The sequence below is a fragment of the Halorientalis pallida genome, assembly GCF_004118325.1.
Lineage (GTDB): Archaea > Halobacteriota > Halobacteria > Halobacteriales > Haloarculaceae > Halorientalis > Halorientalis pallida.
This window is the reverse complement of record NZ_RDFA01000002.1, coordinates 1-109904: the sequence shown is the minus strand read 5'-3', so window position 1 is coordinate 109904 and position 109904 is coordinate 1. Positions and strand designations below refer to the sequence as shown.

114 protein-coding genes and 6 tRNA genes (1 of these 120 running past the window's edge) are annotated in these 109904 nt (G+C 67.0%); 66 read left to right on the top strand and 54 right to left on the bottom strand.

Going from position 1 to position 109904, the window contains the following annotated elements; translation table 11 throughout:
- Nucleotides 1–541: the final stretch of a PstS family phosphate ABC transporter substrate-binding protein gene (locus tag EAF64_RS05710; RefSeq protein WP_129068028.1), read on the top strand. 620 nt of this gene lie to the left of the window's left edge; only the last 541 of its 1161 coding nucleotides appear in the window; its start codon lies off the left edge, out of view; its stop codon occupies nucleotides 539–541.
- Between the two features lie 37 nt (nucleotides 542–578).
- Entirely contained in the window at nucleotides 579–1547 is a 969-nt protein-coding gene (locus tag EAF64_RS05705; protein ID WP_129068027.1) for a DUF5787 family protein, read from the top strand.
- On the opposite strand, the gene EAF64_RS05700 is transcribed toward EAF64_RS05705, so the two are convergent.
- The 3 genes from EAF64_RS05700 to EAF64_RS05690 all read right to left on the bottom strand — a co-directional run bounded on the left by EAF64_RS05700 (nucleotide 1540) and on the right by EAF64_RS05690 (nucleotide 4076).
- Nucleotides 1540–1743: a hypothetical protein gene (locus EAF64_RS05700; RefSeq protein ID WP_129068026.1), complete on the bottom strand. Its 204-nt coding sequence runs from the start codon at nucleotides 1741–1743 to the stop codon at nucleotides 1540–1542. The genes EAF64_RS05705 and EAF64_RS05700 overlap by 8 nt on opposite strands.
- Nucleotides 1744–1786: 43 nt before the next feature.
- Nucleotides 1787–2611 carry an MBL fold metallo-hydrolase gene (locus tag EAF64_RS05695; protein WP_129068025.1) on the bottom strand — a complete coding sequence of 275 codons (825 nt, stop codon included), beginning with the start codon at nucleotides 2609–2611 and terminating at the stop codon, nucleotides 1787–1789.
- A gap of 97 nt (nucleotides 2612–2708) precedes the next feature.
- Nucleotides 2709–4076 carry an ATP-binding protein gene (locus EAF64_RS05690; RefSeq protein WP_129068024.1) on the bottom strand — a complete coding sequence of 456 codons (1368 nt, stop codon included), beginning with the start codon at nucleotides 4074–4076 and terminating at the stop codon, nucleotides 2709–2711.
- Nucleotides 4077–4349: 273 nt separating this feature from the next.
- Here EAF64_RS05690 and EAF64_RS05685 point away from each other — a divergent pair, with 273 nt between their 5' ends.
- On the top strand, nucleotides 4350–5504 hold the full coding sequence (locus EAF64_RS05685) for a thiolase family protein (RefSeq protein WP_129068023.1): 1155 nt from the start codon (nucleotides 4350–4352) through the stop codon (nucleotides 5502–5504).
- Nucleotides 5505–5741: 237 nt separating this feature from the next.
- Nucleotides 5742–6440, top strand: a complete 699-nt coding sequence (locus EAF64_RS05680; RefSeq protein ID WP_129068022.1) for a DUF47 family protein — start codon at nucleotides 5742–5744, stop codon at nucleotides 6438–6440.
- 12 nt (nucleotides 6441–6452) lie between these two features.
- Here the strand turns inward: EAF64_RS05680 and EAF64_RS05675 are convergent, their stop codons facing one another.
- Nucleotides 6453–8435, bottom strand: a complete 1983-nt coding sequence (locus EAF64_RS05675; RefSeq protein ID WP_129068021.1) for an AMP-dependent synthetase/ligase — start codon at nucleotides 8433–8435, stop codon at nucleotides 6453–6455.
- A gap of 531 nt (nucleotides 8436–8966) precedes the next feature.
- Nucleotides 8967–10937, bottom strand: a complete 1971-nt coding sequence (locus EAF64_RS05670; RefSeq protein WP_129068020.1) for an aconitate hydratase — start codon at nucleotides 10935–10937, stop codon at nucleotides 8967–8969.
- Nucleotides 10938–11198: 261 nt separating this feature from the next.
- Between EAF64_RS05670 and EAF64_RS05665 the strand changes: the two genes are divergently transcribed.
- Nucleotides 11199–11663 (top strand): deoxyuridine 5'-triphosphate nucleotidohydrolase, encoded by a 465-nt coding sequence (locus EAF64_RS05665; protein ID WP_129068019.1) that lies wholly within the window; start codon nucleotides 11199–11201, stop codon nucleotides 11661–11663.
- Here the strand turns inward: EAF64_RS05665 and EAF64_RS05660 are convergent.
- Both EAF64_RS05660 and EAF64_RS05655 read right to left on the bottom strand, forming a co-directional pair.
- A complete protein-coding gene (locus EAF64_RS05660) occupies nucleotides 11660–12316 on the bottom strand; it encodes a PH domain-containing protein (RefSeq protein WP_129068018.1) in 657 nt (218 codons plus the stop codon). The two genes, EAF64_RS05665 and EAF64_RS05660, sit on opposite strands and share 4 nt — an antisense overlap.
- Entirely contained in the window at nucleotides 12300–12908 is a 609-nt protein-coding gene (locus EAF64_RS05655) for a PH domain-containing protein (protein WP_129068017.1), read from the bottom strand. Before EAF64_RS05655 ends, EAF64_RS05660 begins: the two co-directional genes overlap by 17 nt.
- A 118-nt stretch (nucleotides 12909–13026) precedes the next feature.
- On the opposite strand from EAF64_RS05655, the gene hutU reads away from it, so the two are divergent.
- The 7 genes from hutU (at nucleotide 13027) to EAF64_RS05615 (ending at nucleotide 21937) form a co-directional block, all read left to right on the top strand.
- Nucleotides 13027–14769 carry a urocanate hydratase gene (gene hutU / locus EAF64_RS05650; protein WP_129068016.1) on the top strand — a complete coding sequence of 581 codons (1743 nt, stop codon included), beginning with the start codon at nucleotides 13027–13029 and terminating at the stop codon, nucleotides 14767–14769.
- Nucleotides 14766–15716, top strand: coding sequence for a formimidoylglutamase (gene hutG / locus EAF64_RS05645; protein ID WP_129068015.1), 951 nt, complete (start codon nucleotides 14766–14768; stop codon nucleotides 15714–15716). The genes hutU and hutG overlap by 4 nt, the downstream gene beginning before the upstream one ends.
- Nucleotides 15709–16926 (top strand): imidazolonepropionase, encoded by a 1218-nt coding sequence (gene hutI / locus EAF64_RS05640; RefSeq protein ID WP_129068014.1) that lies wholly within the window; start codon nucleotides 15709–15711, stop codon nucleotides 16924–16926. Before hutG ends, hutI begins: the two co-directional genes overlap by 8 nt.
- A gap of 109 nt (nucleotides 16927–17035) precedes the next feature.
- A complete protein-coding gene (locus EAF64_RS05635; RefSeq protein WP_129068013.1) occupies nucleotides 17036–17884 on the top strand; it encodes a hypothetical protein in 849 nt (282 codons plus the stop codon).
- 76 nt (nucleotides 17885–17960) lie between these two features.
- Nucleotides 17961–18812, top strand: a complete 852-nt coding sequence (locus EAF64_RS05625) for a hypothetical protein (protein ID WP_193767588.1) — start codon at nucleotides 17961–17963, stop codon at nucleotides 18810–18812.
- Nucleotides 18813–18882: 70 nt separating this feature from the next.
- On the top strand, nucleotides 18883–20463 hold the full coding sequence (gene hutH, locus EAF64_RS05620; RefSeq protein WP_129068010.1) for a histidine ammonia-lyase: 1581 nt from the start codon (nucleotides 18883–18885) through the stop codon (nucleotides 20461–20463).
- 58 nt (nucleotides 20464–20521) lie between these two features.
- The gene (locus tag EAF64_RS05615; protein WP_129068009.1) at nucleotides 20522–21937 is read left to right on the top strand and encodes a DUF7282 domain-containing protein; all 1416 of its coding nucleotides are present in this window, start codon (nucleotides 20522–20524) and stop codon (nucleotides 21935–21937) included.
- Here the strand turns inward: EAF64_RS05615 and msrA are convergent.
- Together msrA and EAF64_RS05605 are read right to left on the bottom strand one after the other, a co-directional pair.
- Nucleotides 21934–22461, bottom strand: a complete 528-nt coding sequence (gene msrA, locus EAF64_RS05610) for a peptide-methionine (S)-S-oxide reductase MsrA (RefSeq protein WP_129068008.1) — start codon at nucleotides 22459–22461, stop codon at nucleotides 21934–21936. The two genes, EAF64_RS05615 and msrA, sit on opposite strands and share 4 nt — an antisense overlap.
- A 73-nt stretch (nucleotides 22462–22534) precedes the next feature.
- Nucleotides 22535–22825 carry a hypothetical protein gene (locus tag EAF64_RS05605; protein WP_129068007.1) on the bottom strand — a complete coding sequence of 97 codons (291 nt, stop codon included), beginning with the start codon at nucleotides 22823–22825 and terminating at the stop codon, nucleotides 22535–22537.
- A gap of 265 nt (nucleotides 22826–23090) precedes the next feature.
- On the opposite strand from EAF64_RS05605, the gene EAF64_RS05600 reads away from it, so the two are divergent.
- Nucleotides 23091–23393, top strand: coding sequence for an amphi-Trp domain-containing protein (locus EAF64_RS05600; RefSeq protein ID WP_129068006.1), 303 nt, complete (start codon nucleotides 23091–23093; stop codon nucleotides 23391–23393).
- A 24-nt stretch (nucleotides 23394–23417) separates the two neighbouring features.
- Here EAF64_RS05600 and EAF64_RS05595 read toward each other — a convergent pair whose 3' ends face one another.
- The 3 genes from EAF64_RS05595 to EAF64_RS05585 form a co-directional block, all read right to left on the bottom strand.
- On the bottom strand, nucleotides 23418–23849 hold the full coding sequence (locus EAF64_RS05595; protein ID WP_129068005.1) for a disulfide bond formation protein B: 432 nt from the start codon (nucleotides 23847–23849) through the stop codon (nucleotides 23418–23420).
- The gene (locus EAF64_RS05590; protein ID WP_129068004.1) at nucleotides 23842–24816 is read right to left on the bottom strand and encodes a DsbA family protein; all 975 of its coding nucleotides are present in this window, start codon (nucleotides 24814–24816) and stop codon (nucleotides 23842–23844) included. The genes EAF64_RS05595 and EAF64_RS05590 overlap by 8 nt, the downstream gene beginning before the upstream one ends.
- A 132-nt stretch (nucleotides 24817–24948) precedes the next feature.
- On the bottom strand, nucleotides 24949–25698 hold the full coding sequence (locus tag EAF64_RS05585; protein WP_129068003.1) for a hypothetical protein: 750 nt from the start codon (nucleotides 25696–25698) through the stop codon (nucleotides 24949–24951).
- 135 nt (nucleotides 25699–25833) lie between these two features.
- Here EAF64_RS05585 and EAF64_RS05580 point away from each other — a divergent pair, with 135 nt between their 5' ends.
- The gene (locus tag EAF64_RS05580) at nucleotides 25834–26310 is read left to right on the top strand and encodes an Lrp/AsnC family transcriptional regulator (protein WP_129068002.1); all 477 of its coding nucleotides are present in this window, start codon (nucleotides 25834–25836) and stop codon (nucleotides 26308–26310) included.
- On the opposite strand, the gene EAF64_RS05575 is transcribed toward EAF64_RS05580, so the two are convergent.
- Complete coding sequence (locus tag EAF64_RS05575) at nucleotides 26305–27321, bottom strand: amidohydrolase family protein (RefSeq protein WP_129068001.1); 1017 nt, start codon at nucleotides 27319–27321, stop codon at nucleotides 26305–26307. The two genes, EAF64_RS05580 and EAF64_RS05575, sit on opposite strands and share 6 nt — an antisense overlap.
- Before the next feature lie 417 nt (nucleotides 27322–27738).
- On the opposite strand from EAF64_RS05575, the gene EAF64_RS05570 reads away from it, so the two are divergent.
- The 4 genes from EAF64_RS05570 to EAF64_RS05555 all read left to right on the top strand — a co-directional run bounded on the left by EAF64_RS05570 (nucleotide 27739) and on the right by EAF64_RS05555 (nucleotide 35677).
- On the top strand, nucleotides 27739–29223 hold the full coding sequence (locus EAF64_RS05570) for a proton-conducting transporter transmembrane domain-containing protein (RefSeq protein ID WP_129068000.1): 1485 nt from the start codon (nucleotides 27739–27741) through the stop codon (nucleotides 29221–29223).
- Nucleotides 29213–31642, top strand: a complete 2430-nt coding sequence (locus EAF64_RS05565) for a DUF2309 domain-containing protein (RefSeq protein ID WP_129067999.1) — start codon at nucleotides 29213–29215, stop codon at nucleotides 31640–31642. The genes EAF64_RS05570 and EAF64_RS05565 overlap by 11 nt, the downstream gene beginning before the upstream one ends.
- 373 nt (nucleotides 31643–32015) lie before the next feature.
- Nucleotides 32016–33494 (top strand): ATPase domain-containing protein, encoded by a 1479-nt coding sequence (locus EAF64_RS05560; RefSeq protein ID WP_129067998.1) that lies wholly within the window; start codon nucleotides 32016–32018, stop codon nucleotides 33492–33494.
- A gap of 5 nt (nucleotides 33495–33499) precedes the next feature.
- Nucleotides 33500–35677, top strand: a complete 2178-nt coding sequence (locus EAF64_RS05555; RefSeq protein WP_193767587.1) for a PAS domain S-box protein — start codon at nucleotides 33500–33502, stop codon at nucleotides 35675–35677.
- Between the two features lie 167 nt (nucleotides 35678–35844).
- Here the strand turns inward: EAF64_RS05555 and EAF64_RS05550 are convergent, their stop codons facing one another.
- Both EAF64_RS05550 and EAF64_RS20830 read right to left on the bottom strand, forming a co-directional pair.
- Complete coding sequence (locus EAF64_RS05550) at nucleotides 35845–36318, bottom strand: serine hydrolase (protein ID WP_129067996.1); 474 nt, start codon at nucleotides 36316–36318, stop codon at nucleotides 35845–35847.
- 221 nt (nucleotides 36319–36539) lie between these two features.
- Complete coding sequence (locus EAF64_RS20830; protein ID WP_193767586.1) at nucleotides 36540–36704, bottom strand: serine hydrolase; 165 nt, start codon at nucleotides 36702–36704, stop codon at nucleotides 36540–36542.
- A 65-nt stretch (nucleotides 36705–36769) separates the two neighbouring features.
- Between EAF64_RS20830 and EAF64_RS20825 the strand changes: the two genes are divergently transcribed.
- Together EAF64_RS20825 and EAF64_RS05540 are read left to right on the top strand one after the other, a co-directional pair.
- Nucleotides 36770–37030: a hypothetical protein gene (locus EAF64_RS20825; RefSeq protein ID WP_193767585.1), complete on the top strand. Its 261-nt coding sequence runs from the start codon at nucleotides 36770–36772 to the stop codon at nucleotides 37028–37030.
- On the top strand, nucleotides 37023–37304 hold the full coding sequence (locus tag EAF64_RS05540) for a hypothetical protein (RefSeq protein WP_129067994.1): 282 nt from the start codon (nucleotides 37023–37025) through the stop codon (nucleotides 37302–37304). Before EAF64_RS20825 ends, EAF64_RS05540 begins: the two co-directional genes overlap by 8 nt.
- A gap of 150 nt (nucleotides 37305–37454) precedes the next feature.
- Here the strand turns inward: EAF64_RS05540 and EAF64_RS05535 are convergent.
- From EAF64_RS05535 to EAF64_RS05525, 3 genes are all read right to left on the bottom strand, one after another.
- A tRNA-Ile gene (locus EAF64_RS05535) sits at nucleotides 37455–37562 on the bottom strand.
- Between the two features lie 42 nt (nucleotides 37563–37604).
- Nucleotides 37605–38351, bottom strand: a complete 747-nt coding sequence (locus tag EAF64_RS05530) for an HFX_2341 family transcriptional regulator domain-containing protein (protein ID WP_129067993.1) — start codon at nucleotides 38349–38351, stop codon at nucleotides 37605–37607.
- A 383-nt stretch (nucleotides 38352–38734) separates the two neighbouring features.
- Nucleotides 38735–38839, bottom strand: a tRNA-Asn gene (locus EAF64_RS05525).
- Nucleotides 38840–38939: 100 nt separating this feature from the next.
- Here EAF64_RS05525 and cca point away from each other — a divergent pair.
- Nucleotides 38940–40373 carry a CCA tRNA nucleotidyltransferase gene (cca, locus tag EAF64_RS05520; protein ID WP_129067992.1) on the top strand — a complete coding sequence of 478 codons (1434 nt, stop codon included), beginning with the start codon at nucleotides 38940–38942 and terminating at the stop codon, nucleotides 40371–40373.
- Here cca and EAF64_RS05515 read toward each other — a convergent pair.
- The 5 genes from EAF64_RS05515 to EAF64_RS05495 all read right to left on the bottom strand — a co-directional run bounded on the left by EAF64_RS05515 (nucleotide 40352) and on the right by EAF64_RS05495 (nucleotide 44791).
- Nucleotides 40352–41362, bottom strand: a complete 1011-nt coding sequence (locus tag EAF64_RS05515) for a histone deacetylase family protein (protein ID WP_129067991.1) — start codon at nucleotides 41360–41362, stop codon at nucleotides 40352–40354. The two genes, cca and EAF64_RS05515, sit on opposite strands and share 22 nt — an antisense overlap.
- The gene (locus EAF64_RS21670; RefSeq protein WP_129067990.1) at nucleotides 41359–41799 is read right to left on the bottom strand and encodes a histone; all 441 of its coding nucleotides are present in this window, start codon (nucleotides 41797–41799) and stop codon (nucleotides 41359–41361) included. The genes EAF64_RS05515 and EAF64_RS21670 overlap by 4 nt, the downstream gene beginning before the upstream one ends.
- Nucleotides 41800–41863: 64 nt before the next feature.
- Nucleotides 41864–43303 (bottom strand): single-stranded DNA binding protein, encoded by a 1440-nt coding sequence (locus EAF64_RS05505; protein ID WP_129067989.1) that lies wholly within the window; start codon nucleotides 43301–43303, stop codon nucleotides 41864–41866.
- A gap of 160 nt (nucleotides 43304–43463) precedes the next feature.
- A complete protein-coding gene (locus EAF64_RS05500) occupies nucleotides 43464–44120 on the bottom strand; it encodes a hypothetical protein (RefSeq protein WP_129067988.1) in 657 nt (218 codons plus the stop codon).
- A 59-nt stretch (nucleotides 44121–44179) separates the two neighbouring features.
- On the bottom strand, nucleotides 44180–44791 hold the full coding sequence (locus EAF64_RS05495) for a DUF7504 family protein (protein ID WP_129067987.1): 612 nt from the start codon (nucleotides 44789–44791) through the stop codon (nucleotides 44180–44182).
- A 149-nt stretch (nucleotides 44792–44940) separates the two neighbouring features.
- Between EAF64_RS05495 and EAF64_RS05490 the strand changes: the two genes are divergently transcribed.
- From EAF64_RS05490 to EAF64_RS05480, 3 genes are all read left to right on the top strand, one after another.
- Nucleotides 44941–45013, top strand: a tRNA-Arg gene (locus EAF64_RS05490).
- Nucleotides 45014–45366: 353 nt separating this feature from the next.
- Entirely contained in the window at nucleotides 45367–46317 is a 951-nt protein-coding gene (locus EAF64_RS05485; protein ID WP_129067986.1) for a metallophosphoesterase family protein, read from the top strand.
- A 1-nt stretch (nucleotide 46318) separates the two neighbouring features.
- Entirely contained in the window at nucleotides 46319–47011 is a 693-nt protein-coding gene (locus EAF64_RS05480; protein WP_129067985.1) for a DUF7260 family protein, read from the top strand.
- A 42-nt stretch (nucleotides 47012–47053) separates the two neighbouring features.
- On the opposite strand, the gene EAF64_RS05475 is transcribed toward EAF64_RS05480, so the two are convergent.
- Nucleotides 47054–47782: a DUF726 domain-containing protein gene (locus tag EAF64_RS05475; protein WP_129067984.1), complete on the bottom strand. Its 729-nt coding sequence runs from the start codon at nucleotides 47780–47782 to the stop codon at nucleotides 47054–47056.
- A 104-nt stretch (nucleotides 47783–47886) separates the two neighbouring features.
- Entirely contained in the window at nucleotides 47887–48837 is a 951-nt protein-coding gene (locus EAF64_RS05470) for an alpha/beta hydrolase (protein ID WP_129067983.1), read from the bottom strand.
- A 368-nt stretch (nucleotides 48838–49205) separates the two neighbouring features.
- Here EAF64_RS05470 and EAF64_RS05465 point away from each other — a divergent pair, with 368 nt between their 5' ends.
- Nucleotides 49206–49820, top strand: a complete 615-nt coding sequence (locus EAF64_RS05465) for a DUF309 domain-containing protein (protein ID WP_129067982.1) — start codon at nucleotides 49206–49208, stop codon at nucleotides 49818–49820.
- Here the strand turns inward: EAF64_RS05465 and azf are convergent.
- Nucleotides 49817–50596: an NAD-dependent glucose-6-phosphate dehydrogenase Azf gene (gene azf, locus EAF64_RS05460; protein ID WP_129067981.1), complete on the bottom strand. Its 780-nt coding sequence runs from the start codon at nucleotides 50594–50596 to the stop codon at nucleotides 49817–49819. The two genes, EAF64_RS05465 and azf, sit on opposite strands and share 4 nt — an antisense overlap.
- A 108-nt stretch (nucleotides 50597–50704) precedes the next feature.
- Complete coding sequence (locus EAF64_RS05455; protein ID WP_129067980.1) at nucleotides 50705–51319, bottom strand: translation initiation factor IF-2 subunit beta; 615 nt, start codon at nucleotides 51317–51319, stop codon at nucleotides 50705–50707.
- A gap of 120 nt (nucleotides 51320–51439) precedes the next feature.
- Between EAF64_RS05455 and EAF64_RS05450 the strand changes: the two genes are divergently transcribed.
- The 4 genes from EAF64_RS05450 (at nucleotide 51440) to EAF64_RS05435 (ending at nucleotide 55609) form a co-directional block, all read left to right on the top strand.
- Nucleotides 51440–51787, top strand: a complete 348-nt coding sequence (locus tag EAF64_RS05450; protein ID WP_129067979.1) for a dihydroneopterin aldolase family protein — start codon at nucleotides 51440–51442, stop codon at nucleotides 51785–51787.
- Between the two features lie 66 nt (nucleotides 51788–51853).
- A complete protein-coding gene (locus EAF64_RS05445; RefSeq protein WP_129067978.1) occupies nucleotides 51854–53974 on the top strand; it encodes a histidine kinase N-terminal 7TM domain-containing protein in 2121 nt (706 codons plus the stop codon).
- A gap of 73 nt (nucleotides 53975–54047) precedes the next feature.
- Nucleotides 54048–55037, top strand: a complete 990-nt coding sequence (locus tag EAF64_RS05440; RefSeq protein ID WP_129067977.1) for a DUF7544 domain-containing protein — start codon at nucleotides 54048–54050, stop codon at nucleotides 55035–55037.
- Between the two features lie 104 nt (nucleotides 55038–55141).
- Entirely contained in the window at nucleotides 55142–55609 is a 468-nt protein-coding gene (locus EAF64_RS05435) for a DUF5790 family protein (RefSeq protein WP_129067976.1), read from the top strand.
- Here EAF64_RS05435 and EAF64_RS05430 read toward each other — a convergent pair.
- Nucleotides 55606–56355 (bottom strand): creatininase family protein, encoded by a 750-nt coding sequence (locus tag EAF64_RS05430; protein WP_129067975.1) that lies wholly within the window; start codon nucleotides 56353–56355, stop codon nucleotides 55606–55608. The genes EAF64_RS05435 and EAF64_RS05430 overlap by 4 nt on opposite strands.
- Before the next feature lie 89 nt (nucleotides 56356–56444).
- Here EAF64_RS05430 and EAF64_RS05425 point away from each other — a divergent pair, with 89 nt between their 5' ends.
- Nucleotides 56445–56789 (top strand): TRAM domain-containing protein, encoded by a 345-nt coding sequence (locus EAF64_RS05425; RefSeq protein ID WP_129067974.1) that lies wholly within the window; start codon nucleotides 56445–56447, stop codon nucleotides 56787–56789.
- Between the two features lie 79 nt (nucleotides 56790–56868).
- Here EAF64_RS05425 and EAF64_RS05420 read toward each other — a convergent pair whose 3' ends face one another.
- The 3 genes from EAF64_RS05420 to EAF64_RS05410 form a co-directional block, all read right to left on the bottom strand.
- Complete coding sequence (locus EAF64_RS05420; protein WP_129067973.1) at nucleotides 56869–58797, bottom strand: ABC transporter ATP-binding protein; 1929 nt, start codon at nucleotides 58795–58797, stop codon at nucleotides 56869–56871.
- A gap of 61 nt (nucleotides 58798–58858) precedes the next feature.
- Nucleotides 58859–59521 carry a DUF192 domain-containing protein gene (locus tag EAF64_RS21320; RefSeq protein ID WP_227738890.1) on the bottom strand — a complete coding sequence of 221 codons (663 nt, stop codon included), beginning with the start codon at nucleotides 59519–59521 and terminating at the stop codon, nucleotides 58859–58861.
- Nucleotides 59522–59570: 49 nt separating this feature from the next.
- Nucleotides 59571–60074 (bottom strand): DUF192 domain-containing protein, encoded by a 504-nt coding sequence (locus tag EAF64_RS05410; protein ID WP_129067972.1) that lies wholly within the window; start codon nucleotides 60072–60074, stop codon nucleotides 59571–59573.
- Nucleotides 60075–60158: 84 nt separating this feature from the next.
- On the opposite strand from EAF64_RS05410, the gene EAF64_RS05405 reads away from it, so the two are divergent.
- Nucleotides 60159–60232: transfer RNA gene (locus tag EAF64_RS05405), tRNA-Val, on the top strand.
- 135 nt (nucleotides 60233–60367) lie between these two features.
- Here the strand turns inward: EAF64_RS05405 and EAF64_RS05400 are convergent.
- Nucleotides 60368–60811 (bottom strand): hypothetical protein, encoded by a 444-nt coding sequence (locus tag EAF64_RS05400; protein WP_129067971.1) that lies wholly within the window; start codon nucleotides 60809–60811, stop codon nucleotides 60368–60370.
- A gap of 193 nt (nucleotides 60812–61004) precedes the next feature.
- Between EAF64_RS05400 and EAF64_RS05395 the strand changes: the two genes are divergently transcribed.
- The 3 genes from EAF64_RS05395 (at nucleotide 61005) to EAF64_RS05385 (ending at nucleotide 64025) form a co-directional block, all read left to right on the top strand.
- Nucleotides 61005–61078 (top strand) — tRNA-Phe (locus EAF64_RS05395).
- Between the two features lie 684 nt (nucleotides 61079–61762).
- Complete coding sequence (locus EAF64_RS05390) at nucleotides 61763–62191, top strand: hypothetical protein (protein WP_129067970.1); 429 nt, start codon at nucleotides 61763–61765, stop codon at nucleotides 62189–62191.
- Nucleotides 62192–62561: 370 nt separating this feature from the next.
- The gene (locus EAF64_RS05385; protein ID WP_129067969.1) at nucleotides 62562–64025 is read left to right on the top strand and encodes a hypothetical protein; all 1464 of its coding nucleotides are present in this window, start codon (nucleotides 62562–62564) and stop codon (nucleotides 64023–64025) included.
- Between the two features lies 1 nt (nucleotide 64026).
- Here the strand turns inward: EAF64_RS05385 and EAF64_RS05380 are convergent, their stop codons facing one another.
- From EAF64_RS05380 to EAF64_RS05360, 6 genes are all read right to left on the bottom strand, one after another.
- Nucleotides 64027–65193 (bottom strand): site-specific DNA-methyltransferase, encoded by a 1167-nt coding sequence (locus EAF64_RS05380; RefSeq protein WP_129067968.1) that lies wholly within the window; start codon nucleotides 65191–65193, stop codon nucleotides 64027–64029.
- Between the two features lie 58 nt (nucleotides 65194–65251).
- Entirely contained in the window at nucleotides 65252–65509 is a 258-nt protein-coding gene (locus EAF64_RS05375; RefSeq protein WP_129067967.1) for a hypothetical protein, read from the bottom strand.
- Between the two features lie 262 nt (nucleotides 65510–65771).
- Nucleotides 65772–66743: a hypothetical protein gene (locus EAF64_RS05370; RefSeq protein WP_129067966.1), complete on the bottom strand. Its 972-nt coding sequence runs from the start codon at nucleotides 66741–66743 to the stop codon at nucleotides 65772–65774.
- A 152-nt stretch (nucleotides 66744–66895) separates the two neighbouring features.
- On the bottom strand, nucleotides 66896–67405 hold the full coding sequence (locus EAF64_RS21315) for a hypothetical protein (protein ID WP_227738889.1): 510 nt from the start codon (nucleotides 67403–67405) through the stop codon (nucleotides 66896–66898).
- Nucleotides 67406–67544: 139 nt separating this feature from the next.
- On the bottom strand, nucleotides 67545–67868 hold the full coding sequence (locus tag EAF64_RS21310) for a hypothetical protein (RefSeq protein ID WP_227738888.1): 324 nt from the start codon (nucleotides 67866–67868) through the stop codon (nucleotides 67545–67547).
- A gap of 214 nt (nucleotides 67869–68082) precedes the next feature.
- Complete coding sequence (locus tag EAF64_RS05360; RefSeq protein ID WP_129067965.1) at nucleotides 68083–68400, bottom strand: hypothetical protein; 318 nt, start codon at nucleotides 68398–68400, stop codon at nucleotides 68083–68085.
- A gap of 102 nt (nucleotides 68401–68502) precedes the next feature.
- On the opposite strand from EAF64_RS05360, the gene EAF64_RS05355 reads away from it, so the two are divergent.
- Both EAF64_RS05355 and EAF64_RS05350 read left to right on the top strand, forming a co-directional pair.
- The gene (locus EAF64_RS05355; RefSeq protein ID WP_129067964.1) at nucleotides 68503–68748 is read left to right on the top strand and encodes a hypothetical protein; all 246 of its coding nucleotides are present in this window, start codon (nucleotides 68503–68505) and stop codon (nucleotides 68746–68748) included.
- A gap of 122 nt (nucleotides 68749–68870) precedes the next feature.
- Nucleotides 68871–69065: a cold-shock protein gene (locus EAF64_RS05350; RefSeq protein ID WP_092694539.1), complete on the top strand. Its 195-nt coding sequence runs from the start codon at nucleotides 68871–68873 to the stop codon at nucleotides 69063–69065.
- A gap of 54 nt (nucleotides 69066–69119) precedes the next feature.
- Here the strand turns inward: EAF64_RS05350 and EAF64_RS05345 are convergent, their stop codons facing one another.
- Entirely contained in the window at nucleotides 69120–69872 is a 753-nt protein-coding gene (locus EAF64_RS05345) for a DUF429 domain-containing protein (protein ID WP_129067963.1), read from the bottom strand.
- 126 nt (nucleotides 69873–69998) lie between these two features.
- Here EAF64_RS05345 and EAF64_RS05340 point away from each other — a divergent pair, with 126 nt between their 5' ends.
- Complete coding sequence (locus EAF64_RS05340; protein ID WP_129067962.1) at nucleotides 69999–70343, top strand: cupin domain-containing protein; 345 nt, start codon at nucleotides 69999–70001, stop codon at nucleotides 70341–70343.
- Here the strand turns inward: EAF64_RS05340 and EAF64_RS20820 are convergent, their stop codons facing one another.
- The 4 genes from EAF64_RS20820 to EAF64_RS05330 form a co-directional block, all read right to left on the bottom strand.
- Nucleotides 70344–70520: a hypothetical protein gene (locus EAF64_RS20820; protein ID WP_193767584.1), complete on the bottom strand. Its 177-nt coding sequence runs from the start codon at nucleotides 70518–70520 to the stop codon at nucleotides 70344–70346.
- 97 nt (nucleotides 70521–70617) lie between these two features.
- On the bottom strand, nucleotides 70618–71469 hold the full coding sequence (locus EAF64_RS05335) for an aldo/keto reductase (RefSeq protein ID WP_129067961.1): 852 nt from the start codon (nucleotides 71467–71469) through the stop codon (nucleotides 70618–70620).
- A 38-nt stretch (nucleotides 71470–71507) separates the two neighbouring features.
- Nucleotides 71508–71672, bottom strand: coding sequence for a hypothetical protein (locus tag EAF64_RS20815; protein WP_193767583.1), 165 nt, complete (start codon nucleotides 71670–71672; stop codon nucleotides 71508–71510).
- Nucleotides 71673–71714: 42 nt separating this feature from the next.
- The gene (locus tag EAF64_RS05330) at nucleotides 71715–72236 is read right to left on the bottom strand and encodes a type IV pilin (RefSeq protein WP_193767582.1); all 522 of its coding nucleotides are present in this window, start codon (nucleotides 72234–72236) and stop codon (nucleotides 71715–71717) included.
- 184 nt (nucleotides 72237–72420) lie between these two features.
- Between EAF64_RS05330 and EAF64_RS21575 the strand changes: the two genes are divergently transcribed.
- Both EAF64_RS21575 and EAF64_RS05325 read left to right on the top strand, forming a co-directional pair.
- Complete coding sequence (locus tag EAF64_RS21575) at nucleotides 72421–72549, top strand: hypothetical protein (RefSeq protein WP_267899424.1); 129 nt, start codon at nucleotides 72421–72423, stop codon at nucleotides 72547–72549.
- Between the two features lie 90 nt (nucleotides 72550–72639).
- A complete protein-coding gene (locus EAF64_RS05325; protein ID WP_129067959.1) occupies nucleotides 72640–74739 on the top strand; it encodes an HsdM family class I SAM-dependent methyltransferase in 2100 nt (699 codons plus the stop codon).
- Here EAF64_RS05325 and EAF64_RS05320 read toward each other — a convergent pair.
- Nucleotides 74725–75723: a glutathione S-transferase family protein gene (locus tag EAF64_RS05320; RefSeq protein WP_129067958.1), complete on the bottom strand. Its 999-nt coding sequence runs from the start codon at nucleotides 75721–75723 to the stop codon at nucleotides 74725–74727. The two genes, EAF64_RS05325 and EAF64_RS05320, sit on opposite strands and share 15 nt — an antisense overlap.
- 195 nt (nucleotides 75724–75918) lie before the next feature.
- Between EAF64_RS05320 and EAF64_RS05315 the strand changes: the two genes are divergently transcribed.
- On the top strand, nucleotides 75919–76449 hold the full coding sequence (locus EAF64_RS05315; protein WP_129067957.1) for a 50S ribosomal protein L16: 531 nt from the start codon (nucleotides 75919–75921) through the stop codon (nucleotides 76447–76449).
- Between the two features lie 83 nt (nucleotides 76450–76532).
- Here the strand turns inward: EAF64_RS05315 and EAF64_RS05310 are convergent, their stop codons facing one another.
- Nucleotides 76533–76964 carry a universal stress protein gene (locus EAF64_RS05310; protein ID WP_129067956.1) on the bottom strand — a complete coding sequence of 144 codons (432 nt, stop codon included), beginning with the start codon at nucleotides 76962–76964 and terminating at the stop codon, nucleotides 76533–76535.
- Between the two features lie 77 nt (nucleotides 76965–77041).
- On the bottom strand, nucleotides 77042–77656 hold the full coding sequence (locus EAF64_RS05305) for a hypothetical protein (protein WP_129067955.1): 615 nt from the start codon (nucleotides 77654–77656) through the stop codon (nucleotides 77042–77044).
- A gap of 233 nt (nucleotides 77657–77889) precedes the next feature.
- Between EAF64_RS05305 and EAF64_RS05300 the strand changes: the two genes are divergently transcribed.
- The gene (locus EAF64_RS05300) at nucleotides 77890–78756 is read left to right on the top strand and encodes an ATP-grasp domain-containing protein (RefSeq protein ID WP_129067954.1); all 867 of its coding nucleotides are present in this window, start codon (nucleotides 77890–77892) and stop codon (nucleotides 78754–78756) included.
- Between the two features lie 68 nt (nucleotides 78757–78824).
- A complete protein-coding gene (locus EAF64_RS05295) occupies nucleotides 78825–79190 on the top strand; it encodes a hypothetical protein (protein ID WP_129067953.1) in 366 nt (121 codons plus the stop codon).
- A gap of 4 nt (nucleotides 79191–79194) precedes the next feature.
- Here the strand turns inward: EAF64_RS05295 and EAF64_RS05290 are convergent, their stop codons facing one another.
- Complete coding sequence (locus tag EAF64_RS05290; RefSeq protein WP_129067952.1) at nucleotides 79195–79581, bottom strand: Hsp20/alpha crystallin family protein; 387 nt, start codon at nucleotides 79579–79581, stop codon at nucleotides 79195–79197.
- 72 nt (nucleotides 79582–79653) lie between these two features.
- Nucleotides 79654–80679, bottom strand: coding sequence for a type II glyceraldehyde-3-phosphate dehydrogenase (locus EAF64_RS05285; RefSeq protein WP_129067951.1), 1026 nt, complete (start codon nucleotides 80677–80679; stop codon nucleotides 79654–79656).
- A 124-nt stretch (nucleotides 80680–80803) separates the two neighbouring features.
- Here EAF64_RS05285 and EAF64_RS05280 point away from each other — a divergent pair, with 124 nt between their 5' ends.
- The 6 genes from EAF64_RS05280 (at nucleotide 80804) to EAF64_RS05260 (ending at nucleotide 85143) form a co-directional block, all read left to right on the top strand.
- Nucleotides 80804–81643 (top strand): hypothetical protein, encoded by an 840-nt coding sequence (locus EAF64_RS05280; protein WP_129067950.1) that lies wholly within the window; start codon nucleotides 80804–80806, stop codon nucleotides 81641–81643.
- Between the two features lie 44 nt (nucleotides 81644–81687).
- Complete coding sequence (locus EAF64_RS05275; protein ID WP_129067949.1) at nucleotides 81688–82644, top strand: aminopeptidase; 957 nt, start codon at nucleotides 81688–81690, stop codon at nucleotides 82642–82644.
- Nucleotides 82645–82778: 134 nt separating this feature from the next.
- Nucleotides 82779–82928, top strand: coding sequence for a hypothetical protein (locus EAF64_RS20810; RefSeq protein ID WP_193767581.1), 150 nt, complete (start codon nucleotides 82779–82781; stop codon nucleotides 82926–82928).
- 93 nt (nucleotides 82929–83021) lie between these two features.
- Nucleotides 83022–83675, top strand: a complete 654-nt coding sequence (locus EAF64_RS05270; RefSeq protein ID WP_129067948.1) for an HVO_0476 family zinc finger protein — start codon at nucleotides 83022–83024, stop codon at nucleotides 83673–83675.
- A 1-nt stretch (nucleotide 83676) separates the two neighbouring features.
- A complete protein-coding gene (locus tag EAF64_RS05265; RefSeq protein WP_129067947.1) occupies nucleotides 83677–84300 on the top strand; it encodes a protein-L-isoaspartate(D-aspartate) O-methyltransferase in 624 nt (207 codons plus the stop codon).
- A 78-nt stretch (nucleotides 84301–84378) separates the two neighbouring features.
- Nucleotides 84379–85143: a protein-L-isoaspartate O-methyltransferase family protein gene (locus tag EAF64_RS05260; protein ID WP_129067946.1), complete on the top strand. Its 765-nt coding sequence runs from the start codon at nucleotides 84379–84381 to the stop codon at nucleotides 85141–85143.
- Here the strand turns inward: EAF64_RS05260 and EAF64_RS05255 are convergent.
- Nucleotides 85131–85589: a DUF7382 domain-containing protein gene (locus EAF64_RS05255; RefSeq protein WP_129067945.1), complete on the bottom strand. Its 459-nt coding sequence runs from the start codon at nucleotides 85587–85589 to the stop codon at nucleotides 85131–85133. The two genes, EAF64_RS05260 and EAF64_RS05255, sit on opposite strands and share 13 nt — an antisense overlap.
- A 123-nt stretch (nucleotides 85590–85712) precedes the next feature.
- On the opposite strand from EAF64_RS05255, the gene EAF64_RS05250 reads away from it, so the two are divergent.
- The 8 genes from EAF64_RS05250 to EAF64_RS05215 all read left to right on the top strand — a co-directional run bounded on the left by EAF64_RS05250 (nucleotide 85713) and on the right by EAF64_RS05215 (nucleotide 95518).
- Nucleotides 85713–86117, top strand: coding sequence for a fluoride efflux transporter FluC (locus tag EAF64_RS05250; protein WP_129067944.1), 405 nt, complete (start codon nucleotides 85713–85715; stop codon nucleotides 86115–86117).
- The gene (gene crcB / locus EAF64_RS05245; RefSeq protein WP_129067943.1) at nucleotides 86117–86464 is read left to right on the top strand and encodes a fluoride efflux transporter CrcB; all 348 of its coding nucleotides are present in this window, start codon (nucleotides 86117–86119) and stop codon (nucleotides 86462–86464) included. Before EAF64_RS05250 ends, crcB begins: the two co-directional genes overlap by 1 nt.
- 42 nt (nucleotides 86465–86506) lie before the next feature.
- Nucleotides 86507–87484, top strand: a complete 978-nt coding sequence (locus EAF64_RS05240; RefSeq protein WP_129067942.1) for a fumarylacetoacetate hydrolase family protein — start codon at nucleotides 86507–86509, stop codon at nucleotides 87482–87484.
- A gap of 54 nt (nucleotides 87485–87538) precedes the next feature.
- On the top strand, nucleotides 87539–88639 hold the full coding sequence (locus EAF64_RS05235) for an aminotransferase class V-fold PLP-dependent enzyme (RefSeq protein WP_129067941.1): 1101 nt from the start codon (nucleotides 87539–87541) through the stop codon (nucleotides 88637–88639).
- Between the two features lie 126 nt (nucleotides 88640–88765).
- On the top strand, nucleotides 88766–91780 hold the full coding sequence (locus EAF64_RS05230) for a transglutaminase domain-containing protein (RefSeq protein WP_129067940.1): 3015 nt from the start codon (nucleotides 88766–88768) through the stop codon (nucleotides 91778–91780).
- Entirely contained in the window at nucleotides 91777–92490 is a 714-nt protein-coding gene (locus EAF64_RS05225) for a DUF7269 family protein (protein ID WP_129067939.1), read from the top strand. Before EAF64_RS05230 ends, EAF64_RS05225 begins: the two co-directional genes overlap by 4 nt.
- Nucleotides 92490–93872, top strand: a complete 1383-nt coding sequence (locus EAF64_RS05220) for a DUF58 domain-containing protein (protein ID WP_129067938.1) — start codon at nucleotides 92490–92492, stop codon at nucleotides 93870–93872. The genes EAF64_RS05225 and EAF64_RS05220 overlap by 1 nt, the downstream gene beginning before the upstream one ends.
- Entirely contained in the window at nucleotides 93869–95518 is a 1650-nt protein-coding gene (locus EAF64_RS05215; protein WP_129067937.1) for a DUF7519 family protein, read from the top strand. Before EAF64_RS05220 ends, EAF64_RS05215 begins: the two co-directional genes overlap by 4 nt.
- Before the next feature lies 1 nt (nucleotide 95519).
- Here EAF64_RS05215 and EAF64_RS05210 read toward each other — a convergent pair whose 3' ends face one another.
- The 5 genes from EAF64_RS05210 to EAF64_RS05190 form a co-directional block, all read right to left on the bottom strand.
- Nucleotides 95520–96473, bottom strand: coding sequence for an AAA family ATPase (locus tag EAF64_RS05210; RefSeq protein WP_129067936.1), 954 nt, complete (start codon nucleotides 96471–96473; stop codon nucleotides 95520–95522).
- A 70-nt stretch (nucleotides 96474–96543) separates the two neighbouring features.
- Nucleotides 96544–96849 carry a winged helix-turn-helix transcriptional regulator gene (locus tag EAF64_RS05205; protein WP_129067935.1) on the bottom strand — a complete coding sequence of 102 codons (306 nt, stop codon included), beginning with the start codon at nucleotides 96847–96849 and terminating at the stop codon, nucleotides 96544–96546.
- Between the two features lie 212 nt (nucleotides 96850–97061).
- Complete coding sequence (locus EAF64_RS05200; RefSeq protein ID WP_129067934.1) at nucleotides 97062–97718, bottom strand: hypothetical protein; 657 nt, start codon at nucleotides 97716–97718, stop codon at nucleotides 97062–97064.
- Between the two features lie 103 nt (nucleotides 97719–97821).
- Nucleotides 97822–98235 (bottom strand): group I intron-associated PD-(D/E)XK endonuclease, encoded by a 414-nt coding sequence (locus EAF64_RS05195; protein WP_129067933.1) that lies wholly within the window; start codon nucleotides 98233–98235, stop codon nucleotides 97822–97824.
- A 240-nt stretch (nucleotides 98236–98475) separates the two neighbouring features.
- Nucleotides 98476–98548 (bottom strand) — tRNA-Asp (locus EAF64_RS05190).
- Nucleotides 98549–98839: 291 nt separating this feature from the next.
- Between EAF64_RS05190 and EAF64_RS05185 the strand changes: the two genes are divergently transcribed.
- From EAF64_RS05185 to EAF64_RS05140, 10 genes are all read left to right on the top strand, one after another.
- Nucleotides 98840–99067: a DNA-directed RNA polymerase subunit H gene (locus EAF64_RS05185; protein WP_129067932.1), complete on the top strand. Its 228-nt coding sequence runs from the start codon at nucleotides 98840–98842 to the stop codon at nucleotides 99065–99067.
- Entirely contained in the window at nucleotides 99068–100633 is a 1566-nt protein-coding gene (locus tag EAF64_RS05180; protein ID WP_129067931.1) for a DNA-directed RNA polymerase subunit B'', read from the top strand.
- Nucleotide 100634: 1 nt separating this feature from the next.
- A complete protein-coding gene (gene rpoB / locus EAF64_RS05175; RefSeq protein ID WP_129067930.1) occupies nucleotides 100635–102461 on the top strand; it encodes a DNA-directed RNA polymerase subunit B in 1827 nt (608 codons plus the stop codon).
- Nucleotides 102461–105379, top strand: a complete 2919-nt coding sequence (locus EAF64_RS05170) for a DNA-directed RNA polymerase subunit A' (RefSeq protein WP_129067929.1) — start codon at nucleotides 102461–102463, stop codon at nucleotides 105377–105379. The genes rpoB and EAF64_RS05170 overlap by 1 nt, the downstream gene beginning before the upstream one ends.
- Nucleotides 105380–105381: 2 nt before the next feature.
- Nucleotides 105382–106635, top strand: coding sequence for a DNA-directed RNA polymerase subunit A'' (gene rpoA2 / locus EAF64_RS05165; RefSeq protein WP_129067928.1), 1254 nt, complete (start codon nucleotides 105382–105384; stop codon nucleotides 106633–106635).
- Between the two features lie 6 nt (nucleotides 106636–106641).
- Nucleotides 106642–107067, top strand: coding sequence for a NusA-like transcription termination signal-binding factor (locus tag EAF64_RS05160; protein WP_129067927.1), 426 nt, complete (start codon nucleotides 106642–106644; stop codon nucleotides 107065–107067).
- A gap of 95 nt (nucleotides 107068–107162) precedes the next feature.
- Complete coding sequence (locus EAF64_RS05155) at nucleotides 107163–107894, top strand: SDR family NAD(P)-dependent oxidoreductase (RefSeq protein WP_129067926.1); 732 nt, start codon at nucleotides 107163–107165, stop codon at nucleotides 107892–107894.
- Between the two features lie 185 nt (nucleotides 107895–108079).
- Nucleotides 108080–108508, top strand: a complete 429-nt coding sequence (locus EAF64_RS05150; protein ID WP_077205875.1) for a 30S ribosomal protein S12 — start codon at nucleotides 108080–108082, stop codon at nucleotides 108506–108508.
- Entirely contained in the window at nucleotides 108508–109122 is a 615-nt protein-coding gene (locus EAF64_RS05145; protein WP_129067925.1) for a 30S ribosomal protein S7, read from the top strand. Before EAF64_RS05150 ends, EAF64_RS05145 begins: the two co-directional genes overlap by 1 nt.
- 343 nt (nucleotides 109123–109465) lie before the next feature.
- On the top strand, nucleotides 109466–109904 hold a 439-nt coding region (locus tag EAF64_RS05140; protein WP_193767580.1), incomplete at its 3' end, for a hypothetical protein.

The following is a 109904-nucleotide window of genomic DNA, read 5'->3' as shown; positions in this document are numbered from 1 at the left end:
CGCCGACGCCGGGGTCAGTTCGCTCACCGGAGAGCAACTCCGAGACCTCTACACGGGCAGAATCGAGAACTGGCGGGAACTCGGTGGGCCGGATCGCGAGGTGGCGGTCCTCGGTCGCGCTGGGGGGTCGGGCACCCGCACTGCGTTCGTCTCCGCCCTGTTCGGAGATCCGGCCGCGGAGACGACCGTCGACGACCGCTACGACCAGAACCAGCAACTCGCGACCGCCGTCGAACGGTCAGACAGCGCGATCGCGTACCTCGCACTGGCGCTCGCCGATTTCGACGGCGTTTCTCCCATCGCGCTGGAGTGGGAGGGAACGACCTACGAGTACGGCCGGAATCTCGGCGCACGCGGCTACCCACTCTCGCGTGACCTGCACTGTTACACCTGGGACGGGACCAGCCCGAAGGAGGCCGCGTTCCTCGACTCGATCCTCTCCGAGTTCGGCCAGGACAGGTTCGTCGCTGGAAACGACTACGTGCCACTGCCCGACGACCGCCTGGGGACCCAGCGCGACCGGTCGCCCGACCGCGCCTGAGCGCGACGCTTTTGCTCGCCGCGCCCCTGCACCCGGTGTGTCCGAGTTCGCGTTCGAGGTCGCGCTGTCGGCCCGCCTGGAGAGCGAGCGCGAGGCCGTCATCGCCCGCCAACTGGGCACCGCCTGCCACGGCAACCGGGTGATGGACCTCGTGCTCGTCGAACCCGGTCCCGGACTCGACGAGCGGGCGGCCATCACGCCCGAGCGCATCCCTGCACCGGCTATCGAGAGCGCGGTCGGTCCGGGGCAAGCGCGCTACTGGAAGGACGCGTTCGACATCCACCCCGACCGCGCGGAGTCCGTGGTCGAGCGAGCGGTCGAGTTGGGCTTTTTCGAGCGGGAACGCCGCAACGGCCGCACGTACGTCCGTCAGACCGCCCGCTACCCCGACGACTGGTTCGATTCCCTCGTGGGTATCGAGAACAAACCCGACCTCGGGCGGCCCGGCGACCTCGAAACTCAACTTCGGAAGGACGTGAGTCTGGGCCTGCTGGACGAGATCGTCCTCGCGACCGAATCCCACGTCACTGGCGCACACCTCAACCGCATCCCCGAGGCGGTCGGTGTCTGTCGATTTTTCCCCGACACCGGCGAGCGCGACGTGATCCGGGAGCCGACGCCGCTCGACACCGACGAGACTGGGATCGACGTGCTGGACCGGCGCACCGCCCGGACGGACGTGGCGGTCGTCACCGCCGCCGAGAAACGCCGCCAGCGCCGCCGCGTGGCCGAACGCGCATACGGCAAGGGCTGGCGGACCTACGACTTCCCCGACTGTGGGGAAGTCGAGTCGGCCGAACGGTTCCAGCGGGGTAGTCTCCCCTACTGCGCCTGGAAGGGCCGGATCGTGAACCCCGCGCGGGAGTGTGGCCCCGACTGTGACGGGTACGATCCGGCGGATGCACCCGACGTGGACACGGCCGCCGAGCGCGCCGCCGGCCAGCCGTGGGACCCCGACCCCCAGGGGCGACAGCGCCACCAGTCCGGGCTGGATCGGTTCAGGTGATTCCGAGCCGCCGGGACACGACGATAGCGCCCATGTAGCACGCGGTGAAGGCCACGACGAACGCGAGGACGGGCACCGGTTCGACGGTTCGCCCGAACAGCGCGGTCGGGACGGCGTAGCCCACTGCGCCCACGGTCGCGACGAGTCCGGTCGCGACCAGCGGGTGGTCGGTCGGGAACTGTTCGGCGTCGGTCATCGTCCGTTTCAGCGACTCCGCCGACAAAACGGTCCGGTCGATTTCAGAGTTCGTAGCGCTCGCCGTCCACCGCCAGGTCCTCGTCGAAGGCCTCGTCGGCCGGGATGAAGTGCGAGAGGTGGACGATCCGCGTCTCGTCGGCGTCAAGTCGCTCGCCGAGCGAGCGCGCGCCCTCGATGGTCATGTGTTTGGTCCCGAACGTCCGGGGCACGCCGTCCTCGTCCTCGTGTCGTCCGCCGTAGGGGTGGTGTTCACAGAGGTGGGCCGGGACGATGCCGTCGGCCAGCAACAGGTCGGGGTCGGCCAATGCTTCCCGGGACTCCTCGGGAATCCCGAAGCTCGTGTCGCCCGATAGCGAGAGCTTCGCGCCCGTCTCCGGGTCCTCGACGACGAGGCCGTAACACACCAGCGGCGGGTGATTGACCGGGACGAGCGTCACGTCGAACCCACAGGTCTGGAGGGTCTCGAACGGCGCGCGCGCCTCGACAGTGACGGCGTCGAGGTAGTCGTACCGCCGGCGAACGGTCTCGGCGACGCTCTCGCCGGTTTCGGGATCGGTCTCGTCGGCGGCGTACACTGGCAGATCGGAGAACAGGCGGTAGGCGTTGCCCAGCCCGTCGAGGTGGTCGAAGTGGATGTGGCTGATCACGGCGGCGTCGGGCAGGTCCACGTCGCGTTCGAGGAACTGGTGGCGAAAGTCCGGGCTGGCGTCGACCAGGAGCGCCTCGTCGGTCCGCTCGTTGCGGACGTGGATCGAGTAGCGAGTGCGCTCGACGCCCCGCTCGCGCGCTCGCTCGCAGGTGTCACAGGTACAGCCGGGCGTCGGTGTGCCGGTCGTGTCGCCGGTGCCGAGCAGCGTGACCTCCATTCGCCCGCCGAAAAGAGTTCTGGGGGCGTAAACCCCGCGGTCGTCACCGTTCGCACCGCTCGCTCGCTCGGCGATGCGCCCGTCGACCGAATCCCCCTCAGTCGTCGGCGTGGTCGTGATCGTGGTCGTGGCCGTGCCCGTCGGCGGCGGTCTCTTCCTCGTCGGTGCCGGAAATGTCGCCCCCGGCGACCAGCGCGTCGGCGTCGCCGTCTATCATGTCGAGGTTCTTCAAATTATCTCGCTCTTCGAAATCCGCGACGGCGTCTTCGAGGTCTTGCTGGGTCAGGGTGGTGCGTTCCTCGGTCAGGGCCTCCAGCACGGCCTCCCGGAGGACGAGCCGGAGGTCGCTCCCGGTGAGGCCTTCGGTCATCTCCGCGAGCGTCATGGGGTCGAAGTCGGCGATGTCCATCTCCCGGGTGACGACCTGGAGGATGTCCGAGCGCATCCCCGAGTCCGGTTTGGGGAAGTTGACGATCTCGTCGAAGCGCCGCCAGGCCGCGGCGTCGAGTTGATCGGGGTGGTTGGTCGCGCCGATCAGCAACACGTCGTCCTCGATGAGGCTGATGTCGTCGATGCTCTTGAGGAGGGTGTTGACGGCGCGTTTGATCGCGGCGTGTTCGTCCGAGGATCGGGTCTTGGCCACGAAGTCGAACTCGTCCATGAAGAAGATACACGGGGAGAGTCGCCGGGCCACCTCGAAGGACTTCTCGACGTTTTTCGCCGTCTCGCCGAGGTACTGGCTGGTGATCATCGACAGCTTCACCTCGACGAACGGGAGGTCGAGTTCGCGGGCCAGCGCACGGGCGACGGAGGTCTTCCCGGTGCCCGGCGGGCCGACGAAGAGGAGCTTCCCGATCTCGCGCAGGCCGATCTGGGCGAGGTAGTCGCGGTGTTCGATGGCCTTGACGATCTTGTGGATCTCACCCTCCTGGTCGGCGGTCAGCACCAGATCGTCCATCGTCATCTCGACTTCCTCGGGGGCGCGGATGTCCACGAGGTCGAGCATCTCCTCTTCCTCCTCGTCGTCGAAGTACTCGTCGAGCAGGCTGTCGATCCAGGCGCGATCGGCCCGGGCCGGTCGGTTCAGTTCGTGAGCCTGCTCGTAGTCGACCTCGAACTCGTCGCCGTACCTGGCGGCCAGCGTCGGGTTCGCGCGGATCTGGCCGGCGTCCGCGCGGTCGAGGAACCACTCCTCGGCCATGTCTTCGTCGGTGAACTCGATGTCGCCCGAGAAGTCGTCGCGGTCGGTGAACATCAGCCCCGAGATGGCGTCCCAGGGTCGCTCGACGCCGGTCGCGTCCGCGGCCGTCGTCGCGGTCGCCGAGAGCGGTCGCTCGATGCGGCCGTCGCTCCAGAACACAGTCCGGTAGGTCGGCGGGAGATCGTCCGGCTCTAACTCGCGGTCGTCGTTGTACGCTGTCGCTGTCAACAGGAACTCGACGACGTCCAGCTCCGGGTCACTCATTCCCACCGAGATTCGACCGCGACGGACATAAGCCCCCCGGACTCCGTCCACGGACGCCCCGTTCACTCCCGGTCCCACCCGCCTCCTCCCCGCCGAATCCACCCCACTGGCGTGTGAGCTGTTCACCGAATATCTGGACGACATTTCAACTGTAAGCCATCTATGCGAGGCGGTTAACATAGGAACGGGAAGAACCGTCCACCGGCGACAACTGGTAGTGCCGGCGCTGGCAGTTCGACGGGATTTAACACTAACGACCCTGATGGGCTACACATGGCAGATAACACGCCAGTCGTTGTCAAAGCGTACCGCACACCGCAGGGGAAGGAGGACGGCGTCTATTCGGACGTCCGCAGCGAGGATCTCTCGATTCCGCTGATCAACAAGATGCTCGACGAGACCGGCCTCGAGGGCGAGGACGTCGACGACCTGATCTGGGGCTGTGCCCAGCAGCGAGGCGAGCAGGGCAACAACATGGCCCGGGTCATCTCGCTGCTGTCGGACCTCGGCGAGAGCGTGCCCGCGACGACCGTCAACCGCTGGTGTGCCTCCTCGGCGCAGGCGATCATCTCCGCGGCCGACGCAATCCGTGCCGGCCAGCGTGACGTGCTCATCGCTGGCGGTGTCGAGAGCATGTCCCGCGTCGAGATGGGCGAGAACACCGCGAACGTCCACCCCGCGCTCAACGACGACTACAACGTCATGAACCTCCAGATGGGGATGACCGCCGAGAAGGTCGCCGAGGAGTACGACATCTCCCGGGAGACCCAGGACGAGTACGCCGCTCGCTCCCAGCAGCGCGCCGTCGAGGCCACCGAGGAAGGTCGCTTCGACGACGAGATCGTCCCCATCGAGGGCACCGACGACGAGGGCAACGAGATCACCGTCGAGAAAGACGAGGGCCTGCGCCCGGGCACCACCGCCGAGAAGCTCGAAGGCCTTCCGACCGTGTTCAAGGCCGACGGGACCGTCACGCCCGGTAACTCCAGTCAGATCTCCGACGGCGCGGCCGCCACCATGCTCACCAGCAAGGCCTTCGCCGAGGACCAGGGTCTCGAGATCCTCGCCGAAGTCGGCGGCAACAACGTCGCCGGCGTCGACCCCACCGTGATGGGTATCGGCCCGATCCCGGCCGTCGAGGGCCTGTGTGAGCGTACCGGCCGCGACCCCGAGGACTACGACCTGGTCGAACTCAACGAGGCTTTCGCCTCCCAGTGTTACTACTGCCAGCAGCAGCTCGGCTTCGACGACGACATCTACAACGTCAACGGCGGTGCGATCGCCATCGGTCACCCCCTCGGTGCCTCCGGTGCCCGCCTGCCCGTGACGCTCATCCACGAGATGCAAAAGCGCGACGCCGAACTCGGCCTCGCGACCGAGTGTGTCGGCTTCGGGCAGGGCGCAGCCATCGAGTTCGAGCTGGCCTAGAGCTGTCGTACCGAGCACGAACAGAGTGAGTGCTCGGCTTTTTCGCCCACGTTTTCCGACGAGAGGTTCGCGACCAGTGGGAGCGAACCCGAGGAGAAAAAGCTGGAGTTCGAGCTAGCCTGAGCTTGATTTAATCACGCCGACTCTTCCTTCAACTGCAGTCGCACAATACCGGTACCCGACACTGTAGACGGCTCATAGCAACCGCTTACGTGCCGAATCAGAAAGTCGGCGGTGATGAGCGAGACACCGACCACTGCGTTCCGGACCGAGTTCACCGATGTCTCCGATCGCTACTTCGACGCACTCGCCGACTGCGTCGAGAGCGTGCGACCCGGCGTCGAGTACTACGGGCGCGACGAGGCGGCCTTCTGTGGCGAACTCGAACGGGTTCGGCGGCTGGAATCCGACTGCGACGACCTGCTCACCACTATTCGGCGGACGGTCGGGCAGTCGATGGGCCCCAACTTCACTCGCGTCTACTTCCAGCCCGGTGGCGTGCTCGAACTGTTCGCCTGCGCGGACGAGACTGCCAATCACGTCGAGACGTTCTTCGGCGAACTGGCTGCGATGGAGCCGACACTCTCGGCGGCCGTCACTGCGGACTTCGCGAGAATGGGCGATCTGGTCGTCGAGGCGGTCGAGGCGCTCTCGAGGGCCATCGGCGACCTCTTCGCCAGTCCCGCACATCGGAAGGTCGACGCCGTCCACGACGTCAGAGCGACCGTCGCGGAGATGGAGTCACGCTGTGACACAGTGGGGCGGAAACTCGTCTCGGAGGCGTTCGCGACCGGCGACACCGCCGCCGCGCTGGTCGTCCGGGAACTCGCGCTGTGGCTGGACCGGGCGATGGACGCCGTCGAGGACGCCGCCGAACAGGCGGTCTACCTCGACAGCACGGCCGTCTCGACGACCGAGGCTGCTGGCCCGGACTGATCCCACCGACCGCTAGTCCGCGAGCTTGGCTTCTCTGTTCCCGTAAATTCCGTCGACTTGCTCGGCGTGTTCGGCCAGGATGTTGCGCCGTTTCTTCTTCAGCGACGGCGTGAGCAGGTCGTTCTCGGGCGTCCACTCCTCGGCGACGAGTTCGACCTCCTTGATCGTCTCGTGTTTCTCCAGGTTCCGGTTGACGAGTTGCACGTCCTGGACGACCCACTCCTTGACGCGCTCGTCCTCACAGATGGCGTTTCGACCGGTTGGCAGGTCCAGATTGCGGTTGTCGGCCCACCGCCGGATGGCGTCGAAGTTCGGGACGATCAGCGCGGAGACGAACTTCTCGTCGTCACCCATCACCATGATCTGCTCGACCCGCGAGGAGGTCGAGAACTCGTCCTCGATGGGTTCCGGGGCGACGTTTTTCCCCGTGTCCAGCACGATCAGGTTCTTCAGCCGGTCGTGGTAGATCAGGTAGTCGCCGTCGACGCGTTCGACGATGTCGCCGGTCTGGAACCAGCCGTCGGCGGTGAACGCCTCCTCGGTCTTCTCGGGCATCTCCCAGTAGCCCTCGGTGATGTTGGGCCCCTTGACCAGCAGTTCGCCGACGTACCCCTCGGCGTCCGCGAACTGCTCGTCGGACACTTTCGAGGGGTCGATCCGGATGTCCATGTCGACCAGCGGCCGCCCGAGCGTCCCGGTCCGATGGTCCTCGGGCGTGTTCGCCGTGACCACCGGCGCGGCCTCGGTCAGGCCGTAGCCCTCGAAGATGGGGATGCCCATGCCGTCGAACAACTCCGCGAGGCGGTCGCTCAGACTCCCACCGCCGCTGACCATCAGGATGATGTTCCCGCCGAGTTCCTCCTTGACCTTGCTGTAGACCAGTCGCTCGGAGATGCCGCGTTTGAGCTTGAGGGCGATTCCGGGGTCGTCGGCGCGGCTGTACTGGCGAGCCACGTCGACAGCCCACTCGAAGACCCGTTCTTTGACCTCCGAGCCACTGGCCTGTTCGCGGGCCTGGGCGAAGATGCGCTCGTACACCCGTGGGACGCTCGCACCGCCGTGGGGCTTGATCTTCTTCAGGTCCTCGTCGACCGTGTCGGTGCTCTGAGCGTACCCGACGGTCGCGCCAGCCGCGAACATCAGGAAGTGCCCGACCGTCCGCTCGAAGACGTGGGCCAGCGGGAGGATGGAGATCGCCCGCTTCTCGGAATCGAGGACCGGCAGCTCGTCGTCCTTGTCGGGCCGCGGGCCGACGCGCTTCCAGAGCTGGTTGATGTTCGACCGGACGTTGTGATGGGTCAGCTTCACGCCCTTGGGTTTGCCCGTCGTCCCGGAGGTGTAGACGAGACTCGCCAGGTCGTGGCTGTCAAGGTCGTCGAGCCACCCCTGGAACGCGTCCTCGTCGTAGTGTTCGACCCCCATGTCGTAGACGTCTTCGAGCGTGCGGATCTGGTCGACGTGGTCGTACCGGTCGAGTTCGTCGATGACGACCACGAAGTCCAGACTCAGGTCGTCCTGTACCCTGACGAGTCGGTCCAGCAGTCGCTCGTTCTCCACGACGACACCGGTCGCGCCGGGGTCGTTGAGGAGGTACTTGATCTGTTTGGGCGAGGACTCCGTGTAGATCGTCGTGACCACGCCGCCGCCGGACATGAGGGCGAAGTCGGTGAGCGCCCACTCCATCCGGGAGTCGGACATGATCCCGACGCGATCACCCGACGTGACCCCCAGCTCGCGAAAGCCCGCGGTCAGGTGCCGGACGAGTTCCCCCATCTTCTCGTAGGTGATCGACGTGTACGTTCCCGGCTCGGGTTCGTCGACGACCGCCGGCGTCAGCGACCGCGGATAGATGCCCCCCTTGTACATCTGTGCCTCGCCGTCCCCGTTGCGCTCGACGCTCGCCGCGAACAGTTCGGGGATCGTATCGTCCCCGATCACCTCGTCGGTGTACTCCCGCTCCGAATCGAGCCACCCCGGCTCCCCAGATTTGGTCATAACGTTAATTTCCAACTGGCAGAGATATAAATCTTCAGTTGCGACAGTGAATCCGCCACGCAGGCGCGCTCGGGACGGAACGCGGTGGCCGCGCCGGGCGCCGACAGCCGACGATGGACGCCGACACCGTCGGTCGGCGTCGCACGGCCGCCGACTCGACGGTGCCAGTCACCGGGGCCCCCGTCGACGAACTCGCAGTCGAGTAAGGACCGCATAGCCCGACGCGCTCGCCCTCGAGCCACGCGACAGGCACGTCCTACGACGAACCGAGGCCCCGATTACTGGTAAAAACTGCCGGGTAACTACGGACCTCCACACCGTTTGGCCCATGGCGGTCGTCGCTGGCGGCGTCACTGCTCGGTGGTCACGCGACGCCCCCTGGCGGGACCGTCGATCCCGGCCCGTCCCCGGTCTCTCCCTCTCCCGTCCCTCGGTCGACGGCCCGACCGCTCCTCGGCCTGTGCCGCGAAAAATGGAATCGGTTGGTCGGCCGAGCCCCGCTGGCTCGCGGCTATCGCCGCTCGCTCGTTTTCAGTCGTCGGCGGGCGCGCCGGAGCCGCTGTCGGCCTGCTTCTTGGTGTGGGAGAGCTTCCCACCGTCTGCGAGGATCTGCCGTTCGCGCTCGGAGGCGTCCAGCGTGGCGGTGAGTTCCCAGTCGTCGTCGACGCGGACGGTGAACTCTTCCTGGCCCGACCGGACGGCCTCGGCGACGTCGTCGACGACTTCGATGTCGTCGCCCTGCTCGATCTGCGCGTAGTCGTCTTCGTCGATCTCCAGCGGCAGGAGCCCGAAGTTGAAGAGGTTCGCCTTGTGGATGCGGGCGAAGCTCTGTGCGAGGACGCCCTCGACACCGAGGTACATCGGACAGAGGGCCGCGTGTTCACGCGAGGAGCCCTGGCCGTAGTTCTCGCCGGCGACGAGGAAGCCGCCGTCGCTGTCGAGTGCGCGCTGGGCGAAGCTGTCGTCGACACGCGAGAGCGTGAATTCGGAGAGCTTCGGGATGTTCGACCGGTACATCAGGATGTCCTGGGTCGCAGGGATGATGTGGTCGGTCGTGATGTTGTCCTCCATCTTCAGGAGGGCCGGCCCTTCGAGTTCGGCGTCGAGTTCGTCCTTCAGCGGGACGTCGCCGATGTTCGGCCCCTTGACGAGGTCGTCGTCGACGGGGTCGTCGGGCGTGATGATGTCGTTCTCGGCACCCTCGTAGGCGTCGGGGAGCTCGAAGCCGGGCGCTTCGAGGTCGCCGAGTTCGTCGGCGAGGTTGCGCGGGTCGACGATCTCACCCTTGATGGCCGCCGCGGTGGCGACTTCCGGCGAGCAGAGGTAGACGTTGTCGTCCTCGATGCCCGAGCGGCCCTCGAAGTTGCGGTTGAAGGTCCGCAGGGAGACCGAATCCGAGCCGGGGACGTGGCCGATCCCGATACAGGCACCACACGTCGCCTCGGAGTAGTTGACACCGGCCGCCATCATCTCGGCGGTCCAGCCCTCACGGGCGAGCATCTCGGAGGCCTTCTTGGAACCGGGGGCGACGATCATCTCGGTCGCGCGGTTGATCGTCCGGCCCTCCAGCATCTTCGCGGCGGGGAGGATGTCCTCGTAGCCACCGTTCGTACAGGAGCCGATCATGACCTGGTTGACCTCGACGCCCTCGACTTCGCTGACGGGGACGACGTTGTCGGGCATCGACGGCTCGGCGATGAGTGGCTCGAGGTCCGAGAGGTCGATGACGAGTTCGTCGTCGTACTCGGCGTCCTCGTCGGCGCTGAGCTCGACGTACTCGTCTTCGCGGCCCTGGCGCGCGAGGTAGTCCTCGGTCTTCTCGTCGGTCGGGAAGATCGAGGAGGTCGCGCCCAGTTCGGTCCCCATGTTGGTGATGGTCGTCCGCTCGGGGACGCTGAGGCTCTCGACACCGGGTCCGGTGTACTCGAAGATCTTGTTGACCCCGCCCTTCACGCTGAGGCGGCGCAGCATCTCGAGGATGACGTCCTTGGCGGTGGCCCAGTCGGGCAGCTCGCCTTCCAGACGGACGTTGACGACCTCGGGCATGTCGATGTAGTAGGCACCGCCGCCCATCGCGACGGCCACGTCGAGCCCACCGGAACCGATGGCCAGCTGACCGAGGCCGCCGGGGGTCGGCGTGTGGGAGTCACTGCCCAGGAGCGTCTTGCCGGGCGCGGCGAAGTTTTCCTTATGGACGTTGTGACAGATACCGTTGCCCGGACGCGAGAAGTACGCGCCGAACGTCCCTGCGGCCGAGCGCAGGAAACGGTGGTCGTCGGTGTTCTTGAAGTCGAACTGGTAGGTCTGGTGGTCACAGTACTGGGCGGCCAGTTCCGTCTGGACTTCGTCGAGGCCCAGCGCCTCGAACTGCAGCCACACCAGCGTGCCGGTCGTGTCCTGTGTCAGGACCTGATCGATCTCGATACCGATCTCCTCGCCGGTCTCCAATTCGCCTTCGACGAGGTGATCGTCGAGAATTTTTTCCGTAAGCGTCTGTCCCATAACGTCTGTCCGTCGATGGTCCGCGGACATAAATCATGCGAGTTTCCGATATCAGGTCTCGTGCATCCCTAGTACCCCTTTGATGTCATCCAGTGCCGTACGGAATCGCGTGCGTGCGCGGTGGTGACCCGACTCCCGTTCGGTCGATGCCGACACCGGTGGCCAGTGGCGCCGGCACGTGACACAGGCCCAGCGCGCGCCAGCGATCGCCCCGAGACCCAAACGGCAAGCGTTTTGCACGCGCTGGTCGGTCACTCGGCCATGTTCAGAAGCGGCGCGTTCCTGGCGGAGCAGCTCGGCGACCTCCGCGAGTCACAGGTTCAGCCAAACGGCGTCGACCTCACGCTCGGGGCCGTCTTCGAGCAGGAGAGTGTCGGACGGATCGAACGCGGCGGCAAGACCATCGGGGACCGCCGTGAACTGGACCCCGACGACGACGGGTTCTACCACCTCGAACCCGGGGGCTACGTCGTCCGGTACGCCGAGCGGATCGCCATTCCGGAAGAGCACGTCGGCTTCCTCTATCCCCGATCCTCACTGCTGCGCAACTCCTGTATGCTCGACACGGCGGTCTGGGACGCGGGCTACGAGGGCCGCGGCGAGGGCCTGCTGGAAGTCCACCACGGGATCGAACTCCAGCAGGGGGCTCGGATCGCCCAGTTGACGCTGGCGGCCGCAGACCACGAGGGGACCTACGACGGCTCTTACCAGCGCGAGAACCTCTAGGAGCGTCGGCCCTCGATCGCCCGCCGCAGCGCGCCCACTTCCTCGCGGACGGCCGCCCACTGCTCGGTCGTGCCGGGCAGCGAGTCGCCCTCGCTGGGTCCCGTTCCGCCGCCGAAGCCGTCCCCGCCGCCGTACCGGGCTCGCCGCTTCTCGACCAACTGCTGGACGGCGCTGGGATCGTCGACGTTGCTGAACGACAGTTCGGTCCCGGAGCCACCCGCGGTGTCGAACGAGACCGTGCCGTGATCGAACAGTGTCCCGGTGATCCCCTGCGAGTAGGAGACGTTCTGGACCGTCTCGTACCCGACTGTCGTCACTCGCCGCCCGAGGACGCCGGATTTCCGGTAGAGGTGTCGGTCGGTCACGACGTACTCGGTGTGTCTGATCCGGAGGAGCGACCAGCTGGGGATCAGGACGCCACTCGGGATGGCCAGCACGCCCAGCGCCGCCAGCACGGCGCTGCCCGCCTCGGTCGCGGTGTACCACAGCGCGCCCAGTCCGGCGAGGACGAACGCCAGTCCGATCACGACTGCGGGGATGATCGTCCGGATACGCGGCCCGCCCCGCCACTGGACGCGCTCGTCGCCCGCCAGCGGGAGCCACGACGGCGGCGGTCCGTCCGCACCGGGGTCGTCGTCAGTTGCGCCCGCCATCGTCACCTTCGGGGTCGGTCGGTGTGGCGTCGCGGCCGCCGGCTTCGACGGCGCGCCGGATCGCGCGCAACTCGGTGCGGATGTCTTCGAGCACCTGCTCGGGGCTCTCGCTGGTGGATCGGTCGTCGGCCCCCTTCCCTCGCGCCCGGCGGCTCTGCTCGTTGATCCGTTGCTGGACTGCTTTCGGGTCGGGCACGGACCGGAACTGCATCTCGACGCCGGTCCCGCCGGCGGTGGAGATGTCGACGGTGCCGTAGCCGAAGTAATTGCCCAGCGCCCCCTGTGAGTAGGAGATGTTCTGGACCTTCTCGAACTCGATCTTCTGGACGTCCCGTGAGAGGATGCCGCTCTTCCGATAGAGCGCTTCGTTCGTCAGCAGGTACACCGTGTTCTCGCGGTTCAGATACGCGCCGACGACGATCGGGATGCCGATCAGGAAGAGCGCGAGCGGGAGCCCCACGATCAGCGCGGGGACGATGCTGTAGACGTGCGGTTTGCCCGACCACTGTACCTGTTCACCGTCGTCGAGCGTGAGCCAGTCGAACTCGCTCGCCGCGGTGTCGGAGGACTCGGACGACAGATCGGTCGCCATACCGCCCGATTGTTCGGGGGCCTACATAATCGGTGCTGTCCGCGTGGTGACACCTCCGCTGCCCGCCGACCCCCTCTTTGCCCAACAGTTTACGTCGGGTGCCGTCGTATGTGATGGCATGACACAACAAACAGGTGAGCCCGGCCACGACGTCGGCGAACCCAGCGCGCAGTGGCGCGACTACCAGGGGGCACCCACGGGGACCGACATCGAGTGTCGGGGGTGGCGCCAGGAGGCCGCGCTCCGGCTGTTGAACAACAACCTCGACCCGGAGGTGGCCGAAAAACCCGAGGAACTGGTCGTCTACGGCGGCACCGGCCGGGCGGCCCGCTCCTGGGACGCCTACGACAGTATCCTCGCCGAACTCCGCGAGCTGGGCGACACGGAGACCTTGCTGGTCCAGTCGGGCAAACCCGTCGGGCGCTTCGAGACCCACGAGCACGCGCCGCGGGTGCTGATCGCAAACTCCAACCTCGTCGGGAAGTGGGACGACTGGGACCACTTCCACGAACTCGAAGCGAAGGGCCTGATCATGTACGGTCAGATGACCGCCGGCTCGTGGGCCTACATCGGCACGCAGGGCATCGTCCAGGGGACCTTCGAGACGCTGGCGAAGCTCGCCCGGACGGAGTTCGGGCGGTCGGACCTGCAGGGAAAGATCGTCGCCACCGGCGGGCTCGGCGGGATGGGCGGCGCACAGCCGCTGGCGGTGACGATGAACCGCGGCGTCTGTATCGCCGCCGAGGTGGACGAAGCCCGGATCGACCGCCGGATCGAGACCGACTATCTCGAAGCGAAGACCGACGACCTCGACGAGGCCGTCGAGCGCGCCCGGACCCACGCCGAGCGCGGCGAGCCATTCAGCATCGGCGTCCACGGGAACGCGGCGGACGTGCTGGAGGGCCTGCTGGAGCGGGACGCGATTCCGGACGTGGTGACCGACCAGACCAGCGCCCACGACGAACTGGAGGGGTACTACCCCGCCGGATTCACGGTCGCCGAGGCCGACGCCCTCCGCGAGCGCGACCCCGACCGGTACCGTGCGGAAGCCATGGCGACGATGGAGCGCCACGTCGACGCCATCCTCGACCTCCAGGCGGCGGGCGCCGTGGCCTTCGAGTACGGCAACAACATCCGCGGACAGGTCGAGGACCACTGCGACCGCGAGGACGCGTTCGACTTCCCGGGCTTCGTTCCGGCGTACATCCGCCTGCTGTTCTGTGCGGGCAAGGGCCCGTTCCGCTGGCTGGCGCTGTCGGGTGACCCCGCCGACATCCACCGTACCGACGCGGCGGTCAAAGAGCTGTTTCCGGAGAAAGACGCCCTCCACCGCTGGATCGACCTCGCACAGGAGCGGGTCGCTTTCCAGGGCCTGCCCGCGCGGGTCTGCTGGCTCGGGTTCGACTCCGGCGACGATCCGGACGGACTGACCGAACGGGCCCGCTTCGCCCTGCGGATCAACGACCTCGTTGGGGCGGGCGAGATCTCGGCCCCCATCGTCGTGACCCGGGACCACCTCGACGCGGGGTCGGTGGCCTCGCCGAACCGCGAGACCGAGGCGATGCAGGACGGCTCCGACGCCGTGGCTGACTGGCCGATCCTGAACGCCCTGCTGGACTGCGCGGCCGGGGCCGACATCGTGAGCGTCCACGACGGCGGCGGAGTCGGGATCGGCAACGCCCTGCACGCGAACAACCACGTCGTCCTCGACGGCACGGACCTGGCCGCGGAGAAAGCCCACCGGGTGTTCACGACCGATCCCGGGACGGGCGTCGTCCGGCACGCCGACGCAGGGTACGAGGCGGCGATCGAACAGGCGACGGCGTCGGGCCTGCCCATCCCGATGCGGGACCGATCATGACCGACCACCCGTTCACCGAACCGCCGGCGCTGGACGCCTCGACCGATCCCAACGACGAGACCTTCGGCGACGTGATCTTCCCGGCGACGCTGAAGACCGCGCCCGAGTACGACGCGGTGTTGGCCGGCGAACCGTACGACGGTGCGGTGATCGGCCGGCAGGGGGCCAGCCACGGTCCCAGCGGTATCCGGACTGCGCTGGCCGGGACGAAGAGCCACCACTTCGACGCCGGCCCGGTCCGGTCGGTCGGCGACCTGGGCGACGTGGCCGCCGTCGCGGGCGCGTACACGACCATGGAACCGTCCGAGGTCCAGGCCGCCGTCCGCGAAGTGGTCGCACAGATCTACGCCGCCGATGCCCTCCCGGTCTTCCTGGGCGGGGACAACTCCCTGAGCTACGCCAACGTCGCCCCGCTGGTCGAAACCGGGTCAGTGGGCGTCGTCTCGCTCGACGCCCACCTCGACTGCCGGGAAGTACAGGGCGAACCCACGAGCGGGTCGCCCTACCGCCAGCTCCACGAGGCGGGGCTGGACGCCTTCGCCGTCGTCGGCGCGCGCCACTTCGAGACCAGCACCGTCTACGCCGACTACGTGCGCGAGCAGGGCGGCACCATCGTCACCGCCGAGGCGGTCGGGCTCGATACCGCGCCGGTCGTCGAGCGGGTGCGCGAGGCGATGGCCGGCGTGGACCGGGTGTACGTCAGCCTCGATCTGGACGTGCTGGATGCCGCCGCCGCGCCGGGCGTGAGCGCGCCGACGCCGGGCGGGCTCACCACCCGCGAACTGTTCCGGCACCTGCGAGCGCTCGCCGCCGACGACCGGGTGGTCGGCTTCGAGGTCGTCGAGTGCGCGCCACGGCTCGACCCGACCGACCGGACGGTCCGGGCCGCCGCCCGCGCCGTCGCGCACTTCCTCAGCGCGCTGGATACGGGGCCGACGAATGGGTGACCTCGACGCCGTCGTCCACGGGGCCAGCGAGGTGGTGACGGCTGCCCCCGACGACCCCCTGCTGGACGCCGACACGGGGGCCGTCGCGGTCGTCGACGGGCGGGTCGCCGCGGTCGGCCCCACCGACGCCGTGACCCGCGAGTACCCACCCGAGAACGCCGCGACGGCCGTCGACGCGAGCGGTCGAGCCGTCCTGCCGGGGTTCGTCGATTCCCACACCCACGCCCTGTTCGCGGGCGACCGGTCCGACGAGTTCGCGGCGAAGTTGCGGGGCAGGACCTACCAGGACATCCTCGCGGAGGGCGGCGGCATCCTCCGAACCGTGGACGCGGTCCGTGCGGCCGACGACGACGAACTGGTCGCCGGACTCCGCGACCGCCTCGACACGATGCTCGCCCACGGGACGACGACCGTCGAGGTGAAATCGGGCTACGGGCTGGACCGCGCGACCGAACTCCGGATGCTCGACGCCATCGCGCGCGCCGACGAGCGCCACCCCGTCGACGTGGTCCCGACGTTCATGGGTGCTCACGCGGTCCCCGGGGGAACCGACGCCGACGCGTACGTCGAGCGGGTCGTCACGGAGCAGATTCCGGCAGTGGCCCAGCAGGGGGTCGCTCGCTTCTGTGACGTCTTCTGCGAGGCCGACGTGTTCTCGGTCGCCCAGTCCCGCCGCGTCCTCGACGCCGGCCGCGACCACGGCCTCGTCCCGAAAGTCCACGCCGAGGAGTTCACGCGACTCGGCGGCGCACAACTGGCCGCGGACCTGGGAGCGGCCAGCGCCGATCACCTCCTCCACGCCACGGCCGACGACGCCGAGGCGCTCGCGGCGGCCGGCGTCGTGCCCGTCCTCCTGCCTGGAACCGCCTTCGCCCTGGGTGCCGACTACGCCGATCCCGACCGCTTCAGCGAGGCCGGGACGCGCCCGGCGGTGGCGACGGATCTCAACCCGAACTGCCACGCCCCGAGCATGGGGTTTGCCGTCGCACTCGCCTGCTCGGGGATGGGGATGGCACCGCTCGACGCCGTCGTCGCCGCGACCCGGCGTGGGGCCGACGCGCTCGCGCTCGACGACGGGACGGGGACGCTGACTGCGGCCGCGCCCGGTGACCTCCTCATCCTCGACGCGCCATCGCACGTCCACGTCCCCTACACGCCGGGCGTGACCGTGGTCGAGACGGTGCTGAAGCGCGGTGCGGTGGTGGCGTGACTGGCGTGCGACGGCGGATATCCCAAGAGTAACGTTCCCGTTCGTTCACACTTCCACAGTGCCGTCGACGTGAGCGGGTGGGCACCGACGCGGCGGCAGGGGTGACGATATGAGTCAGGACAGACGGATCCACGACAGGCGGACAGTACTTGGAAGTGGACTGACGACCGGAACGCTGCTGCTCGCCGGCTGTCTCGGCGACGGTGGGGGCGACGACTCCGGGAACGCCGAGGACCCGACCGCGACGACCGACGACCCGGTGACGGCGACCGAAACGGTGGACGCGACGCCCGGCGAACCGACGGCCGAGGAGACGCCGGCGCAGGCGTCGGACACCCAACCGTCCGACCGGGGGTTCCACGACGACTTCGAGGACGGCGACTACACCAGTGATCCGCGGTGGAACGCGCCACCGGGTGAGCAGGGGGCGGGGTCTATCGACGTCGCCTGTCGCCGGACGCCCGGGGGTGGACAGCACGTCCTCCGGATGCGAAGTGAGGGGCCACCGACGGCCATCGGATTCGCGGAGGGGACCCAGGGGTGGGACGGACCGTGGGTGGCCGACGGGCTAGTCGACACCGGGCAGGTGTCCGGCGGTCGAGGGCGGGTCGGCATCCTCGTCGGTGTCTCGACGACCGACGAGAGCATCATGCCGGAGTTCTCGCTCGCGATGCGGGGCAACGTCGCGTTCAACGTCGAGGGCGAGACGACGCGTGTGTCGGCCCCGCGGCTCGAATCCGACCGCTGGTACCGCTTGGAGATTCGCCACGACGGTGCAGGGACCATCACGGGGACCCGGTGGCCGGCGGGCGAGCGGCCGGCGAACGGGTCGAGCGTGTCCATCGACGGCCTCTCGCCCGGATCGGGTGGCACGCTGAGCCTGCAACTGATCGGACAGCACGGAGCGGACGCCGAAGCCGTCGTCGACCACGCCTTCGTTCGGTGGCGGCCCGAGTAGCGACTCGCACACGGACCGACGTTTCGACCGCACACACGAACCGGTCGTTTAGGGCCCTGGGCTACGCCCGGAGGGTATGGACGACCGTGTGCGATTCGACCGGCGCTTGTTCCTGCAAGCGGGGCTGGCCGGAAGCGGACTCTTGCTGGCGGGGTGTACGGGCGATCCCGGGGCCGGCACGCCGACCGACGACGGCACCGACGAGGCGACCGCGGCGACGACCACGACCGAACCGTCCGGTCCCATCTCCGGGCCGTTCCACGAGACCTTCGAAGACGGGAACTACGACAGCGACCCGCGGTGGAATGCCGAGTTCGAGGACGGCATCGGCGAGGTGGCCGTGGTCGACCGTCAGGGGCCCGACGGCGGCGGGAAGGCCCTGCGGATCAGCGACGCGACCGACGAGAAACTGAACGAGAGCGGGCAACGCGCCAGCGCGACGCTGGCCCGCCGGATCACCGGCTGGGACGGCGCGTGGACGCTCGACGGCCAGTTCTACGCCGCCGACGTTCCGGGCGGCGAGTACGCCGACGACGGCCACGTCGCCATCGGCCTCTACGAGTCGAGCGTGGAACTCCTGTTGAATCCCCGGGTCGAACTCCTCTTTTTCGACGCCGAGGGTGAGAACCGCGAGGCCGAGACCCGGGAATCGGTCCTCGACGAAGGCCACTGGTACAACTACGAACTGTCACACGACGGGACGGGCACCTACGAGGCGACCCGCTGGCGGGCCGACAGCTACCGGGCCGGGGGGCTCTCCGTGACGGCCCACCGTGAGGTGCCAAGCGCCGAGGAGACGCTCGCCCTGGTGACCTACGGCGGCTATCCGGAGTTCGTCGACCAGACGCCGCCCACGCCCCGGCCGGAACCGGGAAGCTACCGACTGACCGCCGACCACGCTTACGTCCGCTGGCGGCCGGAGGGGTAGCGGGGAAAGACCGAAGCCGCTCCCTCTCCGAGTTCGAGGGCATGCGACGAACGCACACGGAGGAGGTCCGGTGACCGTCACCGTCGACGGCGAGACGCTGACCGTTGAGGACGTGTTCGCCGTCGCCCGCGAGGACGAGGCCGTCGCCATCGACGACGACGCGCGCGAGGCCGTCCGGGCGGCACGCGAGCGCGTCGCCGACCTGCTCGACTCCGAGGACGCCGTCTACGGCGTCAACACCGGTTTCGGCGACCTCGTGACCGAGCGCATCCCCCGCGAGGAACTGGACCGCCTGCAGGTGAACCTCGTCCGGAGCCACGCTGCCGGCGTCGGCCGTGAGCTGGCCCGCGAGGAAGTCCGCGCGATGATGCTCGCCCGGCTGAACACGCTCGTCAAGGGCTACTCGGGCGTCCGCGAGGTCGTCGTCGACCACCTGACCGAGCTGCTGAACGAGGGGATCCACCCGGTCGTCCCCTCGCGGGGGAGCCTCGGTGCCAGCGGCGACCTCGCGCCGCTGGCGCACATGGCGCTCGTGTTGATCGGCGAGGGCGAGGCCGACGTGCAGGGCGACGCCGGTGTGGAGCGGCTCCGGGGCGGCGAGGCGCTGGCGACGGCGCGGCTGGACCCGCTCGACCTGGCACCCAAGGAGGGGCTGGCGCTGATCAACGGCACGCAACTCACCGCGGGGCTGGGCGCCTTGCTGGTCCACGACGCCGAGCGCGCGGTGCGGGCGGCCGACATCGCAGGCGCGCTCACGACGGAGGTGACGATGGGTTCGACGGCGGCCTGTGATCGGGCGATCTCGGCGGTGCGACCCCACGAGGGCCAGGCCGCGAGCGCGCGAAACGTCAAGCGCCTGACCGCAGGTTCGGAGATCGTCGAGAGCCACCGCAACTGCGACCGCGTGCAGGACGCCTACTCGATCCGGTGTCTCCCGCAGGTCCACGGCGCGGTCCGGGACGCGACCACTCACCTCCGCGAGGCGGTCGCGACGGAACTCAACAGCGCGACGGACAACCCACTGCTGTACCCGCGCGAGCGGGTCGACGACTACGCCTCCGGAACCGCGGACGTGGCGGTGCTGTCGGGCGGGAACTTCCACGGCGCACCCCTCGGCCATCGGCTCGACTACCTTGCCGGGGCGCTCGCGGACCTGGCGGCGATCAGCGAGCGCCGGACCGACCGGCTGCTGAACCCCAACGTGCAGGAGGACCACCTGCCGCCCTTCCTCGCGCCCGAGAGCGGTCTCCGGTCGGGCTACATGCTCGCCCAGTACGCCGCGGCGGCGCTGGTGACCGAGGCGCGTGCCCGGGGTCGCCCGGGCACGGACACCATCCCCGTCTCGGGCAACCAGGAGGATCACGTCAGCATGAGCGCGCAGTCGGCGTTCGAGGCCCGGGCGGCTCTCGACGACGCGGTGACGGTGCTGGCGGTCGAGCTGTGCTGTGGAACCGAGGCCAGCGAGTACGTCGACGACGACCTGTCTCACGGTGTGGGCACCGGCGCGGCACGCGAGGCGGTGCGCGAGGTGGTCGATCCGCTCACGGTCGACCGGTCGCCCGCGCCCGACATCGAGCGGGTCGACGCGCTGCTCGCCGGCGGTCTGCTCGACAGCCGGGTGCGCGAGGCCGTGAGCAACGATCTCGCGTGACACAGTCCTCGACCCGTCCACCAAGCTGATATGGCCGCTCGTGGAACGGGCGTCATAGATGCGCCCACGTCGGACGGTCGTGACGACGGTGTTGGCTCTCCTGGCGCTGGGCGCCGGCGCTGGCGTCGCGAACGCGTCGTCGACCGCCGACGCGACACAGACGACCGACGCCAACCTGACGACGTTCGTCGCGCCGGGCGACACGCTCGAGGCGCTCCGGGCCGGGACGGGCACCGAAGTCCTCACGCGCCGACAGCGCGTCACGCTCTCGGACACACTCGTCGTGCGCGTGTCGACCCCCGGTCTGGGGTCGGCGGTGGCCGACCAGCCCGGCAACACCACGACCGAGCGCTTCCGGGCGCTGCTGTCGGGTTCCGACGCGTCCCTGACCGCCGTCGAGATCACGTCCGGCGGCGACCCGCCCCGAGCCATCGATCTGACCGCCGAGCAGCTCGTGGTGAGCCGCGCCGGCCCGGACAGCTTCGATCTGATCTACGACACCGGCGAGTTGCGTGCGACCGACGACAGGAATGGGAACGGTCTCGCCGACGACGGGAGCGGCACGGCCATCGTCCCCGTCCGGGTGTTCGAGTTCGAGTTCGCCCACGACGGCACGGCCGCCTCGTCCTCGCTGGGGATCTTCCCCCCGACCATCACCTTCTCGACGCCGCCGGCCGACGGCGTGGTGCTGTACCCGCTCCCCGGCCAGCGACTGGTCGGGCAGACGCCGCTGGCCCCCGGGACGACCCTCTCGATCTCCATCGACGGCGTGGGTCACCCCTTCGAGATCCAGCGGACGACGACGGTCACCGGCAACCAGCAGTCGTTCGCCAACCTCTCGCTGGACCTGATCGGCGCGCCAGCGGGCATCCCGCTCGCGGTCAGGGCCACCGTCGACGGGCAACTCCTCCCGGAGACACGGGGCCAGCTCGCCGAACTGACCGCCTCGTTCACGGCGGCGACGACCGACGCCCCGCGCACCCGGCTCCGGCTTCGGAACGTCTCCCTGTCCAGCGCTGGCTTCCTCGTCGTCAGGAACGGGCCGGACGGGTCCCTCGTCGCCAACCGGTACGTCGAGGCCGGCGAGTACGACTCGCTGACGGTCCAGTACCGGCGGGCGGTGACGGCCGACTCGGTGGTCGTGACCGCCTACGTCGACGTCGACGGTAACCGCTTCTTCGAGGCGAGCGGCCCAGACCGCCCCTTCCGCCGGGACGGCGACCCCGTTTCGTCGGTCGTCGACCTCGACACGTCGACACCGACGACCGACACGCCGACGACCGCACCACCCACGACGTCCCTGGCGACCGACACGCCGACGGCGACCCCGTCCTCACCGACCACGACCGGCACGCCAGCACAGCGGAACCGGATCACCGACGCCAGCGGCGACGGCTTCGGGCTCGGTGTCGCGCTCGCTGCGCTCGCGGTCGTGCTCGTCGCGCTCGCCCGCTGTGGCCAGTCCGGGACCTAGTCGGCGAACTTCTCGCGGACTTTCTGGACCTTCGGCCGGACGTTGGCCGCGCAGTAGGGCTTGTTCGGGTGTTTCTCGAAGTAGTTCTGGTGATAGGGTTCGGCCTCCCAGAACCGCTCCAGGGGTTCGATCTCCGTCACGATGGAGTCGTCGTAGACGCCCTCGGCGTCGAGCTCGTCGACGAATCGCTCGACGGCCTCGCGCTGGTCGGCGTCGTGGTAGTAGACCGCCGACCGGTACTGGGTGCCCACGTCCGGTCCTTCGCGGTCCTTCGTCGTCGGGTTGTGGATACTGAAAAACACCTCCAGCAGGTCCTCGTAGGACAGTACGTCGGGGTCGTAGGTCACCTGTACTGCCTCGGCGTGGCCGGTCTCGCCGCGACAGACCGCCTCGTAGGTCGGGTCGTCGACGTGGCCGCCACAGTAGCCCGAGACGGCCGACTCGACGCCGTCGAGTTCCTCGAACGCCGCCTCGATACACCAGAAACACCCGCCCGCCAGCGTCGCCCGTTCGCTCTCACTCATCACCCGCGATAGGGGCTCCAGCGTCGTAAGTTCCTCGCCGCGACCGGACCCCGCGGCGACCCGTCCGCCGCCGTCAGGGTTCTTCTCGGTCCACCGCCGGGTCCGCGTGGTCGCCCTCGCTCTCGACGATCTCGGCCTTCCGCTCGACGTCCCGGAGTGCTCGCTCCTGTTCGCCGCGGGCGATGCCGCCGGACTCGGCGTGGCGACCGCTGTACTGACGGCCGGGGATGAAGTCCCAGACCGAACCGGTGTCGTCGGCCGGTTCCGCTCCGTCCGGGTCCGCCTCGGCTGCCCCGTCCCCGTCCGCTGACCGCCCGCGACCGAGGCCGAGTCGTCCGAGGACGACTCGCAGATACCCGAGCACACCTCGAACGTTCTCGCCCAGCGACAAGTGTCTTCTTCCCACCGTCGTATAAAACACCTCGTATCGACAGTAGCAGCTATTAGTGTCTCTGCTCTGAACGGACGATCGTCACGGGAACCCGCCTTCCTCTGGGTGCCGACGCGTGCCTGCATGGTCCCCGTGACGAGGGGTCGATTCCCTCTCTGGAATCGGTTGCCCCCCTCCGCCCAGAGTTCGGCACCGACCACAAGCCACGTGTCCGTCCGCGTGGTTAGGTGGACGTACGATGTCAGACGACGATTCCACACCCGACCCCGACGACGAACGCACGCTCATCCGCACCGGTCGCGACTTCGAGCAGGAGTACCGTCTCGACGCGGCGGAAGCGGGTCGGTTCCTGATCGATCTCGGCAAACAGCTCCGGGACGGCGACGAATTGACGATCACGACCGACGGGTGGGAACTCCCGTTCGCGTTCGGCGAACCCGTCGAACTGGAGATCGACTTCGAGGGCGTCGGCGACCCCGAACTGGAGATCGAACTGGAACTGCCGGGCCGCCCGGACGAGCGCGCGCCGGACGTGGAGTGAGATCCGTACGGTCCCTGCCGGAGGTCAGGCGCCCGCTTCGCCCGTGTCCAGTCCCGATCCGGCGACGACGGTGATCGTCACCAGCGCGAATCCGAGCAGCGAGAGGTTCGGGATCGTGAGTTCGAGCAGCGGGCTCCGCCACTGGATCGCGGCGCACGCGCCGCCGAGCGCACAGCTACTCGACGTGACCTGCAACACGGAGTGATAGCTCGCGAGGGCCAGCCCCGAAACCGAGAGGGGCAGGGCGGTCTTCCAGACCGCGGGCCGTAACTCCACGGTTGCGACGCCGAGGACGACGACCAGCGGGTACATCAGGATTCGCTGGTACCAGCACAGCTCACAGGGGACGAGCCCGAGTCCGAGGCTGAAAAAGAGGCTGCCGGCGGTGGCGACAGCGGCGAACAGCGTCCCGGCGGTGAGCCACGTCGCCGGGTCGACCGAGCGGGGGTCAGGCATTCTCGATCACGGCCTCGATGCGGTTTCTCGTCCGCTGTCGGTTCGACGGGGAGACGAGGCTGTCGCCGATCAGGAGTGTCGGCGTTCCGCTGACGCCCAACTGCCGTGCCCGCTGGCCCGTCGCCCGGAGCGCCTCGTCGTACTCGTCGTTCGCGACGGCGCTGCGGATCGCACCCGGATCGGAGACGCCTGCGGCCGCCGCGAACGCCTCCATCTCGCCCGGCGTGGCCCAGCGCTCGGCTTCCGGCGGCTGGTTCCGGAAGACGACCTCGTGGAAGCGCCAGTACGAGCCCGGATCGGTGTTCCAGACGGCCAGTCCGGCCTGGCCCGCGTTCGGCGCGTCCGGCCCGAGGAACGGATCGCCGCCGAAGTACGCGAGGTTGCGGAACTCGATCCGCACGTCCCCGGGCACGACGTACTCGGAGACCAGCGTCGGCATGAACTCCTCGCCGAACCGCGCACAGACGGGGCACTTCCAGCTCCCGAAGTAGGTGACGGTCGCAGCCGCGTCGGTGCTCCCCATCACGGCGTAGTCGTAGTCTCCTGGCGAGTCCGGGACCGATGCATTCCCGACGGGCCCGGGCTCGCTCGTTTCGATCTCTTCGACGCCACCGAGCGCGTTGCTGAGCGCGATGCCGCCGGCTGCGACCCCGCCGATGGTGAGGATGCCACCGCCGACCAGAACCGCCCGCCGCGGAAGCCCGCGGACGGCCGCTCCGACCCCGCCGTTCGAGAGCCGGTCGCCGAACGTGATCGTGTCGACGGCGTCCTCGGCCTGGCTGCGATCCCGGCGCGACAGGTCTTCGGGATGTGCGACCAGCCAGTGGCGGTACAGCGCCGCCCGCTCGTCCCCGTCCACCCGTTCTCCGCAGTAGTGACAGGCGCTGTGGGCCTCCCAGGCGTGGTCCCGGAGTCCTCCAGCCGAACCGAACCCCTCGTTGCAAACCGGACAGTCGTTCCCCGACATCTCTTGGATACTGACGCAGGACTTCCTGCCATGGTGTAACAAGCCTGTCGATACCGTCTCGCTGGCGGGCGGTCGCCGGTCCCGGTCACCCACCTGCTGGGGCTTCAGCGACGCCCCGTGCGTGGGCGCGGTTCAGTCTTCGTCCAGCCCCCGTTCGTCGACAGTCTCGAGGAACGCCAGGATGGGACTCCCGTCGGTCTCGACGTACTCGTAGTCGACGGCGTCTAGCCCCTCCAGGATCTCGACGCGGACGTGGGCGCGGATGCGCTCGGGCTCGGTCGTGTCGGCGTCGATGTCACCCACCAGGGCGGTGTCGTGGGTCACGAAGCCGAACCGTTCGATGTCGATGTCCGGCAGGCTCTCGTGGAGGCGGAGCGCGTTCTCCACGTCCTGCTCGGTGTACTCGTCGGTCGTCCGGTAGGCGTAGCCCTCCGTCACGGGGTTGTCGACCGCCAGCACGACGACGCCGTCGCCGTCCCGGGCGCGCACGTCGAGGTACGGTCGGTCGAGGCTCGTCCCGCCGGGCTCTGCGGTCACGGTGTACGGTGCGTCCGCGGCGAGCGCGGTGAACACGTCGCGGTGGAAGGCGGTCAGGCGCTCCCGCGCCGTCCGCTGGTCGTCGGCCAGTTCGCGGTAGGCGTCTTCCCACTCCGGGAGGAACCTGACCGGGCCCGCCGTCTCCCGCCTGACGGCGCGTTTCTCCGGCCTGCTGAGGGGATAATCTCGCTGGTCGGCGTCGTGGAGCGTGTCGGCGTTGGCCCGCCTGAACGCCGCCGTCAACTCCGTTTGGAGCTCCGTCCGCTGGTCGTGGAGCGCCCGCTCGACGGCCCGCAACTCCCGTTCGAGCTCGAACGCCTCCTCGAAGTCCAGTTCGGAATCCATGGTTCGACGCCAGCGTCGGCCTGGCGTCACTACCAGTCGCCGCGACTTGTGCGTTCGGGCGAGTTCGGGCGTCGGGACCGCGAGCGGTCTCCGTACAGCCGAAGTTCCTTTGACGGAGACGGGCCAAATTCCGCCATGGCCGACGAGGATACCGACGACGTGGACAGGGCGATCCTCCGGGCGCTCCAGGAGGACGCACGGAACATGTCCTCGGGGGACATCGCGGAGCGAACGGGGACCTCGGACAGCACGGTTCGCAAGCGCATCCAGCGCCTGGAGTCCGAGGGGATCGTCAAGGGGTACAGCGCCGACGTGGACTACGGGAAGTCCGGGTACCCGCTCCGGATGTTGCTGTTCTGTACCGCCTCGATCCCCGAACGCGGCGAACAGATCCCCGAGATCCTCGACATCGACGGCGTCGTGTCGGTCCAGGAACTGGTCACGGGTGAACAGAACCTGCTCGTGACGGTCGTGGGGGAGTCCGACGACGACATCACGCCGGTCGCCCAGGAACTGCTGGAGATGGGGCTGACCGTCGCCGACGAGGTTCTCGTCCGGAGCCACGAGACGACGCCCTTCGGCGGGTTCGACCCCGAGGCGGAGTCCTCATAGGACCACCCGTTTCACGTCGAGCGGTGACGCACGGCGGACCACGGCCCGAATCGGGTCCGCGGTGCCGGCCAGGTTGTCCGACTCGCCGTCGAGCACCAGCAGTGCCGCGTCCCGGCCCGGTTCGACGACGCCGCAGTTCAGCCCGACGGCCTCGGCACCGGCCGCCGTCGCCATCCGGAGGACCTCTCGGGCGGTCACGTCGAAGGCCTTCGCGGTGACGGCCATCTCGCGGAACATCGACGGCGGATTGAGCATCACGTTGTCCGTCCCGAGCGCGACCGTCGTGTGGTCCAGCAGATCGCGGATCGGCGGGCGACCGACGTTCAGCACCTGGTTCGCACGCGGGCACACGGCGACCGGCACGTCCTGGTCGGCGACCCGTTCGAGGTGCTCGTCCTCGGCGTGGACCATGTGGACGAGCAGGTCCGGGTCGAGGTCGAGCGCGGGGTGGATGTCGGTCGCGTCCGGTTCGCCGGCGTGGATGGCGAACGGAACGTCCGCCGCCCGGGCGGCCGCCCGCTCGGTCTCGAAGTCGTCGTCGTTCGCACCGCTGGCGCCGTAGCCGTCGGCCACGTCGAGGACGCTCGCTGGGCCGCTCCCGAAGACGAAGGGTGTGACCGGAGTCCCGTCCGCGGCCGCCCGGAGCGCGCGGGCGCCCGCCGGTCCGGACTCGCGGAAGTCGAGACACGCCGCCGTCCCCGTCTGCGCCATGAACTGGAGCGTGCGGCGCATCGCGGTGACGAGGGTGTCGCGGTCGGCGGCCGCCAGCCGACGGTGTTTCAGGCTGTCCGGCGGTGCGACGGCCGCCTCGAGTCCGAGGTCGACGGCCGCCTCCTTGGCCACCGAGTCCCCGAGGTGAGTGTGTGCGTTGACGAACGCCGGCACGACGATGTCCGTCGCGTCGACGCGTTCCCGCTCGACTGCGGTTATCCGGCCGTCCTCGACGACGACCCGCCCTTCGACGGGCTCGAACGACGATCCAGCCACGACCGTCCCCTCGAACTGTTGCATACGATCCGCTGGTCCGGCTGAACAATATCGCTTTCTAACTCGGGTTGGCGAACGAGACGGTAACGAAATAGAAATCTCGCGACCGATTCGTCCGAACTTTCCAGCCAACCGGAGCCACGCCCGCGACGGGTCCCGGCCGCGACGGCCTCCCGGGAAGGCTGGATGTCGCCGGATTCCCGCCGCTGACACCGTCGAACGGCCGCTGAGCGGTCCCGCCGACGACACACGGTGCCGTGTGATGGCGTACCACCATTTAGACCATAATGTTCTATAATGGGCCTCCGAGAGAACAAATTGGTCGTATAGAAGGATTTAATACACAGTTCGTTCGTACTGTGGGTGAAGGCGGCGACATCAGTTCGCCGGTGGTCACGGTGGCCCCGGTGGACCGGTGTGACGCCGCTCACAGAGCAAACGATGACAGAACAGACCGGGCCGAAAACGGTGGGACCGCTCCCGAACACGTCGACGTCGACGCCGCTCGCACCGGCGGTGTTCACGCGACTCGTGTGGGCACTGTTCGTCGCGAGCCTGGGTGCGCTCGTCGCGCGACAGCTGACGGGTGGGAGCTGGGAGATTCCCGGACTGGTGGCCGTCGACGGGTTGACCGTCCTGCTGTGGGTCGTGGTCACCTTCTTCAGCGGTATCGTCCACAGTTACTCGCGGCGCTACATGGCCGGTAGCGAACACCTCACGCGCTTTTTCACGCGCCTGTTCGGGTTCACGCTTTCCGTGATGGTGCTGGTCGCTGCCGACCACGTCGCCCTGTTCGGGGCCGCGTGGCTGGCGATGGGGCTGGTGATGGCCGACCTGATCGGGACCGTCCGTGGCTGGCCACAGGCCCAGGCCGCCGCGGCGCTCGCCCGCCGGTACTTCGTCGCCAGTAGCCTGCTCCTCGGTGCCGCGCTCGCGACGCTGTCCTGGGGGACGGGCGCGACGACCGTCTCGGGCATCTCGACTGCCGTCGACACTGTCTCGACGCCGATCCTGCTCGTGGCCGCGGGGCTGCTCCTCCTGGCCGCGATGGTCCAGTCGGCGCTGATCCCGTTCCACACCTGGTTGCTCTCCTCGATGACCGCGCCGACGCCGGCCTCGGCGCTGATGCACGCCGGGTTCGTCAACGCGGGCGGCATCCTCCTGCTCCGTTTCGCCCCCGTCGTCACGGTCGACGCGACGTTCATGCTCCTGGTCGTGGTCGTCGGCGCGACCAGCGCACTGCTGGGGAAACTCCTCAAGGCCGTCCAGACCGACGTGAAACGCAAACTCGGCTGTTCGACGACCGGGCAGATGGGCTTCATGATCGCCCAGGCCGGCCTCGGCTTCTTCGGAGCCGCCATCGCCCACCTGATCCTTCACGGGTTCTACAAGGCCTACCTGTTCCTCTCGGCCGGTGAACAGGTCGAACACACCAGCCCGGAGAAATCCGAGCCCGGGACGGCGACCTTCGTCGGCGGTGCCGTGACGCCCCTCACGGCCGTCGCCGGCGGTGCCCTGTTCGCCCTCCTCACCGGGAAGGGGACCCACCTCGATAGCGGGCTCTTGCTGACGGGCCTGATCTCGCTGACGACGCTGCACGCCACCTGGACCGTGGTCCGGAACACCGACCTCCCAGTCGGAATCCGGTACGGCGTCGTTCCGCTGGTCTTCCTGCCCGCCATCGCCGTCTACGCGGGCGTCTACACCGCGGTCACCGCGGTCCTGTCAGGCGTCCCGCTCGTGACGGCACCGGCCGACCTGACGCTGGTCCACGGTCTCGTCGCGGTCGCCTTCCTGGCGGCCTACGTGGCCATCGAGACGGGTGCCTATCGGCGGAGCCGTCGCCTCTACGTGGCGCTGATCAACGCCTCACAGCCCGCGACCGAAACCGTACTGACCGCCACGGAGGACTACAATGAATACTGACTCAGCGATATCCGAGAGCATCGAACAGGCAGCAGACAGCGTCGGCTCGGTTTGGCCGCTCCACTCGTTCGTGACGGCCAACCCCCTCGCCGGGTTCGAGGACCGCCCGTTCCACGAGGCCGTCGCGCAGGCCGAAGACCTGCTCGGCGGCGACGGCTACCCGAGCCCCGCCGTGTTCCGCCGGGCGTGGGAGACGGGACGGATCGACCCCGACGTGCTGGCCGGAAAACTCGACGAACACGGCTCCGACGCCGACCCCGAGGCGCTCCTCGACCGGCTGGAAGCCACCGCCGACTCCACGCCGGGCGTCGAGACGGCCGAGACGCCCGCGGATCGCGTCGACGCCGTCCTGACGAAGTGGCTCGCGGCCTTCCTGGACCAGGGGACTGCCACCTGGTCGATGCCCGACCGCGAGCAGGGCTTCTACGCCGCCGTCCGGTCGGTCGCCCCCCACGACGGCGACATCCCCGACGGGTCCGCCGACGCGTGGCCCGCGGCCCCCGCCGCCGCCATCGAGCGCGCACTCGACGACCACCCGAGAGACGAGTGGCCGTCGATCTTCGAGCACCATCTCACCGCGCTCCCGGGCTGGACCGGGTTCATCAAGCAACGCGCCGCGGACGACGGTGCCTGGCAGTCGACGTACCCGATCACGCTGGCGGGGTACCTCGCGGTCCGCCTCACGCTGGCCGACCTGTTCGACGCGTCGATCCAGCCCGCGGAGCCGTCGACCGATGCCGAGGTGACCGACGACGACGCGGTCCCGCTCGAAGAGGTCTGTCTCGCCGCCTGGGAGGCCAGCTACCGCTCGGAACTGGTCGACGCCGTGGCCGACGGCAGTGCCGCGGCCGCCGAGGCCGACGACGACGGCCGCCCCGACGCCCAGTTCGTGTTCTGTATCGACACGCGCTCGGAGATCGTCCGCCGCCACGTCGAGGCCGCGGGCGACTACGAGACTCACGGCTACGCCGGCTTCTTCGGCATCCCGATGCGCTACGAGGGCTACGACGCCGACGTGAGCGTCGACGCCTGCCCGCCCATCCTCGACGCCCAGCACCGCATCACCGACCGTCCGACCGCCGACGCCGGCGAGCAAGCGGCGTACGACCGCTGGTCGAGCGTGAGCGAGGCGGGCGGCGAACTGGTGAAATCGCTCAAATCCAACGCCGCGACCGCGTTCAGCTACGTTGAGAGCGCGGGCAGTGGCTACGGGCTGGCACTGGCCGCCCGGACGCTCCTGCCCGGCCGCGTCTACGACGCCCACGACGCGGCCGACGAGCGCGTCCCCGACGACCACGAGTTCTGTGAACCCTCCGTCGACTACAACCCCGACGCCGTGACCGAGATTCGGGAGGGGCTCACGCTCGACGAGAAGGTCGAGTACGCCGCGACGGCCTTCGAGTTGATGGGCTGGGAGCAGTTCGCCCGCCTCGTCGTCTTCGCCGGTCACGCCAGTGAGACCGCGAACAACCCGTACGACTCGAGTCTGGACTGCGGGGCCTGTGCCGGCAACCCCGGCGGCCCGAACGCCCGCGTCCTCGCGGCTATCTGTAACGACGCGGACGTCAGAGCCGAACTCCGCGAGCGCGGCCACGACGTCCCCGAGGACACCGTCTTCGTCGCCGGCGAACACAACACGACGACCGACGAGATCGACCTGTTCGACGGGCCGGTTCCCGAGAGCCACGCGGACGACCTCGACCAGCTCCGGGCCGACCTCGAGACGGCCCGCGCCGGCGCGGCCGCCGAGCGCGCCGCAGACATGGGCGCGGACGAGGACGCCGGCGTCCGCGAGACCGAGCGCCGCGCCGCCGACTGGGCCGAGACCCGCCCCGAGTGGGGACTGGCCGGCAACGCCGGCTTCGTCGTTGGCCCGCGCGACCTCACCGCGAACCTCGATCTGGACGGCCGGTCGTTCCTCCACTCTTACGACTGGTCGACCGACGCCGACGGCGACGCGCTCGAAGCCATCGTGACCGGGCCCATGGTCGTCACGCAGTGGATCAACACCCAGTACTACTTCGCGACCGTCGACACCGGCGTCTACGGCAGCGGGTCGAAGGTCACCCACAACCCCGTCGGCAACGTCGGCGTCTACCAGGGCAACGGGGGCGACCTCATGACCGGCCTTCCGCTCCAGTCGCTCATGGCCGCCGACGACGAGCCCTACCACCAACCCCTGCGCCTCTCGACCGTGATCCACGCGCCGGTCGCGCGCGTCACCGAGATCCTCGCCGACCACGAGACCGTGGCCGAACTGCTCGACAACGGCTGGCTCTCGCTGACCGTCGTCGATCCCGAACAGGACCACCGCGCGTTCCACTACGACGGCGACCTGACGTGGGTGCCGATGGACGCGACCGAACCGACGCTGACCGAGGCCGAATCGGCACCCGAGAGCGTGGCAGCCGACGACTGATCTGCCCTCGGCCAGGCGTCGCCCTGCCCGGCACCGCCCGCGCCACCGACACCGACACGGGGCCGGCCCGCCTCCGGTCCTCCGGGACGGGGTCGATCGGCGGACCGAACCCGAACTCCTGCGAGTCTCGACACACCCCACGCGAACTCGGTTACCGATACTGACATTCCGTTCAATTTATTGTATTATTTACATTTTCGGTGGGCGCGCCAGCGCTCTCACACTGCGGGTTTCGACGGACGGGATCCCGATGTAGCCGGAACGCTCGATACCGCCGGATCGCCGTTCCCGAAACGTTTCACAATTCCCTGTCTTTCAGCCGTAATGACACTCGACTGTCCCTTTATCATAGCCGGACTCCTCGGTGGTGGCCATGGGCACAGATAGTCTCTCGAAAATCACGTCCGGAACGTCCGGTCTGGATCGTATCCTCCACGGCGGCGTTCCGAAGGGGCACACGACTATCGTGTACGGCGGGCCGGGAGCGGGGAAGACGATCCTCGCCCTCCAGTTCCTCGCGGCCGGCGGGAACGGTCTGTACGTCGGGTTCGAGGAGCGCGAACAGGCGCTACGACGCAACGCCGAGGCGCTGGGTATCGACCTCTCGAACGTCGGCATGCTGGATCTCAGCCCGAAGGGCGAGGCGTTCTTCAGTGACGACTCCTACACGGTGTTTCCGACTGCGGAGGTCGACGGTGACGACCTCCTGGAACAGATCGCGTCGGAACTCGAAACGAGTGACGTCGATCGGCTCGTCGTCGACCCGCTCTCGGAACTCCGATCGCTCCTGCCCGACGACTTCCAGTTCCGGCAGAAGGTCTCCTCGCTGTTCAACGCCCTCACCGACCGCGGCGTCACGACAGTCTGTACCGCCCAGTCGCCCGACGACGCCGGCGACGACGACCTCCAGTTTCTCGGAAACACCGTCCTCGAACTCCAGCGAACGACCGACCGACGAACACTCGAAGTGAGCAAATACCGAGGGTCAGCGTTCGCGTCCGGAATCCACACCTTCCGTATCGACGCCGACACCGGAGCGCAGGTGTATCCGAAACTCGTCCCGGACGATCACCACCGGGAGCACGACCGGGCGCAGGTCCCCTCGGACGTCCCCGAACTCGACGAGTTACTCCACGGCGGCATCGAGCGCGGGTCCGTGACGGTCATCTCCGGCCCGTCCGGTGTCGGGAAGACGACGACCGGGTCACAGTTCCTGCAGGCGGCCGCCGAGCGTGGACAGCGTGGACTCGTCTACCTCTTCGAGGAACTCCGCTCGGATTACCTGTACCGTGCGACCAAACTGGGGATGGACCTCGAGTCACTCGTCGAGGCCGGCACCCTCGAGATCGAAGCGGTCGAGGCCCTCACCAGGAGTCCGGACGAGTTCGCCGCACACGTCAGGGACGCGGTCGAAACCCGCGACGTCGAGTTCGTCATGCTCGACGGTATCGTGGGCTATCGACAGGGGTTGCGTGGCGACGATTCGGCGGCGGCCCTGACGCGGGAACTGCACGCGTTCTGCCGATATCTCAAACGAATGGGTGTGACCGTCGTCCTGACCGAAGAAGTCCAGTACGTGACGGGTGAATTCTCGCCGACGGCACACCAGATCAGCTATCTGGCGGACAACATCATCTTCCTGCGGTACCTCGAAACCGACGGCCACCTGGAGAAAGCCATCGGCGTCCTGAAAAAGCGGTACGGCGACTTCGAGAACGCCCTTCGCACACTGTCGATCGATTCGGATGCCGGGGTACGAGTCGGTGACCCACTCTCCGGCTACCAGGGACTCCTGACCGGAATCGCCGAGCCCGCCGACCAGTCGGACGGCGACGCCACCTGGAACGGATGACGTCGATGGAGCGGAACCGTCAGCGCTCGGCCACTCGAATCGGGCTCGACATCGAGCGGGATCGCAACCGGGAGTTGCTCGAGAACCTCTTCTCCGAGTACGCGGCCTTCGAACTCTCGGGTACCGTCCCAGCCCGGACGGACCTCTGCGTAATCGACGCGCCGGCACTGGAGCGCTCCGCCGAACGGTTCGACGAGTGGCACGCACGGCAATCCCCAGTGTTCGCGCCGGTGGCACTGCTGTCGGAAACGGCGGCCTCGAACCCCCGTGGACAGGTCGCGGCACTCTCGTCGAGCGCCGTCGACGCCATCCTTCGAATCCCGATGCCGAAAGCCGAACTCAGTGCGCGCATCGACAACCTCCTGCAGATGCGGGAGTTCTCACAGGAACTGGACGAGGAACGACAGCTGACGGAGCTGGTGTTCGAATCCAGCCCGCTCGCGAAACTGGTGCTCGACCCGGACGGCACGGTCGTCCGCGCGAACCGGCGCGCCGGGGAACTGCTCGACGTCGACCCGGCCGCGCTCGTCGGCCGAGCATACGACGACGGCGACTGGACGGCCGTGCGGGAGGACGGAACGGAGATTCCGACAGCGGACCGTCCGTTCGGCCGGCTCCTCGACACGGGCCACCCGGTGTACGGGTACGAGCACGTCCTCGAACGCCCCGGGCGCGACGACATGTGGGTGTCGGTGAACATGGCCCCGATTCGCGACGAGTCGGACCGGATCGACTACGTCGTCGCGGTGATCGAAGACGTCACGGTCCGACACTCCCAAGCACGGGAACTCGAGCGGCAACTGGACCTGTTCCAGAAGGCCCAGGACATCGCGAAGGTGGGTGCCTGGGAGTACGACGTCCGGACCGAGAGCCTCTACTGGACCGACCAGGTGTACGACCTCTTCGGACTGTCGAGCGACACGACGCTGACACCCGAGTCGGCGACGGAACTGTACCACCCGGACGACCAGGAGTCGATACGGGACGCGTTTCGGCGAGCTATCGACGACGGTGAACCGTACGACCTGGAACTCCGGGCCATCCGCGCCGACGGGGAACGACGGTGGATCCGCACCCGTGGCGAGCCACAGCGTGCGGACGGGGACGTGATCCGTCTCCGCGGCACGATACAGGACGTGACCGACCGGAAAGAGCGAGAGAACAGCCTCCAGCGAATGACGAACGCGGTCGACAGGGCTCCCATCGGAATCACACTGAGTGACCCCGATCAGGAGGACAACCCACTCATCTACGTCAACGAGGGGTTCGTCGAACAGACGGGATACACCGCCCGGGAGGCGATCGGCCGCAACTGTCGGTTCCTCCAGGGACCGGACACCGACGAAACGACCGTCGCGACCCTCCGGCGGGCGATCGACGCTGGCGAACCGGTTTCGGTCACGATCAAGAACTACCGCGCCGACGGAACCCCCTTCTGGAACCACCTGGAAGTCGCACCGGTTCGCGACGACGACGGGACCGTGGTCAACTTCATCGGCTTCCAGCAGAACGTGACCGACACCGTCGACCGCCAGCGGCAACTCGCGGTTCTGGATCGGTACCTCAGACACAACGTCCGGAACCGGACGAACGTGATCAACGGCCTCGCCGAACTGATACAGAACGAGAGTGAACCGCCCGTGACCGACTACGCCGACTCGATCGAGCGAGCGGGAGCCACACTCATCGACAACATCGAGAAAGAGCGAGAGATCACCAAGCTACTGCGCGATGACCCAGAGCCGACGACGATCGAGCTCACGTCCCTCCTCGAATCGATCGACACCGAGTTGACACGGCGGTACCCCGAGGCAGATATCACCGTGACCGGCCCGGAGTCGGTTACCGTCGAGGCAGTCCCCGAACTGTCCAGCGCCTTCGAGGAACTCGTCCGAAACGCCATCGAACACAACGAGAGTCCCTCCCCGACGGTCGACATCACGATCGAACGGGCCGCGGACACCGTCCGTGTCACCGTTCGGGACGATGGCCCAGGCATTCCGGAGATGGAAGTCGACGTACTCGTCGACGCGGACACGGAGACACCCCTCAACCACGGGCAGGGCCTGGGACTCAGGCTGATCTATCTGCTCGTGAGCCACTCCGACGGCCACATCGAACTCGCGGAACGCGGCTCCGCGGGGAGTGCCGTCACGGTCGACATCCCGCGAACCGATCCGTGACAGGCCGACTGGCGCTCGCCACAGCCGGGACCGATCTGCTGTCGTGGACGTAGTTCGACCAGGAAACTGAAACCGACGAAGCCGACGAGCGTCCCCGCCGGGGCGTCGATTCGGGGTGGGTCTCGTCGAGTCCGACGAAACTGAGCGAGAGAGTCACAGAACTGTGGTCACTCGTTGTCGGCCCTCACCTCGGTGCACTCGATGACTGCGTCACGGAGTGCCACCTCCCGAGGGTCGTCCCAGAGATGTGTTCCCATCCGGTTGGGCGCGCAGGCGAATCCGAGTTCCAGTTCCGGGTCGGCGAAGGCAAAGGACCCGCCAGCACCGGGTGCACCGAACGCTGCTGGGCTCCCGAAGCGGCACCCGTCGAACGGTTTCCAGTAGCCGAGGGCGTATACTGTCTCTGTTTTCAGTATCCCGTCTCGCGGTCCACCCGGTGGAGCGGTGAGTGCACCGACCGTCTCTCCGTCGAGGCCGATTCGCCTACCACCGGTCGAGAGGTCACCGTAGAGCTTCACGAGATCGCGAACCTGTCCGATGCCGTTGCCGGCAGGAATCTCCAGCCGTCGCCACTCGGGATCGTTCAGTGCCGCTGGCGTCGAGATGTCGAACGGGTTCATCGCCCGTGCTGCCTCGACCATGGAACCGCCAGCGAGAGGGCGAGCCCCATCGGGAGCGAACCGAGTCCCGACACCGCGTCCCGTAGCCCGAACGACTGGATCTCCGCCACCCGGTCGGCCAAAACCTGGTCCGGCAGGCCGATGTAGAACTCCAGGTCGAGCGGGTCGTACAGTTTCTCGATCGCGTACCTGTCGAGCGCCCGTCCAGCAGGGTCCGTCCGGCGGAGGAGTTCACTCTCGTATCAGCCCAGCGTCCAGGCGTGGTATCCCTGCCGCTCGCCGGGTTTCCAGTCGGGTTCCCTGGCCGCGAGTCTATCGACCAGGCGCTCTCGGCCGGCGATGTCCGGTGGAGACAACGTGTCCTCGACAGCGGCGACCCCAGCACGGCGGCCCAGTAGGTCGCGCACCCCCAACCAGGACGAGGACGACGCTCGAACAGCAGGCAGAAGACGGACTCTCCATCCGCACGCGGATGGGCAGTATCGTCCGCACGGCCGTCCGTGGCATCGTGAACGACCTTGTGGGCCAGTACGAGGGCACGGCGATCCACAAGGGCGAACACATCGAGCGAGCAGTACGGGACGCTCTGGACGACCACGACATTCAGGACATGGAAGAACAAGAACGCGAAGAGCAGGAACGACAGGAACACCAACAGACCGACCTCGGTTCAGAGGTAGATGGCGATCTCCCTGAGCGGGCCGTTGCCGATGGAGGTGAGGTAGATGAGTAAGGAAGCCTCCGAACAGGTCACCTACTCGGCCGCGCAGTTACGCAAGCGCGTGACCGAGGGCGCGGTAAACGAAGCGCACCCGCACACCGGGCTCGCGCCCGATGCAGACCCGCGCGAGTTGCTGAACACGCTGGCAACTGCCTTCGATCCCGCTGCCCACCCCGGGCTCGACTCCGTGGCGGATTCGGAGTTGTATCAGACGATTCTCCGGAACGAAGCCACCGACGCCCTCACCGACGCCGTGGAAGCCGGGAACGCGCGTCAGACGCACTAAATTCGACAGAGGGCGGCGACTCCCATCGGTTCGGCTTGCGAAACGTCCTGAAAACCGGTGACTTTCCGGATCGGAATTCGTCCGAATTCGTGCGGTGGAAATGCCGACAGCGGTGAATGTGCTCCAACCAGGAATCCGTAGGTGAGCTGATGGGCCCTGGCGGATTTGAACCACCGACCGCCCGGTTACCCACAATCCCTGACCGCTGTCAGTGATTGGTATGAGCCGGGTGCTCTAACCGGACTAAGCTAAGGGCCCGTGTCCGGCCGTTCTGCGTGACTCGTCTTTAGCCTGTCGGGATTACCGCCGGCTGAGCTTGTGTCGGAAGGCCTTCAGCGCGTTCTCGCCGGTCTCGGTGAGGGCGATCTGCTTCTGTCGACCGACCGACTCCACGCGGATGTACGACCGTTCGACCAGTGGTTCGACGATGTGGGTGTTCAGCAGGGCGAATTTCGCCTTGTCGTTGGCGGGGTTGGCCTCGGCCATGTAGGACAGCCCCTCGTCGTCGGAGAATTCGATGAGATCGGACTTCTTCGGGGTGTACGTCTCGGTCGTGGCTCGCTGGACGTAATCGAGGATGGCCACCTGATCGGTCGTCGGTGTCTCGACGGGGTAGGAGGGCAACACTTCCACGTCGGCGACGCCTTCGGTCAGCGGTTCCCGCTCCAGCGGTGGCACGTGCGATTCGGGGTGGACGTAGTAGGCGGTGGCGTCGGTCGCCATGCAGGCGACAGCACAGCCGATGTCGGCGAGCTTCGCGCCGCTGGCGACGTTGACGCGGACGATGTCGTCGTCGTGTTCGGCGGTGATCGTCGTGACGATTCCCAGAACCGCGTACACGTCGTTGAGGTCGACCGATCGTCGGGTCACACCGACGCCCTCGTCCTCCAACCGCTCCACGAGAGCATCGTGATAGCGGGCGTGGTCCCTGGCGTTCTCGGCGGCCAGCAGGTACACCTCGTCGGCGTCGTAGGTCCGGATCGGCTCCAGAATCCGGTCGTGTTCGTATCCCAGCGGGGCGATGTGGATCTCCCGTATCTCACGCATGACAGTCACCGACCGCCGGCGGTGGGCCGCCGGTCGTTCGTGTCGTCAGTACAGAACGTAATGATAGTATTGATACTATCGTTCGTACGGATAGTAGCCGGCCAGTAGCTAATACATGGCCCCGGGTAGCTGTGTATGCATGCCGGGTGACTCTGACACAGTGACGGCATGCGCAGCCGCCCACCGCTGACGTGGGTGGGTCGGGGGTGTCGGGAGACCCCGCATCGCCGACTCGCAGCCCTCCCTCCACGGTCCGGCGTGATGGACCTGCGTCGGCCTCTGCGGCGGGCCGACCGCCACGCGCTCGACGGCACCACCCGCTCACTCTCGTTCCTGCAGGACAGGAGACAGCGGCCGCTCGGGGACTGACATCGAAGGAGAAGCGCCACCGCCAGGGTTCGAACCTGGGACAACCTCGTCTCTGCGGTGAACAGGCGTGACCTCCTCACCGTAACAGCGAGGTGCTCTACCAGCTGAGCTACGGCGGCACGTTCGCAGGCATTCCTGAGTAGCCGGAGTTATTTGATAGGGCTTTCGCTTTCGGGCGGCATCGACACGCTTTCACGGGGTCGTCGGATACGGCTCTCCATGACCGAGGAGTTCGACGCCGTCGTCGCGGCCGTCCGCGACCGCGTCACGCCCGACGACGAGGAACGCGAGCGTCTCCGGGCGGTCACCGAGCGCCTCACCGAACGCACCGAGGCCGCCGCCGCCGACCTGCCCGTCGAGACCGACGTGGTGCTGGTCGGCTCCACCGCCCGGAGCACCTGGCTGGCCGGCGACCGCGATGTGGACCTGTTCGTGCAGTTCCCCGCCGACCTCGACCGCGAGAACCTCGAAGCGTACGGCCTCCAGGTCGGCCGCGAGGTCCTCCCCGACGGCCGCGAGGAGTACGCCGAGCACCCCTACACCGTCGGCGAGTTCGAGGGCTTCTCCGTCGATCTGGTCCCGTGCTACGACGTGGCCGACGCCACCGCCATCCAGTCGGCCGTGGACCGCACGCCCTTCCACACCGCCTACCTCGAGGCGCGATTGGACGACGACGTCGCCGCCGACGTGCGGGTTGCCAAGGCCTTCCTGAAGGGGATCGGCGTCTACGGCGCGGACCTCAAGACACGGGGGTTCTCCGGGTTCCTGACCGAACTGCTCGTCCTCGAATACGGGGGGTTTCGCCCCTTCCTCGACGCGGCCGCCGACTGGCACCCGCCGGTCGAACTCGATCCCGAGGACCACGGTGCCGAGCGCGAGACGGCTCCGCCGTCTCGGAACGACGAGGTCGGCAGTGCCGACCTCGCTTTCGACGACCCGCTGGTCGTCATCGACCCCACCGACCCCGGGCGTAACGTCGCCGCCGCGCTCTCGCCCGCCAACGTCGCCCGCCTCCAGCACTACGCCCGCGAGTTCCTGGCCGACCCCCGCGCGGAACTGTTCGAACCCGACGAGCCCGAGCCGCTGGACGCAGACGCCGTCCGCGACGCCGTCGCCGCCCGCGGGACGACGCCGGTCGCCGTCACGTTCGACGCGCCCGATCTCGTCGACGACCAGCTGTGGCCCCAGCTCCGCAAATCCCGGCGGGGGGTCGCCGCCGAACTCGACCGCCGCGGGTTCGACGTGTTCCGCAGCGCCGCGTTCGCCGACGACCGGGCCGTCCTCTTTCTGGAACTCGCCGTCGCCGACCGCCCAGCCGTCGAGCGCCACGACGGCCCGCCGGTCCACGTTCGGGAGCACGCCCGCGGCTTCTACGAGAAGTACGCCGCGGCCGGAACTGGAGCGGACAGCAGTCACCGGGAACCGCCCTACGGCCCGTTCGTCGCCGACGACCGCTACGTCGTCGAGCGGGCACGTGAGTTCACGAGCGCCCGGGACTTCCTGGAGAGCGAGGCGCTGTTCGAGGTCGCACTCGGCGCCCACGTCGAGAGCGCGCTCGAAGACGACTACGACGTACTGGTGGGTGACGACGTCGCGAGACTCGCCGCGGAGTTCGGCACAGCGCTCGCCCGTTACTTCTCGCCGAAGCCCTGATCGCGCAGGTCGGCGAAGATCGACTTCGCGCGGTCCTTGAGGTCCTCGTCGGGTTCGACCGGCTCGCGCCCGTCGAACACCTCGTGGACCATCGTGACGCTCTCGGCGAGCGTGTCGAGACCGTAGCCACCTTCGAGCACGAACCCGAGGCCGGCGTCGGCCTCGTCGGCGACGTCGCGCATCCGGGTGGTCAGGGCCCCGTACCCTTCCGTCGAGACCCGCATCCGGGAGATGGGATCGTGGCGGTGGGCGTCGAAGCCGGCGCTCACCAGGATCAGGTCGGGGTCGAACGCGACGAACTCCGGGCCGACGAAGTCGTCGATGGCGGCGCAGTAGTCGGCGTCGCCACAGCCCGGCAGGAGCGGGACGTTCAACGTCGTCCCCTCGCCAGCCCCTTCGCCGGTCTCGTCCACGTCGCCGCTGCCGGGGTAGAGGCCGTCCTCGTGGATCGAGGCGTAGTACACGTCGCCGGTGTCGTAGAAGATGTCGTGGATGCCGTTGCCGTGGTGGACGTCCCAGTCGAGGATGGCGACGCGGTCGGCGTCGCCGTCGTCGATGGCCGCCCGTGCGGCGACGGCGGCGTTGTTGACGAAACAGAAGCCCATGGCGTCGGCCTCGACGGCGTGGTGGCCCGGCGGTCGGCCGAGCGCGAACGGTGTGTCACGCCCGTCGTCGCCGGCCAGGGCTCGCTCGGCGGCCCACATGGCCTGCCCGGCCGCGGCCAGCGCGGCGTCCCAGGTCGCCTCGACGGCGACGGTGTCGTCGTCCCAGTCGCCGCCCCCTTTCTCACAGAACTCCTTGATGGCGCTGACGTAGCCGGCGTCGTGGACGGCGGTGACGGCCGACTCGGGCGCGGGGTCGGCGGCGACGTACTCGACGCCGTGCTGGCGCGAGAGCGACCGCCGGATCGCCCGGAGACGGTCGGGACTCTCCGGGTGGCGGTAGCCGGTCTGGTGGTCGAGGCAGTCTTCGTGGTAGCCGAAGTTCATCCGAAGTACTGGGCGAGTTCGAAGTACGCTTCAACGTCCTCGGCCTTGACGGTTCGGCGTTCGGCGTGGCGGGCCAGTTCGGTCGCGGCGGCGGCCACGTCGTCGGCGAACGACTCCAACTGATCGGCCAGCGCGATCCGGGCGTCCATCGACACCCGATAGGAGTCGTCGATGTCGAGCCGTGCGATCCGGTCGACCGGCGCGATGGGCAGTTCGAGCGTGTCCTTGTCCGGCACCGACGAGACGCCGAAATCGGACGCCATCAGCGTCTTTCGCCCGTCTGCGGTCGCCCGCTCGGCGGCGTCGACGGCGAGGCGTGCGCCCCGCCGCTGGATCCGCCGCGCCAGTTCCTCGGCCGCCTCGGCGCTAACCCGAAGCGTGCCCGCGTTCCGTCGGATGACCGTGTCGACCGGCGCGAACGGGAGCTCGACGCTCATACGGCATACCGGGACTGTCGCGGTCTTAAGGCTTTCCGTGAGTCAGTTCGCGCCCGCTCAGCCCCTAGAATACGTCGTCGGCGTCCAGTCGCCCGTCCGACAGACGGCCACGCGCCGTCACTTCCTGGCCGAGCTGGAGCGTCGCACCCGTCTCGACGCTCATGGTCTGCTCGCCGTCGTCCAGCACGACCGGCTCGCCCGTCTGGACGACCGTCCCCGTGAACTCGACGACCTCGCCGTCCTCGCTCGCGTCGTCGCTCCCCGCCGTCTCCGTCTCGACCGCGGCCGTCGCCGTCCCGCCGTCGCTCTCGGCCGCCTCGCCGTCGGCGAAAGCGTCCAGCCCCGTCTCGGCGGCGTCCTGTTCGGCACCGCCGCCCGCGGGCCGAGTCGTCGCTCCGTCTTCGAGGACGACCACCGTCGACCGCCAGTTCGCGGAGGCTTCGAGGTCGTCCTGCCAGCCGTCGTCGATCTCCACGTCCGCGAAAAAGACCTCGTCGCCCGGCTGGATCTCCTTGTCCGCCTTGTCGCCCCACAGCGCCACCCGGACGTCGCCGGTCTCGTCCTGGACGCGGACGTTGCGAACCTGCCCCTCCGAGCCGTCGTCACGGTCGAAGGTCCGCTTGGGATCGGCCGACCGGATCACGCCGCCGATGTCGACCGTCTGTCCGATCTCGATCCCCTCGATGGGTGCGGTCTCCGGTGTGAACTCGACGGTCTCCTCGACTGCCTCGACCGCACCGCGGTCTCCGACGTGGAGCTCGAGGTCGCCGTCGCGCTCGCGGACGTAGCCGTCGACGACTTCGACGGCCGTCCCGGCCGACAGTTCCTCGGCGCGGTCGGCCCGCTCGTCCCACAGCGTCACGCGGACGCGCCCCGTCTCGTCGCCGATCGACAGGTTCGCGACCCGACCCTCGGAGCCGTCGTCGCGGTCGAAGGTGCGGACCGACTCCGTGTCGAGGACGAGACCGCGGACGGTCACGTCCGACTGGCCCAGCGTCAGCGCCTCGATGCTCGTCGTCCCGCCCGGTTGCACGTCGATCCCTTCGTCCGCGTCGGGTTCGGCCTTGTCGACGCTCACTTCGAGGCCGTTGTAGCCGTCCTTGGGTCGGCCCTTGATCCGGAGTACGTCGCCGACGTCGAGCTGGCCCTCGTCGATGGAGACGGCCTGCCCGTCCCAGAACGAGAGGGTGACGGAGCCAGTCTCGTCCGCGACCTCGACGTTGATGACGCGACCGTCCTCGTCCTCGCCGTCGCGCTCGAACGTCCGGAGGTCGCCGACGGCCATCACCTTCGCGATGAACTTCACCTCGTCCATCCCGGGTTCGATGTCCGCGATCCCGTTGACCTCCCCGTCCGCGAGTTCGTGGGCGATGAGCATGGCCGCGGTCTCCTCGTCCGCGAGGCCACCCATCTGCTCGATCTTCTGCTCGACGGCCTCCCGGAACTCCTCCTCGGAGACCTCGTCGGTCTCCAGATCCGCGTAGATGTCCTCTATCGCGCCCATCTGTCTGTACCAGTGCAGGGCTGGGCTCCGTTTAAGCGTTGCCGTCGCCGTCTCACACTCCTGCAGTCCGGTGGTTTCCACCGTGGCTCAGTCGTCGCGTCGCCGTCCATACCGGAACCTGCTTCGCTCCCGGACTTAAGTCTACGCCGGGCACCAGTGGCTACTCCGACGTGGTCGTCGGTGGGTCCCCCATCGCAGTGGAACTCTCGTGGGCCGCGCCCGCGACGTCCTGCCCGTCGTGGCTGACCGTCACTTCCGTGGGGAGCTCGCCGTCGACCTCGAAGGTCCCCTCGTAATCGATGCCGACGAGCGCCTGCGCGCCCACTTCGCAGTTCTCGATGTTCGTGGTCTCGACGCCGACCGTGAGCTTGCCCGCCGACTCGTCGTACTCCAGCGACCCCAGCGTGGCCCGCTTGCAACTGTCGCTCCCGCTGATCGTCCCGTCGACGACCACCTCGCCGGCCTCGGTGTCGAAACTGATATCGGCCACGTCCCGGTCCTCACCGGTCTCGGGACTCTGCGAGCTGAACGAGAAGGTGACGCCGTCCATGCGACCGCCGCTCCCCCAGGCCTGGTCGCTCGCACCGGTGGTACCCTCGCCCTCGGGTTCCGGCGTGTCGGTCTCTGACGTCTCCGCTTCGGGTGTATTGGTATCGGTCACGCCATCCGTCCCCTCGGGCTGGCTCCCGGGACCGCCGTCGTCGGGGCTCGTCGCCGTGTCGCCGCCGTCGTCACGGTCGCCCGGCTCCTGTGTACAGCCGGCGAGACCGAGTGCGGTTGCGGATGCAGTCGCTGCGAGGAATCTGCGTCGTTGCATACTCGTCCTGTCACCCCCTACAAAAAAGCCAGTTGTGGTGACACAAATGCGCGTTTGAGTTACCGGCTGGTGATGGTCCACTCGCCGCTCTCGTCGACCTCGACGACGGCGTCGAACAGCCCGCGGATCGTCGCAAGCGTCTGCTCGTCGTGGGCCTGGGGATCGAGGTGATAGTGCCCGACAGCACTGGCGGAACTCACGCGCCCCGTCACGACGTGGAGGAACTGGAAGGCCCGTTTCAACTCGACGAACTGCAGGAGGGCGGTCAGCGAATCGAAACAGAGCCGCTGGCGTCCCGACGCGTCCGGCGTGAGGTGTTCGCTGAGCGTGACGCCCAGCGCGGTCAGGTCACCGGCGTGTTCGACGGACTCCAGCGTCCACTCGCTCGCCCCGGTCCCGACCGCTGCACCCCAGTCACCGACGCTGACGACCGTCCCGTCGGCCGGCGGCGCCCCGGTCTCTCGCTCGTAGTCGGCGGCCCACTTCCCCGGCGACTGCGTGTACGTCACCCCGAGTACCGACGTCGCAGCTGGCTCGTCACCGCCCAGCAGGTCGACACAGACGCCGCCCGCGCCGTCGGGGAACGACGGCGCCAACACCAGGATGTTCGAGGCGTCGGCTAACCGCTCCGCGACTGACGCCGCGTCCCGTCCCGCGACCTGTTTGGCCATACCACAGTCCCGTCTCCCGTTCGCATAAGAATGCTGATTTCCACAAGAAATGAACCTACTTCCGGCCACTGACCGAACGCGACCCGCAACTATCCGGAAGACGGCCGAACCGTAACCCCTTTATCTGCAACCCCGGTAGGAATGAGTGAGTCCTGATAGGGTAGTGGACTATCCTCTTGGCTTGCGGAGCCAGGGACCGGAGTTCAAATCTCCGTCAGGACGCTTCTCTGCAGCACATTACCGTGAGCGACAGCAAACGGTTCGTGCTGCAGGAAGCGACAACGGACATTTGAGCAGACGAGTCACAGCCCGGGAAGCGACCGGAGGGAGCGACCCGGAATGTCTCGGCGAGTTCAAATCTCCGTCAGGACGTTCATTCCTCGCGAACGCTCACTCGGTGAGCGCTCGCTTCGTCATTCACGTCCTGACGGGCTCCCGTTCGCTCCGCTCACGGGAACTCCGTCAGGACTCCCAATTGCTGGTTATATATCGATCCGGACCGCTCGGTGCCAAACGTAGTCAAAAATATAAAAATTACAATATGTTTATCCGGGGGCGGAATTCAGGATACGGTGATGCTCTACCGGAGCGCTCCGGGGCCGACCCTGGCACGACTCGACGGGCCGACGGCCGCGAGGCCGACCAGTCTCGCGGTGTTCGCCGACCCGCACGTCACGCCGTGGGCGACGGGGACGTGGAAGGTATTCCACCGGACCGTCGAGCGGTTCAGGACGGCTCTCACGGAGGCCAACCGGCTGGACGTGGACGCGGTCGCTATCGCGGGCGATCTGACCAAGGACGGGGTACCGCAGGAGTTCGACCGGGCCGCAGCACTGCTCGACGAGGTGAACGCACCGGTGCTAGCAGTCCCCGGCGACCACGACCTCCCACAGCCCGCCGACGGCCACCGAACGCCGCCGGTCGGGACCTTCGCCGACCGTTTCGCCGGCGGTCGCTACCCGTTCGTGGAGCGGGCCGACGGGGTCGACCTCGTCGGCGTCGACACCGCGACGGCCGGCGACGGGCCGCCCACCGTCTCCCCGACGCAACTGGACTGGCTCGAATCCATCCTCCCCGGACTCGAACGCCCGGTCGTCCTCTGTCACCACACCCTGACCCCCGCCGACGGCGGTGATCCGCCCGCTACCTGTCGGATCGAGAACGCCCGGGAACTCGCGCGCGTCCTCGACGCCGGCGGCGTCGAACTCGTCGTGTCGGGCGCACGGCACTGGCCCGGAACCGGCGCACTCTCCGGCGTCCGCGAGGTGGTCGCTCCCGCGGTCTGTTCGCTTCCCCAGGCGTTCTTGCACGTCCGGATCGACGCCAGCGGCACGACCGTCGACCTGGTTCCGCTGGCCGACCGCACCGGCTTCGAGGAGGCCTACGCCTACGCCAGCGACGGGACGGCGCACGGCCAGTGGGTCGCCAACCGCGCCGATCGGGGCGCCTTGCACCGCTTCCCGCTCGTCGACGACCGACCCAACACGACCGCCGCCACCGGTGAACGGGTGTCTTCCGGGCAGTGAGATGCCGGGAACCGCCCACCCGCTCGAACCCCTCGACGCGGCCCGGGACCGGCTCCGGGTCCGTCGGCGTCGCCTCGTCGACGAACGCGACGCTTTCGACCAGCTCTGCCGGCGCGTCGAGACGCTACCGACCGCAGAGGCCGTCGACGTGCCCGACGCCGTCTTGGCGGTGACGACGCGAACCGGCCGGGGGCCGTCCGCGCTCCGGACCGCCTACGACGAGACCGTGCTGACCGTGCCACACGCCGACGACGGATCGGTCCCTGCCTTCGACGACCTGCTCTCCCGTTCGACCCGGGCCGAACTGCGGTGGGCGGCCCGTCTCACGCCCGCGCTACGTTCGGCGGTCCTCGACGACGCGACCGCGGCCCACGAGCGCCGCGTCGACCGGATCGGCGCCATCGACGCGGAGCTGGCGACGCTGGACCGGATCGAATCCGTCGCTCGCGACCTGCTCGCGGTCGAATCGAGCGCCGACGCGGCGACCGACGACGAGGCTCGCCTCGCCTCGCTCGACCGGCGCTGTCGTCGCCACGCCGCTCGACGGCGGGCGACGCTGGCGAATCGCGCCGACGCCGACGCGCCCGCCCTCCCACCCGACTTCTACGTCGACCTCGACGTCGAGGATCCGGTGCTGTCGGTCCTCGACGCCGTCCGCGACCTGCTTCCCCGCGTCACCGACCGGTCCGACTGACGCGGTCTCCGGATCGGGACGATCCCGGCGCTCGCCGCCGACTCAGACGAAGTCCCCGATGACGCGGCCGAGACAGCCCCCGTCCTTCTGGAGGTAGGTGTAGTGGTTCGTGACCCCTTCGGCCACGTCGTGGTCCGTATAGGTGCCGGGAGTCTGCCCGCACGCGCCGTCGACGCCGAGGGCTTCGTCGCCGAACTCGGCCGAGCGGTACAGGACGGTCAGCGTGGTGTCGTCGGCCATGTGGTAGTTGTGAACGTGACCGGCGCCGTTCCGGATCGCCTCGCCCCACCGGCCGTCGTCGATGACGCTGTCGCAGTCGACGGCGGCGCCAAGGAGCGACAGCGACCGGACGCCGGCGTCGTGGTCCCGGAGTTCGTCGAGACAGGCGAGTGCGGGCCGCGCGCCAAGCGAGTGGGCGACGATCCGGACGGGTGCGTCCGGACACTCCGCGGCGAAGGCCTGCACCCAGGCGGCGAGTTCCCGCCCCTTCCGGGTGGCGATGGCCTTGCTCGAGTGCCACAGCGGGAGGTTCGCGGGATAGTTGAACCCGACGACGGTGGCGTCGTAGCCCAGCGTCTCGACGGCGCCCGCGACGGCGTTGGCCTGGTCGGCCGCGTCGCCGGCGATCCGTTCGAGCCAGCCGTGGACGTACACCACGAGTTCGTCGGGGTCCGGCGGGAAGGAGCCGCGAAGCTCGCCGTTACGGATCATCGGGAACGACCGTGGCGCCTCGGTCCCCATCGACAGTGCGTCGAGCGGTAGCCATGACATCCTCGTCCTCTCTCCCTGCCCGGTCGCCGGGCAGTGGGCTATCGGAACGTGGACGACTCGACGTATAGCCCTATCGCCGCAAAAATGTGGTCGTGGATGCCGTGTCAGAACCAGTCGTCGAAGAACCCGCCTGAGTCACCGCCGCCCTGGAATCCCGCCGGGAAGTTCTCGACCACCGTCTCCATACAGCCTTCCTCGGGGTCGTAGTAGAGGCAGTGGCCATCGACGATTCCGGTGACGTCGACGTCGTTGTAGTTGTCGGGCGTCTCGGCGTCCTCCGGTGCGCCTTTCGCACCGACGGCTTCGGTGCCGAACTCGCCGATCTGGAGGATCTCGTCGAGGATGTTGTCCGCGCTGCTCCAGTAGTTGTTGACTTCCTCGGCTCCGTTGGCGATTGCGTCGCCGAACTCGCCGTCGACGGTGACGGTATCGCGGGCCATCGCGCCGCCGAGAATCTCCATCGAGCGAACCGGGTCGCCGCCCAGTTCGTTCACCAGTTCGTCAAGCAGACCGCTGCCGGTACGAGCACCGAGCGAGTGGACGACAAGTCGGATATCAGTGTCCGGGTTCTCCTCCTGGTACTGCTGGACCCACGAGGCGAACTCGCGCCCGGACTTCTCGGCCCCACCCTTCTGACCCCACCAGTTGGGACTGCTGCTCGGGTAGTTGTACGCCATCGTGGCGATATCGGACCCGGCGTTCCGGAGCGCCTTTTGGACCGTCGCACCCTGGGCTTTGGCACCACCGGTGAGCAACTCCAGCCACCCGTGGATGTAGACGACGACTTCGTCTTCTCCCTGTGGAATATCCCCCGATTCGGACAGGCCGCCGGCACCGATGCCGAGGACGCCCGGATCGCGCTCGACGACCGGGTAGTCCTCGGCCGGCTCGACGAGGTCGAGACCGGCGACACACTGCTCCTCGGCCGCCGATGCGGTTCCGCTCGTGGCACCGACACCGACCGCTGCCGTACCACCCGCGGCGATCCCCCGCAGAACCGACCGCCTGTTGATCTGTGAACTGCTCCCCCTCTCCATGTCTGAGTGGTCAGACATCACCCACTCCCAGCCACTATCCTCGATTAGTTATTTTCATGCCTATACACGGCAGTTTTTATACTCTGTCGGCTGGTTTATAAGACGGATAGTGTATAAAACCGGAGCCGAAGAGAGCAGAGTTTATAAGTAATAGCCGCTCCGCGACCGCGATGGCGTGGTAGCTGCCGAAATACACTGCGATTGATATTATTGGTCGGCCCAGAACGGCCGCGTAGACAACACCGGAATATCTGTTTTGCATCCGATGTGACTGTATTTTTACTGCAGTTCCGAAACAGTAATAAAGGGGCGAACGTAACCCCACAAAGATTTATATGTGTGTTTCGGGACCAAACCCTTTCCCGAGACGGAACCGACGGAGTGGTATGGAGACGGCGCTCCGTGCGGGAATCGCGATTTACAATGCGGGGGACTATCACGAGGCCCACGACGCCTGGGAGGACCGTTGGCTCGACCTACCGGAGGGGACCGACGACGAGCGGTTCCTCCACGGACTCATCCAGTTCACCGCGGCCGTCCACCACGCGACCGAGCGGAACTGGGCGGGTGCGACGGGACTGGCCGACAGCGCCAGTGATTACCTCGACGGTCTGCCCGGCGAGTACCGCGGCGTCGACGTGGCCGGTGTCCGCGAGTACCTCGCCGCACTGGACGCGGACCCCGAGTGGATCGAGCGTGCGCCACCGCTCGATCTCACCCACGAAGGCGAGGCGATCACCCCCGACGACCTCGCATTCGCGGAATGTGCGGCCGCCGCAGCGGTCTACGCCGAAGACGGACCATACGACGAAGCCGTGATCGAGCAGGCTATCGAGTACGCTCGCGACGACCTCGACGACGGCGAGGAAACCAGCCCGTTCGTCACGTTTGTCATGGACTTCGCCCGGGACAGGACCCACCAGGGGATCATATACCAGCGGCTCTCCGAGCGGATCGACCGCCGACAGCGGCGAGAATCGGACGTGGACGGACTCTTCTAGACGGTCCGTTCGTAGTCGGCGACGTGGTCGTCGCCGTCCCACTCCGCGGAGTTATCCTGCGGCTCGTAGCCCAGTGCCTCTTTGGCCCGCTCCAGCGAGTAGTACTTCCGGTCGTTGTCCGAGATGCCATAGACGATCTCGTAGTCGTAGTCGGCTTCCAGGGTGCGCTCGTGGAGGTGGGCGCAGTCGGGGTAGGAGAGCCACATGGCCTGTCCGCGCTCGTAGTCGATGGGTGGGTGGCCTTCGGTGAGGTTGCCGATGCGGACGTTACAGACCGTGATGTCGTGTTCGTCGTGGTAGTACCGCCCGAGAACCTCGCCGGTGGCCTTCGAGACGCCGTAGAGGTTGCCGGGGCGGGGCAACTCGGTCCCGTCGAGGCGGTAGTCGTCGTCGGTGCGGTACATCTCGGGGGTTCGCTCGTCGGTCTCGAAGGCGCCGACGGCGTGGTTCGAGGAGGCGTAGACGAACCGCTCGACGCCGACCTCGACCGCTGCCTCGTACATCTTCTGGGTCCCGTCGATGTTGTTCGAGAGGACGCTCTTCCAGGGTGCGGATGGCCGCGGGTCGCCCGCGAGGTGGATGATCGCTTCCACACCGTCGACGGCCTCCCGGACCACGTCCTCGTCGATCACGTCACCGACGAGGTACTCGTGGTCGGGCTCTTCGTCCGGCGGATTGTGATACATGAGCCGCCAGTCGTACTTCCCGCCGAGGCCCCGCAGGATGGCCTCGCCGACGCGCCCGCCAGCACCCGTGAGCAAAACCGGGTCGTCCATTCGAGTAGTCCTGAGCCACGGCGCGAGTAAGTAAGATGCGGTTCGTTACCTCTCAAACGAGTAATTAATTACCGCTAAGGAGTCTGTCGCAAACCCGCCGTCGGACAGTTACTGCACCGGCCGGGCAAAGGCCAGCGTCCCGCTGATGTTGTCGATGTAGACCTGCACCACGTCGCCCTCGCTCGTGCCAGGGACGAAGATGCGGTACTTGCCTTTCTCGGCGACGCCGTCGCCTTTCCGGCCCATGCCGGTGATCTTGACCTGGTAGGTCTCGCCCTCTTCCAGCGTCGCGGTGGTGGACTGACTCGAGGATTTCGTCGAGCGCTTGTCGACCGGGCGGAAGGCCCCACAGGCCTCACACCGCAGCATCTGTGTGCGGTCCTCGGTGGTGAGTTTCGTGTCCGGCAGGCCACACTCCGAACAGATGACGTACTCCTCGGCGTAGGCGTCGAGGACGGCCTCGAAGTCCGCGGCGGAGAAAGTCCCGTTGTAACGGCTCCGGTCGCCGTCGAACTGGCCGTTGGTCCCGAACTCGCGCTGGACGTAGCGGTGGACGTGTTCGGGCTCGCGGGAGAGGGCGTCCGCGATGGATTTGAGGTTCGTCAACCGCGTGAAGGCACCGTCCTCCTGGGCCGCGGGGTCGGGAATCTGGAGTCGCTGCTGGCTCGCTGTTCGCTCGGGCAAGGCCTCGTAGGCCCGGTCGAGCGCCACGTCGTAGTCCATACACCCCGGAATCGGCCGACACCGAAAAGCGTTCCGTGGTGAACCGTGGCGTGGCCCGCGACCGCCAGTCCACCGCCCGGCTCCCGGAACACACTTCCCCACGCCGGCCCCCCGTCCGGTATGGAACCGAGCGACGCCCAGGCCGCCTGTTTCGAGGCGGGGATCAAGTTCGGCTCGCTGTACCACCAGTTCGCGGGCACGCCGGTCAGTCCGGACAGTGCCGACTCCCTTTCCCGCGCCATCGAGGAGTCCATCGAGAACCAGCCCCACTGCGAGGCGGTGACCGTCGAGGTCCTGACCGAGGAACTCGAACGCGCCCTCGTGGACGGGCCGGCAGACTACACCGAACTCACGGGCCGCTTTCTCGACGTGGAGATCCGCATCGACTACGAGGGCCACACGGTCCGGACCCGGATGGAGATGGAAGACGGATACCCGCTGATGCGACTGGTCGACGTGGACGGCTGACCCCCTCACGCGGTGGATTTCGGCCCGTCGAACCGTACGTAGCTTTTTGTCCGCCGATTCCCTGGTTTGGCTGACACCTTCCAGATGGCGGGCCTTCAGGTACTCCTCGTCCCACTTCTCCTGTTCTCGGCGGCGCTGTCGGTCGGGCTGATCGTCGTCGCCCGACGGAGCCGCGAGGAGAGCGGCGTCCGCGAGTTCACCTTCCTGATGCTGGCGGCCGCCACCTGGTCGGGGGCGCACGCGCTCCAGTTCACGGCGAGTGACCTCGGGTGGATGATGCTATGGCGGACCGTGGGCTACGTCGGGCACAACCTCGTCCCCGTAGGCTTTCTCGTGTTCATGCTGACGTACACGGGGTACAGCGAGTGGGTCACGCGCCGGACGGTCGCCCTGCTGGCGGCCGAACCCCTGTTCGTGGCAGTCGTCCTCACGCCGACGAACTCCCTCCACAACCTGATCTACGCCGAAGTCGGCGTCGAACAGGTCGCCTCGATGGCCATCCTCGCCCGTTCCTTTGGCCCGTGGTACTGGGTCAACACGACCTACAACTACGTCCTCGTGACCGCGGGGCTGATCCTCTGTCTCCGGATGGCCCTGGAGTCGCGCCAGCACTACCGCCTGCAGGGGACGGCCCTGCTCGCCGGTGCGGTGCCGGCCTTCGCCGCGAACGTCGCCTGGGTCCTCGGCCTGACGGCCATCGACTACACGCCCCTGACGCTTGGGTTCCTCGGGGTCGTCTGGGGCATCGCGCTCTTTCGCTACCGGTTGCTCGATCTGGTCCCCGTCGCCCGCGACACCGTCCTCGACAACATTCGTGACGGGTACGTGGTGCTTGACGATCAGTTCCGGATCGTCGACCTGAACCCGGCGGCCCGTGACGTCCTCGACGACCCCGACGACGCCCTCGGCCGGCCGGTCGTCGAGGCGTTCCCGGCCTGTGCGGACTTTCTCGACCGCACCGATTCGGGTACCGAGAGCAGAGACGAACTCGTCGTCGACGACGGCGACTCGAAACGCTACTTCGACGCCGAGTTGACCACGTTGCGGGACGCCCGGATCACGGGCCGGCTCCTCCTCTTGCGCGACATCACCGGCCGCCGGTCGGTCGAGCAGTGGTACCGCACCCTCACCGAGCAGTCCACGGACATCGTCACCGTCACCGACGCCGAGGGACGCATCTCCTACCAGAGCCCCTCGGCCGAACGGGTGCTGGGCTACGACGCCGCGGACCTCGTCGGCACGCCGCTGGTCGACCTGGTCCACCCGGACGACCGGATGGCCGTCCAGGAGCGGTTCCCCGACTGGGGCTCGACCGAGGAGGACGCCGTCGAGTACCGGATCGAAGCCGCCGACGGCACCTGGCGCTGGATCGAGTCCCGCGGGCGGAACCTGCTCGACGACCCGACCGTCGGCGGCATCGTCGTCAACTCCCGGGAGATTACCGAACGCAAACACCACGAGCAGGACCTCGAACGGAAAAACGACCGGCTCGACCGCTTCGCGACCCTCGTCTCCCACGACCTGCGCAACCCGCTGACCGTCATCGACGGCCGCCTCGAGTTCGCCGAGGAGACCGGCGACCCCGAACACTTCGCGGCCATCTCGAACGCCGTCGAGCGCATGGAACGGCTCATCGACGACATGCTGACGCTGGCCCGCCAGGGTGCGGTCGTCGGCGATCCCTCGCCCGTCGACCCCGTCCCTGTCGTCCAGGACGCCTGGGCGCACACCGGGACGGCGGACGCGACGATCCGCCTCGAACCGCTGCCCGATACCGTCGTCGCCGACCCGGACCGGCTCCGGGAACTGTTCGAGAACCTGTTCCGTAACGCAGTCGAACACGGCGGTTCCGAGGTCACTGTCGCCGTGGGCACGGTCGAGGTGTGTGCCGACGCGGCCGGTACGTCCCCGGACACGACCGGGTTGTACGTCGCCGACGACGGGCCGGGCCTCCCCGACGACGCCGACGTGTTCGAACACGGCTTCACCACGAGCGACGGCGGCACCGGGTTCGGCCTGAGCATCGTCGCCGACATCGTCGACGCACACGGCTGGACGATCACCGGAACCGAGTGCGAGGACCTGGCGGGTGCCCGCTTCGAGGTCACCGGCGTCGAGACCACGACCGACCCGACGACCGCCGGCGAGACCGCCAACCCCGAGTCCGAACCGTCACACTCGAACTGACTGCCCAGGCCGGGCGGTTGCTGGCCGTGAGAAGCGACGAAAAACCGATGTGGCTGGTGGCTGAAACGTCGGTATGACCCTCCACGCAGTCGACGACGTCGGTGACGCGATCGACGCGACCCGCGCGTACCTGTTCCCTGTCGACCGATCACGGTGGCTCCGCCTCGCGGTCGTGACCTTCTTCGTCGCCGGCGGGTTCGGCCTGAACGGCCCCACCAACGCCGGCTCCTCGGTGTCGAGTTCCGGCGGTGGCGTCTCGGAACTCCCCGACGTCATCCCGGGTGACGTGCTGGCCATCCTCGGGCTTATCGCCGCCGTCGTCGTTGCACTCCTCGTCGTCCTCGGCGTGATCGGTTCGATCATGGAGTTCGTCTTCGTCGAATCGCTCCGGAGCGATTCGGTCCGAATCCGGCAGTACGGCCGCCGATACCTGGGTGCCGGGCTTCGGCTCTTCGCCTTCCGCCTGGCTGTCTTCCTGCTCGCCGCGGGGCTGGTCGCCGGGGTCGTCTACGCCGCCGGCCCGACCGGCCCCGTGCTGACCTGGACCGAGGCACAGATCCTCTCGGCGGTTCTGCTGGCGCTCCCCCTGATCGTGGTCCTGTTCCCGCTGGTCGCGCTGATCGACGGGTTCACCGTCGAATTCGTCGTCCCCGTCGTCGTCCTGCAGGACCGATCCATCCTCGGTGGCTGGCGACGCTTCTGGTCGACGCTCCGGCGCAACCTCTGGCAGTACGCCGCCTACGTCCTCGTCGCTTTCCTGCTCAACATCGTGGTCGGCCTGGCCGCCGCGACGGTGATCGGCATCGCCGCCGTCGCGCTTGCCATCCCGTTTCTCGTCGTCGGCGCTACCGCTTTCTTCGTCGGCGGCGGCGCGTTCACGACCGCCGTGATCGCCGTCCTCGCCGTTCTCCTGGTCGTCTACGTCGTCCTCGTGCTGGCGGTGGTCGGCCTCGTGCAGGTCCCGCTCCAGACGTTCCTGCGCTACTACACCCTGCTGATACTGGGCGACACCGACGACGGTCTCGATCCGATCCCCGACCAGCGAACCGCCGTCCGGGAGTGACGGTCCGCCCACGGCGGTCCGCCTAACCCGACCCGTCGATGTCCGGCGATTACACTTTCACTTTCGGGCGGGTTTTTATACCCTCTCCCGCCGAATCGGAGGGTATGGGTCAGACGACTCTGGACGACGACGATCTGTTCGACGAGGCGGCCTCGGAGATGCGGGAGGACGTCGAGGAATCGCTCGCGAACGCCCGGGACGCCCTGCCGGAGGGTGACGCCATCTGGGGCGTGGAGGCCGACAACACGCTCGGTGTCCTGAACGGCCTGCGGTCGGCGCTGGACCCTGGCGAGGCCGAGGAGCACCTCACCGACGCGAAGAAGTGGTACACGATGGGCGAACGCGCCGACGCCTTCGACGACGCCGACGACCTCGCCGAGGAGATCAAGGCCCTCGACGAGGTGTTCGCGGACATCGAGGACGCCCACGAGCAGGTGAGCGACCTCGCCAGCACCGTGCCGGAACTGCGCGGCGCGCTGGACGACGCCCACGCGGCCGCCGACGAGGACGAGGAGGCGGAGGGAGACGCCGAGGCGGACGCCGACGCCGAGGAAGCCGAAGCCGCCGACTAGCGGTGCTCGGGCAGGTCGGACTCGCGCTCGCTCACCCGTGCCAGTAGCGCCGACAGCGCCGTCGCCGCCTCGTCGACCAGTCGCTCGCCCACGTCGGCATCCCCCTCGCGGGGGTCACCGACTGTTCCGTTCTCGCTGAACTCCGCGCTGTCGTAGGACAGATTCACGCCCTGTTCCCACTCGCCCCAGCCGTCGGCACCGCCCTCCGCGGCCTCGTCCAGTCGATCCTCGTGGACCAGTTCGGGATGGAGATGAGCGAGCGCGCTCGTTTCGAGGGGGCCGCCGTGGCCCATCGCAACGGCCTCGGGATCGACGGCGTCGAACCAGGTGAAGGCAGTCGCGTACCCGTCGCTGTGGCGCGTGATCCGGGCCGCGACCTCCCGGAGTGCGGCCACGTTGCCGCCGTGCCCGTTGAGGAGCACCACTCTCTGCCAGCCGTGGGACTGCAGGCTCTCGACGGTCTCGCGCACGTAGTCGCGGAAAGTGTCCTCGCTCACCCACAGCGTCCCGGTGAACTGTCGGTGTTCTTCGGCGACGCCCACCGGAATCGCCGGCGCGACCACGACGGACTCGCCGGTGTCGGCCTCGTACCGTTCTGCTCCGCGCTCGGCGACGGCCTCGGCGGTGAGGAAATCGGTCCCCAGCGGTGCGTGCGGGCCGTGCTGTTCGGTACTGCCGACCGGGAGGACGGCGATGTCGGCGTCGGCGGCGTCGGCGTCGGTCCAGGTGGCCTCGGCGAGGTGCATTATCGGGCCCGTCGGCCGGTGGGCACGTAAGCGCCCCGGCGGACCGGGGAAGCCAACAGTCTAAACACCCAGCGCTCGCACGAGCGCGTATGGAGTACGTCTGGGTCGGTGTCGGTGTCGTGGTCGTGTTGCTGCTGCTGATCGCCTTCCTCCGCCGCAGCTCGTCGGACGCTCGCGAGTCGAAACAGGCCCACGAAGCCGCTCAGGAGCGGGAACCCCCGGTCGAACTCGGCGAGACCTACGAGTTCGGCATCACCGAGTTCACCGACCACCACTCCGGCGACCGGGTCGCCGTCGGCAAGGTCGAGGGCTTCGTCCTGTTCACCGAGGACGTGCCCGGCTCCCTGTCGGAAGGCGACGTGATCCGCGCGAAAATCCTCTCGTTCAACAAGGGCCGGACCTCCGCCGACGCGACGTTCGTCGACCGGGCCTGAGCCCCCGCACCGGTCAGTCGTCGTCGTTCGGACGCCGACCGCAGTTTGGGCCGCTCCGATCCGGAGCCCCCCGCACCGGTCAGTCGTCGTCCGACTCCGTCTTCGCCCGTCGTTCCGTCGCCCGCTGGACGAACTCTTCGGGCAACTCCTCGATCTCGCCGGCCTGGACCGCCCAGAGATTGGCGTACAGGCCGTTCTCGGCCAGCAACTCTCCGTGGGCCCCACGCTCGACGATCCGTCCGTCCTCGAGGACGACGATCTGATCCGCGTCTTTGATCGTCGAGAGTCGGTGGGCGATGGCGAACGTGGTGCGGTCCTCGGCGAGGCGGTCCAGCGAGCGCTGGATGAGCATCTCCGTCTCGGTGTCCACGTCGCTGGTGGCCTCGTCCAGCACGAGGATCTCGGGGTCTTTGAGGATCGCCCGCGCGATGGCGATGCGCTGGCGCTGGCCGCCGGAGAGTTTGACGCCCCGTTCGCCCACCTCGGTGTCGTAGCCGTCGGGCAGGTTCGTGATGAACTCGTGGGCCTCGGCCCGTTTCGCGGCCTCGATCACGTCCTCGCGGCTGGCCTCGAAGGTGCCGTACCGGATGTTCTCGGCGACGGTGCCGTAGAACAGGAACGTCTCCTGGCTGACGTAGCCGATGGTCTCCCGGAGGCTCGGGATGGTCACGTCACGCACGTCCTGGCCGTCGACGCGGATGGTCCCCTCGTCCACGTCGTACATCCGCATCAGGAGCTTCAACACGGTGGACTTGCCCGCACCGGTCGGCCCGACCAGCGCGAACGTCTCGCCGCCCTCGACCGTGAAGGAGACGTCTTCGACGACGGGCTCGTCGTCGTTGCTGTAGGCGAAGGTCACGTCCTCGTACTCCACGCGGCCGTCGTCGAGGACGAGTTCGTCGGCGTCGGGTTCCTCGGCGATGCGGGCGGGCGTGTCCATCAGACCGAAGATGCGCTCGGCGGAGGCGCGGGCCCGCTGGTACATGTTGATGATCTGCCCGAACTGGGCCATCGGCCAGATGAACCGCTGGTTGAGCAGGATGAAGGTGACGAACTCGCCGACGTACAGCGGTTCGGTGAACGGTCCCGGCGGCCCGTTGATGACCCAGAAGCCGCCGATGGCGAAGGTCAGGACGAACCCGACGCCGGAGATGATCCGCAGGCCGGGGAAGAACTTGATCCGGGTGTCGATGGCGCCCCAGTTGGCGTCGAAGTAGTCCTGGGACACCTCCTCGACGCGCTCGGACTCGTAGCCCTCGGTGTTGGCGCTCTTGATGACCTGGATGCCCCCGAGGTTGTTCTCCAGGCGGGAGTTGACCTGCCCGACGGAGGAGCGGACGTCGGCGTACTTGGGCTGGATGGTCTTGATGAACCGGTAGGTGAAGTACGCGATCAGCGGGACCGGCACGAGGGCGATCACGGCGAGTTGCCAGTTGATCCAGAAGAGGATGGTGGCGATCCCGGCCACCATGACCGCCAGCCGGAACGCCGAGTTCATCCCGTCGTTGAGGAAGTTCTCTAACCGGTTGACGTCGTTCGAGAGGATCGACATCATCTCGCCGGTCTGTTTGTCGGCGAAGAAATCCATGTCCAGGCGCTGCATCTTGTCGTAGGTGTCGGTGCGGATGCCGTGCTGGATGTGCTGGGCGAAGCCGTTCCAGCCCCAGTTGCGCACCCAGTGGAAGGCCGCGCCGATGAAGAAGGCCCCCGCGATCAGACCCACGGTCAGGAGGAGCTGGGCGTCGCGGGTCGCCGGGATCCATGCGTCGGGCACCAGCAGCAGGGTGAACGACTTGTCGTTGCGGACGATGGCGTCGACCGCCAGCCCCAGCAACACCGGCGGCAACAGGTCGAGGACGCGCGCGACGACGCTGCCGAACACGCCCACGCCGAACCACGACAGGTTCTGACGGCCGTATTCGGCGAACAGCCGTCGCATGGGGTTGTCGGCCCGCTCGCGCGCCTCCTCGAACGGATCGTCGTCCGTGTCGGCGGCACCGATATCCATCATCAATCCAACGTGGTGGTTCCGCAAAAGCCCCTCGCTTGGCGACGCCTCGTCCGCCCTCTCACTCGCTGTCGGGATTCGGCGTCGCGTCCGCGGTCGCGATCCGCGCTGGAATCGCCACCGTGTCGCCAACCGCGAGCCCCGTGCGGTTGGCGTAGCCACGGTTCACCTCCAGTACGTACTGCCCGTACCCCGGATACCCGGTGAGTTCGTCGCCGCTCTCGCCGGGTTCGGTGGGTGCGTGGTGGATCGTCGTGATCGTGCCGTTGGGCGCGACGAAGACGATGTCGAGCGGGAAGTCCATGTCCCGCATGACGTAGGTGTGGTTCCCGGGCGACTGGTAGACGAACAGCATCCCCTCGCTCTCGCTCAACTCTTCGGTGTCGCTGAGGCCGGTGTAGCGCTCGCTGCCGGTGTCGGCGACCGTCACCGTGACCCGCCCCAGGACCGTCCCGTTCCCGTCACGAAGCTCGACCTGGGGTCGCGGCTGGTCGTCTGCATCGGCCGTGCCCGTTCCGGCCGTGCCAGTTTCGGGGCCGTCGGTGGTCGCTGGCGTTCCTGCCCCGGTCGCCGTCTCGGCCGGCGTGTCCGTGGCTTCGGGTCCGGACGGGCCAGTCGTCGCGGACGTGGCCGTCGGCGTTCCGTCGCCGGGTGTCCCCGCACACCCCGCCAGGACGAACGAACAGACCACGAGGACGGCCACGAACGTTGGACGTCGTGACACGCCGAGAATGTCCACGTGCGCCGGAATAAAGCGTGCGGTCGGTGCGAGATCAGCTCACCCCGTCGGGAATCACGACGGTGTCGCCCTCGTCGATCCCGGTCGCGTTCGTGTAGCCCCGCGGGACTTCGAGGACGTACTTTCCGCGGCCCTCGTAGCGGGTGAGGTCGTCGCCGCGCTCGCCGGGTTCGATGGGGGCGTGGTGGATGGCCGTGATCGTGCCGTCGGGTGCGACGAAGAGGATGTCCAGCGGGAACGACATATTCCGCATGACGTAGGGGTACGTGTCGACGTTCTCGTGGACGAACAGCATCCCTTCTCCGGAGTCGAGGCTGGCGGTCTCGCTGAGGCCGACGTAGCGCTTGCGGTCGGTGTCGGCGACGCGCACGTCGACGGTGGCGAGCGTCGTGCCGTTGTCCTCCCGGACGGTGACGGTCGCGTTCTCGTAGTCGCTCGGTTCCAACGGTGGCGCGAGGACGCCCGATTGGACGACGAGGGCGACGGCGAGGATCAGGAGCAGCCCTGCCGTAATCGCGTTGACGGTCCGGGACGGCATGGTCGAGAGGTGGGCAGTCGGTGGCGTAAGGCTGTCGACCCAGAAAGTAAGCGTTATTCTTCGGGGTGGATTTGGACCGAGTACGGGTTCGTGGTCTAGTCGGTTATGACGCGGCCTTTACAAGGCCGAGATCGGTGGTTCGAATCCGCCCGAACCCACTGTCTCGCGGCGCGAACGACTCGTGAGCGTCGCGGAAAGAGTTCGGCGGATTCGCGGCCCAGAGGACGAGCGGAGCGAAGTTTCGTGGTTCGAATCCGCCCGAACCCACTGTCTCGTCGAATCCGTCCGCCCGATCAGGGCTTGATCCACCAGAGGAGGTCACGCACCATCTGCCGGGCGGTGTCGACGTGGGAGTCGGCCTCGGGGTCGCCGGTGCTGTCGGCGTGCTGGAGCAGGTCGTCGACCTGCTGGGTGCGGTTGCGCGCGGTGGCCTTCGACGGCGTGCCGGTCGAGAGGTCCCGCGAGATGCTCCGCGCTTCGCGGATGCGGTGGTCCTGTTGCTCCGGTTCCTGCTCTTCGACCACGTCGAGATGCCAGCGCACGTCGCGCATGGCGCGTTCGGTCCGGTCGTCGCCGCCGGGGCCGTCCGCCGGTCTCGCGTTCGCGCTCGGGCCGACGCCGGCGTCGGCGTCCTGCACGCGGCGGATACCCCGACCCTCCACGGATCGCTTGTTGCGCTTTGCGTTCCTGATCGAGCGCTCTCCATCTCCCCCCCGGGAGTCCCGCCGATCCCTCATGACACCGGCACTGTCTCGTCCACCAACAAAGGTTCTTCGCTCGGACCGACGCCGCTGGCTGTTCAGTCCCGCTCCGGGACAGACGACGGTTCTGGGGGCCAGCGGCGGACCAGCCACGCCCGCTCTCGTCTGACCGGGCTTTCGAAATCCTTTTTTCTACCACCCTCAACTGTCGGGATGCGCACGACGGCGCGCCGCCTTAGCTCAGACTGGGAGAGCACTCGACTGAAGATCGGGCTGTCCCCGGTTCAAATCCGGGAGGCGGCATCCTTGTTGCGGGTCGAACCACAATCACCGCACAGCGTTGCGATTCACCCGGTTTCGACGGGAAATCGCCGGGAAATTTGAACCCGTCACAGCACTCGACCTCGCACTTGCTTGCGTTTCACGAGATTCGACGCGGGCCAGTATGGTGTAACCCTGGAGTCGAGTGGACGTGAAGCGTGGGACTATTCCCCGGGTCGAACCATGTCAATCCAACCGTTGGGGTATCGACGTGTGTTGATCGCTACTTTCCCACCGATCGAAAGGTAAATATTTTGATATATTCCGTATTTAGGTTGCTGCCGTTGCTGAATTGCAGGATGAGTTGAACTGAACGTCCTCAAGCGGGTACAATGGTTGCACGTTGGACACGCACTTGATGCCAGTAGCGCTAAATCCGAGAAAATGTTGTCGTTACTTGCGTCGACTGACACCGGTAAAACGGTGTTTCTGGACGTCGACGAGATCGTAGGCAAGCCAGTCGATATCCGACACGATCTCGATTCACGGTTTATTAAACGCACGAGCGTTGTTAAGTAACTGGCAAGCGAGAACCAGACGAAGACGGAGCGGAAGTCCGGATATGCGTACGTAGTTCGCCCCACCGCGAAACACTTCTTCTCGGCAAACCGAGTTACAGAACGTAAATCGCCGGACGAGGCCCCTTAGAACCGCTGGCTCACTGTGATGTTCACCGAGCGGATCCCCCGGGACGATCAGGATTCCGACCTGGCGGTGAAGTTGACCAGATCCGAGGAACTGTTTGGTAGCCTGAACTGGGCTATTGAGGGTGACCAGCGCCTCAGAGAGCAGGGGTACTTTACAGGTGAGCGTTCTCCCAGCGAAAGCCAGTCCTTGTGGCAGAAGAACGGCGGATCGATTGACCGGTTCATCAGCAAGCACGTCGAAATCGTTCGTAGCGATGACGCGAAGGTGTCGAAGGAGATGATGTATGCGGCGTACACGCAATTCGTAGAAGATCACGATGCAACTCCTGAAACACAACATATGCCGACAAGGAAACTGAACTCAATCGATGGGATCGAAAGTAGCCAGCGCCGATTCAACGGTGAACTCAAGAGCGCATTTGTGGTGGATGAGGAACTTGCGACATAGATCTCTTCGACCTGGAATGGGTGTCAGACGTTTTTTTCACGAGTTCGACCGCACACGATGATTCGATACGGAAGAACCGAAGCGAGACCACTTACGTCGACGACGCCGCCTGGTTCACTGTTCGTGAGTTCCTAAACCGCATATATATCTTTATCCGGTCGGGGGCACCAATTCTCGAATATAGTGCAGAGGCCATATCGCAGTCAACTGTTTTCAGATGCTAAGCCGACCTCTCCCGCCGAGGTAATTACTACTGGTAATTACACGGTTCAAGACGGATCACGAAGCAACGTGATGCAAGGAGAAGATCTCGTAGAGAATCGTATGTTGCAGGTGAAAAACGGTCGATGGCTGATGGAAGATTCGTAAAATGCCACGAAGTGATGACTACGATATCAGCAAATCAATCGATCTCAAAGACGCTGTCTCGGGAGGATCTCAACAGACTAGCTTAGAGGGTTTCTTGGAAGAATCCAGTCAGGCAGAGCAAAAGATCAACACTGACGAAGTGTTGGAGGTCTACAACTTCCCGACTGAGGAATTATCCAGGATCGAGGGCATAACGTTCGCTGACAGTGTCGCGGAGGAAGTTACTGACTACACGCACGGGATGCACACGTATCCCGCCAAATTCGTCCCTCAGATACCACGCTGGGCGTTTCGTCTAGCAGAGCTGGATCGAGGAGACACAGTCTACGATCCATTTGTGGGCTGTGGGACGACGATGGTCGAAGCTCGATTGTGCGGACTTGACTCATACGGCACGGATATCAGTCCGTTAGCCCGGATGATGACAGAAGTGAAGAGCAATCCGCTCTTCCCGGAGGATCCCGCACGTCTCAAATCCTGTACTCGAAAGCTACTATCCAACATTCGTAATGACACTACTGAGGAAGAGCTGACCGACGAGAATGAATACTTTAATCCCCCGATCAATTGGGATTTCTGGTTTCCAGAACAGGCAATTGCAGATCTAGTGAAGATCAAGCGCCATATCCTAAATTTTGATCCACCTGTCGAGGTCTCAGAGCAGGATCGGGAGCTGCTAGAAGAATTCTATCTGATCAACCTTTCTTCGATCGTCGATACGGTCTCGTACCAAGACGAGAATCAAATCAAGGTCCGAAAAGACGACGGCAAATTCGAAGACGGCCTCCCAGAAACTGTTGATCTATTCGAGAAAACCGTCGAAAAGAATCAACGAGGTGCTGTCGAGTTTGCTAAGAAGTGTGGAGGCGACGGTCTCTTCGCTAACGTAGTCGGGGAGGATGCACGGACCCAGGCAGTTGAAGAGAACTCGGTCGATCTCGTAGTCACTTCGCCACCGTACATCAACGCCATCGACTACACGATGGCCCACAGACGAAGTCTCATCTTCCTCGATTTCTTCGATCAAGAGTCCTACAAGGAGCATAGACGGGAATACGTCGGAATGACCGAGCGAGCGGTTACAAAGGACTACTACGACGAACTGCGTCTGACGGGATACGACCCAATCGACGAGCAGATCAAGAAGATATTCCAGAAGGGTGAACGGAAAGATAAAATTCGGGCATTCATTCTCTATCAGTACTTCACGGGAATGGAAGAAGCATTCGAGTCGCTCGACCGGGTTCTGAAAGAGGACGCCTATTGTGTCATCGTTGTCGGTGACAACGAAATTCGGAACGAGTACATTCCGACGGCGAAGTATCTAAACTCGATCGCCGAGAGCGTTGGCTTCGATTCTGTTACGAATTTCAAACACTACTATCGGAAGGTGCAACTGCAGACCGGTCGTCGGAGTACTGGCGGTAAAATCGACTACGAAACAGTACTCATTCTACAGGCCTAACTCAGTCTGCCTCGTGAAACACGAGCATCTTCTCGAATTTTTGATTTTCTTCCATTTTATCACTATTTGCCCGCATTCCGAAGTGTGGTCCGTATACCTCTTTGCTCACCGAATTCCCTAGCGTAAGTCCGTGTTTCTGGGCTTCCTCGACAAGAATGTCGTTCGTATCGATGTGTTCGCCATCAACGACAGACGTAGCGTTTACGATAACCGCACATCCATCATCACGGAGAACCCGTGCGACATTTTCCAGAACAGCGGACATATCGTCCCTGTACCTGCTGACTTTGTCGCCCTTGCGTCGGAGATGACGCCCGATCTCACGCTGATTGAACGTGTCGACGTCCAAGTCGAGCCATTTGAATCGGAACTTATGATACAGCCCATAGTCCCAAGAGTTGAGATACGGGGGGCTCGTAACGACGAAATCTGCACAATTACTCGGGACGCCGTCCATCTCCCGTGAGTCTTCGTTGTAGATATCGGTCTCAACCGGCCCAGGCACTTCTGCCTCGAGAGTTTGAAGCTTATCCAGAATGCGATTCGCCTGCTCAGTGAACCGTTCAAGACACTCCTTGTTATCTACGTCGTTCTCTACCTGTGTGTATCGTGATTCACTGTCCTGATTTGAGACACCAACAATAATTCGAGAGAATGCGATACGTAGAGCATCGTAGACTCGTTCGTTCTGTACATCCTCGATACGCCGTTTGATTACCGCTAACTCTTTCTGTACGTTCTTGTTGAACCAGTCATCCCGGTTATGGAATTCCGGTATCTCAGGTTCCTCGAACGACTTGCCGATGAGATTCTGCTGACCGTAGAGACTATTGACGTCTGTCGATATGTCGGAAATAACTTCTCGTGCCAGTCGTCGGTCGCCATCCTGAAGCTTCGTTGTTTTTACTTTAGCGATCAAGCAGGCGAGAGGGTTCGCGTCTACACCAATTGCGTTGCGCCCCAGGGACAAGCTCTCGACGAGAGTAGTTCCAGAGCCGCTGAAAGGGTCGAGGACGACATCTCCTTCGTCGGTATATTCTCGAATCAGGTAACGAGGGATTTCCGGTGAGAACTTAGCAAAGTATGGGTGAATATCGTGGGTGAGCTCTTTGCTACTGCTATCCTTTATTTCGCTCCAATCTTTCTCGTCGAGAGTCTCAAATTCCATACTAAGTCCTTACGAGAGAGGATGGCCGCGTCATCGAATATAAATTGTGATGTGGGGGTTAGACTCGCGTTGCTCTTGCATCTTCCTCACGCAAATAGAACCGATAGAACGGATCATACTGTATCTCAACTTCTGGTCGAGACGTACTCCAAGTTCCGAACCCGAATACGAGTCCAGTGATCTCTCGATTGAGCTCCTGCCTCAGCCGTTCAAGAAGAGCATCGCGCTTCCTGTAGTATAATTCAAACTTCTCTTCTAAATCATCACCAAACCGTTTGTCTACTTCGACGATGACGAGATTGCTATCTGCTTCCATGGCGACGATATCGGGAGTGCGATCATAGAGGTGTTCGAAAGCTAGATTTAGATTTGCTCGATCGCCAATTCCTCCACGACTGCTACCGGGTTGATAAGTATATAGTACGTCGTGGCCGTGATCTTCAAGCCATATCTTGATCTCACGGATCGCGAGAGATTGGGTTCGACGTATCATGTGTCCCGAGATAGTGGGACAGGAATAAGATACCTCTTTCCCCCTCGCTTATATGACTGTAGAAGAACCCCGCCTAGTTTGAGGTCTATACGTCGATTTGGTCGCTCTGATCAGCGTAGTAAATCTCGTCTGCGAATTCCTTCATCAAGCGATAATACAGTTCTTCTTCGTTCTCTTGGAACCACCAGAAGTCCCTCGGGAGGTTTCGGAAGAATATACGAAGATCGCGGATCTTCTCTCCTTCCTCATTGTACGCGAAGAGTACCTCTGACATCTTCGCCATGCCCGGGTACGGGTCGAGATTCCCGGTTCCTTTTGTGTGCCATCCTTGCCGATCTGGATTGGGCCCTGGTATCGAGGTAACGTAATCGTCGTCGACCCGAATCCAGCTCCGTCGTCGCCCGTTCTTCGTCTTGAGGATAGACTCAGGCTCGAAATCCGTAGCGATATTTTCGACCGTCTGTGAGACGGTCTCCATCGACCCGTTTTGATCACCGTTGACCGCCCAGTTGCAGAGACTTGCGAGCCGAGTCGTCTTATCGTCGTGGTCCTCCTCGGTAAACATGAGTGCGAGACACGGCGGTTCGTAGATCTGATTCGCCTTCCGGAACGTTTCAGCGAACCACGTGAGATATGCCGTGTCTGTGTCGTATGATTCGATTTTCTGGAAGATCACACTCGGCACGCCTTCCATTGCTGGCTTTACTTGTCGAGGAATGCGCTGGGCGATATTATTGTAGGTGAGTTCGTGGTACGTCGTCTCGACTGAAAGAACCGGTTCCTCGTCGACTACGAGAATAATATCCGGAGCACACCACTGAACGACCTCCTGTACCGGCTCAGGTGCAGTGATCTTGTCTTCGTGCATCGCACGACGATCCAGATCGAATTCGAAATAGGATCCGTTCAGGTAACTGTCCTCTCCACCACCCCGTTTGGCGATGTAAACGTTGTCGATCTCGAATTCGAGGTTGTCACCGACGTTACTCAGAAAACCTGTGTCTTCGTTCACTAATTCACCCGAGGTTTCTGAGTAGATATCGACTGTCGGACTCACACGAGGGGCTACAAATGGATTCCTAAAAGTATTGACTCCCAGTTTCGGTCCACGGACAGTGGGATAAAAGGACCGTGTATCTCGTGAAGATGTTCTCCAGCCGGATTTATATCAAGAGGTCAAAAATAACCTGTGACACCCGTGACGGGTGTTCAGGCGTCTTCGAGGTACGCTCGACGCTGTTCCTTCTTCACCTGTTCGGAGCGCTTGTCATAGTGTTTGTCTAGCACGTCCATCCCCACGTCCATCCGGTCACTCACGACTTTCTCGGGGACGTCCTCGGACGAGTGGTGCGTGATGGACCCGCGACAGATGTCGTGAGGACTCGCGTTCGAGGGGTCACGACCGATAGGGCAACCACCGCCGCAGAAGCACGGACGAGTGACGAAATACACCGCATCCCGGATTGAGGACGCCTGCGTCCGACCGTTCTCCGTCGTCAGCATCGGTTCACGCCCGTAGTCGTCGATCACGTCGTGACGGTCGTGGTCCATCCAGTCATCGATCACACGGCACGTCTCCGCGGTCAACGCGACGAGACGTTCCCCCTCCTCGCCGTTCTTCAGGGGCGTACCCATGTCGGGACGGTGTTCGAGGGGGAGTGATTCGTTTCCGCCGTCGTAGTCGTCAACGTCGAGTGACTGCAGTGCCCCGAGACGCATCCCCGTCTGTCAGCGGATTCGAGGATACCGTGCGGGCGAGAGGCGTATTTGAATCGCCGGAGGTACGGGAGGAGTTCGTCGGCGTCGTCCCCGTCGAGGATACCGTTCGCCTGTTCGTCGTGCTTCTTCAGCACGGGCATCACAATCTTGTCGTGCAGACCTTCGGGGACGGCATCGATGGATTCACACCACCGGATGAACACGCGAAGGGCGTCGAGGCTGCCTTCCAGCGTGATGGTTTCAGATCTCCGTCGTCGCGCCGCCAAGTCTTGAACTGTTGCAGTTTCCGTCCGGTGAAGTCGTTCATGTCGTCGAGGCCTTCGACGTTCTCACACCACCGGATGAAGTGTTTGAGACGGTAGTGATACCCGTCGAGAGTCGATTGCGACACTTCGTGTTTCCGCGCGTTGAGGTACCTCTCCTTGGCCTCAGCGGGTGAGATAGGTTCGAGCGTTTCGTTCATGATTGAGTCCGAAACGCAGGCAGAGACGCGGAATCGTCGCGTGTTCGAGCTGTCCCTGGCCCCCGCGAGCGGAGCGAGACGCCAGTCTCGCGTTTTTCAAATCCGGGAGGCGGCATTTCACCCTTTTGAACCACGGAGTCGTCAGAGGCGAAGCGCTCGGTCACGAAGATGTGGTTCTCCTGAGCCGAAGCGGGACGGGCGTGTTTGGACTGTGTCAGTCCCCGTCGCCCCGCTTGACCAACTCTTCGGCCATCGCCAGCGCGGCGTCCACGTGCCGAACGGCCGTGTCGTTATCGAGGTCGCCGGCGCTCTCCAGCAGGTGAACGACCTGTCGGGCGCGTTTCGTCACGACGGCGTCGGGGGCCGAGCCGTCCGCAACGTCGGCGGCCGCGGCCTGGGCCTCGCCGAGCCAGCGGTTCGCGGTCGGGTCGATGGGTAACTCCTCGGTCGCCGCGAGGTGGGTGTGGAGGGCGGCGGCGAGGGCTGCCCGATCCATCGCGGTCGGATCGCCGGTTTCGAGGTCGTCGGGCATACCTCGCCTTCGAACCCCAGCCCCGTAGGGCCTCCGCGAACCCGTAGGAGGTCGCCGGAACCCGTAGCTATTTGCGACCCAGCCTGCACCCACCGGACGAGGATGACCGTCCTGTCAACCGAAGACGAGGGGAAGTTCCTCATGGACGTCGAGGGTGAACAGATCGGCATCGTGACCGAAGTCGATCCGGACGAACAGGTCGCCTACGTCGAACCGGATCCGGACATCGGCGAGGCGCTGATCCAGGGGCTTGGCTTCGGGGACGCCGACGAGGACGATATCGAACTGCCGGCCGAGGCCGTCGAGACCGTCACCGACTCGGAGCTCCGCGTCACGATCGACCTCTGAGAGCGGCCGAAGACGTCCCGCAGACGCTCGTTTTCGCTCGTCGCGGTCGAATTCCTTCGAAGGTGTCCGTGGTTCGCCGTCTCGCAAGGGTTATATGTCCCGCGCGTCTCCGGACGAAGGCAATGGCAAACGGTACGGTTGATTTCTTCAACGACACAGGCGGTTACGGTTTCATCGACACAGAGGATGCGGACGAGGACGTGTTCTTCCACATGGAAGACGTCGGCGGCCCGGACCTCGAAGAGGGACAGGAAGTCGAATTCGACATCGAACAGGCAGAGAAGGGTCCGCGGGCGACCAACGTCACCCGCCTGTAATCGGTCGAGCTGCGTTCTTTCATTTATCAGCGTCGGAGCGGCCGCGCCGTCCGTTCAGTCGTCGTCGGCCGTCAGCGGTGACTCTGCTCGATAGACGAGTCCCATCCGGAGGCCGGTGGGGTCAGTAGGCGGGTCCGCGGGGAGCGTGTGGATCGACCCGGGGCCCGGCCGGGCGGTGTAGCCGAGCGCGACGGCGTCGAGGACGTCGGCGACGGTGACGGTGTGACCGGCGGTGGCCTCGGCCGCGCTCTGGACGACCGGCGGCGCGTCCCGGTCGAAGGTCGCGAGCGCGCGCATCCGCTCGGCGTAGCCCGCGGCCGTCGCTGGATCGTGCTCCAGCGTCGTCCCGGCGAATGCCCGAAAGCAGACTTCGGGGTGGGCCTCGGCGATCACCGGCCGGGCGTCCGAAACCTCCTGGAGGAGATCGTCGAGCGCGACGATGGCCTCACTGCGCTCGAAGGCCGCCCGTGAGAGGTCGCGCCCGGTTTTGCGCTCGGTGACCCGGGCCGCTGCCGGAAACCGGCGCTTTCGCGCGGCCTCCCTGACCGGTGGATCGGTGACCGCGTCGGCACGAGGGCCCAGCACTTGCCGGGCCGCTCGCTCCGGCGCTCGCGGCGTCTCGCCCTCTTCGCGGAGGCCGACGGGCACGTCGACGAGAATCGACTCGGCGACGTCCTCGTACTGTGCCCAGACGCTCCCGACTTCCGGGAACACGTCGGCGTGATCGAATCCGTCGGCGGCGAACGCGGCCACCAACCACTCGCCGTCGCTGCAGACGACGCCGAGATACAGGGGCTCGTCGCTCATCACTCGAACCGACGGGCCGCGCGGTCAAAAATTGCGGGGCAGCGTCTGACGCGCGTCGTTTCGGCCGCCCGTCGCCCGCGATCCCGAACCGAAGGCTACTCCGCCTGCGGTGGTGAATCGGCGGGCATGGAACGCGTCGACTTCGATGCGGCCGAGACGTACGAACCGGACGAGGGCTGGCGACGGGTCGCGCTGGCCGGCAGCGACGACGCCAGTCTGGAGTGGTTCGAGAAGCCACCGGGCCACTCCTCGCCGATGCACGACCACGAGAACGGGCAGGTCTGTCTCGTCCTCGCCGGCGAACTCACCGTCGACACCGAGGACGACGAGGCGACGCTCGGCCAGTACGACTCCGTGTGGCTCGACCCCTGGGAGTCACACCGGGTCGAGAACACCGGCGACGAGACTGCCGTGGGACTGGACGTCTTCACGCCCGGCCGTTCCTTCGACTTCTGGACCGACCGGGAGTAGTCACCCGGACTTCGTCAACTCGGTCAGGGGCACCAGCCGGTGCTGGACGGTGGGTTTCGTGTACCCCGTCGACTCGCCGGTCTCGCCGCCGTAGACCTCGACTTTCTGCTGGAGGACGTGGGGCTCGCCCTCCTGGTTTTTGATGATGTCGATGGACTGCCAGGCGTCTTCCGGCATACCCCATGCAGGTTGCTCCCGGTACGTTAGCGTTGTTGCCGTGTCGGCCGCTCGTCCGACGGATGGCTCACGGACCGGACCGTGGCGGCGGACCGCGTTACTCGCTCAGCCGAGCGATCTCCGCGTCGGTGAGTTCGAGGTCGGTGGCGGCCACGTTCTCTTCGAGGTGGGCGACGCTCGACGTGCCGGGAATCGGGAGCGTCACCGGCGAGTGCTGGAGGTGCCAGGTGAGTGCGACCTGCTCGGGGGTGGCGTCGTGTGTGTCGGCGATCTCCGCGAGTACGTCGGCCGTGTCGCCCATGTCGCCGGCACCGAGCGGGAACCACGGGACGAAGCCGATGCCGTACTCCTCGCAGGCGTCGAGGACGCGATCGGAGCCACGGTCAGCCTCCGTGTCGCCGGGGTTGTAGCGGTTCTGGACGGTCGCGACGTCGACGATGTCGCGGGCGGTCTCCAGTTGCTCGACCGTGACGTTGCTCAGGCCGACGTGGGCGACCAGCCCTTCGTCTTTCAGTTCGGCGAAGGTCTCGACGGAGTCCTCGAAGGGTGTATCCGGGTCGGGGCGGTGGAACTGGTAGAGATCGATCTGGTCGACGCCCAGTCGGTCGCGACTGACGAGGACCTGGTTGCGGATGTAGTCTGGGTCACCGTGTGAGAGCCAGTCGCCCTCGCGGTTGCGGAGCAGGCCGGCCTTGGTGGCGACGACCAGCTCGTCGGCGACGCCGGCCTCGCGGATGAGCCGTTCGCTCACGCCGGGGCCGTAGGAGTCCGCCGTATCGACGAAGTCGACGCCGAGGTCGGCCGCCCGCTGGAGGACTTCGCGGGCGGCGTCTTCGTCCGCCGGTGGCCCGACGATGTCGGGGCCACAGAGTCGCATCGCGCCGAAGCCCAGTCGGTGGACGGTCAACTCGCCGCCGATGTCGAACGTGTCGCTCCGGTTCTCGACCATACCGTCCCTGCGGGGGCGACCGGCAAAGGTGTTGGCCGTCACTCCTCGCGGCCGACGAAGACGGTCTTGAGCCGGCGACCGCAGTTCGGACAGCACAGCGACTGCCACTTCGTCGGGTCGAGGTCGCCCATCGTCTTCGTCCGAGTGGCCTCCTCGCGGGCCACGTCGCGCTCGCAGGTGTCACAGTGCAGGTCGTCCGACATCACCGCCGTTTCGGGCCCGGACGGCAAAACCGGTTCCGAGTGCTACCCGCCCGTCCGGTCCGGCCCGGTCCACTCGTAGACGATCTCGGATCGCTCGTCGTTTTCGGTCGTCCAGACGATGCGGACGGCCGCCTCCCCGAGGTCCAGGTGCTGACTGCCGGTCACCGGTGTCCCGCTCCCCGTCGTGAACGCCGTCCGGTCGAGGACGACCGTCTCCGAGGACGTGAACGCCGAACCGACCTGCCGTTCGAGTGCGCTCCCGTCGTACTCCACCGGTGTTCCGCGCTCGGTCGTCGCGTCCTGTATCCGGAGACTGACCTCGCCGGTCGGCACCGGCTCGCCGCTCTCGTGGACGATCCGGAGCGTCTGACCGTCGCCGATGGCGCTGTCGTTGTACGTCGTCGATGCCGAGAACGACGGCCCCGACTCCTCGAGCGCGCCGCCGTACTGGAACAGGTAGACGCCGACGCCGCCGACGAGTAGCGCCGTGACCCCGATCAACAACACCACGCCGACGACTTCACTGACACCTCTCTCGCGTCCGAACCACATCCCCCGACTCATGCCCGCTTGATTTCGACCCTGCCGACTTAATGCATCACTTCGTTTCGAGCAACAAAGTCGCCCGTGGCCTGCTCGACCAGTCGTACGCCCGAATAAATGAATACGCTTATATAAAATCAACGACCGTGACAGAATACGGCGACCGCGGGGTGTGGGGACCACCTGTCCGTCGCCGAGGACAACCATGACACGACGCTACACCGACGCCGAGAACACGGGTGCGCCGGTCGTTCCGCTGCTGTCGGAGCGACGCGAAGTCGCCGACGAGGATCACGACGAGCAGGTACGCAGCCACCGCAGTCAGCGCGTATAGCGACTCTTCTCGATACCGACGGGTAGCCGACAGCGTACGCGCTCGATCCGGTGGTGGCTATATATTCCTGGAGCACGACACACGGTGACGATGGCCGAACGGCCGACGGAGGGACTGGACGGGCTGGTGACGACGGTCGCCGAGGCCGCGGGCGACCGGTCCCGGCCCGACTGGCTGGCGACGGCCACCGACGACGCGACGGTCCGGGAGCGACTCGCGACCCTCGGGCAGGTGGCCGCGGACGACGGGACGGCCGACGCCTACCAGCGGTCGCTCCCGGTCGATCGCCGGCGGGCGGACGGTCACTTCGTCACCGACCCGGCGGTCGCGGCGGCCTGTTGTCGCTGGGCCATCCAGCCTCGGTCGGACGACCGCCTGCCCCGGGTCCTCGACCCCGCCGTCGGGAGTGGCGTCTTCCCCGTCGCGGCGGTCGAGCGCCTCGCCGCCCTCGCTCCGGCGTCGACGCCGGCCGACCGACTCGGCCAAATCGTCGGCGTCGACACCGACCCGGTCCCGCTCGCGCTGGCCGCCCATCGACTGCTGGACGCGACCGACCCCGGCCCGGACGCCCGGTGCCGGCTCTACGAGTCGGACTTCTTCGCGGTCGACCCCGGTCCCGACCGCACCAGTACCGTAACCGACGACGGCCTCGTCGCCGGGCAGTTCGACGCTGCCGTCGGCAACCCACCGTACGTCCGCCAGGAGACCACCGATATCGACCGCGCCCGTGGCCACCTGGCCGCGTTCGGTCCCGACGGCGAACGGCCGTTTCTGGACGGCGACCGCGCGCTGAGCCGCCGCAGCGATGCGTACGTCTACTTCGTCACGCACGCCACTCGCTTCCTCCGGGCGGGCGGTCGCCTGGGCGTCGTCGTCCCGAACAAGTGGCTCACCACTCGCTACGGCGAGTCCTTCCAGCGGTTCCTCTTCGATCACTACCGGCTCGCCGCCGTCGTCGGCTTCGGCGCACCGGTGTTCGACGACGCCTTCGTCGATGCCGTCCTGCTCCTGGCCGAGCGGTGTCCCGACCCCGAGCGCCGCCGGTCGACGCCGGTCCGCTTCTGTCGCATAGACGAGCAGGTGTCGGTCACCCGACTGCTCGAGCTGATCGACGCCGATCCGACACTGCCCGACGACGGACTCCGCACTCACGTGACCGACGACTGCCGGCGCGTCACGGTCAGGCAGGGGCATCTGTCCGACCGCGAGTCGTCGAAACTCGCGCCGTATCTGGACGCCCCCGAGTCGTTCATCCGCCTGCTGTCGAACCCGTCGCTCGTCCCGCTGTCCGACCGCTGTACCGTCTCCCGCGGCGTGATGACCGGCGCGAACGACTTCTTCTTCCTCGACGCCGACGGCTGGGCCACCGAGATCGACGACCGGTTTCTCGAACCCGCCATCAAGAGCATCCGCGACGTGGACGGCCCCCGCGTCACCGCCGCCGACACCGACCGGTACCTGCTCGACGTGCACGAGTACGTCCGCGAGGTCCGGGCAGACTACGACGGCGAGTCGGACGCCAGCCTCGACGCCACAGTCCGCCGCGCGCTCGACCGGGACGGTCACGACGCGCTGGCCGACTACGTCGCCTGGGGCGAGCGTCAGGGCTTCCACGAGCGCCGGTCGTGTGCCAGCCGCCGGGTCTGGTTCGACCTCGGTCCGCTGTCGGCCCCCACTGTGTTCGTCCCGAAGTTCTTCGATCGCCGGGTGCCCGTCGTCGCCAACCCCGACGGCCTGCTGGCGAGCAACGCCGTCGACTGCCTCTGGGTCGACGACCCGGACGCCGGTGACGGCGGGACAGACGCTCATCCGGTTGATCGGGCGACGCTCGAACGGGCCACGCTCGGCGTCCTCAACGCCACGGTGACCGCGGGGGTGCTGGAGTGCTGGGGCCGCAGCGAGGGCGGCGGCGCGCTCCAGGTGATGACCTACGAACTGGCGTCGCTCCCGATCCCCGACCCACTGGCGATGGCCCCCGAGACCCGCCGCGCGGTCGCCGCGGCCGCCGACGCGTTGCTGGCCGGCGAGGACGGCGCTCGCGACCGACTGGATCGACTCGTCCTCGACGCCGTCGACGCGGACCTGGGCGTGGCAGAGTGCCGACGGCGCAGAACGGAGATGGTCGAGCGTCGTGCCGGGACGAGCGACAGCACGGCCGCGCCGCTCTCACTCGACTCAGGCCAGCGGTAGCAGGTCCTCGGGCGGACTGCCGGCCATCTCGTCGCGGTCGTGGTCGGCCGCGAAGTCCAGCTCCGGGCCGGCCGCGATAATCCCCGACGGGTTCACGTCCGGGTGAGTCGTGTAGTAGTGCTCCTTGATGTGGGCCATGTCCACGGTCTTCGCGACGCTGGGCGTCTGATACAGGTCCCGCAGATACGGATAGAGGTTGTCGAACTCGTGGATGTGCTGGCGGTTGCACATGAAGTGGGTGTGGTAGACCTGATCGAACCGTACCAACGTGGTGAACATGCAGATGTCGGCCTCGGTCAGCCGGTCGCCCGCCAGGTACCGCTGGTCTTCGAGGACCGAGTCCCAGTGATCGAGTGCGGCGAACAGCTCTTCGACCGCCTCGTCGTAGGCCGACTGACTGCTGGCGAACCCGGCCCGGTAGACGCCGTTGTTGATCGGCTCGTAGATCTCGTCGATGATCTCGTCGATTTCGTCCTGATAGCCCTCGGGGTAGAGGTCCACGTCGCGCTCGGCCACCTCGTGCATCTCGGTGTCGAGCATCCGGATGATCTCCGCGGACTCGTTGTTGACGATGGTCTCCTGCTTCTTGTCCCACAGCACGGGCACCGTCACCCGGCAGGTCGCGTCGGGGTCGGCCGCGACGTAGGCCTCCCGGAGGTAGTCGAACCCGTCGACCGTGTCGGGCGTACACCCCGCCTTCTCGGGCGTGAACTGCCAGCCGTCCTCGCCGCGGTAGGGGTCGACCACGTCGACCGTGATCGCGTCGTCGAGGCCCTTCAGCGCGCGGACCAGGAGCGTCCGGTGGGCCCACGGGCACGCGTAAGAGACGTAGAGGTGGTACCGGCCGGCCTCGGCGGGGAACTCCGCGTCGGGGTCGTCGACGATCTCGTCCCGGAAGGTCGTCGTCTGACGCTCGAACTCGCCGTCTTCGTTGGTCGTTTCGTACGCGTCGGTGCGCCACTCGCCGTCGACGAGCTTGTTCATCGTACGCTGTTCATTGGGGTTCCGGGCGTAAAAACAGGCTAGTACGGTCGGTGTAACCTGGCGTCGTCGCCCGATCCGGGCCGACGACGCGGAACTGGTCGCGTTCTCGGTCGCTTGACTGCTCGGGACCTCCACCCTGGTCCAGTTCGACGGGTTTTTGTACGCGCTTGGCCTCGATTCCGCCAAGAGATACCTATGTCGGACAAACCTGCCTCGATGTACCGGCAAATCGACAAGCCGTCGTACACCCGCCGTGAGTACATCACCGGAATCCCCGGCTCGAAGGTCGCACAGCACAAGATGGGCGACAAGACGACCGACGCTGACGACTACCCGGTCCAGATCAGCCTCATCGTCGAGGAGGAAGTCCAGATCCGCCACGGGTCCCTGGAGGCCTCCCGCCTGTCGGCCAACCGATTCCTCATCCAGGAACTCGGCGAGAAAAACTACAAGATGGTCCTCCGGAAGTTCCCCCACCAGGTCATCCGGGAGAACAAACAGGCGACCGGTGCCGGTGCGGACCGTGTCTCCGACGGGATGCGCCAGGCGTTCGGGAAGATCGTCGGCACCGCCGCCCGCATCGACAAGGGCGAGCGCCTGTTCACGGCCTACTGCGACGTCGATCAGGCCGAGGAAGTCAAGGAAGCCTTCCGCCGCGCCTACAACAAGATCTCGCCGCCGTGCCGGATCAAGGTCGAACGCGGCGAAGACCTGCTGATCGCCTGACCACGGCGACTTCTCGCCGATCTTCTACAGCCGACGAGCCGTCGGGCCAGTGACCGCGCTCCGGGCAGGCCGTCCGTGCCCCTTCACTCCGCGTCGCCCACTCTGATCGTCAGCACCGGCACGTCAGCGGACCTGACGACCTTCTCCGTGACACTGCCCAGCAGATACCGGTCCAGGCCGCGCCGGCCGTGGGTCCCCATGACGATCATGTCCGCGGCCACCTCGTCGGCGTAGTCGAGGATCTCCCGGTACGGACTCCCCTCGCGCACCTCGCTCTCGGCGACGAGGCCGGCATCGGTGATCCGGTCGACCGCGTCCGCGACGACACGTTCGCCCGTCGCGCGCAGCGACTCGACGGTCGTCCCCTCGACTGCACCGCCGCCCAGCGAGGTGGTGTTTGCGACGAACAGGACGTGTACTCCCGCGTCGTGTGCGTCGGCCTGTTCGAGCGCGTGCTCCAGTGCGACCGCCGCGCCGTCGCTCCCGTCGGTCGGAAAGAGTATCTCGTCGTACATACTCCACAGTCCCGCCGCCGTCCACTTAGTATTGCGTCGAACTCCCGCGAACTGAGAACCGGAGGGTACCCCGTACCCTACTCGTGGGCCCGGAGAATCGCCTCGTAGTAGGGGACCATCACGTCCTTGCCCTGTTCGAGGTGCTCCGCCGAGCGGTAGTCGTGGAGTTCGACCGCCAGCGCGTACCGGGTCGCTTCCGGGCCGAACCCGGACTGGCCGTACCGGGGCTTGCGCGGATACTCGGGATCGCCTAGCGCCACGCGCAGTTCCAGCATCTGGGCGCGCATGATCGGCGTCCAGTAGTCGCCGCCGGTCTTGTGCCGCCGCCAGGCCGTCGTCGACAGGTCGGCGTAGTCCTCGTCGATACCGAGCAGGCGCGCCCGCTCGGCGAAGTTCTCGTGGACCGGCCCCCAGTCGGCCGCGTCGAGTGCCTCTCGGTCGAACTCGCCGTCCGTCTCGTGTGCGTCTTCGACCTCGTCTTTCTTCCAGAGCGCGTTGACGTAGGCCACCGCGGCCCGCCGCGCCGTCGCGTCGTCGACGTGCTGAAACTGGCTACTGTCGACCGTCGCGAACGCCTTCACCGCCGCCATCCGGTCGCGCTGGTCGTGCGCGACGAACCCGTCCCAGACCCGCTCCGCGAGGAATTCGGCGTGGTCCGTCACCGACTCCCAGCTCTCCTGTTGGGCACTCATCGCTCCGACCGACCCCCGTCGGCATCCCGACTTCCCGTTCGATCCCCGTCTCTACTCGGCCGACCCCATCGACGTCCGTCGAGTGGACTCGCCAACATGATTGCAGCGAATACATTCCAATCGAAGTTAAATATTTGACAGGGCTAGTATATTAAATGACACTCGGTCGGCGTCGTGCCGACTCGACCCTGGCGAACGGCGGACTTTAGTCCGCGCGGTCCGAGGACGCGGGCATGCTCCGGCTGGCGGTCGCGACCGACGCGGAAACGTACGAACGGTTGCAGGACCCCCTCGAACAGCGGGGAATCGCGGTCGCGTCCGTCGCCACCACCGAACGGACGCTCCCGGTGACAGACGCCGGCTTCGACGAGTTCGACGGCTTCGACGTCGGGTTCGTCTACCCGCCCCGCATCATGGAAGGCGGCGTCGCGGACGCCCTGCTGGGAGTCCCGTGGGTCAACGACCGCGACGCGATCCTCACCTCCCGGAACAAGGCCGACGTGATCGCGCGTCTCGACCGGGCCGGCATCCCGGTCCCCGAGACCGTCGCCGTCTCGAACCCGGCGGACCGCGCGGACCTCGTGGCGGCGTTCGAGCGGTTCGAGCCCCCGGTCGTCGTCAAACCCAACTCCGCCACCCGCGGCGTGGGCGTCGCCAAGGCCACCGATCTCGACTCGTTTCTGGGCATCACCGACTACCTCGATCTGGTTCACGACTACCGCGCCACCGGCGACCAGTCCTTCCTGGTCCAGGAGTACCTCCCCGACGCCCGGGACTATCGGGTCATGCTGGTCGACGGCGAGTACGTCGGCGCGGTCGAGCGCCGCCTCCCCGGGGACGCCCTCGAAGCGGGCCAGTGGAAACACAACGTCCACCGCGGGGCCGAGGCGACCGGCGTCGACCTCCCGACGGAGTTGCGCGAATTGGCCGAACGCGTGGCCGAAACCCTCGACATCCCCTGGCTCGGCGTCGACCTGCTGGTCACCGACGACCGTGCCGTCGTCACCGAGACCAACGCCCGCCCGACCGTCGACAGCGCGACGAAGTACGAACCCGGCTTCTTCGACGACCTGGCGGCGCTGATCCGAGGGACCGTCTGACGGGGGACGCACGAGCGTTCGACACGACGCCAAAGTATATTACCCCGGATATGTAACTCCCGAGAAACATGGCCAAAACCCAGCGGAACGACCTGAGCCGCCCGTTTCTCGTCCTCGGGCTCGTGCTCGCCGTTGGTGTGGCGGCCGGGACCGCGCGGTACGCGACCCCGTCGCTCCAGCGGGCGGAGACGATCGCCTTCGGCTGGTTACTGGTCGCGTTCACGTTCACGTACAGCTACCGACCGCTCCGGGAGTCGGTGTACGGGCGACTGGTGTGTTCGGTCTTCATCATGCTGTTCGCCACGTTCTTCTACCTGCGCGGGAGTCGCGGGCCGCTGGTGCCGTTCGGCCTGTTCGCGCTGGCGCTGGCGGCGTTCTGTTACCAGCTCTATCGGCTCGGTGACGACGGCGCCTGGCGCAGTCAGGTCTCCTGAGAACTCAGAGGTCGATGTCCGCCGAATCGTCGGCGCGGTCGAACGTGACTTCGAGGACGCCGTTGTTGTAAGTCGCGCTGGCGGAGTGCTCGTCGACGGTCGCGGGCAGCCGGATGCGTTCCTCGTAGTCCCGGCGGTCGGAGGCGGCCGCGACGGTCAACACGTCGCCGTCGCACTTGAGGTCGATGGCGTCTTTCTCGACGCCGGGGAGGTCCGCGACGACCCGGAGCTGTTCGTCCTCCTCGAACACGTCCAGGTGCAGATCCGAGCCGAAGCCGGCGGAGCCGCCCCGGTCGATGTGGACGTCGTCGCCCATCATCTCGTTCATGACCCGCTCGATCTCGCGGAGAATGTCGTCGATGGGATCGTGGTCGTCGCGGTCGTTGTTCATACCTGCTGGTAAGGCGTGGTCGCCGGAAAAGGTTTCTGTCACTGTCAATCCTCGAATCCCGAGGGTTTCGGGTTAGCGACCCAGCCCCATCCCGAGCGCCTCGTTCGTCCGTTCGATGCTCTCGCGACGGTCGGCGGTCCCCAGCACGGCCCGAATCGCGTCGACGTTCTCCGGCACCACGTCGGACTCCTGGTGGATCGCCTGGAACAGGTAGAGTTCGTCGCCGCCCTCGACGGTGATCGACTCGCCCCAGATGGCGTTCTCCCACACGTCACCTCGCGGCCGACCCGAATCGAGCGCGAACTCCTTGAGCTTGCCCGAGCCGTCGATCCCCATGTGCTCGGGGATGACGAACAGCCGCGATTCGCCCGCCAGCAGGCCACGGACCTCCTCGGTGTCGGTCTCGTCGGTCAACTCCACGTTGACGCTGTGGGTGTGGGTCAGCGTCGCCGGGACCTTCATCCCGAGCGTGTCGATGTCCAGATCCGGGAAGATGGTGTTCACGTCGGGGCCGTGGTGGGAGGGGATCGTCACCGGGTCCGGCAGCGTGTCGTTGATCGGGCCACGCGAGGACTGGGCCGGGTCGCCGCCCCGGCGGACCAGCGTCGCGCGCACCTTCTCCACGCCGTACTCCTCGTCCAGCGCGGCGATGAGTCGGGAGAGTCCCGTCGTGTTACAGGAGACGACGCGGGTGTGGTCGGCCCCTTCGGCCTCGGCGAAGTTGGCCCGGGCGTTGAAGCTCACGTCCACCAGCTCGGCGTCCTCGCCGCCCTGGTAGAGCGCGGGCGTGTCGTACTCCTCGTACATCGCCTTGTTCTCCGCGCCGATGCCCGAGGGCGTGGTGTCGACGACGATCTCACTGTTCTGGACGAGTTCCTCGACCTTGCCGGCCAGCTCGATGCCGGCCTCGTCGAACTGCTCGACCCGCTCGGGGACGGCGGCGTACAGCGGGAAGTCGTTGGCGACGGCCTGTTCGGCCTCGAAGTTCGGCCGCGTCTTGGCGACGCCGACGACTTCCATGTCCGGCTGGGCGCGGACGGCGTCCGCGACCCGCTTCCCGATGGTCCCGTACCCGTTGATTCCGACCTCGATTGTCATATACGGGGATGCCGTAGCGACCGGGTTAACCGTTTCGAGGTTCCGTGATTGGAATTGACTCGGCTCCGAATACCGTCTCCTCGCGCGACCAGGAACTAAGTCGAGCGACCGACTGGGATCAGGTATGGCGGTTTCGTGGGCGGTCGGCCCGGCGAACTCGCGGCTCGTTCGGGGACTCCTCTACCTCGCGTACGGCAGTTTCGGCGGTGTTCTGGTGTTCGTCGGCGTGGTCGTGCTGGCCGTGTTCGGGCCGGCGCTGGACCGTCCGTTCCGTGACTGGCGGGACATGCTGCCGGTCGTGGTCGGACTGCTGTTGCTCGCTCTCATCCGGTCCCGCTCGTTCGCGGTGCTCCGCACCGAGGACACTGCGCCCGACGACCTGCTAGCGGCGTTCGCCGCGCATCGACGACCGTCCCTGCTCGTCGTGGTGTCGGTCTGCTGTGGCGCGCTCTTCTTCCTCGGGCTCCGACTCGGCCACTGGGGCGGACTCGCGTACATCCTGTTCGGGGTCGGCTGTTTCGTGGGTGCCCAGGTGCTGAGCGCCGACGGCGAGATCGACCTCGAGGCCGGGACGGTCCTCCATCGACGGCGGACGGCCGAACTCGATCACGTGACGGGCCTGCGACGGCTGGACCTCGGCCCGCACGCGCTCGTCTGGTTCGCCTACCAGCGCGGCCGGTCGACGAGCACGTCGCCGCGCCTGGTCGTGGTGCCGCCCTCGATTGCCGACCGTCTCGCCGAGGCAGTCGCGGCCACGGACACGGTGTCACCGGGCGAAGTGGACACGACGACCAGACGCGTCCTGATCGGCGGGGGGCTGTTCTGGTACCTGCTGGCCGCCGGGTTCGTCCTCGCGCTCCGGGCCGAGGGCGGGCAGGCCGCCCGGGCCGCGCCGGTCCTGGTGCTGGTTCTTGGACTATTCGGGACGATGTTCCTGTGGGCCGCCTACGTCGAGACCGGGTGAGGGCAGGGACAACACCTATTCCGTCTCCGTGCCCACCTCGGGACATGAAACACAAGCGGCTCCGGGAGCCGGCCGAGACGGCCGTCCGGAAGTGCATGCGCCTCCAGTCGACCGAGTCCTGCCTGATCGTCACCGACCACGAGCGCCAGCCCATCGGCGAAGCCCTCTACGAGGTGGCCAACGAGCGCACCGACGACGCCAGCATCGTCCGCTACCCGCCCGGGAACCAGCACGGTGAAGAACCGCCCGCGGCCGTCGCCGCCGCCATGCAGGCCGCCGACGTGGTGCTGGTCCCGACGAAGAAGAGCCTGACCCACACCAAGGCCCGCTCGGACGCCACCGCGGCCGGGGCTCGCGTCGCGACGCTCCCCGGGATCACCGAAGAGGTGTTCGTCACCGGCCTCGATGCCGACTACGCCGATATCAAGCAACACTGCAAGGAGCTGTACGCGCAGGTCTCCGGCGCGGAGACCGTCCGCGTCCAGACCAAACGCGGCACGGACATCGTGTTCCGCCCTGGCGACCGGGAGTGGCGACAGGACACCGGCATCGTCCACGACCCCGAGTCGATGTCGAACCTGCCGGCCGGCGAGGTGTTCGTGAGCCCAGAGACGGCCAACGGCACCTTCGTCGTCGACGGGACGATGATGCCACACGGCCTCCTGGAGGACGGCCACGTCCTCGAGTTCGAGGTCGAGGATGGCACCGTCACCGAGGTCAGCGACGACGGCGTGCGCGAGGAACTGGAGGCCGCCGCCGAACAGGTGGGTGAGGACGCCTACAACCTCGCGGAACTGGGCATCGGCACGAACGTCGGCGTCACGGAACTGATCGGCTCCGTCCTCCTGGACGAGAAAGCCGCCGGCACCGTCCACATCGCCATCGGCGACGACCACGCCATCGGCGGCGACGTGGAGGCCCCGATCCACCTGGACGGGATCGTTCGGGACCCGAAGGTCTTCGTGGACGGGGAGCAGATCGACCTGCCGTCGGGCGTCTGAGTCGATCGAAGCGACCCGACGGCGAGGACGACGCCGGCGACCGTGACCGCGACGCCACAGACCGGGAGCAGGTACGTCACGATCCGGACCACGTCGGTCGCGCTCCCGGGGTCGAAGTCGGTGGTGCCCACGAGGTGGACGCCGACGGCGACGGCCAGCAGGGCGTGGGACGCCACCAGGAGCCACGGGCCGCCGCCGACGGCAGTTCCGACCGCCAGCGTCGCCATGCCGACACAGAGTGCGACGTTCCCGAGCGCGAACTGCCGCTGGAGATCCATCGGTGAGTCGGTCCGCCGCCAGCCTGCTCAACGTTTCGCCTCCGTCGGCCCGAACCGCCGGTCAGCGACCTTTTATGCACGCACCGAGTAGCACGGCGTATGAGTACGGAAGCCGGGGACAGGGTCGCCATCGCCTGTCCGTCCTGTTCGCCCGAGTTCGAGACGATTCACGAGGTCCTGACGACGGGGGGCGGCGACGCGACGCTGCGGTGTACCGAGTGCGAACACGTCCACAAGGAGCGCCTGCCCGAGGACGAGACCGCACAACTCGACGTAGTGATCTCCCAGGACGGGGAGTCCTTCTCGGCACAGATCGAAGCGCCTGCCGACGCGGAGCTGTCGACCGGCGAGGAGTTCGTCGCCGAGACCGACGCCGCGGTGATGACCGTCCGGATCACGAGCCTGGAACTGGACGACGGCCGCGTCGAGTCCGCCCCCGTGACCGACGTGGACACCGTCTGGACCCGCGCCGTGGGCAACGTCTCCGTCAACGTGACCAAACACCCCAAAGACGGCCGTCGCGAGGCCACCGAGTCCACCAAGGTACAGGTGCCCGGCGACCACGACTTCGTCGTCGGCGAGACCGAGGAACTCGGGGACTTGGAGTTCACCGTCGAAGGCATTCACATCCGCGACGACGCTGAAGGCTACGAGTTCGACAAGGTCGATTACGAGGGCGACACCGTCGCCGCCAAGGACGTGAAACGGCTGTACGTCCGCGACGAGACGTCGACCGCCTGGTCGGCCTGGTAGCATGGACTGGGCGGCCCGACGCGAGGCGATGGTCGACGCGCTCGAATCCGAGCGTGTCGACGACCCGGCCACGCTCGCCGCCCTCCGTGCCGTCCCGCGCCACGCGTTCGTCCCAGAACACAAACGCGAGTCGGCGTACGCCGACACGCCCCTCCTCATCGGTGACGGTCAGACGATCAGCGCGCCCCACATGGTCGCGATCATGACGGACCTGCTGGACCTCGCTCCCGGGACCGACGTGCTGGAGGTCGGCACCGGCTGTGGCTACCACGCCGCCGTCACCGCCGAGATCGTCGGCCCCGACCACGTCTTCTCCGTCGAGTACCACGACTCGCTGGCCGAACAGGCCCGCGATCGACTCGACCGACTGGGGTACGGCGACATCTCGGTCCGGGCCGGCGACGGGGAGCGGGGCTGGCCCGACCACGCGCCCTACGACCGGGCGTATCTCACCTGTGCCGCGCCGGAGTTTCCCCGGGCCGTCGTCGAGCAAGTGCGGCCGGGTGGCGTCCTGCTCGCGCCGCTGGGTACGGCCCGACAGACGCTCGTCCGCGCCCGCAAGCGCGAGGACGGGTCTCTGGACCGCGAGGATCACGGCGGCGTGCGGTTCGTCGAGATGCAGTAGGCCGATCCGTCGGGTGAGTGACGTACCGCCCCGTCGACAGGCGGGCCATTCAAGAGCCTCCACGCGAATCTTGCGACAATGGAACCCGCGGTACTGCGCGACGACATGGTCGACAGCCTCGAACACGAGAGCAAAGGCTGTGTCCACAGCGACGCGATCAGCGTCGCCATGCGGGAGGTGCCCCGCCACGAGTTCGTCGCCGACGAACGCGGTGCCTACGCCGACCGCCCCTTCGAGCGGTTCGGCACCCGCGTGCTCGCCCCCAGCACCGCCGCGCGCCTGCTCGAAGCGCTCTCGCCCGACCCCGACGACTCCGTGCTGGTCGTCGGCGCGGGCGTCGGCTACACGGCCGCCGTGATCGCCGAAATCGTCGGCGATCGAAACGTGCAGGCCATCGACATCACCCGCCGGGTCGTCTACGACGCCCGCGAGAACCTCGCCAGGGCCGGCTACGGCGGCGTCCTCGTGGACTGTCGGGACGGCGCCGACGGCCTCCCCGAGTACGCACCCTACGACTGCATCCTGCTGGAAGCCGCCGCCGTCTCGCCGCCCCGGGCGCTGGTCGACCAGCTGGCCGACGACGGCCGCCTGGTCATGCCGCTGGGGGCCCACGAACAGAGCCTCGCCGTCGTCGAGGACGGCGAGGTCACGGACCGGCTCGGTGGCGTCGCCTTCAGCCCCATGCTCGTCGAGGGCGAGCAGGCCGACACGCCCGAGCGCAACCGGATGCGTCGTGAAGACCGCGAGTACGAACGCCGGGACGCCCGCCGTCGCCGCGGCTGGGAGCAGTCCTGGATCGACTGGGACGAGGCCGCCGACGCCGGCCGGTCCTACGAGGACTGACCGCTCCCCGAGACCACCAACAGTTTCGTGTTCTCCCGATCGTCGGTGTACCCGCCGCCTGCGGGCGGTTTCACGTCCAGCGTGATGGTCCCCTCCTCCTGATTCGGGCCGAGACTCGGCGCGAGCTGGAGCGTCGCCTTCCCGTTCGTGCCGGTCTTCGCCGGCCGAATCTTCGACAGCGTGGCGGTGCCGTCCTTCGCGACGACGGTCGCGTTGGCCACCGGCTCGCCTTTCGGCGTGACGACGGTGACCGTAATTTCGTTGCTGCCCTCGGCTACCACCTCCGGCTGTGGTTTCACGTCGAGTTCTGTCACTCCCAGCGCGGTGAGGCCGCCCAAGGTGTTCATCATGACGCTGAGACTCGCGATCCCCACTACGAGAGCGATGACGAGCCGCACCGGCAGTCCTTCGATCGCCCGTTCGTCGGCGCTGAAACGCTCGAACATGGACCGGGCTGGTCCGGCCCTCCGTAATAAGGGCTCGGACGAGGGCTTACGTGCGAACGGGAGCGGGCCGATCCGGGATCGAACCGAAAGCGCCGAGTAGCCGCTGGGACTCGCTCCGGACGAATGAGCGACGGGACGGCTGCCGACGGGTCGACACACGCCCTCGTCCGCCTCGAACCCCTCGTTCTGATCGCCGTCGGTGGGTTCGTCGGGGCCGTCCTCCGCCACGCTGTGGCGCTCGCGCTCCCGGCGACGCCGCTGCCGTGGGGCACACTGGCCGCCAACGTCGCCGGGAGTTTCGCGCTCGGCGTCCTGCTGTACGAGGCCCACCTCGCCGACGCGCTGAGTCCCGAGACGCGCCTGGTGCTGGGCACAGGCTTTCTCTCCTCGTTCACGACCTACAGCACGTTCGCCGTCGAGACCGCCGGTCTCGACCCGCAACTGCTGGTCGCGAACGTCGCGGCCAACTACGCCCTCGGGTTCGCGGCCGTCCTCGCCGGGCGCTTCGTCGCCCGGGTGATCTCCTGATGGTCAGTCCCGCGTTGCTCGTCGGCGTCGGCGGCGTCCTCGGGGCGCTCTCGCGACATCTGCTGGGCGAGCGCATCGACATCCGAACGGCCGACACGCTCGCCGTGAACGTCTGCGGGAGTTTCGTGCTGGGGCTGCTGGTCGCCGTGCCGGTCGCGGACTCCCTGCTCCTGCTGTTCGGGACGGGCTTCTGTGGCGCGTTCACCACGTTCTCGACGTTCGCCTTCGAGACGGTGCGGCTGTACGAGACCGGCGAGCGACGGCGGGCCGTGGCGACGGCGGTGCTGAATCTGACCGGGGCGCTGGGTGCGGTCGCGCTGGGATCGGTGGTCGCGGGCCTCCTCTGAGAGGCCAAAGCTATACCTGCTCTCCGTCCCCCGGATGCGAGTATGCGACTCGCCAGTTTCGCGGTCGAGACGCCCGTCGGGCCCGCCCGACGGGTCGGTGTCGAACACGAAGGGGACCTGCTCGACGTGACCGCCGGCTACGCGTACGTCCTCGCGATGGACGGCGAGGCCGCGCCCGCCGACCTCGCCGAGACTATCGCACCGGCGGACATGATCTCTTTCCTCCGTCGCGGCCAGCGTGCCTTCGACGCCGCCCAGCAAGTGCTGGAGTGGGTGCCCGACGCCGACGCCGAGACGGGTCCCGGCGGCGCGCGTCTCCGGTACGACCCCGCCGAAGTCGACCTGCTGGCCCCGGTCCCGCGGCCCAACTCCCTGCGGGACTACATGGCCTTCGAGGAACACGTCGCGAACACGATGGGCGACGTTCCCGACGTGTGGTACGACAGGCCCGTGTGCTACAAGGGCAACGCCGATCAGGTCGTCGGCGACGGCGACGTGGTGGAGTGGCCGCCCTACTCGAACCTCTGGGATCTGGAACTGGAGATCGGGGCGGTGATCGGCGAGCGCGGCACCGGTATCGACGCCGACGAGGCCGAGGCGTACATCGCCGGCTACACCCTGTTCAACGACTTCTCTGCCCGCGACGAGCAGGGCGAGGAGATGGACGCCCAGTTGGGCCCCGCCCGCGGGAAGGACTTCGCCAACGCCTTCGGTCCCTCCCTGGTGACCCCCGACGAAGTGGATCTCCCGAACGCCGACTTTGCGGTCGAGGTCACCGATGCGGACGGCGAGAGCGAGGTCTGGTCGGAGGGCACCGTCGGCGACATGGAGCACTCCTGGGGCGAGATCCTCGCGCACACCGCCGAGGCCGAGACTCTGTACCCGGGCGACGTGCTGGGCAGTGGCACCGTCGGCACCGGCTGCGGCCTCGAACTCGGGAAGTTCCTCGACGACGGCGACACCGTCGCCATCTCCATCGAGGGCCTGGGCACACTGGAAAACACCGTGGTCGAGTCCTGACCGGCTGTCGACCGCCATCTGAGGATTCAAACCGCTGGCAGTCCAACGGCCGCCATGGACCCCGAGGACCTCCGCGACGAGATTCCCGCCGTCGACGACACCGTCTACCTGAACACCGGCGCGAGCGGTCCCAGCCCGCGCCCGGTGGTCGAGGCCGCGACCGACTTTCTGGAGCGCCACGAGTACGAGGCCCACGCCGCCGGCGAACCCTACGGGATGGCCTACCACGAGATCGGGGCCGCTCGCGAGCACGTCGCCGAGTTCGTCGGCGCAGACACCGACGACCTCGCGCTGACCAACAGTACGGCCGACGGGCTCTCCCGGGTCGCCGCCGCCGTCGACTTCGAACCCGGCGAGACGGTCGTCTACACCGATCTCGAACATCCAGCGGGCATCCTGCCGTGGGAGCGGGCCGCCGACGTGCACGGCCTCGACACCCAGGTCCTCGAAACCGAGGCCGGTCGCATCGACATGGACGCCGTGAAGGACGCGGTCTCGGACGCGAGTCTGCTCTGTGTGAGTTCGCTCTCGTGGAACTACGGGACCCGTCTGCCAGTTTCGGAGATCGTCGACGTGGCCCACGACGCCGGGACGCGGGTGGTCGTCGACGCGGTCCAGTCGCCCGGCCAGCACCCGGTCGACGTCGCCGAGTGGGGGGCCGACGCCGTGGCGGGTGCCGGCCACAAGTGGGTGCTCGGGCTCTGGGGCGCGGGCTTCCTGCACGTCGACTCCGACTTCGCCGCGGCACTGGAGCCCCGGCGGGCCAGCTACCGGAGCGTCGACGACCCGAGCGCGCCCGGCTGTGAACTGTCCGAAGGCGCACAGAAACTGGAGATCGGCACCGTCTCGCCCGCGCCCCACGTCGCGCTGGGGACGGCCATCGACCGGATCCGGGCCGTCGGGCTGGACACCGTGCAGGCCCGGATCGAACGACTCACCGACCGGCTCAAGGAGGGGCTGGGCGACCGGCTCCTCTCACCACGCGAGTACGAGTCCGGGCTCGTCACCTTCCGCGCCGACGACCCCGAGGCGCTGGTCGAGCGGCTCGGCGACGAGGGGGTCGTTATCCGGTCGCTACCCGACGGGACCGTCCGGGCGTCGATCCACGTGTTCAATACGGCCGCCGACGTGGATCGGCTTCTCGGGGCGCTCTAACCCCCTAATCGGAACTGATAATTCGTACCGAATGTTTAACCCCCTCCTGACGCTGGGTCAGGTAGAGCGTACCGGCGGGCGGCTCGCGGGGCACGCGGGGGTGGCCCGCCGGCGACGATATTCACTATGGCATCCGACGCGGAGACGGCTTCACGCGAGCGGGCACGCACGGTGGTCGCCCTCCTTGCCATCGCCGGGTTCGTTCTGGTCGCACTCGTCTTGCCGGCGGTGGGGGCCGACGCGCCCGGGCGGTCGCTCCTGCCCGGCAACGCCTCCGGCGAGGCGGGATCGACCGACGGGAGTGGCGCGCTCGGCGACGTCCTCGCCGGTCGAGCCGGCGGGTCCCCGGGCGGTGGTGCCGGCGGACAGGCCTCGCTGGTCGACGGCCTGATGGGCTCGCTCTCGGGAACCGGTGGGACGCCCGGGGCTGGGACCGGTAGACGGAGCCCCAGCACGAGCGGCGGGAGCGGCTTCGGCGCGCTCGACCCCGGCCAGCGGACCGGCGTCGGCTCCCAGGGTTCGCCGCTGTCGGCCAGCCTCCGGAACCAGTCCGCCGAACCCCACTTCCTCGTCCGGAGTTCCGCTGCGACCTACTGGCGGACCGGGGCCTACGAACGCTACACCGGGACGGGCTGGAGCGGCCAGGGACAGGCGAACCGCGCCTACTGGCCCCGGAACCCCGGTGTCGCCGCCGAGGACCGGCGGACGATCACCCAGGAGTACCGGCTGCTCCAGCCCGCCTCCGCGTTGCCCGCGGCCTGGAAACCGGTCGACGTGGACGGCCCGCGCACCGAGAGCGTCCGGCTGACCGACCAGGGCGGCCTGCAGTACCGCGGCGACCGGCTTCCGGCGAACACCACCTACACGGTGACCAGCGCGGCACCGCCCAGTGACCCCGACCGACTCCGGGCCGCCGGGACGGACTACCCCGACGGCCTCGCGGAGCGGTACACCGTGCTCCCGGACTCGACGCCCGACCGCCTCCGGTCGTTCACCGACGACCTGACGGCCGACACGGAGACACCCTACCGCGCGGCCGTCGCCATCGAGCGCTGGCTCGAGGCGAACAAGGAGTACTCCCTGAACGCAAGCCACGAGGGCGGGAACGTGGCCGACCAGTTCGTCTTCGAGATGGAGCGGGGTTACTGCGAGTACTTCGCCAGCACGATGGCGGTCATGCTGCGCACTCAGGACATCCCGGCGCGCTACGTCGTCGGCTACTCGACGGGCGAACCGCGCGCCAACGGGACCTACCTCGTGCGCGCGATGAACGCCCACGCCTGGGTCGAGGTGTACGTCCCCGACACTGGCTGGGTGCGCTTCGACCCCACGCCGGGCCGGAGCCGGCTGGCCAGCGAGTTCCGCGCCTACCAGCGCGCCGCCGAGAACGGCAACGCCGAAGCTGCCGCCCGCCGCTTCCTCGAATCCGCCAGCCGCGAGGACGGCGCCAACCCCGTCCGCCCGAACGAGGGCGGGGGGTCACCCGGCGGCCAGTCGCCGCCCGACGGCCAGTCCGGGACCGGTGACGGTAGCAACGGGACCGACGCGAACGCCACCGAGTTCGCCCAGACGTACAACCACACCGAGTCGGGGAGCCCGGGCGAGACCTTCGACGTGGACGGCGACGCCAGCGTGCAGGTGTCGCTCGTGTCCGACCCCGTTCCCGGTCAGTCCGTCGCCGTCCGCGTCGAGCGCGACGGGACGCCGCTGGCCGGCGCGGTGGTCGCGTTCGACGGCCGCCGGATCGGCACCACCAACGCGTCGGGGCTTGTCACCGGAACGATCCCGTTCTCGGCGACGCTCGACGTGACGGTCACGGTCCCAAACGAGACGGCCGCGCCAGCGGGGAGCGCCGCCCTCGCCCTCGCGAACCCGACGGGAACGCCCTTCCAGCGCGTCGCGGGCAACGAGAGCAACACCACTCGGTCGTTCGACGTGCCCACGGACGTCCGCGTGGGGGTCGAGGGCGAGCCCGGCCCCGGCGAGCCGGTGACGGTCAACGCGACCATCGCCGGTCGGCCGGTCCCCGGCGCCAACGTCTCGGTCAACGGAACGGACGCCGGCCGGACCGACGCCGACGGCCGCCTCGACGTGTCGCTCCCGGTGAGCGAGCACGCCTCGGTTCGGGTCGAACGGGGCGAGGCCGCGGGCAACCGGTCGCTCGAACTCGCCAACCTCAGCGTCGCCGTGTCGGGCTTTGCCCTGCCGGGCCTGTCGGTCACCGTCACCGTCACCGACGGGGGCGACCCGGTCCCGGGCGCGACGGTCGGCGTCGGCGATTCGACCGTCGAGACCGGCGAGGACGGGACGGCCAGCCTCTCGCTCCCGCTTTCGACTGGGGCCACGGTGACCGCCGAGACGCCAGCCGGCCTCACCGAGACCCGGCCCGTACGGATGCGGTTCCTGACGGCCGGTCTCGTCGCGCTCCTCGCGCTCGCGGTTCTGTCCGGTGCCTACCTGCTCCGCCGGCGCGCGCTCGACGCCGGCCGGTCGTTGCGCGAACAACTCCGGGTCGCGCTCCACTGGCTGTCGGGCGCGTTCGTCTCGGTGCTGGTCGCGCTCGCCGTCCGCGGCGAGGCACTGCTCGCCGCGCTCCCCGCGTTCCTGCGCCGTGTCCGCGACGCGCTGGCGGCGCTGGCGCGCGACCTCGCGGCCGCCGTCCGCGCCCGCCGGCTCGACCTCGGCCGCCTTCCGGGACCGCGGCCACTCCTCGCGCGATTGCTGGCCGCGCTCCGGGGGCTGTTGGCCGGTGTTCGCGACTCACTGCCCGGGGGTGACGCGACGACGGAACCCGACGGGGCGACGGCGACGACCACGGGGGCGACGGCGGACGCGCCGGCGGCCCGTGAACGGGTTCGGCGCGCCTGGCGGGAGTTCCGCGCGCAGGTGCCCGTCGCCGATCACCGGACGAAGACGCCCGGCGAACTCGCCCGGAAAGGTGTCGACGCCGGCTTCCCCCGGACCGCCGTTCGGACGCTCCGGGACGCGATCCGGGACGTGGAGTACGGTCGGCGCGACCCCGCCGAGTACGTCGACGACGTGGACGACGCCCGGCGGGAACTGTCGCCCGCCTCGGAGCCCCGATCCGACGGTGGCGAGTCCGACGGCGCGGAGCGATTCGACGGAGGTGACGGGTCGTGATCTCCCGGACGCGCCTGCTGGTCGGTGGGGCAGGGGTCGCCCTGCTCACCGCGGCCGTCGTCGTTCTCGCGCCCGGTCTCCTGCCGGTCCCGCGCTCGCGACTGGTGGCCGCGATGGACACGCTGACCGGGACGGTCGGGCTGGCCGGCCTCGCGGTCGTCGCCGGGTTGATCGCCGTCGTGCAGGGGCTGTGGTCCTCGACGACGGCCTCGCGCCCGCCGCCGCTCCCCGTGGACGGCGACCCCTCGGAGCGAGAGGTGCCCGGGCCGGTCGTCGGCGAGACCTTCGACGAGCGGCTGGCGGCGGTCCAGCGCGTCGACGGTCGGTCGGCCGAGAGCGAGGCGGTCGTCCGCGAGGACCTCCGACGGCTGGCGACCGACGTGTACCAGCGCACCCACCGGTGTGACTGGGAGACCGCCGCCCGCGCCGTCGAGACGGGGGCCTGGACCGACGACCCCGCCGCCGCGGCCTTCGTCGGCGGGGCCGACGCGCCCGACCTGCCCCTCCGGCTCTGGTTCGAGGACATGCTCAGCGAACACGGCGCCTTCCACCGTCAGACGATCCGGACGCTCCGGGCGGTCTACGCGCTCGAAGCCGCGACCGACGGCGACACCGACGCGACCGACCGGACCTGGGCCGCGGATGGGACGCCCCTCGCCGAGACCGCCGCGCGGGACGGTGCGGGGGCCCAGGAGGTGACCGACGCGTGATGCGCGTCGCCCGCTGGCACGGCGCGCTGGTCGGCGCACTCTTCGCCAGCGCCCTCGGCCTCTACGTCGGCGACCACGTGTTCTTCCTGGCCGCGACCATCCCCCTCGCGTACGTCGTCTACGGCCACGTCACCGGACTCGGACCGCCATCTCTGTACATAGAGCGGACGTTCGACGACGACCACGTCGACCCCGGCGACACCGTCACCGTCCAGCTCACCGTCGAGAACACTGGCGACCGTCCGATCCCCGACCTCCGGCTGGTCGACGGCGTCCCCGAAGACGTGGCGGTCCCCGACGGCTCGCCGGCCGGAAGCGTCGCGCTCCGTCCGGACGAGTCGGCCACCGTCTCCTACGAGGTCCGACCGCCGCGGGGTGCCCACGAGTTCGGGACCGTCGCGGTCCGGGGTCGCAGTCTCGCCGGTACCGTCACGGGGACGACGACGCTCGCACCCGACGGCGACGACACTCTGCGCTGTACGACGCTGCTCGACGAGTTCCCGCTACAGGACCCGACCACGCCCTTCGCGGGCCAGGCGCCGACCGACACCGGCGGCGACGGCATCGAGTTCCACTCGATCCGGGAGTACCGGCGCGGTGACCCCCTCTCACACGTCGACTGGCGACGCCTCGCTCGGACGGGCGAACTCGCGACCGTCACGTACCGGCAGGAGCGGGCCGCCGCCGTCGTGTTCGTCGTCGACGACCGACCGGGCGCGCGCTGTCAGCCGCCCCAGGGTGGTCCGTCGGCGCTCGACTACGCCGTCTACGCCGCCTCGCAGGGACTGGTGACGCTCACCGAGGAGGGCCATCGCGTCGGCGTCACGACCCTCTCGCCCGGGAACGACCGCGACTGGGTCTCGCCGGGCCGCGGTTCCGCCACGGAGTCGGCCGCGTCCGACCTCTTCGACCGGGTACAGGACGACGACGCGGAGCCCGCCACCACCGAATCCGCGCGGACGCCCGTCGCGACCGACGGTGCCGGATCGGCGGCCACCCAGGAAGGGGCCGGGACCGGCCCCGACGAGGGCGACGCCGCCACCGACTCCGACGGGGCGGCGCTGGGACTGCGCCTCGCGGAGTGGTTGCCCGCACACGCGCAGGTCGTCCTCTGTACGCCCCTGGTCGACGACGTCCCGGTCGGGGTCGTCGAGACGCTGCTGTCGAACCGCCACGCCGTGACCGTCCTCAGTCCGAACGTCACCGGATCCGTCGACGGGAACTACCCCACGCCGGGGCAGGCGGTGGTCGACGTGCAGCGTCGCCTCCGGCTGACCGACCTCGAACGGTTGGGCGTCTCGGCCACCGACTGGCAGCCCGAAACCCCGCTACAGGTCGCGCTCGCGGACGTGCTGACGACCACGCGGGGGTGGGACCGATGAGCGACGAGCGTGCGACAGACGGTGGTGCCCCCACCCGCGACGAGGAAGTGTTGCCTCGCCTCGGCACCGGCGACGGGGTGGTCGCGACGCTCGCCGAGACGGCCGCAGGGATGCAACTCTCGGCACTCTTCGCCGGTCTCGTCGCCGTCCTGGCAGCGCTGATCGTCGGCTGGCAGTTGCTCGGCGTTCGGCTCACGCTGGTGTCGGCCGTCTCGGGCGTCCTGCTGGCGGCCGGGCTGTACGCGCTCCGGAGCGACCGGGTTGCCGTGCTGTTCGCCGCCGGCGCGCTCCTGACCCCCGCGTCGATGGGGTTGACAATCGCGCTCGCCGTCGGCGTCGCGTTCGGCCTCGACGTGGGCCGACCCGCTGGCCACCTCGCGAGCGTGACCGTCTGCCTGCTTGTGGGCAGCGGCTTCGGTGCGGTGCTGACCGCCGTCCCGCTCGACGAGGGCGAGGTTCTGTCCGGTTCGTTCATGCGGTTCGTCGGGATGCTCCTCCCACTGACCGTCGCGCAGGTGGTCGTCGTCGCCATCGCCGCCTGGGACTCCGTCGTCCGCTCGCTGGCCCGACTGGTCGTCGACAGTCCCGATCCGCTGCTCGCGCTCGGGCGCTCGCTGCTGGCGCCGACCGGCAGCGCGGCACTGCTGACCTTCCTCCTGTACGCTCTCCTCCTGCTCTTCCTGTTTCGACTGGTTCTGCGCTCGATCCCCGTGGTGAAGCTGTTCCCGCCGCGCCAGCGCCCGATGGCGACGGACAGACTCGACCGACTCGTCGGCCGACTGGGGTGGGCGCTGCTGGCGACCACTGGCGGTGCCATCGTCCTGTTCACCGTCGCGGTCGTCGCCGGCGTCGGCACGCCCGCGGCGCTCGCCGACCGGTTCGGAACGGTCGCCGTCCCCGTCGTCTGGTTGTTGACCACCGTCTGGGTTCGCGTCCTGTTCGTCCTCGCCATCGGCGCGATGGCCGCTATCCTCGTCAGCGAGCGACTCCGGCGGCGCGTCCGCCGCCTCTCCGAGGCCGACCTGCTCCGGCAGGGGACCCCCCCGCTGGGCGCGTTCACGACTGCCCTCCTCTTCGGTATCGTCGCCGACCTGCTGCTCAGCAGCGACGAACTGCTCGCGCGTGCGCCAGCGACCGTCCGCCCGACCGTCGAGTCGCTGCTGGGCGGGGGCGTCGTCACCGCCGTGCTGGTGGTCGCGTTCGGCGCGCTCATCCTCGCCGGGGTCGCCTTCGTCTCCCTGTCCGTGCTGGTGACCTCGCCGATCCTCCCCGAGCGGGCCCTGGGGCCCACCCTCGCCAGCGCCGCCGTGTTCGCGCTCGCTCTGTTGCTCGTCCTCTTCGGTGGCTCGTCGCTGGTCGCCTTCCTCGCCGTCGCGGCCGCGCTGGTCGTCTGGGACACCGGCGAGTTCGCCACCAGCCTCCGCGAAGAACTACCCGATGGCGCGGCGACGACGCGTGGCGAACTCGTCCACGTCGGCGCGAGCCTGGTCGTCGGCCTGCTGGCCGTCGTCGGTGCCCTCCTGCTCGCCATGTTCGTCGCCAGCGACCTGCTCGTGCCGTCGGTCCCGGACACCACGCTCGCCGCCGGCGCGGTGATCCTCGCCTTCGGCACGACGATCGTCCTGCTGTCGTCACTCCGGGAGTGAGCTACTCGTCGACGGTCGGCACCGGCACGCGGTCCAGCACGTCTCTCAACACTGTGCGCTTCGAGACCGACCGAACGCTCGACTCGGCGGTCAACACGAGCCGGTGGGCGAACACCGCGTCGGCCACCTCCTTCACGTCGTCGGGCACCACGTAGTCCCGCCCGGCGATGGTCGCGTACGCGCGAACAGCCTCGAACAACCGCTGGATGCCCCGCGGCGAGACGCCCACCTCCACGCGCTCGTCCGTCCGCGTCGCCCGCCCGAGGTCGACCACGTACTCCCTGACCTTCCGCTCGACGGTCACCGACTCCGGAACGTCCTGTAGCTCCCGGACCGTCGCTGGATCGACCACCGGTCCGACGCTCGGTGCCTGCGCGGTGCGACTCGCCCGCCGATCAAGTAGTTCGAGTTCACCGTCCCGCTCGGGGTAGCCCATCGAACTCTTGATCATGAAGCGGTCGCGCTGGGCCTCCGGCAGGGCGAACGTCCCCTCCTGCTCCACGGGATTCTGGGTCGCCATCACGAAGAACGGCTCCGGGAGCTGGTAGGTCTCGCCGTCGACGGTGACCTGGCGCTCCTCCATCGCCTCCAGCAGTGCGGCCTGTGTCTTCGGCGGTGCACGATTGATCTCGTCGGCCAGCACCACGTTGGCGAAGATCGGCCCCTCGGCGAACTCGAAGCTCCCGTCACCCTCGTTGTAGACGTTCGTGCCGGTCACGTCCGAGGGGAGAAGATCGGGCGTGAACTGCACGCGCGAGAACTCGAGGCCCAGCGCCGTCGCGAGACTGCGCGCGGTGAGCGTCTTCCCCACACCCGGCACGTCCTCGAACAGCACGTGTCCTCGTGCGAGAATCCCCGTCAACACCCGCTCCAGAAACGCCCGGTCCGTGATGACCGCCGACTGTACCTCGTCGAGTACCGCCGTACACTCCCCGGCGGCGCCTGTCACGTCCATGCTGTTACGTGTGAATTTGCCCCCATGAATGTTCGTGCTGTGTCCGGGCGGCGGCCGACCCGACTTGCGGTCACGACTCGTCGACGACGACTTCGTCGTCGCGAACGCGCTCCAGTCGCGCGGTCAGCTCCTCGATCCCCTCGTTGACCCGTTCGAGTCGCTCCGTCACGTCGTCGGCCGGCACTGCGCCCTCCGGCGTCGGCTCGACGAACCCGTCGTTCTCTAGCATCCGCAACGAGTACCGCACCTTGTGTTCGGGGACGTCCGTCCGATCCGATAGCTTGACGATCCCGAGCGGCCCGTCCGCGATGACCGCCTGCAGGATCGTCAGATCTCGGCGCTCCTTCTCCACCTGGTTCCTGAGTCGCTCGTCCATACTGGGGTGTCTTCACAGGGGTACCAACCCACGACATATAATTCTTGTATCTCTCTCGACGCCGGAGCGTCACTGTGAGACATACCTGCGGGATCGACCGCCGCCGTCCGCTCTCTCGCCGCCGCTCACTCCGCTCGCGGCGGCCGCTGCTCACGGCTCGCTTCGCTCGCCGTTCGCGCGTCCGGCGCTCCTCACTCCGTTCGGAGCGCCCGCTACTCGTCCACTGGCGTCCGCCGCAACTCGTCGATCTGGTCGCGTAACGCGCCCAGCTCCGACTCCAACTCCTCCCGTCGGTCGATCAGCGCGCTCAACTCCTCCGTGTTGACCGGCTGATCGCTCTCCAGTGCCACGTCCAGCGCGTCCGTCGTCGCCCGCACCAGGAAGTGCGCGATCTGGAGGATCTCTTCGGGCGATTCCCGGCCCTCGTACAGCTCCACCTCCCCCGACAGCGGCGTGTACTCGACCAGCGGCACCTCCTCCTCGCCCTGGTAGGTCGTCGCCGTCCCCAGGCTCGTCACCGGATTGTGCCGCTCCTTGGTCTGTTCCGAGCGGACGATGCTGAACTCGTCGGCCAGGTTCCCGTAGGTCTCTTTCAGGTCTCGGAGTTTCCCGCCCGTCTCCACGTCCATCTGGGCCTCCACGTCCGCGAAGAACTGCGCCGACCCCCCGAGACTCAACGCGACCGCGAAGAAGGCTCCCTGCGAGTGCTCGGCGAACTCACGCAACCGCTCGCGGACCGTCGCGTGTCGCCCCTCGGCCGCCAGCTTCTGCAGATCGTCGAGAAACGCGCGCGTCCCCGCCTCCTGCTGGAGGTAGTCCTCGACCAGCGCCTTCGGCATCTCCCGCGGCGCGTCGTCCCGGCTGTTCATACCCGACGTATCGTCGCCCAGCACTATACGCTTTGGTCTGGGTTCTCAGCCGTGGGAACCGGTAGGTGGCCGACGCCGGTCGTGGCCACAGTCGTGGTCTCCGTCATGGAAGCGCGGATTCGAATCTGAACGCCGCGGCATCGTTGACGCTCGGATGGTCGATCTCCGGCGCCTCGATTCTGAGATAGGTGTTTTTCCGGCCAGCCCTCGATTCCGGAACCCAGTACAACTGGTCGGTCTCCCTGCACCGGACGGCGAACGCGTCGATCGACTCTCCGTACTCTTTCGCCACTACGTCACCGTCGACGGTCGTCTCGCTGGCCGTTTTGAACCGGACACACCCGTCCTCGATCCATCCGGTTTTGCACTGTACCCGATGGAGTGTCGACTCCGCGTCTACGATCAGATCGTAGCTGTCGTTATCCCCGAACGGCACCGAGACGCTGTATCCGCGGGCGATCAGCGCGTGAATGATCCGCGCTTCGGTCGTATCTCCCGTGTCTTTCGTGTTGCCCATCCGTCAGCTGTTGCTTCGGATTCCCGTTTGAACCCTCGGATCGTCTCCGACTGATTTCGTCGGAACGTACCGCGCAGTGACACTGTATTTATCATCTATAGAAAGCGCCCAGAGCAGGATTTGAATCGGATGAATACTCGCCTCGCTCGTCTTCCAGGGTCCAAACCCTTCACAGCCGTTCACTACCCACGGTGCCGAGAACACGCTACGCGGTTCTAGGCGAGTGATTCGTAGTAGAAGCGCCCGGAGCGGGATTTGAACCCGCGTCACGACCGTGACAGGGTCGTATGATGGGCCACTACACCATCCGGGCGAACGCATCTCATCGTACCCGGGTTGCAGTATTAAGACTTTCCAATGCGACCCGCGTCGTCACCCGTTCCCACGACCCATCGTCGACCGACGGCGTGTGAACGACCCACAATAACCCAAACTCCTATGTGCGCAGTTCCCGTACTGTACGGTGAACACGCCCGCGCCGTCTCCGGCGGCGGGAGGTCGCATAGCGGCGCTCGGCGGATTTTGACAAGTCTTAAATGGTCCCCACCGCAAGGACGCTGTAGTATCTCGTGACAGCAACCTTCTCCAGCCAGTCAGGCCACACATGGTAGACGTAAGCGAACACGAACTCGTACCGGACCACAGCGTCCTCGCAGAGGAGGAACTCGAGGACGTGCTTCAGGAGTACAACATCGACCGAACAGACCTGCCGAAGATCAAGCGTGCGGACCCGGCGCTCCCCGACGAGGCCGACGTGGGCGACGTCATCGAGATCGTCCGCGACTCCCGCACCACGGATCAGGCAGTCGTATACCGTCTCGTGGTGGAATAAATGAGAATCGACGACAGACGCGCGATTTCGCGTGAGTACTTTTCGAGAGAACGGCTCGCAGAACACCACTTCCGGTCGTTCAACGCCTTCCTCGACCGGGGGATGCAGGAGGTCGTCGACGAGAAAGCGACCATCGAAACCGACATCGGCGACAAGGAGGGTGAAGAGCCAGTCTACGTCGAGCTCGGCGACGTGCGCGTCGTCACGCCCCGCGTTCGGGAGGCCGACGGGTCAGAGGAACTGCTCTATCCCCAAGAAGCCCGGCTCCGGAACATCACCTACGCCGCGCCGGTGTTCATGGAGATGCGGATCATCAAGGGCGGCGAGGAGGAAGAAGAACACGTCGTCGACCAGACCGAGACCAAGATCGGCCGCATGCCGATCATGGTCGGGTCGAACAAGTGTAACATCTCCGGGTTCACCGAGAACGAACTGATCGACATCGGCGAGGATCCTGCCGACCCCGGCGGGTACTTCTGTGTCAACGGGTCCGAGCGCGTCCTGATGACCAGCGAGGACCTCGCGCCGAACAAGATCCTCGCGGAGTACGACACCAAGTACGGCGACGAGATCCAGGTCGCCAAGACCTTCTCCCAGCGCCGTGGCTACCGCGCCCTCGTGCTCTGTGAGCGGACCCGCAACGGCATCCTCGAAGTCTCCTTCCCGTCGGTATCGGGGAGCATCAACTTCGTCACGCTCGTGCGCGCGCTCGGTCTGGAGTCCGACGAGGAGATCGTCCACCGGGTCAGCGACGACCCCGAGATCGTGAAGTTCATGCTCGAGAACCTGGAGGCCGCCGAGGTCCAGACGACCGAGGAGGCCATCGAGACGCTCGGGAAACGCGTCGCCTCGGGCCAGGGCAAGAACTACCAGCTGAAACGTGCGAACTACGTGATCGACCGGTACCTCCTGCCCCACCTCCACGAGGACGGAGTCGACGAGGAGGAAGTCCGGATCAACAAGGCGTACTATCTCTGCCGGATGGCCGAGGCCTGCTTCGAGCTGGCCCTGGGCCGCCGGGAATCCGACGACAAGGACCACTACGCCAACAAGCGCCTCAAAGTCTCGGGCGACCTGATGAAGGACCTGTTCCGGACGGCGCTGAACAAGCTGGCACGGGACGTGAAGTACCAGCTGGAACGTGCGAACATGCGCAACCGGCAGCTGTCGGTTTCTACCGTGGTTCGCTCGGACGTGTTGACCGAGCGGCTCGAACACCCCATCGCGACGGGGAACTGGGTAGGTGGCCGCTCGGGCGTGAGCCAGCTGGTCGACCGGACGGACTACATGGGGGTTCTCTCCCACCTGCGCCGGCTGCGCTCGCCACTCAGCCGCAGTCAGCCCCACTTCGAGGCGCGTGACCTGCACGCGACCCAGTGGGGGCGGATCTGTCCCTCCGAGACCCCGGAGGGTCCCAACTGTGGGCTGGTGAAGAACTTCGCGCAGGCCATGGAGCTGTCACAGAACATCGAGGACGAACAGGAGCTGAAACACGAACTCGCGTCGATGGGCGTCTCGGGAATCCCGGGCATCGAGTCCATCGAGCAGACACCAGCGGACGATTAACATGAGTCAGGGACGAGACGCAAAAGTATACGTCAACGGCAGTCTGGTCGGGACACACCCCGAACCGGAGAAACTTGCAGCAGACATCCGACAGGCCCGACGGCGGGGCGACGTCAGCGAGATGGTCAACGTCTCGGTGAAAGATCGCACCGACGAGGTCATCGTCAACGCCGACGCCGGCCGGGCACGCCGCCCGCTGATCGTCGTCGAGGACGGCGAGCCGCTCATCTCCGACGAGGAGGTGGCCGCGGTCAAGGCCGGCGAACTCGAATTCGACGAACTGGTCGACCGGGGCTACGTCGAGTTCATCGACGCCGAGGAGGAAGAGGACATCCTCGTCGCCGTCGACGAGGACGACGTGTCCGAGGACCACACCCACCTCGAAGTGGACCCCCAGCTGATCTTCGGGATCGGTGCGGGGATGATCCCCTACCCCGAACACAACGCCAGTCCGCGGATTACGATGGGGTCGGGGATGATCAAGCAGTCGCTGGGACTGCCCAGCGCGAACTACCGGATCCGCCCGGACACGCGCCAGCACCTGCTGCACTACCCCCAGCTCTCGATGGTCAAGACACAGACCACCGAACAGATCGGCTACGACGACCGGCCGGCGGCCCAGAACTTCGTCGTCGCCGTAATGAGCTACGAGGGGTTCAACATCGAGGACGCCCTGGTGCTGAACGGCGGCTCGGTCGACCGAGCCCTGGCACGGTCGCACTTCTTCCGGACCTACGAGGGCGAGGAACGCCGCTACCCTGGCGGACAGGAGGACCGCTTCGAGGTCCCCGACGACGACGTGCGCGGCGCACGCGGGGAGGAGGCCTACACGCACCTCGACGAGGACGGCCTCGTGAATCCGGAAACGCAGGTCGGCGAGAACGACGTCCTGCTCGGGAAGACCTCGCCGCCCCGCTTTTTGGAAGAACCGGACGACATGGGCGGGCTCTCCCCGCAGAAGCGCCGGGAGACGTCCGTCACGATGCGCTCCGGTGAGTCCGGAGTCGTCGACACCGTCACGCTCATGGAGGGCGAGGACGGGTCGAAACTCTCGAAGGTCAAAGTCCGGGACGAACGCATCCCCGAACTCGGGGACAAGTTCGCGTCACGACACGGGCAGAAGGGTGTCGTCGGTCACATCGCACCCCAGGAAGACATGCCCTTCACCGAACAGGGCGTCGTGCCGGACCTGATCCTCAACCCGCACGCACTTCCCTCCCGGATGACGGTGGGCCACGTACTGGAGATGCTCGGCGGCAAGGTCGGCTCGCTGGAAGGGCGGCGAGTGGACGGGACGCCCTTCACCGGCGAGGACGAGGACGAACTCCGCGACTCGCTGGAGGAGCACGGGTTCAAGTCCAGCGGCAAGGAGATCATGTACTCCGGCGTCACCGGGGAACAGATCGAGGCCGACATCTTCGTCGGAACGATCTTCTACCAGAAGCTCTACCACATGGTCTCGAACAAGCTGCACGCCCGTTCGCGCGGGCCGGTGCAGGTCCTGACCCGCCAGCCCACCGAGGGGCGTGCCCGTGAGGGTGGCCTCCGTATCGGTGAGATGGAACGGGACGTGTTCATCGGGCACGGCGCGGCGATGACGCTGAAAGAGCGCCTGCTCGACGAGTCCGACCGCGAGTGGATCTACGTCTGTGCCGAGTGTGGCATGACCGCCGTCGAGAACGTCGAGCAACGGCGCGTCTACTGTCCCAACTGTGAGGAGGAGACCGACATCCACGAAGTGGAGATGTCCTACGCGTTCAAGCTCCTGCTGGACGAGATGAAAGCGCTCGGGATCGCACCCCGGATCGAACTGGAGGACGCAGTCTAATGAGCCAACACGCACCCAAAGAGATCGGCGAACTCAGCTTCGGGCTGATGGACCCCGAGGAGTATCGGGACATGAGCGCCACGAAGGTCATCACGGCCGACACCTACGACGACGACGGGTTCCCCATCGACATGGGCCTGATGGACCCGCGGCTGGGCGTGATCGACCCCGGCCTCGAGTGCAAGACCTGCGGGAAACACTCCGGCTCTTGCAACGGCCACTTCGGCCACATCGAACTCGCGGCCCCCGTCATCCACGTCGGGTTCGCGAAGCTCATCCGCCGGCTCCTGCGTGGGACCTGTCGGGACTGCTCGCGGCTCTGTCTCAACGACGAGGAACGCGAGGAGTTCACGAGTCGCCTGCGACGTGCCCGCGAACTCGGCAACGATCTCAACGACGTGACCAAGGCCGCCATCCGGCAGGCCCGCAAGAAGGACCACTGCCCCTTCTGTGGCGGCCAGCAGTACGACATCAACCACGAGAAGCCGACGACCTACTACGAGGTCCAGCAGGTGCTCACCTCGGAGTACCCGGACCGCATCGCCGAGGCGATGGAGCCCGACCCCGACGACGAGGACGACCGTGGGGTCTCTCCTGTCGAACTCGCCGACGAGACTGGAATCGACCAGGGTCGTATCCAGGAGATCCTCTCCGGTGAGTTCCGTCCCCGCGAGGAAGACCGCAAGGCCATCGAGCGGGCGCTGGACGTGGATCTCACCGAGGAAGACATGAACAAGCTGATGCCCAGCGACATCCGGGACTGGTTCGAGGACATCCCGGACGAGGACATCCAGGTGCTGGGGATCAACGCCGAACGCTCCCGGCCCGAGTGGATGATCCTGACCGTGCTGCCGGTACCGCCGGTGACGGCCCGCCCCTCGATCACGCTGGACAACGGCCAGCGGTCCGAGGACGACCTCACGCACAAGCTGGTCGACATCATCCGGATCAACCAGCGGTTCATGGAGAACCGCGAGGCCGGTGCGCCTCAGCTGATCATCGAGGACCTCTGGGAACTGCTCCAGTACCACGTCACCACCTTCATGGACAACGAGATCTCCGGAACGCCGCCGGCCCGGCACCGCTCCGGGCGGCCCCTGAAGACTCTGAGCCAGCGGCTGAAGGGCAAGGAGGGCCGGTTCCGTGGCTCGCTGTCCGGGAAGCGTGTCAACTTCTCCGCGCGTACGGTCATCTCGCCCGACCCGACGCTTAGCCTGAACGAGGTCGGTGTACCCGACCGGGTCGCGACAGAGATGACCCAGACGATGAACGTCAACGAGCGCAACCTCGACGAGGCCCGCCGCTACGTCTCCAACGGGCCGGAAGCCCACCCCGGTGCGAACTACGTGAAACGGCCGGACGGGCGTCGGCTCAAAGTGACCGAGAAGAACTGCGAGGAACTGGCCGAGAAGGTCCAGCCCGAGTGGGAAGTCTCCCGGCACCTGGTCGACGGGGACATCATCATCTTCAACCGGCAGCCGTCGCTGCACCGGATGTCCATCATGGCACACGAAGTCGTCGTGATGCCGTACAAGACGTTCCGGCTGAACACGACGGTCTGCCCGCCGTACAACGCGGACTTCGACGGCGACGAGATGAACATGCACGCCCTCCAGAACGAGGAAGCGCGTGCGGAAGCCCGCGTCCTGATGCGTGTCCAGGAACAGATGCTTAGCCCGCGGTTCGGTGAGAACATCATCGGCGCGATCCAGGACCACATCAGCGGAACCTACCTGCTGACCAACCAGAACCCGCAGTTCAACGAGACGCAGGCGCTGGACCTACTCCGTGCGACCCGGATCGACGAACTGCCCGAACCCGACGGCACCGACGACGCCGGCAACGAGTACTGGACCGGCCGGACGGTGTTCTCGGAACTGCTGCCGGACGACCTCAATCTGGAGTTCGTCTCCTCGGCCGGCGACGAGGTCGTCATCGAGGACGGCCAGCTTCTGGAGGGGACCATCGACGAGGACGCCGTCGGGGCGTTCGGCGGGGAGATCGTCGACACCATCGCGAAGGTGTACTCGAAGACTCGGGCTCGCATCTTCGTCAACGAGGTCGCCTCGCTGGCGATGCGCTCGATCATGCACTTTGGCTTCTCGATCGGGATCGACGACGAGTCGATCTCGCCGGCGGCCGAAGAGCAGATCGACGAGGCCATCGAGAACGCCTACGCACGCGTCCAGGAACTCATCGAGACCTACGACCGGGGCGAACTCGAATCCCTGCCCGGCCGCACGGTCGACGAGACCCTGGAGATGAAGATCATGCAGACGCTGGGCAAGGCGCGTGACAGCGCGGGTGACATCGCCGAAGAGCACTTCGACGACGACAACCCCGCCGTGGTCATGGCCGAGTCCGGTGCGCGTGGGTCGATGCTGAACCTGACCCAGATGGCCGGCTGTGTCGGCCAGCAGGCGGTCCGTGGCGAGCGGATCAACCGTGGTTACGAGGACCGCACCCTCTCACACTACAAGCCCGACGACCTCTCGGCGGAGGCCCACGGCTTCGTGGAACACTCCTACCGGGGCGGCCTGAACCCGCGGGAGTTCTTCTTCCACGCGATGGGTGGCCGTGAGGGGCTGGTCGACACGGCGGTCCGGACCTCCAAGTCCGGCTACCTCCAGCGTCGGCTGATCAACGCCCTCTCGGAACTGGAGACCCAGTACGACGGTACCGTCCGGGACACGAGCGACACCATCGTCCAGTTCGAGTTCGGTGAGGACGGCACCAGCCCGGTGAAGGTGTCCTCAGACGAGGACAACGACATCGACGTGGAGCGGATCGCCGACCGCGTCCTCGATACGGAGTTCGAGAGCGACGAAGCCAAACAGCAGTTCCTCGGCCAGGAACACTCGCCGACGAACCTCTCGGAACACGCCGACGACTGGTGGATGGCCCAGAGTGACGACTAATCATGAGTGAAATAGACTACGACCCACAGCAGAAGTTCGACGGCGTCGACGACGACATCGAGGCCGTCGTCGAGGACACGGAACTGCCCCGGCGGCTGAAGACGAAGGTCTACCGGACCGTCGACGAGCGCGGTGCCGGCGTCGAAGACGCCGACCAGATCGCCAAGGCCGTCGAGAACCGCTATCTCGACACCCGCGTCGACCCGCTCGACCCCGTCGGGACCGTCAGCGCCCAGTCCATCGGGGAACCGGGAACCCAGATGACGATGAACACGTTCCACTACGCGGGCGTCGCGGAGATCGACGTGACCCAGGGCCTGCCCCGGCTCATCGAGCTGGTGGACGCCCGGAAGGAGCCGGACACGCCGATGATGACGGTTCACCTCGAGGACGAGTTCGCCGAAAACCGGGAGCGCGCTCACGAGGTCGTCTGGAAGATCGAGGCCACGCGCATCCTCGCGCTGGGTGACATCTCCACCGACGTGGCCGACATGCTCGTCCGCGTCGACCTCAATCCCGACACGCTCCAGGAGCGCTGGCCGACGGTGGACAACCTCGCCGAGATCGTCGGCGAGATCTCCGAGACCATCGAGTCGAAGCTGGGCGTCGACGTGGTCCAGCTCGACGAGACGGTCATCGAGTTCGGGCCCGACGAGCCCAGCTATCGGGAACTCCTGCAACTCGTCGAGGACCTCCGCGAGATCGTCTTCAAGGGGATCGAGGACATCGACCGCGTCGTCATCCGCCGCGAGGACACCGAAGAGAGCGAGGACGGCGAGTTCGTCCTCTACACGGAGGGGTCGGAACTGGGCAACGTCCTCGGTATCGAGGGCGTCGACGCCAGTCGGACGACCTGCAACAACATCCACGAGATCCACCGCAACCTCGGCATCGAGGCCGCCCGGGAGTCGATCATCGAGGAGACGATGAACACGCTCGAAGAGCAGGGGCTCGACGACGTGAACATCCGTCACCTCATGCTGGTCGCCGACATCATGACCAACGGTGGCGGTATCCAGTCCATCGGTCGCCACGGGATCTCCGGGAGCAAGGAGTCCGTCCTCGCGCGGGCGGCGTTCGAGGTCACGGTCAACCACCTGCTCGACGCCGCGATCCACGGCGAGATCGACGACCTCAACGGCGTCACCGAGAACGTCATCGTCGGCAAGCCGATCAAACTCGGCACCGGCGACGTGAACCTGCGGATGGGCTCGGAACCGGCACGCACCGACGGCACTGGTGAAGGGGCCGACTGACCCCCGATGACCATCTCGCTCTCGGACCGTGAACGCCAGTTTCTCGCCCGCTTCGAGGACGAGGTCGGCGTCACCGTCCGGGACTGCGTGGTCGACGACGACTACGACCGCGTCCTCTTCGTGGTCGAGGCCGGGGAGATGGCCGAGGCCATCGGTCCGGGTGGACGGAACGTCGAGCAGATCGAAGACGACTTCGGCCGCAACGTCGAGTTGATCGAGAACGCCGACACCGCCGAGGCGTTCGTGGCCAACGCGCTGGCCCCGGCGGCGGTGTACAACGTCACGATCAGCGAGAACGAGGACACGGTCGCCTACGCGGAAGTCGATCACGACGACACCGGCGTCGCGATCGGGAAAGACGGCAAGAACATCGAAGCCGCACGCCGGATGGCCGACCGGCACTTCGACGTGGACGACATCCAGCTGACCTAGCTCGTCGTTCGAGGGGGCAGGGAGACCCCCGGGTCGCGGTGCTCGCGTCGCGTGGCCGGGCTCTCGTTTAAGAGACTGTAGCGATATCTTCGACCATGACCACGCTCGAAGACGAGGTCGTGATCGTGACCGGTGCAAGCCGTGGACTCGGGGCGTCGATGGCGAAACGATTCGCTCGGGAGGGCGCGACCGTCGTCGCAACCGCTCGAAGCGAGTCCGATCTGGAGACGGTCGCCGCGACCGCCGACGGCGAGATAGCGGCTGTGTCCGCCGACGTCACCGACGAGGAGGCGGTCCGCGACGTCGTGACCAGCACGGTCGAAGCCCACGGGTCGGTCACTGGCCTCGTGAACAACGCCGGCATCGGCCTGTTGAACATGTACGACGAGGGCCGTGTGCTACACGACGTCGACACCGAGGACTTCCGACAGATCATGGAGGTGAACGTCACTGGCGTCTTCCTGTTCTCGAAATACGCCGTCCCCGAGATGATCGACGTCGGCCGCGGGAACCTCGTCAATATCTCGTCGGGCCTGGGTCGCCGCGGAGCGGCGACCTGGGGCCCCTACGTGACCTCGAAGTGGGCGCTGGAGGGCATGACCCGAACGCAGGCCCAGGAACTCGACGAGTACGGCATCAACGTCAACGCGCTCGATCCGGGCGGTCGTGTCGACACCGGCTTCTGGGACCATCTGACCGCGGACGAACGGGCCGAGATCTTAGACCCCGACGTAATGAACGACGCCGCCACGGGCCTGCTCGCACAGGGCCCCGGCGGCATCACCGGGCAATCGATGCCCGCCGACGAGTGGGAACAGCGGCTGTGAGTTGCCACCCGCGCCCTCCCACCAGCGTCCGCGGGGCGGGAGGCGAGCGCGATGGCCGCCGAACGACCGCCCAGCACGCGTTCGGCGTCGCTGGATTCGAGATCACGAGCGGGCGACCCACACTCGGACGGTCGCAATCGCAAAAGATTGCGTTTAAGTAGCTCGGTTGGGTACGGACGGGTACTATGGCGAACGGCAAATACGCCGCGCGCAAGCTCCGGAAGGACCGTCAGAAGCATCGGTGGTCCGACTCGAAGTACGCGCGCCGAGAGCGGGGACTTCGGGAGAAGTCCGACCCCCTGGAGGGCGCACCTCAGGGGCGCGGTATCGTGCTCGAAAAGACAGCTGTCGAGGCCAAACAGCCCAACTCCGCGGTCCGGAAGTGCGTCCGGGTCCAGTTGATCAAGAACGGCAAACAGGTGACCGCATTCTGTCCGGGTGACGGTGCTATCTCCTTTATCGACGAACACGACGAGGTCACCATCGCCGGGATCGGTGGCGCGAAGGGTCGCGCGATGGGTGACCTCTCGGGTGTCAACTACAAGGTCGAGAAGGTCAACGGCGTGTCGCTGATCGAACTCGTTCGCGGGAACGCGGAGAAACCCGTCCGATAATGTCCAGCGATGCACCCGAGCCGGAGTCCCCTGCCGGCACCGACGACGAGGAGAGCGCGCCCGCGAAACTGTTCGGGCAGTGGGCGGTCACGGACATCGAGTACTACGACCCCTCCACCGAACGCTACATCACGGTCACGCCTATCGCGCATACGATGGGTCGCCACGCCGGCAAGCAGTTCAAGAAAAGCGAGATCTCCATCGTGGAGCGGCTGATCAACCGGCTGATGCAGACCGAGGAGAACACGGGCAAGAAACAGCAGGCGACCCGGATCGCCCGTGAAGCCTTCGAGATCGTCAACGACCGGACCGAGGAGAACCCGGTCCAGATCCTCGTCCAGGCCGTCGAGAACAGCGCGCCCCGGGAAGAGACCGTCCGCCTGAAGTACGGTGGCATCTCCGTCCCGAAGGCCGTCGACGTCTCGCCCCAGCGCCGAGTCGATCAGGCCCTGAAGTTCCTCGCCGAGGGCGTCTACCAGGATTCGTTCAAGACGCCGACCGACGTCGAGGAGGCGCTGGCCAACCAGCTCATCGGCGCGGCCAACGACGACGTCAGCACCTACGCCGTCAACCAGAAAGAAGAGAAAGAGCGCGTCGCGGCAGCCGCTCGCTGACCACGCTCCGTTTTTCCGGACGCACTCGCTGTAAATGCGGACAGTGTCCGGATGTTTCCTCGCAGGCAAATTCTTCCCGTCCGGCAACCGCCTGTAATAAACAACCGTCCATATCCGGGGAAATTGTAAGGATGATGTCTCTATCCACTATCAACACAGTGGCAACGACGCTAGGACGGCATGTGGTCTGTACCGCGCGCGTGTCACGAACCGTGCGCGATACGAGGGAGCGAGAGATGGCTCGCAGGTAGTGGGGCCTGCGGACGGGACTGCTCTCCAGTCCCGCTGTTGGGGGGTCGTGCCACCGCGCTGACAGTCAGCGTGTGATCAGACGGAGCAAACTATGACATTCGACAAGGGAACGATACCTAACGCGACGGTCGTAACGGTCTCCCTGGTGGCCGTCGTCGGGCTACTCCTGGTGGGTGCCACACCGGCAGCCGCCCAGTCCGACGACCCCGGATTCGACTTCGACGACGATGGAGGCGACTTCGGGTTCGGCGACGGGGACGAGAGCAGCGATTCACCCGGGTTCGACTTCGGTGACGACGAGGACGGCCCCGGCTTCGGCGGCGACGACGGCGACGATAGCCCCGGCTTCGACTTCGGTGACGACGAGGACGGCCCTGGATTCGGCGGTGACAACGACACCGACGGCCCCGGGTTCGAGTTCGGTGACGACGGCGACGAGCCGGGCTTCGACTTCGGTGACGACGAGGACGGTCCCGGCTTCGACTTCGGCGACGGTGACGAACCCGACTTCGGCGACGGGAACGATAGCG

Excerpts from the sequence above, each read along its gene's own strand:
- EAF64_RS05700 (WP_129068026.1), bottom strand. The coding sequence starts at position 1,743 with ATGACCGACGCCGAACAGTTCCCGACCGACCACCCGCTGGTCGCGACC.
- EAF64_RS05695 (WP_129068025.1), bottom strand. The coding sequence starts at position 2,611 with ATGGAGGTCACGCTGCTCGGCACCGGCGACACGACCGGCACACCGACG.
- EAF64_RS05690 (WP_129068024.1), bottom strand. The coding sequence starts at position 4,076 with ATGAGTGACCCGGAGCTGGACGTCGTCGAGTTCCTGTTGACAGCGACA.
- EAF64_RS05685 (WP_129068023.1), top strand. The coding sequence starts at position 4,350 with ATGGCAGATAACACGCCAGTCGTTGTCAAAGCGTACCGCACACCGCAG.
- EAF64_RS05680 (WP_129068022.1), top strand. The coding sequence starts at position 5,742 with ATGAGCGAGACACCGACCACTGCGTTCCGGACCGAGTTCACCGATGTC.
- EAF64_RS05675 (WP_129068021.1), bottom strand. The coding sequence starts at position 8,435 with ATGACCAAATCTGGGGAGCCGGGGTGGCTCGATTCGGAGCGGGAGTAC.
- EAF64_RS05670 (WP_129068020.1), bottom strand. The coding sequence starts at position 10,937 with ATGGGACAGACGCTTACGGAAAAAATTCTCGACGATCACCTCGTCGAA.
- EAF64_RS05665 (WP_129068019.1), top strand. The coding sequence starts at position 11,199 with ATGTTCAGAAGCGGCGCGTTCCTGGCGGAGCAGCTCGGCGACCTCCGC.
- EAF64_RS05660 (WP_129068018.1), bottom strand. The coding sequence starts at position 12,316 with ATGGCGGGCGCAACTGACGACGACCCCGGTGCGGACGGACCGCCGCCG.
- EAF64_RS05655 (WP_129068017.1), bottom strand. The coding sequence starts at position 12,908 with ATGGCGACCGATCTGTCGTCCGAGTCCTCCGACACCGCGGCGAGCGAG.
- hutU (WP_129068016.1), top strand. The coding sequence starts at position 13,027 with ATGACACAACAAACAGGTGAGCCCGGCCACGACGTCGGCGAACCCAGC.
- hutG (WP_129068015.1), top strand. The coding sequence starts at position 14,766 with ATGACCGACCACCCGTTCACCGAACCGCCGGCGCTGGACGCCTCGACC.
- hutI (WP_129068014.1), top strand. The coding sequence starts at position 15,709 with ATGGGTGACCTCGACGCCGTCGTCCACGGGGCCAGCGAGGTGGTGACG.
- EAF64_RS05635 (WP_129068013.1), top strand. The coding sequence starts at position 17,036 with ATGAGTCAGGACAGACGGATCCACGACAGGCGGACAGTACTTGGAAGT.
- EAF64_RS05625 (WP_193767588.1), top strand. The coding sequence starts at position 17,961 with ATGGACGACCGTGTGCGATTCGACCGGCGCTTGTTCCTGCAAGCGGGG.
- EAF64_RS05615 (WP_129068009.1), top strand. The coding sequence starts at position 20,522 with ATGCGCCCACGTCGGACGGTCGTGACGACGGTGTTGGCTCTCCTGGCG.
- msrA (WP_129068008.1), bottom strand. The coding sequence starts at position 22,461 with ATGAGTGAGAGCGAACGGGCGACGCTGGCGGGCGGGTGTTTCTGGTGT.
- EAF64_RS05600 (WP_129068006.1), top strand. The coding sequence starts at position 23,091 with ATGTCAGACGACGATTCCACACCCGACCCCGACGACGAACGCACGCTC.
- EAF64_RS05595 (WP_129068005.1), bottom strand. The coding sequence starts at position 23,849 with ATGCCTGACCCCCGCTCGGTCGACCCGGCGACGTGGCTCACCGCCGGG.
- EAF64_RS05590 (WP_129068004.1), bottom strand. The coding sequence starts at position 24,816 with ATGTCGGGGAACGACTGTCCGGTTTGCAACGAGGGGTTCGGTTCGGCT.
- EAF64_RS05585 (WP_129068003.1), bottom strand. The coding sequence starts at position 25,698 with ATGGATTCCGAACTGGACTTCGAGGAGGCGTTCGAGCTCGAACGGGAG.
- EAF64_RS05580 (WP_129068002.1), top strand. The coding sequence starts at position 25,834 with ATGGCCGACGAGGATACCGACGACGTGGACAGGGCGATCCTCCGGGCG.
- EAF64_RS05575 (WP_129068001.1), bottom strand. The coding sequence starts at position 27,321 with ATGCAACAGTTCGAGGGGACGGTCGTGGCTGGATCGTCGTTCGAGCCC.
- EAF64_RS05570 (WP_129068000.1), top strand. The coding sequence starts at position 27,739 with ATGACAGAACAGACCGGGCCGAAAACGGTGGGACCGCTCCCGAACACG.
- EAF64_RS05565 (WP_129067999.1), top strand. The coding sequence starts at position 29,213 with ATGAATACTGACTCAGCGATATCCGAGAGCATCGAACAGGCAGCAGAC.
- EAF64_RS05560 (WP_129067998.1), top strand. The coding sequence starts at position 32,016 with ATGGGCACAGATAGTCTCTCGAAAATCACGTCCGGAACGTCCGGTCTG.
- EAF64_RS05555 (WP_193767587.1), top strand. The coding sequence starts at position 33,500 with ATGGAGCGGAACCGTCAGCGCTCGGCCACTCGAATCGGGCTCGACATC.
- EAF64_RS05550 (WP_129067996.1), bottom strand. The coding sequence starts at position 36,318 with ATGGTCGAGGCAGCACGGGCGATGAACCCGTTCGACATCTCGACGCCA.
- EAF64_RS20825 (WP_193767585.1), top strand. The coding sequence starts at position 36,770 with ATGGGCAGTATCGTCCGCACGGCCGTCCGTGGCATCGTGAACGACCTT.
- EAF64_RS05540 (WP_129067994.1), top strand. The coding sequence starts at position 37,023 with ATGAGTAAGGAAGCCTCCGAACAGGTCACCTACTCGGCCGCGCAGTTA.
- EAF64_RS05530 (WP_129067993.1), bottom strand. The coding sequence starts at position 38,351 with ATGCGTGAGATACGGGAGATCCACATCGCCCCGCTGGGATACGAACAC.
- cca (WP_129067992.1), top strand. The coding sequence starts at position 38,940 with ATGACCGAGGAGTTCGACGCCGTCGTCGCGGCCGTCCGCGACCGCGTC.
- EAF64_RS05515 (WP_129067991.1), bottom strand. The coding sequence starts at position 41,362 with ATGAACTTCGGCTACCACGAAGACTGCCTCGACCACCAGACCGGCTAC.
- EAF64_RS21670 (WP_129067990.1), bottom strand. The coding sequence starts at position 41,799 with ATGAGCGTCGAGCTCCCGTTCGCGCCGGTCGACACGGTCATCCGACGG.
- EAF64_RS05505 (WP_129067989.1), bottom strand. The coding sequence starts at position 43,303 with ATGGGCGCGATAGAGGACATCTACGCGGATCTGGAGACCGACGAGGTC.
- EAF64_RS05500 (WP_129067988.1), bottom strand. The coding sequence starts at position 44,120 with ATGCAACGACGCAGATTCCTCGCAGCGACTGCATCCGCAACCGCACTC.
- EAF64_RS05495 (WP_129067987.1), bottom strand. The coding sequence starts at position 44,791 with ATGGCCAAACAGGTCGCGGGACGGGACGCGGCGTCAGTCGCGGAGCGG.
- EAF64_RS05485 (WP_129067986.1), top strand. The coding sequence starts at position 45,367 with ATGCTCTACCGGAGCGCTCCGGGGCCGACCCTGGCACGACTCGACGGG.
- EAF64_RS05480 (WP_129067985.1), top strand. The coding sequence starts at position 46,319 with ATGCCGGGAACCGCCCACCCGCTCGAACCCCTCGACGCGGCCCGGGAC.
- EAF64_RS05475 (WP_129067984.1), bottom strand. The coding sequence starts at position 47,782 with ATGTCATGGCTACCGCTCGACGCACTGTCGATGGGGACCGAGGCGCCA.
- EAF64_RS05470 (WP_129067983.1), bottom strand. The coding sequence starts at position 48,837 with ATGTCTGACCACTCAGACATGGAGAGGGGGAGCAGTTCACAGATCAAC.
- EAF64_RS05465 (WP_129067982.1), top strand. The coding sequence starts at position 49,206 with ATGGAGACGGCGCTCCGTGCGGGAATCGCGATTTACAATGCGGGGGAC.
- azf (WP_129067981.1), bottom strand. The coding sequence starts at position 50,596 with ATGGACGACCCGGTTTTGCTCACGGGTGCTGGCGGGCGCGTCGGCGAG.
- EAF64_RS05455 (WP_129067980.1), bottom strand. The coding sequence starts at position 51,319 with ATGGACTACGACGTGGCGCTCGACCGGGCCTACGAGGCCTTGCCCGAG.
- EAF64_RS05450 (WP_129067979.1), top strand. The coding sequence starts at position 51,440 with ATGGAACCGAGCGACGCCCAGGCCGCCTGTTTCGAGGCGGGGATCAAG.
- EAF64_RS05440 (WP_129067977.1), top strand. The coding sequence starts at position 54,048 with ATGACCCTCCACGCAGTCGACGACGTCGGTGACGCGATCGACGCGACC.
- EAF64_RS05435 (WP_129067976.1), top strand. The coding sequence starts at position 55,142 with ATGGGTCAGACGACTCTGGACGACGACGATCTGTTCGACGAGGCGGCC.
- EAF64_RS05430 (WP_129067975.1), bottom strand. The coding sequence starts at position 56,355 with ATGCACCTCGCCGAGGCCACCTGGACCGACGCCGACGCCGCCGACGCC.
- EAF64_RS05425 (WP_129067974.1), top strand. The coding sequence starts at position 56,445 with ATGGAGTACGTCTGGGTCGGTGTCGGTGTCGTGGTCGTGTTGCTGCTG.
- EAF64_RS05420 (WP_129067973.1), bottom strand. The coding sequence starts at position 58,797 with ATGGATATCGGTGCCGCCGACACGGACGACGATCCGTTCGAGGAGGCG.
- EAF64_RS05410 (WP_129067972.1), bottom strand. The coding sequence starts at position 60,074 with ATGCCGTCCCGGACCGTCAACGCGATTACGGCAGGGCTGCTCCTGATC.
- EAF64_RS05400 (WP_129067971.1), bottom strand. The coding sequence starts at position 60,811 with ATGAGGGATCGGCGGGACTCCCGGGGGGGAGATGGAGAGCGCTCGATC.
- EAF64_RS05390 (WP_129067970.1), top strand. The coding sequence starts at position 61,763 with ATGTTCACCGAGCGGATCCCCCGGGACGATCAGGATTCCGACCTGGCG.
- EAF64_RS05385 (WP_129067969.1), top strand. The coding sequence starts at position 62,562 with ATGCCACGAAGTGATGACTACGATATCAGCAAATCAATCGATCTCAAA.
- EAF64_RS05380 (WP_129067968.1), bottom strand. The coding sequence starts at position 65,193 with ATGGAATTTGAGACTCTCGACGAGAAAGATTGGAGCGAAATAAAGGAT.
- EAF64_RS05375 (WP_129067967.1), bottom strand. The coding sequence starts at position 65,509 with ATGGAAGCAGATAGCAATCTCGTCATCGTCGAAGTAGACAAACGGTTT.
- EAF64_RS21315 (WP_227738889.1), bottom strand. The coding sequence starts at position 67,405 with ATGCGTCTCGGGGCACTGCAGTCACTCGACGTTGACGACTACGACGGC.
- EAF64_RS21310 (WP_227738888.1), bottom strand. The coding sequence starts at position 67,868 with ATGAACGAAACGCTCGAACCTATCTCACCCGCTGAGGCCAAGGAGAGG.
- EAF64_RS05360 (WP_129067965.1), bottom strand. The coding sequence starts at position 68,400 with ATGCCCGACGACCTCGAAACCGGCGATCCGACCGCGATGGATCGGGCA.
- EAF64_RS05355 (WP_129067964.1), top strand. The coding sequence starts at position 68,503 with ATGACCGTCCTGTCAACCGAAGACGAGGGGAAGTTCCTCATGGACGTC.
- EAF64_RS05350 (WP_092694539.1), top strand. The coding sequence starts at position 68,871 with ATGGCAAACGGTACGGTTGATTTCTTCAACGACACAGGCGGTTACGGT.
- EAF64_RS05345 (WP_129067963.1), bottom strand. The coding sequence starts at position 69,872 with ATGAGCGACGAGCCCCTGTATCTCGGCGTCGTCTGCAGCGACGGCGAG.
- EAF64_RS05340 (WP_129067962.1), top strand. The coding sequence starts at position 69,999 with ATGGAACGCGTCGACTTCGATGCGGCCGAGACGTACGAACCGGACGAG.
- EAF64_RS20820 (WP_193767584.1), bottom strand. The coding sequence starts at position 70,520 with ATGCCGGAAGACGCCTGGCAGTCCATCGACATCATCAAAAACCAGGAG.
- EAF64_RS05335 (WP_129067961.1), bottom strand. The coding sequence starts at position 71,469 with ATGGTCGAGAACCGGAGCGACACGTTCGACATCGGCGGCGAGTTGACC.
- EAF64_RS20815 (WP_193767583.1), bottom strand. The coding sequence starts at position 71,672 with ATGTCGGACGACCTGCACTGTGACACCTGCGAGCGCGACGTGGCCCGC.
- EAF64_RS05330 (WP_193767582.1), bottom strand. The coding sequence starts at position 72,236 with ATGAGTCGGGGGATGTGGTTCGGACGCGAGAGAGGTGTCAGTGAAGTC.
- EAF64_RS21575 (WP_267899424.1), top strand. The coding sequence starts at position 72,421 with ATGACACGACGCTACACCGACGCCGAGAACACGGGTGCGCCGGTCGTT.
- EAF64_RS05325 (WP_129067959.1), top strand. The coding sequence starts at position 72,640 with ATGGCCGAACGGCCGACGGAGGGACTGGACGGGCTGGTGACGACGGTC.
- EAF64_RS05320 (WP_129067958.1), bottom strand. The coding sequence starts at position 75,723 with ATGAACAAGCTCGTCGACGGCGAGTGGCGCACCGACGCGTACGAAACG.
- EAF64_RS05315 (WP_129067957.1), top strand. The coding sequence starts at position 75,919 with ATGTCGGACAAACCTGCCTCGATGTACCGGCAAATCGACAAGCCGTCG.
- EAF64_RS05310 (WP_129067956.1), bottom strand. The coding sequence starts at position 76,964 with ATGTACGACGAGATACTCTTTCCGACCGACGGGAGCGACGGCGCGGCG.
- EAF64_RS05305 (WP_129067955.1), bottom strand. The coding sequence starts at position 77,656 with ATGAGTGCCCAACAGGAGAGCTGGGAGTCGGTGACGGACCACGCCGAA.
- EAF64_RS05300 (WP_129067954.1), top strand. The coding sequence starts at position 77,890 with ATGCTCCGGCTGGCGGTCGCGACCGACGCGGAAACGTACGAACGGTTG.
- EAF64_RS05295 (WP_129067953.1), top strand. The coding sequence starts at position 78,825 with ATGGCCAAAACCCAGCGGAACGACCTGAGCCGCCCGTTTCTCGTCCTC.
- EAF64_RS05290 (WP_129067952.1), bottom strand. The coding sequence starts at position 79,581 with ATGAACAACGACCGCGACGACCACGATCCCATCGACGACATTCTCCGC.
- EAF64_RS05285 (WP_129067951.1), bottom strand. The coding sequence starts at position 80,679 with ATGACAATCGAGGTCGGAATCAACGGGTACGGGACCATCGGGAAGCGG.
- EAF64_RS05280 (WP_129067950.1), top strand. The coding sequence starts at position 80,804 with ATGGCGGTTTCGTGGGCGGTCGGCCCGGCGAACTCGCGGCTCGTTCGG.
- EAF64_RS05275 (WP_129067949.1), top strand. The coding sequence starts at position 81,688 with ATGAAACACAAGCGGCTCCGGGAGCCGGCCGAGACGGCCGTCCGGAAG.
- EAF64_RS05270 (WP_129067948.1), top strand. The coding sequence starts at position 83,022 with ATGAGTACGGAAGCCGGGGACAGGGTCGCCATCGCCTGTCCGTCCTGT.
- EAF64_RS05265 (WP_129067947.1), top strand. The coding sequence starts at position 83,677 with ATGGACTGGGCGGCCCGACGCGAGGCGATGGTCGACGCGCTCGAATCC.
- EAF64_RS05260 (WP_129067946.1), top strand. The coding sequence starts at position 84,379 with ATGGAACCCGCGGTACTGCGCGACGACATGGTCGACAGCCTCGAACAC.
- EAF64_RS05255 (WP_129067945.1), bottom strand. The coding sequence starts at position 85,589 with ATGTTCGAGCGTTTCAGCGCCGACGAACGGGCGATCGAAGGACTGCCG.
- EAF64_RS05250 (WP_129067944.1), top strand. The coding sequence starts at position 85,713 with ATGAGCGACGGGACGGCTGCCGACGGGTCGACACACGCCCTCGTCCGC.
- crcB (WP_129067943.1), top strand. The coding sequence starts at position 86,117 with ATGGTCAGTCCCGCGTTGCTCGTCGGCGTCGGCGGCGTCCTCGGGGCG.
- EAF64_RS05240 (WP_129067942.1), top strand. The coding sequence starts at position 86,507 with ATGCGACTCGCCAGTTTCGCGGTCGAGACGCCCGTCGGGCCCGCCCGA.
- EAF64_RS05235 (WP_129067941.1), top strand. The coding sequence starts at position 87,539 with ATGGACCCCGAGGACCTCCGCGACGAGATTCCCGCCGTCGACGACACC.
- EAF64_RS05230 (WP_129067940.1), top strand. The coding sequence starts at position 88,766 with ATGGCATCCGACGCGGAGACGGCTTCACGCGAGCGGGCACGCACGGTG.
- EAF64_RS05220 (WP_129067938.1), top strand. The coding sequence starts at position 92,490 with ATGCGCGTCGCCCGCTGGCACGGCGCGCTGGTCGGCGCACTCTTCGCC.
- EAF64_RS05215 (WP_129067937.1), top strand. The coding sequence starts at position 93,869 with ATGAGCGACGAGCGTGCGACAGACGGTGGTGCCCCCACCCGCGACGAG.
- EAF64_RS05210 (WP_129067936.1), bottom strand. The coding sequence starts at position 96,473 with ATGGACGTGACAGGCGCCGCCGGGGAGTGTACGGCGGTACTCGACGAG.
- EAF64_RS05205 (WP_129067935.1), bottom strand. The coding sequence starts at position 96,849 with ATGGACGAGCGACTCAGGAACCAGGTGGAGAAGGAGCGCCGAGATCTG.
- EAF64_RS05200 (WP_129067934.1), bottom strand. The coding sequence starts at position 97,718 with ATGAACAGCCGGGACGACGCGCCGCGGGAGATGCCGAAGGCGCTGGTC.
- EAF64_RS05195 (WP_129067933.1), bottom strand. The coding sequence starts at position 98,235 with ATGGGCAACACGAAAGACACGGGAGATACGACCGAAGCGCGGATCATT.
- EAF64_RS05185 (WP_129067932.1), top strand. The coding sequence starts at position 98,840 with ATGGTAGACGTAAGCGAACACGAACTCGTACCGGACCACAGCGTCCTC.
- EAF64_RS05180 (WP_129067931.1), top strand. The coding sequence starts at position 99,068 with ATGAGAATCGACGACAGACGCGCGATTTCGCGTGAGTACTTTTCGAGA.
- rpoB (WP_129067930.1), top strand. The coding sequence starts at position 100,635 with ATGAGTCAGGGACGAGACGCAAAAGTATACGTCAACGGCAGTCTGGTC.
- EAF64_RS05170 (WP_129067929.1), top strand. The coding sequence starts at position 102,461 with ATGAGCCAACACGCACCCAAAGAGATCGGCGAACTCAGCTTCGGGCTG.
- rpoA2 (WP_129067928.1), top strand. The coding sequence starts at position 105,382 with ATGAGTGAAATAGACTACGACCCACAGCAGAAGTTCGACGGCGTCGAC.
- EAF64_RS05160 (WP_129067927.1), top strand. The coding sequence starts at position 106,642 with ATGACCATCTCGCTCTCGGACCGTGAACGCCAGTTTCTCGCCCGCTTC.
- EAF64_RS05155 (WP_129067926.1), top strand. The coding sequence starts at position 107,163 with ATGACCACGCTCGAAGACGAGGTCGTGATCGTGACCGGTGCAAGCCGT.
- EAF64_RS05150 (WP_077205875.1), top strand. The coding sequence starts at position 108,080 with ATGGCGAACGGCAAATACGCCGCGCGCAAGCTCCGGAAGGACCGTCAG.
- EAF64_RS05145 (WP_129067925.1), top strand. The coding sequence starts at position 108,508 with ATGTCCAGCGATGCACCCGAGCCGGAGTCCCCTGCCGGCACCGACGAC.